This is a genomic window from Microbacterium sp. SGAir0570 (genome assembly GCF_005491085.2).
Lineage (GTDB): Bacteria > Actinomycetota > Actinomycetes > Actinomycetales > Microbacteriaceae > Microbacterium > Microbacterium arborescens.
Window position 1 is genome coordinate 3,169,407 of record NZ_CP027929.1, and the last position, 114,393, is coordinate 3,283,799.

The 114,393-nt window shown below is 70.6% G+C and carries 103 protein-coding genes (2 of these 103 running past the window's edge); 61 read left to right on the forward strand and 42 right to left on the reverse strand.

Translation table 11 applies throughout. The features are described from left to right. The 6 genes in view from C1N74_RS15020 to C1N74_RS15045 are tightly spaced (at most 58 nt apart) and all read left to right on the forward strand, a layout consistent with a single transcriptional unit that may run on beyond the window. Window positions 1–110, forward strand: partial view of a FliH/SctL family protein gene (locus C1N74_RS15020; protein ID WP_137750827.1) — the 3' end only. Its footprint begins 508 nt before the window's first position; 110 of the gene's 618 nt are visible here — the last part of the coding sequence; its start codon lies beyond the left edge, outside the window; the stop codon is at window positions 108–110. Further along, the gene (locus tag C1N74_RS15025; protein WP_137750828.1) at window positions 107–1,426 is read left to right on the forward strand and encodes a FliI/YscN family ATPase; all 1,320 of its coding nucleotides are present in this window, start codon (window positions 107–109) and stop codon (window positions 1,424–1,426) included. Before C1N74_RS15020 ends, C1N74_RS15025 begins: the two co-directional genes overlap by 4 nt. Further along, complete coding sequence (locus tag C1N74_RS15030; protein WP_137750829.1) at window positions 1,423–1,881, forward strand: hypothetical protein; 459 nt, start codon at window positions 1,423–1,425, stop codon at window positions 1,879–1,881. The genes C1N74_RS15025 and C1N74_RS15030 overlap by 4 nt, the downstream gene beginning before the upstream one ends. Beyond that, window positions 1,878–3,428 (forward strand): flagellar hook-length control protein FliK, encoded by a 1,551-nt coding sequence (locus C1N74_RS15035; RefSeq protein WP_137750830.1) that lies wholly within the window; start codon window positions 1,878–1,880, stop codon window positions 3,426–3,428. Before C1N74_RS15030 ends, C1N74_RS15035 begins: the two co-directional genes overlap by 4 nt. Window positions 3,429–3,442: 14 nt before the next feature. Then, window positions 3,443–3,886 (forward strand): flagellar hook assembly protein FlgD, encoded by a 444-nt coding sequence (locus C1N74_RS15040; RefSeq protein ID WP_071918937.1) that lies wholly within the window; start codon window positions 3,443–3,445, stop codon window positions 3,884–3,886. Window positions 3,887–3,944: 58 nt separating this feature from the next. Continuing rightward, complete coding sequence (locus C1N74_RS15045; protein WP_137750831.1) at window positions 3,945–5,105, forward strand: flagellar hook protein FlgE; 1,161 nt, start codon at window positions 3,945–3,947, stop codon at window positions 5,103–5,105. Between the two features lie 103 nt (window positions 5,106–5,208). Here C1N74_RS15045 and C1N74_RS15050 read toward each other — a convergent pair whose 3' ends face one another. After that, window positions 5,209–5,838, reverse strand: a complete 630-nt coding sequence (locus C1N74_RS15050) for a hypothetical protein (RefSeq protein WP_137750832.1) — start codon at window positions 5,836–5,838, stop codon at window positions 5,209–5,211. A gap of 104 nt (window positions 5,839–5,942) precedes the next feature. Between C1N74_RS15050 and C1N74_RS15055 the strand changes: the two genes are divergently transcribed. The 12 genes from C1N74_RS15055 to csrA all read left to right on the forward strand — a co-directional run bounded on the left by C1N74_RS15055 (window position 5,943) and on the right by csrA (window position 16,817). Next, entirely contained in the window at window positions 5,943–6,206 is a 264-nt protein-coding gene (locus C1N74_RS15055) for a flagellar FlbD family protein (protein WP_137750833.1), read from the forward strand. Then, complete coding sequence (locus C1N74_RS15060) at window positions 6,206–7,009, forward strand: motility protein A (RefSeq protein WP_023953665.1); 804 nt, start codon at window positions 6,206–6,208, stop codon at window positions 7,007–7,009. The genes C1N74_RS15055 and C1N74_RS15060 overlap by 1 nt, the downstream gene beginning before the upstream one ends. Next, window positions 7,006–7,815: a flagellar motor protein MotB gene (locus tag C1N74_RS15065; RefSeq protein ID WP_084670382.1), complete on the forward strand. Its 810-nt coding sequence runs from the start codon at window positions 7,006–7,008 to the stop codon at window positions 7,813–7,815. Before C1N74_RS15060 ends, C1N74_RS15065 begins: the two co-directional genes overlap by 4 nt. Window positions 7,816–9,473: 1,658 nt before the next feature. Further along, complete coding sequence (locus C1N74_RS15070) at window positions 9,474–10,403, forward strand: flagellar motor switch protein FliM (protein ID WP_083990559.1); 930 nt, start codon at window positions 9,474–9,476, stop codon at window positions 10,401–10,403. Beyond that, window positions 10,400–11,050, forward strand: coding sequence for a flagellar motor switch protein FliN (fliN, locus tag C1N74_RS15075; RefSeq protein ID WP_023953662.1), 651 nt, complete (start codon window positions 10,400–10,402; stop codon window positions 11,048–11,050). Before C1N74_RS15070 ends, fliN begins: the two co-directional genes overlap by 4 nt. Window positions 11,051–11,099: 49 nt before the next feature. Continuing rightward, window positions 11,100–11,573 carry a flagellar biosynthetic protein FliO gene (locus C1N74_RS15080; RefSeq protein ID WP_181405553.1) on the forward strand — a complete coding sequence of 158 codons (474 nt, stop codon included), beginning with the start codon at window positions 11,100–11,102 and terminating at the stop codon, window positions 11,571–11,573. Continuing rightward, window positions 11,570–12,304, forward strand: a complete 735-nt coding sequence (gene fliP, locus C1N74_RS15085) for a flagellar type III secretion system pore protein FliP (protein ID WP_023953660.1) — start codon at window positions 11,570–11,572, stop codon at window positions 12,302–12,304. The genes C1N74_RS15080 and fliP overlap by 4 nt, the downstream gene beginning before the upstream one ends. A gap of 12 nt (window positions 12,305–12,316) precedes the next feature. Further along, window positions 12,317–12,592, forward strand: coding sequence for a flagellar biosynthesis protein FliQ (gene fliQ / locus C1N74_RS15090; RefSeq protein ID WP_023953659.1), 276 nt, complete (start codon window positions 12,317–12,319; stop codon window positions 12,590–12,592). Between the two features lies 1 nt (window position 12,593). After that, entirely contained in the window at window positions 12,594–13,355 is a 762-nt protein-coding gene (locus C1N74_RS15095) for a flagellar biosynthetic protein FliR (protein ID WP_023953658.1), read from the forward strand. Window positions 13,356–13,368: 13 nt separating this feature from the next. Further along, complete coding sequence (locus C1N74_RS15100) at window positions 13,369–14,460, forward strand: flagellar biosynthesis protein FlhB (RefSeq protein ID WP_023953657.1); 1,092 nt, start codon at window positions 13,369–13,371, stop codon at window positions 14,458–14,460. Then, window positions 14,457–16,508: a flagellar biosynthesis protein FlhA gene (locus C1N74_RS15105; protein ID WP_023953656.1), complete on the forward strand. Its 2,052-nt coding sequence runs from the start codon at window positions 14,457–14,459 to the stop codon at window positions 16,506–16,508. Before C1N74_RS15100 ends, C1N74_RS15105 begins: the two co-directional genes overlap by 4 nt. A gap of 54 nt (window positions 16,509–16,562) precedes the next feature. Continuing rightward, window positions 16,563–16,817 (forward strand): carbon storage regulator CsrA, encoded by a 255-nt coding sequence (gene csrA / locus C1N74_RS15110; protein ID WP_023953655.1) that lies wholly within the window; start codon window positions 16,563–16,565, stop codon window positions 16,815–16,817. Window positions 16,818–16,836: 19 nt separating this feature from the next. On the opposite strand, the gene C1N74_RS15115 is transcribed toward csrA, so the two are convergent. Both C1N74_RS15115 and C1N74_RS15120 read right to left on the reverse strand, forming a co-directional pair. Further along, window positions 16,837–17,844, reverse strand: coding sequence for a metal ABC transporter solute-binding protein, Zn/Mn family (locus C1N74_RS15115; protein WP_137750835.1), 1,008 nt, complete (start codon window positions 17,842–17,844; stop codon window positions 16,837–16,839). A 53-nt stretch (window positions 17,845–17,897) separates the two neighbouring features. Continuing rightward, on the reverse strand, window positions 17,898–18,638 hold the full coding sequence (locus C1N74_RS15120; RefSeq protein ID WP_023953653.1) for a GntR family transcriptional regulator: 741 nt from the start codon (window positions 18,636–18,638) through the stop codon (window positions 17,898–17,900). Between the two features lie 181 nt (window positions 18,639–18,819). On the opposite strand from C1N74_RS15120, the gene C1N74_RS15125 reads away from it, so the two are divergent. From C1N74_RS15125 to C1N74_RS15165, 9 genes are all read left to right on the forward strand, one after another. Next, window positions 18,820–19,902, forward strand: coding sequence for a substrate-binding domain-containing protein (locus C1N74_RS15125; RefSeq protein WP_023953652.1), 1,083 nt, complete (start codon window positions 18,820–18,822; stop codon window positions 19,900–19,902). A gap of 44 nt (window positions 19,903–19,946) precedes the next feature. Next, a complete protein-coding gene (locus C1N74_RS15130) occupies window positions 19,947–21,440 on the forward strand; it encodes a sugar ABC transporter ATP-binding protein (protein ID WP_137750836.1) in 1,494 nt (497 codons plus the stop codon). Further along, on the forward strand, window positions 21,437–22,408 hold the full coding sequence (locus C1N74_RS15135) for an ABC transporter permease (RefSeq protein WP_023953650.1): 972 nt from the start codon (window positions 21,437–21,439) through the stop codon (window positions 22,406–22,408). The genes C1N74_RS15130 and C1N74_RS15135 overlap by 4 nt, the downstream gene beginning before the upstream one ends. Next, window positions 22,405–23,475 (forward strand): ABC transporter permease, encoded by a 1,071-nt coding sequence (locus tag C1N74_RS15140; protein WP_023953649.1) that lies wholly within the window; start codon window positions 22,405–22,407, stop codon window positions 23,473–23,475. Before C1N74_RS15135 ends, C1N74_RS15140 begins: the two co-directional genes overlap by 4 nt. Then, complete coding sequence (gene lsrF, locus C1N74_RS15145; RefSeq protein ID WP_023953648.1) at window positions 23,468–24,340, forward strand: 3-hydroxy-5-phosphonooxypentane-2,4-dione thiolase; 873 nt, start codon at window positions 23,468–23,470, stop codon at window positions 24,338–24,340. Before C1N74_RS15140 ends, lsrF begins: the two co-directional genes overlap by 8 nt. A 47-nt stretch (window positions 24,341–24,387) precedes the next feature. After that, on the forward strand, window positions 24,388–26,040 hold the full coding sequence (locus C1N74_RS15150) for a glycerol-3-phosphate dehydrogenase/oxidase (RefSeq protein WP_137750837.1): 1,653 nt from the start codon (window positions 24,388–24,390) through the stop codon (window positions 26,038–26,040). 17 nt (window positions 26,041–26,057) lie between these two features. After that, entirely contained in the window at window positions 26,058–27,548 is a 1,491-nt protein-coding gene (locus C1N74_RS15155) for an FGGY-family carbohydrate kinase (RefSeq protein WP_137750838.1), read from the forward strand. Next, window positions 27,545–29,509 (forward strand): SDR family NAD(P)-dependent oxidoreductase, encoded by a 1,965-nt coding sequence (locus tag C1N74_RS15160; protein WP_137750839.1) that lies wholly within the window; start codon window positions 27,545–27,547, stop codon window positions 29,507–29,509. Before C1N74_RS15155 ends, C1N74_RS15160 begins: the two co-directional genes overlap by 4 nt. Window positions 29,510–29,693: 184 nt before the next feature. Continuing rightward, window positions 29,694–30,260, forward strand: a complete 567-nt coding sequence (locus C1N74_RS15165; protein ID WP_023953644.1) for a manganese efflux pump MntP family protein — start codon at window positions 29,694–29,696, stop codon at window positions 30,258–30,260. A 120-nt stretch (window positions 30,261–30,380) separates the two neighbouring features. On the opposite strand, the gene C1N74_RS15170 is transcribed toward C1N74_RS15165, so the two are convergent. The 4 genes from C1N74_RS15170 to C1N74_RS15185 form a co-directional block, all read right to left on the reverse strand. Next, the gene (locus tag C1N74_RS15170) at window positions 30,381–30,590 is read right to left on the reverse strand and encodes a DUF4287 domain-containing protein (RefSeq protein ID WP_023953643.1); all 210 of its coding nucleotides are present in this window, start codon (window positions 30,588–30,590) and stop codon (window positions 30,381–30,383) included. Between the two features lie 108 nt (window positions 30,591–30,698). Continuing rightward, window positions 30,699–32,045: a dihydrolipoamide acetyltransferase family protein gene (locus C1N74_RS15175; RefSeq protein WP_023953642.1), complete on the reverse strand. Its 1,347-nt coding sequence runs from the start codon at window positions 32,043–32,045 to the stop codon at window positions 30,699–30,701. A gap of 31 nt (window positions 32,046–32,076) precedes the next feature. Continuing rightward, window positions 32,077–33,057 carry an alpha-ketoacid dehydrogenase subunit beta gene (locus C1N74_RS15180; protein ID WP_064955857.1) on the reverse strand — a complete coding sequence of 327 codons (981 nt, stop codon included), beginning with the start codon at window positions 33,055–33,057 and terminating at the stop codon, window positions 32,077–32,079. Beyond that, complete coding sequence (locus C1N74_RS15185; RefSeq protein ID WP_137750840.1) at window positions 33,054–34,187, reverse strand: thiamine pyrophosphate-dependent dehydrogenase E1 component subunit alpha; 1,134 nt, start codon at window positions 34,185–34,187, stop codon at window positions 33,054–33,056. The genes C1N74_RS15180 and C1N74_RS15185 overlap by 4 nt, the downstream gene beginning before the upstream one ends. A 251-nt stretch (window positions 34,188–34,438) precedes the next feature. Between C1N74_RS15185 and C1N74_RS15190 the strand changes: the two genes are divergently transcribed. Beyond that, window positions 34,439–34,885, forward strand: a complete 447-nt coding sequence (locus tag C1N74_RS15190) for an SRPBCC family protein (protein ID WP_137750841.1) — start codon at window positions 34,439–34,441, stop codon at window positions 34,883–34,885. A gap of 148 nt (window positions 34,886–35,033) precedes the next feature. Here C1N74_RS15190 and C1N74_RS15195 read toward each other — a convergent pair whose 3' ends face one another. Continuing rightward, on the reverse strand, window positions 35,034–36,629 hold the full coding sequence (locus tag C1N74_RS15195; protein WP_137750842.1) for an alpha-amylase family glycosyl hydrolase: 1,596 nt from the start codon (window positions 36,627–36,629) through the stop codon (window positions 35,034–35,036). A 156-nt stretch (window positions 36,630–36,785) separates the two neighbouring features. Between C1N74_RS15195 and C1N74_RS15200 the strand changes: the two genes are divergently transcribed. The 7 genes from C1N74_RS15200 (at window position 36,786) to C1N74_RS15230 (ending at window position 45,499) form a co-directional block, all read left to right on the forward strand. Next, the gene (locus tag C1N74_RS15200; RefSeq protein WP_137750843.1) at window positions 36,786–37,796 is read left to right on the forward strand and encodes a LacI family DNA-binding transcriptional regulator; all 1,011 of its coding nucleotides are present in this window, start codon (window positions 36,786–36,788) and stop codon (window positions 37,794–37,796) included. 53 nt (window positions 37,797–37,849) lie between these two features. Beyond that, a complete protein-coding gene (locus tag C1N74_RS15205) occupies window positions 37,850–39,556 on the forward strand; it encodes an ABC transporter substrate-binding protein (protein WP_137750844.1) in 1,707 nt (568 codons plus the stop codon). A gap of 3 nt (window positions 39,557–39,559) precedes the next feature. Then, window positions 39,560–40,546: an ABC transporter permease gene (locus C1N74_RS15210; RefSeq protein WP_023953635.1), complete on the forward strand. Its 987-nt coding sequence runs from the start codon at window positions 39,560–39,562 to the stop codon at window positions 40,544–40,546. Window positions 40,547–40,563: 17 nt separating this feature from the next. Beyond that, window positions 40,564–41,562 carry an ABC transporter permease gene (locus C1N74_RS15215; protein WP_237049138.1) on the forward strand — a complete coding sequence of 333 codons (999 nt, stop codon included), beginning with the start codon at window positions 40,564–40,566 and terminating at the stop codon, window positions 41,560–41,562. Beyond that, on the forward strand, window positions 41,559–43,265 hold the full coding sequence (locus tag C1N74_RS15220) for an ABC transporter ATP-binding protein (protein ID WP_088379835.1): 1,707 nt from the start codon (window positions 41,559–41,561) through the stop codon (window positions 43,263–43,265). Before C1N74_RS15215 ends, C1N74_RS15220 begins: the two co-directional genes overlap by 4 nt. Next, window positions 43,262–44,599: a glucoamylase family protein gene (locus C1N74_RS15225; RefSeq protein ID WP_137750845.1), complete on the forward strand. Its 1,338-nt coding sequence runs from the start codon at window positions 43,262–43,264 to the stop codon at window positions 44,597–44,599. The genes C1N74_RS15220 and C1N74_RS15225 overlap by 4 nt, the downstream gene beginning before the upstream one ends. A gap of 405 nt (window positions 44,600–45,004) precedes the next feature. Further along, the gene (locus tag C1N74_RS15230) at window positions 45,005–45,499 is read left to right on the forward strand and encodes a DUF1990 family protein (protein ID WP_137750846.1); all 495 of its coding nucleotides are present in this window, start codon (window positions 45,005–45,007) and stop codon (window positions 45,497–45,499) included. Between the two features lie 135 nt (window positions 45,500–45,634). Here the strand turns inward: C1N74_RS15230 and C1N74_RS15235 are convergent, their stop codons facing one another. After that, entirely contained in the window at window positions 45,635–46,699 is a 1,065-nt protein-coding gene (locus C1N74_RS15235; protein WP_071918918.1) for a histidinol-phosphate transaminase, read from the reverse strand. 72 nt (window positions 46,700–46,771) lie between these two features. On the opposite strand from C1N74_RS15235, the gene C1N74_RS15240 reads away from it, so the two are divergent. Further along, on the forward strand, window positions 46,772–47,179 hold the full coding sequence (locus C1N74_RS15240) for a phage holin family protein (RefSeq protein ID WP_023953629.1): 408 nt from the start codon (window positions 46,772–46,774) through the stop codon (window positions 47,177–47,179). 29 nt (window positions 47,180–47,208) lie between these two features. Here the strand turns inward: C1N74_RS15240 and C1N74_RS15245 are convergent, their stop codons facing one another. Both C1N74_RS15245 and C1N74_RS15250 read right to left on the reverse strand, forming a co-directional pair. Continuing rightward, window positions 47,209–48,510, reverse strand: coding sequence for a hypothetical protein (locus C1N74_RS15245; RefSeq protein ID WP_137750847.1), 1,302 nt, complete (start codon window positions 48,508–48,510; stop codon window positions 47,209–47,211). Continuing rightward, on the reverse strand, window positions 48,507–48,809 hold the full coding sequence (locus C1N74_RS15250) for a hypothetical protein (protein ID WP_137750848.1): 303 nt from the start codon (window positions 48,807–48,809) through the stop codon (window positions 48,507–48,509). The genes C1N74_RS15245 and C1N74_RS15250 overlap by 4 nt, the downstream gene beginning before the upstream one ends. A 145-nt stretch (window positions 48,810–48,954) precedes the next feature. On the opposite strand from C1N74_RS15250, the gene C1N74_RS15255 reads away from it, so the two are divergent. Together C1N74_RS15255 and purB are read left to right on the forward strand one after the other, a co-directional pair. Then, the gene (locus C1N74_RS15255; protein WP_036305536.1) at window positions 48,955–49,431 is read left to right on the forward strand and encodes a low molecular weight protein-tyrosine-phosphatase; all 477 of its coding nucleotides are present in this window, start codon (window positions 48,955–48,957) and stop codon (window positions 49,429–49,431) included. Window positions 49,432–49,458: 27 nt separating this feature from the next. Further along, window positions 49,459–50,841 carry an adenylosuccinate lyase gene (gene purB / locus C1N74_RS15260; protein ID WP_064955847.1) on the forward strand — a complete coding sequence of 461 codons (1,383 nt, stop codon included), beginning with the start codon at window positions 49,459–49,461 and terminating at the stop codon, window positions 50,839–50,841. 79 nt (window positions 50,842–50,920) lie between these two features. On the opposite strand, the gene C1N74_RS15265 is transcribed toward purB, so the two are convergent. Together C1N74_RS15265 and C1N74_RS15270 are read right to left on the reverse strand one after the other, a co-directional pair. After that, window positions 50,921–51,250 (reverse strand): hypothetical protein, encoded by a 330-nt coding sequence (locus C1N74_RS15265; protein ID WP_023953624.1) that lies wholly within the window; start codon window positions 51,248–51,250, stop codon window positions 50,921–50,923. Continuing rightward, a complete protein-coding gene (locus C1N74_RS15270) occupies window positions 51,247–51,897 on the reverse strand; it encodes a hypothetical protein (RefSeq protein WP_023953623.1) in 651 nt (216 codons plus the stop codon). Before C1N74_RS15270 ends, C1N74_RS15265 begins: the two co-directional genes overlap by 4 nt. A gap of 121 nt (window positions 51,898–52,018) precedes the next feature. Here C1N74_RS15270 and C1N74_RS15275 point away from each other — a divergent pair, with 121 nt between their 5' ends. Next, window positions 52,019–52,942 (forward strand): NADP-dependent oxidoreductase, encoded by a 924-nt coding sequence (locus C1N74_RS15275; RefSeq protein WP_023953622.1) that lies wholly within the window; start codon window positions 52,019–52,021, stop codon window positions 52,940–52,942. Window positions 52,943–53,044: 102 nt separating this feature from the next. Continuing rightward, window positions 53,045–53,428, forward strand: coding sequence for a GIY-YIG nuclease family protein (locus tag C1N74_RS15280; protein WP_242435568.1), 384 nt, complete (start codon window positions 53,045–53,047; stop codon window positions 53,426–53,428). Between the two features lie 31 nt (window positions 53,429–53,459). Here the strand turns inward: C1N74_RS15280 and C1N74_RS15285 are convergent, their stop codons facing one another. Further along, the gene (locus C1N74_RS15285) at window positions 53,460–54,266 is read right to left on the reverse strand and encodes an alpha/beta fold hydrolase (protein ID WP_023953620.1); all 807 of its coding nucleotides are present in this window, start codon (window positions 54,264–54,266) and stop codon (window positions 53,460–53,462) included. 44 nt (window positions 54,267–54,310) lie between these two features. Next, on the reverse strand, window positions 54,311–54,643 hold the full coding sequence (locus C1N74_RS15290; RefSeq protein WP_023953619.1) for a DUF3140 domain-containing protein: 333 nt from the start codon (window positions 54,641–54,643) through the stop codon (window positions 54,311–54,313). Window positions 54,644–54,839: 196 nt separating this feature from the next. Between C1N74_RS15290 and C1N74_RS15295 the strand changes: the two genes are divergently transcribed. From C1N74_RS15295 to C1N74_RS15305, 3 genes are all read left to right on the forward strand, one after another. Continuing rightward, window positions 54,840–56,273, forward strand: a complete 1,434-nt coding sequence (locus C1N74_RS15295) for an HNH endonuclease signature motif containing protein (RefSeq protein WP_137750849.1) — start codon at window positions 54,840–54,842, stop codon at window positions 56,271–56,273. A 107-nt stretch (window positions 56,274–56,380) separates the two neighbouring features. After that, on the forward strand, window positions 56,381–57,355 hold the full coding sequence (locus tag C1N74_RS15300; protein WP_137750850.1) for an intradiol ring-cleavage dioxygenase: 975 nt from the start codon (window positions 56,381–56,383) through the stop codon (window positions 57,353–57,355). 117 nt (window positions 57,356–57,472) lie between these two features. Next, window positions 57,473–58,495, forward strand: coding sequence for a zinc-dependent alcohol dehydrogenase family protein (locus C1N74_RS15305; RefSeq protein ID WP_023953616.1), 1,023 nt, complete (start codon window positions 57,473–57,475; stop codon window positions 58,493–58,495). A gap of 105 nt (window positions 58,496–58,600) precedes the next feature. Here the strand turns inward: C1N74_RS15305 and C1N74_RS15310 are convergent, their stop codons facing one another. The 5 genes from C1N74_RS15310 to C1N74_RS15330 all read right to left on the reverse strand — a co-directional run bounded on the left by C1N74_RS15310 (window position 58,601) and on the right by C1N74_RS15330 (window position 66,165). Beyond that, the gene (locus C1N74_RS15310) at window positions 58,601–60,640 is read right to left on the reverse strand and encodes an alginate lyase family protein (protein ID WP_137750851.1); all 2,040 of its coding nucleotides are present in this window, start codon (window positions 60,638–60,640) and stop codon (window positions 58,601–58,603) included. A gap of 29 nt (window positions 60,641–60,669) precedes the next feature. Then, complete coding sequence (locus C1N74_RS15315; protein ID WP_137750852.1) at window positions 60,670–62,925, reverse strand: FAD-dependent oxidoreductase; 2,256 nt, start codon at window positions 62,923–62,925, stop codon at window positions 60,670–60,672. Window positions 62,926–63,015: 90 nt separating this feature from the next. Beyond that, entirely contained in the window at window positions 63,016–64,302 is a 1,287-nt protein-coding gene (locus tag C1N74_RS15320; protein ID WP_103842582.1) for an extracellular solute-binding protein, read from the reverse strand. A gap of 28 nt (window positions 64,303–64,330) precedes the next feature. After that, window positions 64,331–65,233, reverse strand: coding sequence for a carbohydrate ABC transporter permease (locus C1N74_RS15325; RefSeq protein WP_114598332.1), 903 nt, complete (start codon window positions 65,231–65,233; stop codon window positions 64,331–64,333). Beyond that, a complete protein-coding gene (locus C1N74_RS15330) occupies window positions 65,230–66,165 on the reverse strand; it encodes a carbohydrate ABC transporter permease (RefSeq protein WP_114598331.1) in 936 nt (311 codons plus the stop codon). Before C1N74_RS15330 ends, C1N74_RS15325 begins: the two co-directional genes overlap by 4 nt. A gap of 161 nt (window positions 66,166–66,326) precedes the next feature. Here C1N74_RS15330 and C1N74_RS15335 point away from each other — a divergent pair, with 161 nt between their 5' ends. After that, window positions 66,327–67,097, forward strand: a complete 771-nt coding sequence (locus C1N74_RS15335; protein WP_023953610.1) for an IclR family transcriptional regulator — start codon at window positions 66,327–66,329, stop codon at window positions 67,095–67,097. Here C1N74_RS15335 and C1N74_RS15340 read toward each other — a convergent pair. Beyond that, window positions 67,082–68,428, reverse strand: a complete 1,347-nt coding sequence (locus C1N74_RS15340; RefSeq protein WP_064955841.1) for an APC family permease — start codon at window positions 68,426–68,428, stop codon at window positions 67,082–67,084. The two genes, C1N74_RS15335 and C1N74_RS15340, sit on opposite strands and share 16 nt — an antisense overlap. A 111-nt stretch (window positions 68,429–68,539) precedes the next feature. On the opposite strand from C1N74_RS15340, the gene C1N74_RS15345 reads away from it, so the two are divergent. Then, on the forward strand, window positions 68,540–69,286 hold the full coding sequence (locus C1N74_RS15345; RefSeq protein WP_237049136.1) for an EI24 domain-containing protein: 747 nt from the start codon (window positions 68,540–68,542) through the stop codon (window positions 69,284–69,286). Between the two features lie 17 nt (window positions 69,287–69,303). On the opposite strand, the gene C1N74_RS15350 is transcribed toward C1N74_RS15345, so the two are convergent. The 3 genes from C1N74_RS15350 to C1N74_RS15360 are packed head-to-tail and all read right to left on the reverse strand — an operon-like array spanning window position 69,304 to window position 71,948. Further along, window positions 69,304–70,248 carry a cation diffusion facilitator family transporter gene (locus C1N74_RS15350; protein ID WP_023953607.1) on the reverse strand — a complete coding sequence of 315 codons (945 nt, stop codon included), beginning with the start codon at window positions 70,246–70,248 and terminating at the stop codon, window positions 69,304–69,306. Next, a complete protein-coding gene (locus C1N74_RS15355) occupies window positions 70,248–70,640 on the reverse strand; it encodes a helix-turn-helix transcriptional regulator (protein WP_233494944.1) in 393 nt (130 codons plus the stop codon). The genes C1N74_RS15350 and C1N74_RS15355 overlap by 1 nt, the downstream gene beginning before the upstream one ends. A 60-nt stretch (window positions 70,641–70,700) precedes the next feature. Continuing rightward, window positions 70,701–71,948, reverse strand: a complete 1,248-nt coding sequence (locus C1N74_RS15360) for a dicarboxylate/amino acid:cation symporter (protein WP_064955839.1) — start codon at window positions 71,946–71,948, stop codon at window positions 70,701–70,703. 183 nt (window positions 71,949–72,131) lie between these two features. On the opposite strand from C1N74_RS15360, the gene C1N74_RS15365 reads away from it, so the two are divergent. The 3 genes from C1N74_RS15365 (at window position 72,132) to C1N74_RS15370 (ending at window position 74,792) form a co-directional block, all read left to right on the forward strand. Then, on the forward strand, window positions 72,132–72,866 hold the full coding sequence (locus tag C1N74_RS15365) for a FadR/GntR family transcriptional regulator (RefSeq protein ID WP_071918907.1): 735 nt from the start codon (window positions 72,132–72,134) through the stop codon (window positions 72,864–72,866). Between the two features lie 130 nt (window positions 72,867–72,996). Beyond that, on the forward strand, window positions 72,997–73,689 hold the full coding sequence (locus C1N74_RS16535; protein WP_036305528.1) for a YoaK family protein: 693 nt from the start codon (window positions 72,997–72,999) through the stop codon (window positions 73,687–73,689). Continuing rightward, window positions 73,686–74,792, forward strand: a complete 1,107-nt coding sequence (locus tag C1N74_RS15370) for an acetamidase/formamidase family protein (protein WP_219994745.1) — start codon at window positions 73,686–73,688, stop codon at window positions 74,790–74,792. The genes C1N74_RS16535 and C1N74_RS15370 overlap by 4 nt, the downstream gene beginning before the upstream one ends. Here the strand turns inward: C1N74_RS15370 and C1N74_RS15375 are convergent. From C1N74_RS15375 to C1N74_RS15415, 9 genes are all read right to left on the reverse strand, one after another. After that, entirely contained in the window at window positions 74,789–75,070 is a 282-nt protein-coding gene (locus tag C1N74_RS15375; RefSeq protein ID WP_023953601.1) for a hypothetical protein, read from the reverse strand. The genes C1N74_RS15370 and C1N74_RS15375 overlap by 4 nt on opposite strands. Window positions 75,071–75,102: 32 nt before the next feature. Continuing rightward, a complete protein-coding gene (locus C1N74_RS15380; protein WP_023953600.1) occupies window positions 75,103–75,495 on the reverse strand; it encodes a DUF2256 and DUF3253 domain-containing protein in 393 nt (130 codons plus the stop codon). A 2,001-nt stretch (window positions 75,496–77,496) separates the two neighbouring features. Continuing rightward, window positions 77,497–78,216, reverse strand: a complete 720-nt coding sequence (locus C1N74_RS15385; RefSeq protein WP_137750854.1) for a peptidase E — start codon at window positions 78,214–78,216, stop codon at window positions 77,497–77,499. Beyond that, a complete protein-coding gene (locus C1N74_RS15390; RefSeq protein ID WP_137750855.1) occupies window positions 78,213–80,990 on the reverse strand; it encodes a sugar-binding domain-containing protein in 2,778 nt (925 codons plus the stop codon). Before C1N74_RS15390 ends, C1N74_RS15385 begins: the two co-directional genes overlap by 4 nt. A 3-nt stretch (window positions 80,991–80,993) precedes the next feature. Continuing rightward, complete coding sequence (locus C1N74_RS15395) at window positions 80,994–81,830, reverse strand: carbohydrate ABC transporter permease (protein WP_023953596.1); 837 nt, start codon at window positions 81,828–81,830, stop codon at window positions 80,994–80,996. After that, a complete protein-coding gene (locus C1N74_RS15400; RefSeq protein ID WP_023953595.1) occupies window positions 81,827–82,819 on the reverse strand; it encodes a carbohydrate ABC transporter permease in 993 nt (330 codons plus the stop codon). Before C1N74_RS15400 ends, C1N74_RS15395 begins: the two co-directional genes overlap by 4 nt. After that, window positions 82,816–84,915 carry a DUF6259 domain-containing protein gene (locus tag C1N74_RS15405; RefSeq protein ID WP_137750856.1) on the reverse strand — a complete coding sequence of 700 codons (2,100 nt, stop codon included), beginning with the start codon at window positions 84,913–84,915 and terminating at the stop codon, window positions 82,816–82,818. Before C1N74_RS15405 ends, C1N74_RS15400 begins: the two co-directional genes overlap by 4 nt. A gap of 119 nt (window positions 84,916–85,034) precedes the next feature. Next, window positions 85,035–86,297: an ABC transporter substrate-binding protein gene (locus C1N74_RS15410; RefSeq protein ID WP_137750857.1), complete on the reverse strand. Its 1,263-nt coding sequence runs from the start codon at window positions 86,295–86,297 to the stop codon at window positions 85,035–85,037. Next, window positions 86,294–87,556, reverse strand: a complete 1,263-nt coding sequence (locus C1N74_RS15415) for an ABC transporter substrate-binding protein (RefSeq protein WP_137750858.1) — start codon at window positions 87,554–87,556, stop codon at window positions 86,294–86,296. The genes C1N74_RS15410 and C1N74_RS15415 overlap by 4 nt, the downstream gene beginning before the upstream one ends. A 181-nt stretch (window positions 87,557–87,737) precedes the next feature. Here C1N74_RS15415 and C1N74_RS15420 point away from each other — a divergent pair, with 181 nt between their 5' ends. Continuing rightward, window positions 87,738–89,054, forward strand: a complete 1,317-nt coding sequence (locus C1N74_RS15420; protein ID WP_137750859.1) for a DUF3863 domain-containing protein — start codon at window positions 87,738–87,740, stop codon at window positions 89,052–89,054. Continuing rightward, complete coding sequence (locus C1N74_RS15425) at window positions 89,051–91,585, forward strand: alpha-L-rhamnosidase (protein ID WP_137750860.1); 2,535 nt, start codon at window positions 89,051–89,053, stop codon at window positions 91,583–91,585. Before C1N74_RS15420 ends, C1N74_RS15425 begins: the two co-directional genes overlap by 4 nt. Window positions 91,586–91,599: 14 nt before the next feature. Here C1N74_RS15425 and C1N74_RS15430 read toward each other — a convergent pair whose 3' ends face one another. Continuing rightward, window positions 91,600–92,352 carry an SDR family NAD(P)-dependent oxidoreductase gene (locus C1N74_RS15430; RefSeq protein ID WP_137750861.1) on the reverse strand — a complete coding sequence of 251 codons (753 nt, stop codon included), beginning with the start codon at window positions 92,350–92,352 and terminating at the stop codon, window positions 91,600–91,602. A 62-nt stretch (window positions 92,353–92,414) separates the two neighbouring features. Here C1N74_RS15430 and C1N74_RS15435 point away from each other — a divergent pair, with 62 nt between their 5' ends. From C1N74_RS15435 to C1N74_RS15445, 3 genes are read left to right on the forward strand one after another with little or no spacing between them, the layout of a single operon-like run. After that, window positions 92,415–93,359 (forward strand): SIS domain-containing protein, encoded by a 945-nt coding sequence (locus C1N74_RS15435; RefSeq protein ID WP_233494918.1) that lies wholly within the window; start codon window positions 92,415–92,417, stop codon window positions 93,357–93,359. Further along, window positions 93,356–94,324, forward strand: coding sequence for an NAD(P)-dependent oxidoreductase (locus C1N74_RS15440; RefSeq protein WP_137750862.1), 969 nt, complete (start codon window positions 93,356–93,358; stop codon window positions 94,322–94,324). Before C1N74_RS15435 ends, C1N74_RS15440 begins: the two co-directional genes overlap by 4 nt. Continuing rightward, window positions 94,321–95,298: a phosphotriesterase gene (locus C1N74_RS15445; protein ID WP_258317946.1), complete on the forward strand. Its 978-nt coding sequence runs from the start codon at window positions 94,321–94,323 to the stop codon at window positions 95,296–95,298. The genes C1N74_RS15440 and C1N74_RS15445 overlap by 4 nt, the downstream gene beginning before the upstream one ends. A 30-nt stretch (window positions 95,299–95,328) precedes the next feature. On the opposite strand, the gene C1N74_RS15450 is transcribed toward C1N74_RS15445, so the two are convergent. Then, entirely contained in the window at window positions 95,329–97,791 is a 2,463-nt protein-coding gene (locus C1N74_RS15450; RefSeq protein WP_137750863.1) for a glycoside hydrolase family 2 protein, read from the reverse strand. Between the two features lie 133 nt (window positions 97,792–97,924). On the opposite strand from C1N74_RS15450, the gene C1N74_RS15455 reads away from it, so the two are divergent. From C1N74_RS15455 to eda, 6 genes are read left to right on the forward strand one after another with little or no spacing between them, the layout of a single operon-like run. Next, entirely contained in the window at window positions 97,925–98,530 is a 606-nt protein-coding gene (locus C1N74_RS15455) for a glucose-6-phosphate isomerase family protein (RefSeq protein ID WP_064955825.1), read from the forward strand. Beyond that, window positions 98,523–99,242: a deoxyribose-phosphate aldolase gene (deoC, locus tag C1N74_RS15460; protein ID WP_181405554.1), complete on the forward strand. Its 720-nt coding sequence runs from the start codon at window positions 98,523–98,525 to the stop codon at window positions 99,240–99,242. Before C1N74_RS15455 ends, deoC begins: the two co-directional genes overlap by 8 nt. After that, window positions 99,239–100,210: a shikimate dehydrogenase gene (locus tag C1N74_RS15465; protein ID WP_205800276.1), complete on the forward strand. Its 972-nt coding sequence runs from the start codon at window positions 99,239–99,241 to the stop codon at window positions 100,208–100,210. Before deoC ends, C1N74_RS15465 begins: the two co-directional genes overlap by 4 nt. 2 nt (window positions 100,211–100,212) lie before the next feature. Then, the gene (locus tag C1N74_RS15470; protein ID WP_071918893.1) at window positions 100,213–101,724 is read left to right on the forward strand and encodes an FGGY-family carbohydrate kinase; all 1,512 of its coding nucleotides are present in this window, start codon (window positions 100,213–100,215) and stop codon (window positions 101,722–101,724) included. Beyond that, window positions 101,721–102,446 (forward strand): SDR family oxidoreductase, encoded by a 726-nt coding sequence (locus C1N74_RS15475; protein ID WP_023953580.1) that lies wholly within the window; start codon window positions 101,721–101,723, stop codon window positions 102,444–102,446. Before C1N74_RS15470 ends, C1N74_RS15475 begins: the two co-directional genes overlap by 4 nt. Continuing rightward, a complete protein-coding gene (gene eda, locus C1N74_RS15480; protein WP_071918892.1) occupies window positions 102,446–103,072 on the forward strand; it encodes a bifunctional 4-hydroxy-2-oxoglutarate aldolase/2-dehydro-3-deoxy-phosphogluconate aldolase in 627 nt (208 codons plus the stop codon). Before C1N74_RS15475 ends, eda begins: the two co-directional genes overlap by 1 nt. Here the strand turns inward: eda and C1N74_RS15485 are convergent. The 7 genes from C1N74_RS15485 to C1N74_RS15515 are packed head-to-tail and all read right to left on the reverse strand — an operon-like array spanning window position 103,063 to window position 110,770. After that, window positions 103,063–104,250, reverse strand: a complete 1,188-nt coding sequence (locus C1N74_RS15485; protein ID WP_023953578.1) for an ROK family transcriptional regulator — start codon at window positions 104,248–104,250, stop codon at window positions 103,063–103,065. The two genes, eda and C1N74_RS15485, sit on opposite strands and share 10 nt — an antisense overlap. After that, window positions 104,234–105,526 carry a hypothetical protein gene (locus tag C1N74_RS15490; RefSeq protein WP_137750866.1) on the reverse strand — a complete coding sequence of 431 codons (1,293 nt, stop codon included), beginning with the start codon at window positions 105,524–105,526 and terminating at the stop codon, window positions 104,234–104,236. The genes C1N74_RS15485 and C1N74_RS15490 overlap by 17 nt, the downstream gene beginning before the upstream one ends. Further along, on the reverse strand, window positions 105,523–106,311 hold the full coding sequence (locus tag C1N74_RS15495; protein WP_088379803.1) for an ABC transporter ATP-binding protein: 789 nt from the start codon (window positions 106,309–106,311) through the stop codon (window positions 105,523–105,525). Before C1N74_RS15495 ends, C1N74_RS15490 begins: the two co-directional genes overlap by 4 nt. Beyond that, window positions 106,308–107,159 carry an ABC transporter ATP-binding protein gene (locus tag C1N74_RS15500; protein WP_023953575.1) on the reverse strand — a complete coding sequence of 284 codons (852 nt, stop codon included), beginning with the start codon at window positions 107,157–107,159 and terminating at the stop codon, window positions 106,308–106,310. The genes C1N74_RS15495 and C1N74_RS15500 overlap by 4 nt, the downstream gene beginning before the upstream one ends. Beyond that, window positions 107,156–108,064, reverse strand: a complete 909-nt coding sequence (locus tag C1N74_RS15505) for an ABC transporter permease (RefSeq protein ID WP_023953574.1) — start codon at window positions 108,062–108,064, stop codon at window positions 107,156–107,158. Before C1N74_RS15505 ends, C1N74_RS15500 begins: the two co-directional genes overlap by 4 nt. 3 nt (window positions 108,065–108,067) lie before the next feature. Continuing rightward, on the reverse strand, window positions 108,068–109,057 hold the full coding sequence (locus C1N74_RS15510; RefSeq protein WP_137750867.1) for an ABC transporter permease: 990 nt from the start codon (window positions 109,055–109,057) through the stop codon (window positions 108,068–108,070). Window positions 109,058–109,099: 42 nt separating this feature from the next. Beyond that, a complete protein-coding gene (locus tag C1N74_RS15515; protein WP_137750868.1) occupies window positions 109,100–110,770 on the reverse strand; it encodes an ABC transporter substrate-binding protein in 1,671 nt (556 codons plus the stop codon). A 254-nt stretch (window positions 110,771–111,024) separates the two neighbouring features. Between C1N74_RS15515 and C1N74_RS15520 the strand changes: the two genes are divergently transcribed. Then, a complete protein-coding gene (locus tag C1N74_RS15520; protein WP_137750869.1) occupies window positions 111,025–114,243 on the forward strand; it encodes a chitobiase/beta-hexosaminidase C-terminal domain-containing protein in 3,219 nt (1,072 codons plus the stop codon). A gap of 67 nt (window positions 114,244–114,310) precedes the next feature. Continuing rightward, window positions 114,311–114,393, forward strand: the 5' end (the start) of a protein-coding gene (locus tag C1N74_RS15525) for a RimK family alpha-L-glutamate ligase (RefSeq protein WP_137750870.1). It continues 874 nt past the right edge of the window; the window shows 83 of its 957 coding nt (coding positions 1–83); it begins with the start codon at window positions 114,311–114,313; its stop codon lies beyond the right edge, outside the window.

The window sequence follows — 114,393 nt, forward strand, 5'->3', positions numbered from 1 at the left end:
CGGGGCTCGCGCCGGGCGACGCGACGATCCGTCTGGCCGACGGCGCGATCGACCTGCGGATCGCCGGGGCGTTCGCGCGGGCCCGCCGGGCGCTCGAGGAGAGCGCATGAACGGGGGCTGGCCGGCGGTCGTCGAGGCCGCGCGCCCGCTGCGGACCGGGACCGTTTCGCGGATCGTCGGCCTCGGCGTCGACATCCGCGGCGTGCACGGAGCGGTCGGCGACCTGATCGAGCTCGGCGGGACGACCGATCGCGGCACGGCCGGCGTGCCCGCGGAGGTCGTCGCTGCGGACCGCGGCATCCTGCGCTGCATGCCGCTCGGGGTCACCGACGGACTGCGCGTCGGCGACGCGGCGCGCGCCCTGTCCGGTCGAGCCCGCGTGCCGGTCGGCCCCGCCGTGCTCGGGCGCGTGCTCGACGGGCTCGGCCGCCCCATCGACGGCCGCGGCCCCCTCGTCGGGCCACGGGTCGACCTCGACCACGCCCCGCCGTCGGCGATGGGACGCGAACGCATCACCGAGCCGCTCGTCACGGGTGTGCGCGCGATCGACACGCTCACCCCGCTCGGCCGCGGTCAGCGGGTGGGACTGTTCGCCGGGTCCGGCGTCGGCAAGTCGTCGCTGCTGTCGATGATCGCGCGGGGGTCGTCGGCCTCGGCCAACGTCATCGCCCTCGTCGGCGAGCGCGGCCGCGAGGTGCGGGAGTTCCTCGAGGACGACCTCGGCCCCGCGGGTCTCGCCCGCTCGGTCGTCGTCGTCTCGACCTCCGATCAGCCCGCGATGGCGCGCCTGCGCGCGGCGTCGACCGCAACGCGCATCGCCGAATCGTTCCGCGACGAGGGCCAGCACGTCGTCCTGATGATGGACTCGCTCACCCGCGTCGCGATGGCCCAGCGCGAGATCGGGCTGGCGGCCGGCGAACCGCCCGCGACGCGCGGCTACCCGCCCTCGACGTTCCCGGTGCTCGCCCGCCTGCTCGAGCGCGCCGGCACCGATCGGCACGGGTCGATCACGGGGATCTACACCGTGCTCGTCGAGGGAGACGACCACAACGAGCCCGTCGCCGACACCGTGCGCTCGATCCTCGACGGACACCTCGTGCTCGACCGGACGCTCGCCGTCACCGGGCACCACCCCGCGATCGACGTGCTCGGATCGGTCTCCCGGCTCGCCGGCAAGGTCGCGACCGGGGATCAGCGCCGGCTCGCGACGACGCTGCGGGCCGTGCTCGCCGCCCGCCAGGAGGCCCACGACCTCATCGGCGTCGGCGCGTACCAGCCTGGAGCCGACCCGCGGGTCGACGCCGCCGTCGCCTCTGCGCGGGCGATCGACGCCTTCCTCCGGCAGGACCTCGACGATCGGTCCCCGGCCGCCGAGTCGTGGCGCCGTCTCGGCGAGCTCGTCGCCTCGTTCGGAGACGTCTCGTGAAGCGGGGGTTCCCCCTGGCGGGGCTGCTGCGCATCCGCGGCATCCAGCAGCGTGCCGCGGCGGCGCACCTCTCGCGCGCCGCGATGGAGGAGCAGCGCACCGAGGCCCGCGATCGGCAGCTGCGCGCGGCCCTGACCACGTCTGCCGAGACGCCCGGCGACATCCGCACGCTCGCCGCCCTCGCGGCCAGTCGTGTGGCCGCCCGCAGCCTGCTGGCCGACCTCGACACGCTCCGAAGGGCGCAGCGCGCGGACGTCGACTCAGCTCGTCTGCGCCTCGACGACGCCCGCCGGGCCGAACGAGGCATCGAGCGGCTGGCCGACGCGTTCCACGAGCGCGAGCGGGAGCGACGGGATGCTGCCGAGCAGGCCGTCCTCGACGAGATCGCGCTGCGCTCGGCGAACGGGATGCCGGGCATGTCGGACACCTCTCCCCGGCCCGAGGAGGCGTCATGAGCATGTGGGGCCTCGCACTCGGAACGACGACCGCGCTCGCGCGTCCTCGCGGCGGCGGCGGGCCGAACGGCGGCGACGACGGCGGCGAAGGTGCGACGGCGTCGGACGCCTTCGCCCTCGTCCTCGCCGGGCAGGCCGCGGCCGCGGAGCCGGTGGACGGTGTGCCGGTGGACGGTGTGCCGGTGGCCGGTCGGGATGCCTCCGCGGGCCGCGGGGCGTCCGGCACGGACTCGGGCGCAGGGCAAGCCGTGGCTCAGGGCCCGGGTATGCCCGACGGGGAGGCGGCGGGAGATCCGGCTGACGGGAGTATTGCCGTCACGGATGACGCGACAGCACTGCTCGCCACTGTGAGCGCCGGCGCGGGGAGCCTCGCCGGGCTCGGGGTGTCGGGCGGCGGGGTCTCGGGCGGCGGGGTCTCGGGCGGCGGGGTCTCGGTTCATGGGGTCGACTCGGGCGACGGGGTCGACCCGGGCGGGGCCGCGGCGGGCGCTGCCGGGCTCTCGGTCACCGGTCCCGTGACGGCGACCGCGACGGAAGCGACCGTGCCCGAAGCGACCGCGGCGGAAGCGACCGCGCCCGAAGCGACCGTGACGCCAGCGACCGTGCCCGAAGCGACCGTGACGCCAGCGACCGAAGCTTCGGCGACCGAAGCTTCGGCGGCGACGGTGACCGGGCCGGCGGCGACGGTGATGGCGCGGCCGATACCGGCCGGGGAGGCGACAACGGCTACAGCCGTGCGTCCGGACGCCACGGGCACAGGGGGGCCCGGGAGCACCGCGGGGTTCGGGAGCACCGCGGGGTTCACGGCCGCGCGGGAGGCTGCCGACACGTTCGAGAAGCCGCACGGCCCGCGAGCCGAAGCGCTGGTCACGCCGTCGTCGACGGCTGCGACGAGCCAGGGCGGCGCAGCATCCGCACCTGCATCCGCAACAGCATCCGCAACAACATCCGCACTGCTGCCGCACCCCGCGTCCGCACCGGCTGCTCCCCTGCCGCCCCCGGCAACGATCGCATCGGCGTCGCCCGCGCCGAGCAGCGCGCCGGCCACGCCGCCCCTCGCGCCCCAGCTGCGCAGCCCCGTCCTCTCCCTCGTGGCGGCCGAGCCGGGCCGGCACACGATGGTGCTGCGGGTATCGCCCGAAAGCCTCGGGCCGATCACCGTCACGGCGCACATCTCCGGGTCGTCCGTCACCGTCGAGCTGACCTCCGGCACGGCGGCGGCACACGACGCGATCCGGGCGGTCCTCGGAGACCTGCGCCGCGAGCTCGCCGTGCTCGCGCCGTTCTCGTCCGTGAGCCTGACCCCGGGTGACGATCCGTCACGGGCGTCGACGCTTCCGCCTCCGGCCCAGCACGCCGGAGGAGCAGGCGGGACGGCCGGCCAGACCTCGGACGGCGGCGCGTCCGACCGAACGCCGCAGCAGACCCCCGACGACCCGGGTCGCGGCGGGCGTCCCGGTCATGCGCCCGCTGTTCCCGCCGAACTCCCGCACGACCCAGCCCGCCCCGCGCCCCTCGAGGCCGGTCGCATCGACCTCTACGCCTGAATCGGAGAATCACCATGACCAGCGTTCCGCCCGTCGGCGTCGTGGGTGCCACGCCCGCGGCATCCACCCCTCCCGCGCCGAAGCAGACCCTCGATTCCGAGGTCTTCCTGCAGCTGCTCGTCGCGCAGATGAAGAACCAGGACCCGAGCTCTCCGCTCGACACCAACGAGATGATGGCGCAGACGACGCAGCTCGCCATGATGGAACAGCTCGTCGCGCTCACCACGACCTCGTCGGAGCACTTCGCCCTCACGATGCGCCAGACCGCCGCCGCGCTCGTCGGCCAGCAGGCCTCGTACGTCGACGCCGACGGCACGACTCGCAGCGGTCGCGTGACGCAGGTGTCGTTCGAGAAGGGCGTGCCGCTCGTGACGATCGGCGGCACGGCGGTTCCGCTCGACGTCGTCTCGGGCATCGCGGTGTCGGATGCCGCGCCGCCCGCGGCATCCGCATCCTGAACCACGGCCACTCCGGCAACCCCCACCACCACGCCAGCCCCACACCGAAGGACACTCCATGCTCCGCTCGCTCTACGCCGGCATCTCCGGCCTCCGCTCGCACCAGACCATGCTCGATGTCACGGGCAACAACATCGCCAACGTCAACACCGTCGGGTTCAAGGCGGGCTCGGTGCAGTTCCAGGACACGCTGTCGCAGATCGTCCAGAACTCCCGTGCCGCGCAGACCGGAGCCGGCGGCACGAACGCCGCTCAGGTCGGCCTCGGCACCCAGGTCGCGGCGGTCCGCACGAACTTCACGCAGGGATCGCAGCAGGCCACCGGCGTGCCCACCGACCTCATGATCGCGGGCGACGGCTTCTTCGTCGTCCGCAACGGCGCCGAGACGCTGTACACGCGCAACGGCTCGTTCGGCTTCGACTCCGCGGGTCGACTGACCACGAAGGACGGCGCGCTCGTGCAGGGCTGGAGCGCCGTCGACGGTGTCGTGCCGACGGGCGGACCGGTCGGCAACATCGCGCTTCCGGTGGGCGCCACCTCGCCCGGGCGCGCGACGACGACCGCCGCGGTGACGGGCAACCTGCCCTCGGGTTCCGCGGTCGGTGAGAAGCTCGTCCGCGACGTCACCGTCTACGACGCTCAGGGCGAGTCCCGCCAGCTCGCACTCACCTTCACCCGAACCGCGGGCGGCTGGGACGTCACCGACGGCACCGCGACGACGCAGCTCGCCTTCACCGACGGACGCCTGACGACGACGCCCGCGACGATCACCTCGGGTGGGGTCGCGGTCGACCTCTCGGCCATCACCGGCTACGCCGACCTCAGCACCGTCAAGCTCGGCGGTCAGGACGGGCGCGCGCCCGGAAGCCTCGTGTCGTACACGCTGTCGGCCGACGGCAGCCTCGTCGGCGCCTTCAGCAACGGAGCGACATCGGTGCTCGCTCAGATCGCCCTCGCATCCTTCGACAATCCCGAGGGGCTCGAGAAGGCCGGGTCGTCGCAGTACCGCGCCGGCGCCAACTCGGGCGCGGCCGACGTCGGCACGGCGGGCACCGACGACCGCGGCGGACTCGTCAGCGGGGCGCTGGAGATGTCGAACGTCGACCTCTCGCAGGAGTTCACGAACCTCATCGTCGCGCAGCGCGGATTCCAGGCGAACGCCCGCATCATCACCACGAGCGACGAGGTGCTGCAGGAGCTGACCAACCTCAAGCGCTGAGCGCGGGCGCGGCCCGCAACTCCTCAGATTTCCTGCGGGTTCGGCCTCGCGGCCCGCGCGGCACCGAGCGCGCCGGTTTCTGAGGAGCTGCGCGCGCGGCCGGTCAGGGCCACAGCGGGTGCGCTCGCGCAGCTGCGTTGCGAAGCGCAGCGGCGTCGAGCGCCGTCACCGTCTCGGGGATGCCGCGGGCCGGCCACTCGACGCCGACCTCGAACGTCGGCACCGGGGGTGTCGGCCAGACCCAGAACTCGCGCGCCCAGCTGTCGGCGTGACCCTGCGGCCGACCGAGCCCCTCGAGCACCGGCCCCTCGACCTGCGCGTCGGTCACGTCGCCGCGCGCCCACGGCGAATCGTCCTGCGTCGTGATCGTCCGCCCGTCGGCGAAGCGGACGCCCCAGCGCAGGCCCGTCGGATCGAACCGGTCATCGAGCTGCCCCCGGCCGTGCGCACGATCGAGGTACCCCCAGATCCGCTGCCGCGCGAGCCGGCCGGTCTCGGCCACGCGCACCCCCAGCCGCAGCACGACACCCTCGCGGTACACCCGCACGAGTTCCAGCGACACGACCGTGTCGGGCGAGCGGCCCACCTCTCGGTCGAGCGCCACGATCACGGGGGCGACGTGCCAGGGCGGCCCCATCCATGCCGGCATGTCGAGGGGCGGGTGGTCGTCGTCGGGGATCTCCCGCGGCTCGACGGGGCGGAAGAACGGGGGCTGCGGCGACGACGCTGACACGGGCGCAACGCTAACCGACCGCCGTGTCCTGCCGACAGTCCCCTCGGAGCCGTCGTACCCGCGACAGCTCGTTCCCCCGCGCGCCGACCGACGAGAAGGGCGACATGATCGTTCTGACACGACTGAACCGTCACCGGTTCGCCGTGAACCCCGACCTCGTCGAACGCATCCAGGCGAGCCCCGACACGACCCTCACGCTGGTCGATGGGGCGACGTTCGTGGTTGCCGAGACGATGGATGCCGTCATCCAGAGCATCGTCGAGTTCCGCGCCCGCGTGCTCGCGACGGCCCTCGGCCATGCCGCGGCATCCGCCACCGCGCCCGCATCGGCCACCTCACCGGCCATCGCACCGGAGGGCGAGCGCTGATGGACCCGTCACTCCTCATCGGCATCCTGCTGGCGTTCGGCGGCCTGTGGGCGATGATCCAGCTCGAGGGGGCCAGCCTCAACGCCCTGCTGCTGCCTGCGCCCATGGTGCTGGTCTTCGGCGCGACGATCGCGATCGGCATCGCCGGCGGCACGCTGCGGGATGCCGCGGGGGCGGTGCGCGCCCTGCCGCGGGCCTTCGTCGGCATCAAGGGATCGACCGAGGCGCTCATCGACACCGTCGTGGGCTACGCCGAGAAGGCACGCGCCGAGGGTCTGCTCGCCCTCGAGAGCGCCGTGGCCGACGAGAAGGATCCGCTGCTGCGCCACGCCCTGCAGAGCATCGCCGACGGAACGGATGCCGAAGACCTGCGGGTCGTGCTCGAGGACCGCGTCGCCACCGTCGCCGCGGAGCGCCGCACGGCCTCGCGCTTCTACTCCGCCCTCGGCGGGTACGCCCCGACGGTCGGCATCGTCGGCACGGTCGTCTCGCTCACCCACGTGCTCGAGTACCTCGACAAGCCCGACCAGCTCGGGCCCCTCATCGCCGCCGCGTTCGTCGCGACCCTGTGGGGCCTGCTGTCGGCGAACTTCATCTGGCTGCCGATCGGCACGCGGCTGCAGCGCCTCGCCGAGATCGAGGTCGACCGCATGACGCTCGTGACCGAGGGGATGCTCGCCGTCCAGGCGGGCAACCCGCCGATGCTCGTCGCCGAGCGACTGCGGGCTCTCGCACCCGAGACCAAGCCCGGGCGCGGTCGGGCGAAGGCGGCGGCCGACGAGCCAGCGGACGCCGGGGTATGAGCGCGCCGCGTCGCCGCCGCGTCATGGAGTCCTCGCACGAGGGCCCCGACGAGCGCTGGATGGCGTCGTACCTCGACATGATCACGGTGATGATGTGCATGTTCATCGTCATGTTCGCGATGTCCAACGTCGACCAGGAGAAGTTCGAGCAGCTGCGCGCCTCGCTCGCGACCGGGTTCGGTTCGGAGATCTCCGACACCCGCGACGTCTCGGAGGGCGTCGTCGTACCACCCGAGCTGGTCGAGGAGGAGGGCGAGGGGTTCGTCGAGACGCCGACCGCTCCGACTCCGGCCGAGCAGGAGTACAGCTCGCTCGACGACCTGCGCTCACGCCTCGAGGGCGCTCTCGCCGAGCAGGGCCTGGGCGACGCCGCGACCTTCACGATCGACGACCGGGGCCTCACGATCGGTCTCGTCAGCGCCGAGACGTTCTTCGACACCAACAGCACCGACCTGAGCGACCGCGCCCGGGCCGTGCTCGACGCCGCGGGAGCCGTGCTCGCCGCCGACGCGCACCTCATCTCGGTCGAGGGCCACGCCGACGCCCGCCCCGCCATCGCGCCCTTCGCCGACAACTGGGAGCTCTCCACCGCGCGGGCCAACGGCGTGCTCGGCTACCTCGTCGATGCACGCGGGGTCGCGCGCGAGCGCATCAGCTCCGTGGGGTTCGGCTCGTCGCGACCGCTCGCCGAGGGATCGAGCGCCGAGGCCCTCGCGCAGAACCGCCGCGTCGACATCGTCGTGCTCTCGGACGCCGACGCCCAGGTGCGAGGCGAGCTCCCCGCGCTCGCCGCCGCCGACGGCTGACTCCTCGGCACGACCTTCACCTGGCAGAACGCGCCCCCTCGCTCGGGCTGAGTGGGCGCAGACTGCCAACCCGACCCAACCCGCGGTGCCTCAGGGTCTCACTTGGCAGACCTCGCCCCATCCCGAACTCTGACTGGGCGCAGACTGCCAACCCAACCCAGAGCCCGCGCCCACCCCAGCCCTCACCTGGCAGACCTCGCCCCATCCCCAGCCCCGACTGGGCACAAGCTGCCAACCCGCGCCAACCCGAGCCAACCCGCGGTGCCTCGGGGTCTCACTTGGCAGACCCCGCCCCATCCCCAGCCCCGACTGGGCACAAGCTGCCAACCCGCGCCAACCCGCGGTGCCTCGGGGGCTCACTTGGCAGACCTCGCCCCATCCCCAGCCCCGACTGGGCGCAGACTGCCAACCCAACTCAGAGCCCGCGCCCACCCCAGCCCTCACCTGGCAGACCTCGCCCCATCCCCAGCCCCGACTGGGCGCAGACTGCCAACCCGAGCCAACCCGCGGTGCCTCGGGGTCTCACTTGGCAGACCCCGCCCCATCCCCAGCCCCGACTGGGCACAAGCTGCCAACCCGCGCCAACCCGCGGTGCCTCGGGGGCTCACTTGGCAGACCTCGCCCCATCCCCAGCCCCGACTGGGCGCAGACTGCCAACCCAACTCAGAGCCCGCGCCCACCCCAGCCCTCACCTGGCAGACCTCGCCCCATCCCCAGCCCCGACTGGGCGCAGACTGCCAACCCGAGCCAACCCGCGGTGCCTCGGGGTCTCACTTGGCAGACCCCGCCCCATCCCCAGCCCCGACTGGGTACAAGCTGCCAACCCAACCCAGAGCCCGCGCCCACCCCAGCCCTCACCTGGCAGACCTCGCCCCATCCCCAGCCCCGACTGGGCACAAGCTGCCAACCCAACTCAGAGCCCGCGCCCACCCCAGCCCTCACCTGGCAGACCTCGCCCCATCCCCAGCCCCGACTGGGCGCAGACTGCCAACCCGAGCCAACCCGCGGTGCCTCGGGGTCTCACTTGGCAGACCCCGCCCCATCCCCAGCCCCGACTGGGCACAAGCTGCCAACCCGCGCCAACCCGCGGTGCCTCGGGGGCTCACTTGGCAGACCCCGCCCCATCCCCAGCCCCGACTGGGCGCAGACTGCCAACCCAACCCAGAGCCCGCGCCCACCCCAGCCCTCACCTGGCAGACCTCGCCCCATCCCCAGCCCCGACTGGGCGCAGACTGCCAACCCAACTCAGAGCCCGCGCCCACCCCAGCCCTCACCTGGCAGACCTCGCCCCATCCCCAGCCCCGACTGGGCGCAGACTGCCAACCCGAGCCAACCCGCGGTGCCTCGGGGTCTCACTTGGCAGACCCCGCCCCATCCCCAGCCCCGACTGGGCACAAGCTGCCAACCCGCGCCAACCCGCGGTGCCTCGGGGGCTCACTTGGCAGACCTCGCCCCATCCCCAGCCCCGACTGGGCGCAGACTGCCAACCCAACTCAGAGCCCGCGCCCACCCCAGCCCTCACCTGGCAGACCTCGCCCCATCCCCAGCCCCGACTGGGCACAAGCTGCCAACCCAACTCAGAGCCCGCGCCCACCCCCGCCCCCACCCAGCGAAGCGCGGGGCTAACCAGACGCGCGACGCGACCGATAGTCCCCGCCGTGCAGACCGTGCCGACCGCCCCGAGCGTGCGAACCGAGGATGCCGCAACCGCGGCCCCGGAACGCTACGACTTCGGGCGACCCGCGGCGCTGTCCCGCGAGCACACGCGCGCCCTGGCGGGGGCCTTCGACGCCTTCGCGCGCCAGTGGGCGATGCTCCTCGCCGCGAAGGCGCGGGTGCGAGCGCACATCGCCCTCGAACGCGTGAGCCTCGAGACCTACGACGAGTACGTCGCCACGGTCCCGCCGACGACGACGCTCGTGCTGTGCTCCGACGCGAGCTCGGACGATCGCGCGGTCATCGAGTTCCCGCTGCCGTCGGCGCTGTCGTGGATCGTGAAGATGCTCGGCGGGGACGGCTCGCAGCGGCCCGAGGCCCGCGCCCTCACGGCGATCGAGCAGGCGCTCATCCGGTCGCTCATGGACGAGACCCTCGGCCACCTCCGCACCGCCCTCGGATCCCTCCTGCCTCGCGAGCTGAGCGTCGGCGCGGTGCAGTACAACGCGGCCTTCGCCCAGGTCGTCGGCGGCCAGGACCTCGTCGTCGTGGCCCGGTTCTCGATGCGCCTGGCCGACCGCACCGAGACGGCGACGATCGCCCTCCCCGCCGCGACGCTGCTCGAGCGCCTGTCCGACAGCGCCTCGGCGCCGCGCGCCACGAACGACCCGGGTCTCGTCCGCCGGCACATCGAGCAGACGCCCGTCGAGGTGACGCTGCGACTCGCACCGCGCGCCGTCCGCCCCGCCGAAGTGCTCGACCTCGCCGTCGGCGACGTCATCTCGCTCGCGCACGCCGCCGACCGTCCCCTCGATCTCGCCGTCGACGAGCACGTCGTCGCATCCGCCGCCGTGGGGTCGCACGGCGCACGCCTCGCGTGCGTCGTGACGGCATCCGATCTCTCCCCCGCGCTGTCCGAGGAGTCGCCATGACCAGCACCACCACCCACGAGGCCGCAGCCGCGGCGGCGTTCGCCGACCGCCTGCCGACCGCGTCGCGCATCACCGCCCGCCCCGGGACGAGCGCGGGCGAGACCGGCGACGCGGTCATCGTCTCGTCCGTCGGCGACACGAGCGCGGCCCTCGCGGTCGTGGTGCTCGACGAGTCGGCTCTCGTCGGCGCGGACGCCGGCCTGCCGCTGTCCGAACGACTCCGAGACGCGCTCGACGCCGCGGCGACGGCGTTCGGGCCGAGCGTGCTCGGCGAGGCGAGCATCGGCGACGCCTCGTCGCTGTTCGCCCACCCCGCCGCGCAGGTGTTCGACCTCGTCGACGAGGATGCCCGGGTCATCGGGCGTCTCGCGGTCCGCGTGTCGCATCCCGCCGCCGCCTCGCCGCGCCGCCTGCAGCGCATCGCGGGCGTCGAGATGGAGCTGACCGTCGAGGTCGGCCGCACGCGCATGACCGTCCGCGACGTGCTCGACCTCGAGCCGGGCCGCATCATCGAGCTCGACCGCTCAGCCGGCGCCCCCGCCGACGTGAAGCTCAACGGACGGCTCATCGCCCACGGCGAGATCGTCGTCGTCGACCAGGACTACGCGGTTCGCATCACGCGCATCATCGAGAACGCGGAGGCCTGACATCGACGATCTGCTGCTCGCGCTGCGCGTCGTCGTCTCCCTCGGCGTCGTGCTGGCGATCGTGTGGGTGCTGCAGCGTCGCTTCTCGCGCGGCAGCGCCGCGGGGTCGCGCACGAGCCGTGCGCGCGGCCCCAGACCGGCGCGCTCGGATGCCGTCGCCGACATCACCGTCGTCGCCAAGCGCGGCATCGGGCCGAAGGCCCAGGTCGCCGTGGTCGAGATCGACGGGGCCCGTTACGTGCTCGGCATCACCGAGGGCGGGGTGTCGATGCTCGACCGGATCGACCCGACGCCCGACACCACGACGGGGCACCCCGCGACGGCGGATGCTGCACACGGCGACGGCACGGGCCGCCCGGCTCTCCGGGATGTCGCGGGCGACGAGCCTCTCGCACCGCCCGTGCCCCTGCTCCGCGCGCAGGCCCGCGCCGAACGCACTGCACGCACCGCCCGCACCACCCGCCCGGCGACCATGACCGCGCGCGATGCCGCACAGGTGCTGCGCCGGGCCCTGGGCGCGTGATCTCCGGCGGCGCGCTCGGCGCGCTCGTGCTCGTCGCCGCCTCGACACCCCCGCCGAACGGCGGCATCTCGGTCGACATCAACGGCATCGACGGCACGCCCTCGTCGTCGGTACTGACGCTCATCGGCATCACTCTGCTGTCGGTCGCCCCGGCGCTGCTGCTGATGATGTCGTCGTTCACGAAGATCTTCGTCGTGCTGGCGATGACCCGGAACGCGCTCTCCCTGCCCACGATCCCGCCCAACCAGGTGCTCGCGGGCCTCGCCCTGTTCCTGACCCTGTTCGTGATGTGGCCGGTGCTGACCGAGATCAACACGGTCGCCGTTCAGCCCTACGTCGACGGCTCCCTGACGTTCACCGACGCGGTCGGCGTCGGTGCCGACCCGTTGCGCACCTGGATGCTGTCGTTCACGCGCGAAGAGGACCTCGCGCTCATGACCCGGTTCGCGGGGGCCGAGAATCCCCAGGATCCGGCGAGCGTCCCCATGATCACCCTCATTCCCGCGTTCATGATCTCCGAACTGCGCGCGGCCTTCATCATCGGCTTCGTCATCTTCGTGCCGTTCCTCGTGATCGACCTCGTCGTCGCGGCGGCGCTGATGTCGATGGGCATGATGATGCTCCCGCCGGTGATGATCTCGCTGCCCTTCAAGATCCTGCTGTTCGTGCTCGTCGACGGGTGGGGGCTCATCCTCCGCACCCTCATGGAGAGCTACGGAGCGGGCGGATGACCGGGGGCACGCGTGAACCCTGAAGCGGTCCTCGACATCGGCATGGAGGGCGTCGTGCTCGCCGCGAAGCTGGCCGCCCCGCTGCTGATCACGGCACTCGTGGTCGGCTTCGCCATCTCGCTCCTGCAATCGATCACGCAGATCCAGGAGGTCACGCTCTCGTTCGTGCCGAAGGCCGTCGCCGTCGCGATCGCCCTCGTCGTGTGCGGGCACTGGATGATCGCGGAGGCGATCGCCTTCACCCACACCATGTTCGACCGCATCCCGCACCTGCTCTCGGGCGGCTGAGATGCAGCTGCTGCTCGACTTCGCCTGGATCGAGGCCACGGGACTGGCCGCGGTCCGCACGACCGCCTTCGTCTTCACGGCCCCGCCGTTCTCGTACGGCGCCTTCCCCGCCCGCATCAAGGCGATGGTCGCGATCGGCGTCGCCCTCGCCCTCAGCGGCACGGTGGCGCCGGGCTACCAGAGCCTCGACACCGGCGCGTTCTTCCTCGCCCTGACCGCTCAGGTCGTCACGGGGGCGCTGCTCGGGTTCCTCGTGATGACGTGCTTCGCGGTCGTGCAGTCGGCCGGCGGCCTGATCGACGTCTTCGGCGGCTTCCAGCTCGCGCAGGCCTTCGATCCGCAGATGAACGTCAACGGCGCCCAGTTCACGCGCCTGTTCCAGATGATCGCCCTCGCCCTGCTCTTCGCGAGCAACGGCTACCAGCTCATCCTCGCGGGGCTCGCCCGGAGCTTCACGGCGATCCCCGTCGATGGGGTGCTCGACCTCGCCCGCCCGGTCGAGCTGCTGGTCGACACCGCGTCGCAGCTGCTCGTCGCCGCGCTGCAGATCGCCGGTCCCCTGCTGCTCGTCCTCTTCCTCGCCGACATCGCGCTCGGGCTCGTCAGCCGCGTCGCCCCCGCCCTCAACGCGTTCGCGCTCGGCTTCCCGCTGAAGATCATCCTGACGTTCCTCCTCGCCGGCAGCGTCATCCTCGCCCTGCCCGCCGTCGTCGGGGCCCTCACCGACCAGGCGACGGGCCTGCTGATCGGCGGAACCCGATGAACGGCGGCGCGTCATGAGCAGCGACAGCGGGGAACGCACCGAGCAGGCCAGCCGCCGGCAGCTGCGCGAGGCCCACCGCAAGGGCAAGCTCTCGCGCAGCCAGGACCTGTCCGCCTGGCTCGCGATCGGCACCGTCGCACTGGTCCTCCCCGCCATGATCGGGGCGGGTGCGGATGCCGGGGCGGCGCAGTTCGTCGAGATCGCCGCCGTCATCCGCAACCCCGACCCCGAGCACGCCGTCGCCGTCCTGTCGTCGGCGCTCGGCGGCATCCCGGCCATCCTGGGCACGGCACTGCTCGCCGTCGCGATCGTCGCGATCGTCGGGTCGGTCGCCCAGGGCGGCGTCCATCTGCGCGGCGTTCCGGCGCGGTTCGAGCAGTTCAACGTGCTGAACGGCGTCAAGCGGCTGTTCGGCCTGCAGGCGCTCTGGGAAGGCGCGAAGGCGCTGCTCAAGACCGCCGCGATCGGCCTCGCCCTGTGGTTCGTCGTCGCCGGGCTCATGCCCGTTCTCACGATGAGCGGCGCCCACCCGATCACCCGGCTGCTCGAGATCGCCTCGAACGTCGTGACCGCGCTGCTCATCACCGCCGTCGCCGTCGGCGTCCTGCTGGCCGCGGTCGACGTCCTCGTCGTCATGCGCCGCAACCGCAAGCACACCCGCGTCACGAAGAAGGAAGCGCGCGACGAGCACAAGAACTCCGAGGGCGACCCGCTCATCCGCAGCCAGCGACGCGCACGGCAGATGGCGATGAGCCGAAACCGCATGATCGCCGCCGTCGGAGATGCGGATGTCGTGCTCGTGAACCCCACGCACATCGCCGTCGCGCTCCGCTACGAGCCCGGCAAGTCGGCGCCGCGGGTCGTCGCGAAGGGGCAGGGCCTCATTGCCGAACGCATCCGCGACCGGGCGCACGAGGCCGGCGTCCCGCTCGTGCGCGACATCCCGCTCGCCCGTGCCCTGCACGGCGCCTGCCAGCTCGGCCAGGAGATCCCCGGCGATCTCTACACCGCCGTCGCCCGCGTGCTCGTCTTCGTCGACGGGCTCAAGCGCCGCGGCGCGGCACGCGGCGTCCACACCGTTCCCGAGAGGAAGGCACCCCGATGAACATCCTGAGAAGGTCGCTGGTGCCGATGGGGGTCGTCGGCATCATCATGCTGCTGATCGTGCCGGTGCCGCCGCCGATCCTCGACGTCCTCATCATCACCAACATCCTGTTCGCTCTGCTCATCCTGCTGACGGCGATGTTCGTGAAGCGGCCGCTCGATTTCGCGGTCTTCCCCTCGCTGCTGCTGGTGGCGACGCTGTTCCGGCTCGGCCTGAACGTCGCCTCGACGAAGCTCGTGCTGGGCGAGGCGCACGCGGGACAGGTCATCGACGCGTTCGCCGCGATCGCCGTGGGCGGATCGCTCGTCATCGGCATCGTGGTCTTCCTGATCCTCATCGTCATCCAGTTCGTCGTCGTGACGAAGGGCGCCGAGCGCGTCGCCGAGGTCGGCGCCCGCTTCACCCTCGATGCCATGCCCGGCAAGCAGATGGCGATCGACGCCGACCTCAACGCCGGCCTCATCAGCGATGCCGAAGCGCGCCGCAGGCGCGCCGAGATCGCCGCCGAGGCGGACTTCTACGGCGCGATGGACGGCGCCTCGAAGTTCGTCAAGGGCGACGCGATCGCCGGCCTCGTGATCATCATCATCAACCTCGTCGGCGGCGTCGCGATCGGCATGCTCTCGAAGGGCATGGAGGCGGGCGAGGCCCTCAACACCTACGCCCTCCTCACGATCGGCGACGGCCTCGTCACGCAGATCCCCGCGCTGCTCATGGCGGTCGCGACGGGCATGATCGTCACGCGCTCGGGAGCGGAATCCGACATGGGATCGGCCGCCGCGGCGCAGCTGACGCAGTCGCGCAACGCCCTGTCGATCGCGGGTGGCGCGGCGATCGTGATGTCGTTCATCCCCGGCATGCCGATGCTGCCGTTCCTCGTCATCGGCGCCACCCTGCTCCTCATCGCGCAGCGGGTCGGCCGACGCGAGCAGACGCAGGCTGCCGAGGACGCCCCGGCCGTCGATCCGCGCGGCGCCGTCGACACCCCCGAGGAACTGGCCGAGCGGATGCGGGTGCATGCGCTCGAGATCCTGCTCGCTCCCGACATCGTCGACCTCGTCACCGGCGGCCCCGACGACCTGCTCGGACGCGTGCGGGCGCTGCGACGCAAGACCGCTCTCGAGCTCGGACTCATCGTTCCGCCCGTCCGCACGCGCGACAGCATCGAGCTGCCGCCCTCGACCTACGTCATCCGGGTCGCCGGCATCGAGGCGGGCCGGGGCGTCGCACCCCGGGCCTCGCTCCTCGCCCTGGGCTCGGGGCTGGAGACCCTGCCCGGGCGGGCGTCGCCCGACCCCGTGTTCGGCATCGACGGCAAGTGGGTTCCGCTCGAGATGCGGCACAGCGCGGAACTTGCGGGAGCGACGGTCGTCGACCGCGCGAGCGTCATCATCACGCACCTCTCCTCGGTCATCCAGGCTCACGCCGCGCGGCTTCTCAGCCGCGAGGACGTCCGCCAGCTCACCGAGACGCTGCGGCAGTCGAGCCCCGCAGCGGTCGAGGAGCTCACACCGGCGCTGCTATCGCTGGCCGAGGTGCAGCGCGTACTGCAGGGCCTGCTCGCCGAACGCATCCCGATCAACGACCTGACCCGGATCTACGAGGCGCTCGCGCTGCGCGCCAAGACGACGACCGAACCCGACGCCCTGATCGAGGCCGCACGTCTCGCGCTCGGGCCCGCCGTGGCGACGCGCTTCGCCGAGCAGGGGCGGCTGCGCATCGTGATGATCGACCCGCTGCTCGAGCAGTCGATGCTCGAAGCGATGCGGCCGAGCGAGGACGGCCCGCACATCGCGCTCGACCCGCACCGGCTCGAGGCGGTCGTCGCGTCGACGCGCGCGGCGCTGGAGGCGGCGGGCCCCGGACCCGAGCCGGTGCTCGTGTGCGCCCCGTCGCTGCGCTCGGCCGTGCGGCGCCTCATCTCGTCGCAGACCGACGGGCTGCCGGTGCTGTCGTACACGGAGGCGACGGCCGGGGGCCTCGCGATCGACACGGTAGGCGTGGTCCGGGACAGCATCGGCGACGCGCACGCCATCGCGACCGCATGAGACTCGCGTCGAGCGCGAGGCGCGCGGACGGCGTCCGGAAAGTAGGGTGATCGAGTGCTGGTGTTGACGAGACGGGTCGGTGAGAAGGTGCTCATCGGCGACGACATCGAGCTCACGGTGCTCGAGGTCAAGGGCGACAGCATCCGGCTCGGCATCGACGCACCGCGGTCGACCCGCATCCAGCGCGCCGAGATCGTCGCCGCCGTCGAGAACGAGAACGTCTCGGCGGCCCGCACATCCGCAGACGAGCAGCAGGCCCTCCTGAACGCACTCGTCCGCCGCCAGGGCGAGGCCCCGACGGCGGACTGAGCGGAATCTCGAAGGCGGGTCAGCCCGCGAGCGCGCCCGAGATCTCGTCGATGTTCTGCTGCATCCAGCCGACGTAGTCGACACCGTCGGGCATCAGCTCGGTGAACTCCAGCACGGGGATGTTCAGCTCGTCGGCGAGCTTCGTGATCTCCGTCGTCTCGGCGCCGCCCGTCTGGGCGTTGACGATCACGATCCGGACGTCGCCCGAGCGCAGGATCTGCTGCGCCTCGAGGAGCGTCGCGGGAGGCACGTCCTGCCCCTCCTCGACGGCCTCGCTGAACGCTGCCGGAGTCGCGTTCTCGAGGCCGGCGGCCGCTGCGAGGTACAGCGGAACCGGCTCGGTCACGAAGATCTTCTCGCCCTGGTGCGCCGCGGAGATCGTCTCGAGCGACGTCTCGAGGCCGGTGATCCGCTCGATGAGCGCCTGGGCGTTCGCCTCGAAGGTCTCGGCCTGGGCCGCATCCAGCTCGCCGAGCTCATGCGCGACGTCTTCGACGAGGTGCGCGATCGTGTGCGGGTCGTACCAGACGTGCTCGTTGAAGCCCTCGATGTGGTCATGACCCTCGTGATCGTGGTCGTGACCGTCGCTGTCATCCGAGGCGTGATCGTCGCCGTCATCCGAGGCGTGGTCGTCGTGGCCCTCGGCGCCCGGGAAGTCGTGCGAGAACTCGACCGCCGTGAGCACGGGGGCCGTGCTGCCGCTCGCCTCGACCAGTGCGTCGAGGAACGAGTCGTAGCCGCCGCCGTTCTCGATGACGAGGTCGGCCTGCGACACCGTCAGCTGATCGCGCGCCGAGGCCTCGTACGAGTGCGGATCCTGCGCGAGCGAGGTCACGATCGAGGTCACCTCGACCGCGTCGCCGCCGACCTCGGCGGCCAGCGAGCCGTATACGTTCGTCGAGGCGACGACGCTGATCTTGCCGTCGTCCGAACCGCTCGCGGCCGGCGACGAGGTGCCGGCACAGCCGGCGAGGGCGAGGGATGCCGCTGCCACGAGCGCGGCGGCAGGGAGGAGTCGACGGGTCATGCCGTCGATTGTACGTTACTGATAATCGTTCTCTTGACCGCCGGAGCGGGAGATCAGCGGATTCCCACGTAGAAGCGCGATTCATCACTGCGGTGAAGGGCCAGGTACCGCTCGAACGGCTGCCCCTCGGCGTCCCACGCGATCGACTCGATCGACAGCACCGGCTGCCCCGGGGCGAGCTCGAGGAGCGCGGCGTCCGCCGGGTCGGGGACGACCGCGCTGAGCCAGCGATCGGCGCCGCTCGGCTGCACCCCGAAGTTGCGCCGGAGATGCTCGTAGAGCGACCGGTTCTCGAGGTTGGCGCGCGCGAGCGTGGGAAACCGGTCGTGGGGCAGCACCGTGTCGACGAGCAGCCAGGGCGTCTCGTCGACCCGCCGCAGGCGACGCAGCCGAACCACGGGTGCCCCGACAGGGATGCGCAGAGCCTCGGCGTCCGCCGCCTCCGCCGTGCCGACGGCGAAGTCGAGCACGCGGGTCGTCACCACTCGACCCGTTCCGGCGAGATCGTCCGACGACCCCGCCATCGACCCGACGAATCGCAGGTCGGGCCGCGCCGGCGCGACGAACGATCCGCGTGCGCGGACCTTGTAGATCAGCCCGGCGCGCACCATGTCGGCGAGGGCTTCCCGGACGACCGTGCGGGAGACCCCGAAGCGGTCGATGAGCTCCGACTCGGACGGCAGCGCCTGATCGGGCCGCCACCGTCCCGACTCGATCTCACCCCGCAGTGCGAGCGACAGCTGCTGCCACAACGGGAGATCGGACGAGCGGTCGAGCGTCGTCGCTGCGGTCATGGGAGCCTCCTCGATCGGGCCGTCACGGCGAGCGTATCGGCGCCGTGTTGACACTCGGCGGCCCGCTCCCTATCTTAGTCATCACCAACTTGTCATGACAGGTTGGTTGTTACGAGTTTGCAGCCCGCACGCCCTCGTGACATCGGCACCTCGCAACGATGCGACACCAGGAGGCACAACGATGACGTTCCCGACCACCCGCCGTCTGCTCGCCGCAGCGGCCGCGACAGCGATCTCCGCTCTCGTCCTCGCCGGCTGCGCCGGCAGCCCGACCGACACCACCGCTGCCGGCGGAGAACCCCAGGGCCTGAAGGTGGCCCTCTCGAACGGGTTCGTCAACGGCTGGCGCCTGACCCTCATCGACAAGTTCGAGACGGAGGCCGCGAAGCTCAAGGAGAGCGGCGTCGTCTCCGACTACAGCGTCGTCAACGCCCCGGGCGAGAACAGCGCGACCGAGCAGGCATCGCAGATCCGCAGCCTCATGCTGCAGAACCCCGACGTGCTCATGGTCATCCCGGCTTCGTCGACCGCGCTCGTCCCCGTCGTCGAGGAGGCATGCGCCGCCGGCATCACGGTCGTGATCGTCGACGCCGACATGGACACCAGCTGCGGCATCGTCGTGCGCAACGACTACGGGCAGTGGGGCGCCGACTCGCTCCAGCCCGCGCTCGACGCGATCGGGGGCACAGGCGACATCATCCTCAACCGCGGCGTGATCGGCTCGCAGCCCGACGAGGCGTTCTACGCCCGCCAGCAGGAGATCCTCGCCGACTACCCCGACGTGAAGGTCGCGGCCGAGGTGAACGGCTTCTGCGACGCCGCGACGGCGCAGAAGGAGATCGTCGCGATCCTCGGCTCGATGCCCCCGATCGCCGCCGTTCCCGGATGCATCGGCGGCATGGGCGTCGTGCAGGCGTTCCAGTCGGCCGGTCGAGACATCCCGGTCGTCGTGTTCGACACCGACGGCAAGTCGCTGTCGTTCTGGAAGGAGAGCGGCATCGACAACGGCTCGTTCGCCGCGCTGACCGATCCCGGACAGATCGTCGCCGCCCTCTACGCCGCCATCGCGAAGCTGCGCGGCGACGAGGTGCCCGACGAGGTCGTCCTGCCGCTCGTGCAGGTCACGCAGGAAAACCTCGACTACTGGGTCGAGACCCTCGGCACCGACGAGTACGCCGCGAACGCCTGGGACGAGGAGACCACCGACGCCGCGATCGCGGCTCTGCTGGCCGGCGACGACGTTGCCGTGCCCGCGCTGCCCTGACGCCCGGTGACACCGTGGCCGACCAGCTCGAACCAGGAGACCCGATGACAACCCTGTCGCACACCCCCGCGACCACCCCCTCGGACGTGGCGCTCGTCACGGCCGAGGCGGTCGCCAAACGATACGGAAACACGACGGCACTGGCCGGGATAGACATCTCGGTCGCCGCCGGCGAGATCCTGGGCCTGGTCGGCCACAACGGCGCCGGCAAGAGCACCCTCATGCGGGTGCTCGCCGGACGCGAGCAGCCCGACGCCGGCAGTATCCGCTGGCGGACGGGCGGCGCGACCGCGAAGCCCGGCACCGAGCAGCCCGGCGTCCGGATGATCTACCAGGAGCTCGCCCTCTGCCCCGACCTCACCGTCGCCGAGAACATCGCGCTCTCGGACGCCGGCACCCGCGGGGCAGGCTGGAACCGTCGCGCCGAGCGGCGCGTGTCACGGAAGCTCGACGAGATCTTCCCCGGACACGGTGTCTCGGTACTGCGGCGGGCCGGCGACCTCACGATGGCGCAGCGGCAGATGGTCGAGATCGTGCGCGCTCTGTGCACGCCGTCGCTGTCGCTGCTGATCCTCGACGAGCCGACCGAATCGCTCAGTATCAACGCGACCCGCCAGCTCTACGCGGCGCTCCGCCGCCTCGCCGACGAGGGCGTCGGAATGGTCCTCATCTCGCACCGGATGCAGGAGGTGCTGGCCCACGCCGACCGCATCGCCGTCATGAAGGACGGCCGCGTCGTCGAGGTCGTCGCGGCGAGGGATACCGACGAGGACGCGCTGCTGGCGGCCATGGGCGGCGAGGTCCACGCCGACACGGCGACGGTGCGCCGGGTGAGCGCCGCGAGCGCTCCGCCGGAGATCGACGCGCGGGGCACCGTCGCCCGCATCGACGGCGGCGACGTGCCGTTCTCGGTCTCACCCGGCGAGATCGTCGGCCTCGCCGGGCTCGCCGGCCACGGCCAGGACGAGCTGCTGCACCGCCTCTGGAGCAACGCGCGCGGCGTCCGCGTCGTGCGCGGCCGCGCCTACGTGCCCGGTGACCGGCAGACCAGCGGCATCTTCTCGCTCTGGAACGTCGCCGACAACCTCACCGTCTCCGCCACCCGTCATCTCGCGACGGCGGGAATCGTTCCGCCCGCGCGGCGACGACGGCTCGCCGAGGAATGGGTGCAGCGCCTGAACGTCAAGGGCGGTGCCCGGGCCCCGATCACGTCGCTGTCGGGCGGGAACCAGCAGAAGGTCATCGTCGCGCGGGCGTTCGCGACCGACGCCCCTCTCGTCCTGCTGGACGACCCCTTCCGGGGCGTCGATGTCACGACGAAGAACGAGCTGTACGCCCTCATGCGCGTCGAGGCGGCACGCGGCCGCTCGATCGTCTGGTACTCCACCGAGAACGGCGAGATGGCCCACTGCGACCGCGTCTACGTCTTCCGCTCCGGACGCGTCGTCAGCGAGCTCTCCGGCGACGACATCACCGACGAGCGCATCATCGCCGACTCCTTCGGAGTCGACGCCGAGACAGTCCAGGAGGACCGATGACCACCGACGTGCTCGCCCCGCCCACCGCCCCGCAGCGCCTGCGCGCCTCGGCCGTCAACGGGTCGCCCGCGCTCCTCGCCCTCGTCGCGCTCATCGCGATCTTCGCACTGACCGCGGCTCTGCAGCCCGGAATCCTCAGCGTGCCCGGTCTCACCCTGATGCTCATGTCGTCCGTCCCGCTCGTGCTCGCCGCCCAAGCCCAGATGATCATGATGGCCGTCGGTGACATCGACCTGAGCGTCGGATACCTCGTCGGGCTCATCACGGTGATCGCCGCGACGCTCCTGCGGGAGACCCCCGCGCTCGCGATCGCCATGATCGCCGGCATCCTCGCCGTCTACGCCCTCCTCGCGTGGGTGGTGCAGCGCCGCGGGGTGCCCTCGATCATCCTGACGCTGGGCATGTCGTTCGTGTGGCTGGGGATCGGCCTGCAGATCCGGCCGACGCCCGGCGGCCAGACCCCCGACTGGCTCTCGGCCCTGTCGACCTGGCGGCCGACGTGGTTCCCGGCGCCGCTCATCTTCATCGCCGCAGCGACGGCGCTGGGCTGGTGGATCACCCGACGCTCGCTCGCGGGGGCACGCATGCGCGCGCTCGGCTCGCAGGCCGCGACGCTCGAGAAGACGGGCGCCTCGCTCGTCGCGACCCGGGCGACCGCGTACGTCGCGGCAGCCGCGCTGCTCGTCGTCTCGGGCCTGCTGCTCGCCTCGCAGACCTGGTCGGGCGACATCAACGCCGCCGGCGAGTACACCCTCATGACGATCGCCGCGGTGATCCTCGGCGGCGGCACGTTCTCGGGCGGCCGAGCGCTGCCGATCGGGACGACGCTCGGCGCGATCACCCTCGGCCTCATCACCGTGCTGCTCAGCCTCATCAACCTTCCGTCCGCCCTGCAATCGGCCGCACAAGGCGTCATCGTCATCGCCGTGCTCGCGGGCCGCATGATCACCGAGAGGATCGCGCGATGACCTCCGCTTCCATCCCGCTCCCGGCGCTCCGCCGCGGGCCCGCCTGGCCCGCCTGGGGCTGGTCGCTTCTCGGCGTGCTCGCCGTGTGGGCGGTCATCATCGCCGTGCGGCCCGGATCTCCCCTCGACCCGATGGCCCAGGCCCTCTCGCTCGCGCCGTTCCTCGTGCTCGTCGCCCTCGGGCAGATGCTCGTCATCACCCTCGGTCCGGGCAACATCGACGTCTCGGTCGGCACCGTCATCTCGATGGCCTCGTACGTCTCGGTCGGCGTGGGCGCGACAGCGGGGCCCGTGATCGGGCTCGCCGCCGGCGCCGGCTCCGGGCTCGCCGCCGGCGCGGTCAGCGTCGCCGCGATCCTCCTCCTGCGGGTGCCCCCGATCATCGCGACCCTGGCGACGAGCCTCATCGTCACCTCCGCGACGCTTCTGCTGGCGGATGCCGCTCGCGGCGGCGCCGACGCGGGCCTGCGAGCCTTCGTCACGGCCAAGGCGTTCGGCATCCCCGTCATCGCGCTCGTCGTCGCGGCCATGACCGTGATCGTCTGGCTCGCCCTGACGCGGACCCGTGTCGGTGTGGCCGTCATCGCGGTGGGCCAGAGCGTTCGTGCGGCCGAGCGGGCGGGCCTGCCGGTGGCGGGCGTGACCGTCACCGCCTACCTCGTGTCGGCGGGCCTCGCGGGACTCGTCGGGGGCCTGCTCGCCGCCTTCATCTCCCCGAGCACCGTGCTCGGCAGCTCGTACATGCTCGACTCGATCGCCGTCGTCGTGATCGGCGGCACCCTCATCTCGGGAGGCCGCCCCGTGCCGGCCGGCGCCTGGACCGGCGCCCTGTTCTTCGTGCTGCTGTCGGGACTGCTCAACCTCGTGGGGTGGTCGGTCGGCGCCCAGAACGTCCTCAAGGGCGTGCTCGTCGTCCTCGTGGTCGTGATCGCGTCCGCCGCGACCGGAACCGGCCGCAGCTCCCTGCGCCGACTCCGCGCGAACCTGCAGCGTCCCACCCCTGCCCCCTCGGCCCGACGCGCCGACACCGACCCCACCCCGAAGAACAAGGAGAACATCCATGGCTGACCTCGACGACCTGCGTGAGGGAACCGACTACTCCGGCCCCGCCGCGGCCGGCACCGGCTACCCCATCAAGGGCCAAGCAGGCCAGGACTGGGGGATGCGCGCGCGGATGTCGCGCGTGTTCGACCCCCGCGACGGCAAGACCGTGATGCTCGCGTTCGATCACGGCTACTTCCAGGGGCCGACGTCGGGACTCGAGCGGCTCGATCGCTCGATCCTCCCGCTGGTCCCCCAGGCCGATGCCCTGATGTGCACGCGCGGTGCCCTGCGCACGACCATCCCGCCGCACTCCGCGAAGGGCATCGTGCTCCGCGCCTCGGGCGGACCGAGCGTGCTCAAGGAGCTCTCCGACGAGGAGGTCGCCGTCTCGATCGACGACGCCGTGCGACTGGATGCCGCGGCGCTCGCGGTGCAGGTCTTCATCGGCGGCGACAACGAGACGAAGTCGGTGCGCAACATGACGACCCTCGTCGACGCGGGCCAGGCCACCGGCATCCCGGTCCTGGCCGTCACCGCGGTCGGCCGCGACATGGTGCGCGACGCCCGCTACTTCCGGCTCGCGACGCGGATCAGCGCCGAGCTCGGCGCCGCGTTCGTGAAGACGTACTACGTCGAGGAGGGCTTCGAGACGATCACGAGCGCGTGCCCCGTCCCGATCGTCATCGCCGGCGGCAAGAAGGTCGAGGAGCGCGAGGCCCTCCGGGTCGCATCGCGCGCCATGGCCGAGGGCGCGGCGGGCGTCGACATGGGACGCAACGTCTTCCAGTCGGAGCACCCGGCCGCCATGCTCGCGGCCGTCCGCGGCGTCGTGCACGACGGCCTCAGCGCCGACGACGCCTTCGATCTCTTCCAGACCCTCTCCCACTGAACCGTCTCGGGGCGCCCACGGGCGCCCCGAGACCAGAAGGATGCAGCATGCCCTCGCTTCGTACCCATGCCGAGCCGACCTCGGCCGACGTCGTCGTCATCGGCGCCGGGATCAACGGCCTCGCCATCGCCCGTGAGGCCGCCGGTCGCGGCCTCCACGTCGTCGTCATCGATCGTGACGACATCGCCGCCCGCACGTCGGCGATCTCGACCCGTCTCATCCACGGCGGCCTGAAGTACCTCGAGCGCGTGGAGATCCCGCTCGTGCTCGAGTCGATCCGCGAGCGCAACATCCTGCTGCGCACGGCGCCGCATCTCGTGCGCCCGTACCCCATGCTCATCCCCTTCTCGCGGGGCGCCTCGCGGCCCGGATGGCTGCTGTCGTGCGGGCTGCTGCTGCACGACATCCTGTCGCTGGGCAAGAAGCTGCCGCGCAACCGCATCGTCTTCTCGCGGCGACTCGCCCGCGAGTGGCCCTCGGTGGCCGCGGGCGGCGTGAAGTGGGGCGGCCTCTTCCAGGACGCGCACGTGCCGGTGACCGAGCGCTTCGGCATCGAGCTCGCCATCGATGCGGCCAACCACGGCGCGACCGTGCTCACCCACACCCCCGTCACCGACCTGATCCGCGAGAACGGACGCATCGCCGGCGTCCGGTACCTCGACCGCGAGGACGGACGCGAGCGGACGCTGCGCGCCCCCGTGGTCGTCAACTGCGCCGGCCCCTGGGTCGACGCGGTGCTCGATCTGCAGGGCGACCACCCCCGCCGGATCGGGCCGACGAAGGGAAGCCACCTCGTCGTCGACGCCTTCCCCGGCGCGCCCGACACGTGCATCTTCTTCGAGTCGCCCGACGACGGCCGGCCCATGTTCGTGCTGCCGTGGTGGGACGGCAAGTACATGATCGGCACCACCGACCTGCCCTACGACGGGTCGATCGACGAGATCATCGTCGACGACGACGAGGTCGACTACCTGCTCCGGGCCGTCAACGACCTCATCCCGGCAGCAGGGCTGCGCCGCGACGCCGTGCTCTGGTCGTTCTCGGGGGTGCGCCCCCTCCCCTACGTCGCCGATCTCAGCGACCCGGCCTCGGTCAGCCGCGACAGCGAGATCGTCGTGCACACGGGCGAGGCCGCGGGGCTCCTCACCGTCATCGGCGGCAAGTACACGACCCACCGTGCCCTCGGCGAGCAGGCGCTCCGGCGCATCGAGACGGCACTCGGCCTCGGCCGTCGCCGCTCCGCGACCCGGACGGCCCGGTTCCCCGGCGCACCCGCGGGCGATCACGGACGCTTCGTCGCCGACAGCGTCACCCGCAGCGTCCTTCCCGAGCGCAGCGCCCGCCGTCTCGCCGACCTGTACGGAACCCTCAGCCGCCCGATCGAGATGCTCGCGGCATCCGATCCGTCGCTGGCAGAGGTCATCGACGACGACAGCGGCGCGATCGCGGCGGAGGTCGTGTACGCCGTCCGCGAGGAAGGCGCCCACACGCTCGAGGACGTCCTGATCCGACGCACCGCGATCGCGCTGAACAGCGACGTGGGCCTCGGCTGCGCGCCCCGCGCGGCAGACGTGCTCGTCGCGCACGGCGACTGGAGCGCCGAGCGCGCGGAAGCCGAGCTGGCGCGATACCGTGAAGCCGCTCGGCGCTTCGCACCCCGAACCCTGCGCCCGGCACCCGCTCAGCCGACGGCCGCCTGAGCGAGAAACGAGGATCGATGAAGATCTGCGTCATCGGCATCGACGTGGGCCTCACGTCTGCCAAAGCAGCGGCGTTCGACGACGCCGGGCGGGAGATCCGCACGGTCTCGGCGCCGAACCCCCGCGTCGCGGTCTCGCGCGAGCGGCAGGAGATCGCGATGGACACGCTGTGGGACGTCGTGGCCGACGTCCTGCGCGACCTGACCGCGTGGCTCGCGGCCGACGGATGGACCGTCTCGGCCGTCGGCGCGACCGGTCACGGCAACGGCCTGTACCTCGTCGACGAGCAGCTGCGGCCGGTGCGGCCCGCCATCGCCTCGACCGACAGCCGGGCCGAGCACGTCGTCGCGGCGCTCGACCCCGCGGCGGTCGAGCGGATGCGGCTGCTCACCGGGTCGCTTCCGTGGGCCGCGCAGCCCGGCGTGCTCCTGCGGTGGCTGCTCGACAACGAGCCGGAATCGCTCGACCGGGCCCGCTGGGCGCTGACCTGCAAGGACTGGATCACCGCGTGCCTCACCGGCGTCGCGAGCGCCGACACATCCGACTCGTCGGGGTGCGGGCTGGTCAACCTGCGGGCGCGGGAGTACGAGCCCGAGGTCTTCGACATGCTCGGCCTGCCCCGCGAGCTCCAGCGCATCCTGCCGCCCCTGCACGCGAGCGACGAGGTCGTCGGGACGATCAGCGCCGAGGCCGCCGCGCGCTCCGGCCTGATCGCGGGCACCCCCGTCGTCGCCGGGTGCATGGACTGCGTCGCGAGCCCGCTGGGGGCGGGCTCCACCGACCTCGGCGACGTGACGGTGATCGTGGGAACGTGGGCGATCAACGCTGTCGTCGTGCCGACGGACGCCGTCCCCCCGCGCGTCACCATCAACGCGCTGCTCCCCGATCCCCGCCTCATGCTGGCCATGGAGGTCGCACCGACGTCCGCGGCGAGCATCGAATGGGCGTCCGGACTGCTCGGCGCGCGCGCCACTCTTCCGCTGACGCCGCGCGATCTGCTCGAGGCCGCGCACGGCGCACCCCCGCTGGCCGACGGGCTGCTCTTCCTGCCGTTCATCCACGGCGCACCCGAGCACCTCGGTGCCTCCGGAACGTTCGTCGGGATCAAGGGCAGCCACGGCTACCCGCATGTCGCCCGCGCGGTCGCCGAGGGCATCACGCAGTACCACCGCGTGCAGATCGAGAAGGTCGTCGCGACGGGCGCTGTCGTCACCGACGCCCCGTGGACACTCGCCGGCGGCGGGGCGAAGAACCCGCAGTGGGCGCAGATGTTCGCCGACGTCATCGGGCACGCGATGCGCCGGCAGCTCGGCACCGAGCTGGGCGCCCGGGGCGTCGCCTCGCTCGCGGCACGCGGTGTCGGCGTCGACATGACCCCGTGGGGCGTCGAGCCCGACCCCGCGCTCGTCGTGCAACCGGGCATCTGCCGCACCGCGTATCAGCAGCAGGCCGCCCGCTTCGACCGGGTCGTCTCGTCGATGACGAGCGTCTGGGAGGCCTACGCATGACCCCGTCACCGGAGGTGTCGGCCGCGCTGGACGAGATCGTGCGCGTCAGCCGCGCACTCGGCGGCGATCCCTCTTTCGTCCTCCACGGGGGCGGGAACACCTCGATCACCGCGCGGGGCGAGGACGTCACGGGCGAACCCGTGGACCTCGTCCTCGTCAAGGGCAGCGGGTGGGATCTCGCCACGATCGAGCCCGCGGGGTTCGCGCCGCTGCGCCACGAACGGCTCGAAGCCCTGCTGCGCCTGCCGCACCTCGACGACCCGACGATGGTGAACGAGCTGCGCCAGGCCTCCCTCGACGCGTCGGCGCCGACGGCCTCGATCGAGGCGCTGCTGCACGCGCACCTCCCCGGACGTGTCGCACTCCACTCCCACGCCGATGCGATCGTCGCCGTGACCGATCGCGACGTGTCCGACGTTGAGATCGCGTCGGCGCTCGGCCCGCGGGTCGCCGTTCTGCCCTACGTGATGCCCGGATTCCCGCTCGCCCGCCTCGTGGCCGACACCGACCTGAGCGGCGTGGACGCGCTCGTGCTGCGCAACCACGGCCTGTTCACCTTCGGCGACGACCCCGACGCGGTGCTCGCGCGCCATCGCGAGATCGTCGCCCGCGCGGCCGAGGTCTCGGGGATCGTCGCCCCCGAGACGAATGCCGGTGAAACGGGTGCCGGTGAAACGGGTGCCGGTGAGGGCGGCATCCCGTCTCGGGGCACCATCGAGGCCATCGCGAATCTGCGCGCCGACATCGCGCGGGCCGCGGGCCGGCCCATGCTGCTGCGGCAGAGCCGATCGCACCGTGCCGCCGCGTTCGCTGCGCGCCCCGACGTCAGCGCGGCCACGACCCGCGGAACCGCGACTCCCGAGCACGTCATCTACACGAAGCGTCATCCGCTCGTCGGGCGCGATGTCGCCGCCTACGCGAGCGCCTACCGGGCCTACGTCGAGCGCCATCGGCAGCGCCAGACGGGGCCGGTGACTCCCCTCGACCCCGCTCCCCGCGTCGTGCTCGACCCGGAGCTCGGGATGCTGACGGCGGGCGACACCGTAAGAGATGTCGGCGTCGCGGCCGATATCGCGGAGCACACGATCGCCGTCATCCAAGCCGCCGACGCGATCGGCGGCTACCGATCGCTCGACGAGGCGCAGAGCTTCGACATCGAGTACTGGTCTCTCGAGCAGGCCAAGCTCGCGGGCCGCCGCCGTGCGCCGCTCGCGGGCGAGGTCGCCATCGTGACGGGCGCCGCCTCGGGCATCGGCCGGGCCGTCGCCGAGCGACTCCTCGCCGATGGTGCCGCCGTCGTCGGGGTCGACCTCGACCCGGCCGTGCGGCACGCCTTCGCCGGTGACGTCTGGCGCGGTGTCGTCGGCGACGTCGCCGACCCGGCGATCATCGAGCGCACCCTCGACGAGGCGGTCCGCACCTACGGCGGCGTCGACATGCTCGTCGTCGCCGCGGGGATCTTCCCCCGCAGCCAGTGCATCGCCGACCTCGACGACGCGACGTGGGAGCGCGCCCTGCGCGTCAACGCCACCGCCCCGCTCCGCCTGATGCGCGCGGCTCATCCTCACCTCGCGCTCTCGCCGCGGGGCGGGCGGGTCGTGCTCGTCTCGACGAAGAACGTCGCCGCCCCGGGACCGGGCGTCGCCGCCTATTCGGCGAGCAAGACGGCGGCGGCACAGCTCGCACGGGTCGCCGCCCTCGAGTGGGCCGCCGACGGCATCCGCGTGAACCAGGTCGAGCCGGATGCGGTCTTCGACACCGCGATCTGGACGCCCGAGCTGCTCGCGCAACGAGCTGCCAGCTACGGGCTGTCCATCGAGGAGTACCGCACGCGGAACCTCCTGCGCATCGAGGTCACGAGCGCCATGGTGGCCGAGGCCGTCGCCGTGTTCTGCGGGCAGCTGCCGGCGACGACCGGCGCGCACCTCAGCGTCGACGGAGGGAACGACCGGGTGATCTGACGGCCGCAGGAAGCGCGCGCGATTTCGGGCGACCGAACGATTCGCTCGCCCGAAATGCTGTCAATCAGGGCTTTTCGTCATTCTCGAGGGCCGGCGACTGGCAAGCTCGAGAGCGGCCGATCTCCGTTCGACGGCGCCCGGGACGATCGCCCGCCATCCCGTCATCCCGCTTCGAGGAGGAGCCATGTCGCCCTGGGCGCTGTTCATCCTGGCCGTCGGCGTCTCCGCCGATGCGTTCGCCGTGGCCCTCGGAAAAGGTCTGCAGCTGCGCGCCCACGTCGTGCGCGGCGCCCTCCTCATCGCCGGCGCCTTCGGTCTCGCGCAGGCCGTCATGCCACTGATCGGCTGGCTGCTCGGCAGCACCTTCGCGGAGGCGATCGCGCCGTTCGACCACTGGATCGCCTTCGGCCTGCTCGCCGCCATCGGCGCGAAGATGCTGTGGGAGGCGTTCCGCCCCGACGATGACGACGCGGATGCGGCATCCGGCCTGTCCGCCCGCGAGATCGTGCTGCTCGCCCTCGCGACGAGCATCGACGCCCTCGCGGTCGGGCTGTCGTTCGCCTTCCTCGACGTGCCGCTGTGGATCGCGGTCGTCTCGATCGGCCTCGTCACGTTCGCCCTGTCGTTCGTCGCCGTGCTGATCGGCCACCGCATCGGCACGCGCTGGCGCAAGCCCGCCGAGATCATCGGCGGCATCGTGCTCATCGGCATCGGCACGCAGATCCTCATCGAGCACCTGGTCGCCGGCTGATCCCGCCGTGCTGTCCGCGCTCGCGAACCTCGGAGGATCGCGCCGATCTCGGACGCATGGGCGCGAACAGTCCGAGCTTCGCGACATGCTCCGAAGGACGGATGCCGCGGATGCCGCGGCTCAGCCGGCGCGCTTCGACTTCGCATAGGCGACGACCGCGTTCGCGTGGCCGTGCCCCAACCCGTGCTCGGTCTTGAGCGACTCGACGACCTGCATGTGCGTGGATCCCGACGCGAGCTGGTCGGCCGCGATGTCGAGCCAGTGCTGGACCGGCAGTCCGTAGGTCTTCTCGATGCTCGGGAAGTACGACGCGGGCCCCTTCTCACTCATGCACCGAGGCTACTCCCCCGCCCGCCGCCGAGACCATACCGTCGCGGTGAGAACGCACCGCGCACGGTACGACCTCACGACGACGGTGCGTTCTCGAGAGTGATCAGCTCAGTCGAGCAGCAGCGCGGGCTCCTCCAAGACGGATGCCACGTCGGCGATGAACCGGCTCATGCCGTCGCCGTCCACGACGCGATGGTCGAACGAGCCCGACACCGTCGTGACGAAGCGAGGACGCACCTCGCCGTCGACGACCCACGGCTTCTGCCGGATCGTGCCCATCGCGACGATGCCCGACTCGCCGGGGTTGATGATCGGGGTGCCGGCATCCATGCCGAACACGCCGATGTTGGTGATCGTGATCGTGCCGCCCTGCTGCTCGGCCGGGGCGGTCTTGCCCTCGCGCGCGGTGAGGGTCAGCTTCTCGAGTGCGCGGGCGAGACCGCGCATGTTCAGGTCCTGCGCATCCTTGATGTTCGGGACGAGCAGGCCGCGCGGCGTCGCCGCCGCGATGCCGAGGTTGACGTAGTGGCGCACCCGGATCTCCGCGCCGTTGTCGGTCTCGACCCAGGCGGCGTTCACCATCGGGGTGCGGCGGACCGCCCACACGACCGCGCGCGCCATGATCAGCAGCGGCGAGACCTTGATGTCGGCGAAGTCGGGCGAGGCCTTCATCCGCTTGACGAGCTCCATCGTGCGCGTCGCGTCGACGTCGGTCCACACCGACACGTGCGGCGCGGTGTGGGCGGAGTCGACCATGTGCTTGGCCGTGACCTTCCGCACGCCCTTGACGGGGATCGTCTCCTCGCGGTCGTCGGCGGGTCCGGCCGACACGACGGCCGGCGGCACGGGGATCGTCTGCTCGCGCACCTCGGGTCGGGCGGGCGTCTGAAGGTTCCGGAAGACGGATGCCTGCGACGCGTGGTTCACGACATCCTCGCGCGTCACCTCACCCGCGGCGCCCGTCGGCGTGACCGAGGCGAGGTCGACGCCGAGGTCGCGCGCCAGCTTGCGGATCGGCGGCTTCGCCACGACGCCCACGGCCGCGCGAACGGGCGGCTCGGCGGGCTTGCGGCGGCGCGACTGCACCTGTCCGGCCCCGCCGTATCCGACGAGCACCGAGCCGCTCTCCTCCGACGCGTCGCCGGCGGCGGCCGGCTTCTCGGCGGGCTTCTGACCGTGCTCGGAGTTGCCGCTCGCGGCATCCGCTTCCGCCGCGGCACCGGCGATGGTGATGATCGCGGCCCCCACCTCGACCGTCGTCCCCTCGTCGACGAGCAGCTCGCCGACCGTGCCCGAGAACGGCGACGGCAGCTCGACGAGCGACTTCGCGGTTTCGATCTCGACGAGGACGTCGTTGACGGCGACCTCGTCGCCCGCGGCGACGCGCCACTGCACGATCTCGGCCTCGGTGAGGCCTTCGCCGACGTCCGGCAGGTGGAAGGTCTGGGTGCTCATGAGGGAATCCTCTCGCAGGCGCGTCGGATGGTCAGTAGGCGAGGGCGCGATCGACGGCCTCGAGGATGCGGTCGGCGTCGGGCAGGTACGCGCCCTCGAGCTTCGCCGCGGGGAACGGGACGTCGAAGCCCGACACCCGCAGCACGGGAGCCTCGAGCGAGAAGAACGCCTGCTCTGTCACCGTCGCCGCGATCTCGGAGCCCAGCGACGTGAAGCCGGGGGCCTCCTGGCCGTAGACCATGCGCCCGGTGCGGCGCACCGACTCGACGATCGGGCCGTAGTCGACCGGCGACAGCGACCGCAGGTCGACGACCTCGCACGAGACGCCCTCGCTCTCGGCGAGCGCGGCGGCCTGCAGCAGCACCGTCACCATCGCGCCGTGTCCGACGAGCGTGACGTCGGTGCCGCGGCGGACGATACGCGAGGCGTGAAGCGGCAGGGCACGTGCGGCGAGGTCGACCTCGCCCTTGGTCCAATAGCGCGACTTCGGCTCGAGGAACACGATGGGGTCGTTCGAGGCGATCGCGTCCTGGATCATCCAGTAGGCGTCGTTCGGCGTCGACGGCGAGACGACCCGCAGGCCGGCGGTGTGCGTGAAGTACGCCTCGGGGCTCTCCTGGTGGTGCTCGACCGCGCCGATGTGCCCGCCGTAAGGGATCCGGATGACGACGGGGAACGACATCCGTCCCTCGTGCCGGTTCGTCAGCTTCGCGAGCTGCGTGGTGATCTGATCGAAGGCGGGGAAGACGAATCCGTCGAACTGGATCTCGCACACCGGGCGGAAGCCGGCCATCGCGAGTCCGATCGCGGTGCCGACGATGCCCGACTCGGCGAGGGGCGTGTCGAGCACGCGCCGGTCGCCGAACTCGGCCTGCAGCCCCTCGGTGACGCGGAACACGCCGCCGAGACGGCCGATGTCCTCACCCATCATGAGGACATGGTCGTCCTGCTGCATCGCCGCGCGCATGCCCGCGTTGAGAGCCTTGCTGAACGGCAGCGTCTCGATGCTCATGCGCGTCCCTCCTCGAAGGATGCCTCGTAGTCGGCGAGCCACTTCCGCTGCCGGTCGACGAGCGGATGCTGCTCGCTGTAGACGTGCGCGAACATGCTGTCGGCCTCGGGGGCGGTGAGCTGGTTCGTGCGGACCCGGACGTCGTCGGCGTAGGCCGCGGCCGCGGCATCCACGTCGTCGAAGAAGGATGCCGACGCACCGCGGCCTTCGAGATAGGCGCGCATCCGTGCGATCGGGTCGCGCTGCGCCCAGAAGGCCTCTTCGTCGCTCGTGCGGTACTTCGTGGGGTCGTCGCTCGTCGTGTGCGCGCCCATGCGGTACGTCAGCGCCTCGATGGCACGGGGCCCAGCGCCGGAGCGCGCCTCGTCGAGCGCGAGCTTGGTGACGGCATAGCTGGCGAGCACGTCGTTGCCGTCGACGCGGACCGACGGCATCCCGTAGCCGGCGCCGCGGCGCACGAGCGGGACCTTGGACTGCGTCGAGACGGGCACCGAGATCGCCCAGTGGTTGTTCTGCAGGAAGAAGACCTGCGGGGTGTTGTAGCTCGTGGCGAAGACCATCGCCTCGTGCACGTCGCCCTGGCTCGACGCGCCGTCGCCGTAGTAGACGATGACCGCTTCGTCGCGCTCGGGGTCGCCGGTGCCGGTGCGGCCGTCGAAGACCATGCCCATGCCGTAGCCCGAGGCGTGCAGCGTCTGCGAGCCGAGCACGAGCGTGTAGATGTGGGTGTTGCCGTTGCGCGGGTCGGTCGGGTCCCACCCGCCGTGCGTGAGACCGCGCATGAGTCGGATGATGTCGATCGGGTCGACGCCGCGGATCGTGCACACGACGTGCTCGCGGTATGACGGGAAGAGGTGGTCCTGGGGCCGGGCCGCCCGAGCGGATCCGACCTGCGCGGCCTCCTGCCCGAAGGACGGCGGCCACAGCGCGAGCTGCCCCTGACGCTGCAGGTTCGTCGCCTGGCGGTCGAAGGCCCGCACCGTCACCATGTCGCGGTAGAACGTCTCGAGCTCGGCGTCGGAGAGCGCCTCGATCACCGGAAGATAGCGTTCGGCTTCGGGCGACGGGTCGAGTGAGCCGTCGGCCGCGAGGACGCGGACGAGAGCGGGATCGAGTTCTGCGTCGGTCACCCTCCCACGCTAACGCCCCCGGTATGGCCCCATCTGCATGCGGTCGACAACGGATGCCGCGATTCGCGGTGGGTGCGGCACAAGCCGGGTGGGGTGGCCGTGGGGGTGTTGGTGCGTGCGGGGCCCGGATGCAAGGGATCGTGGCCGCCACCCCGGCCGGGCGGCATCCGCACCGGGGTGTCATGACAGATGTCTTGCATCCGGGATGCTGCGCTGCGACCGGGACGATCGCGGGATGGGAGGATCGGCGGATGACGTCGTCGTTCGAGATCGTGACCCGCGCTGCGGTGCCGGCCGACGCGCTGTTCGACGCCTCGCGTGACATCGGGGCGCACGTCGCTTCGATGCGCGGCACCGGCGAGCGCGCGATCGGTGGTGTGACGAGCGGGCTGATCGGATTGGACGAGACGGTGACGTGGCGCGCGTGGCACTTCGGCATCCCGCTCCGGATGACATCGCGGATCACCGCGCTCGAACGACCCCGCCGCTTCGTCGACGAGCAGACCACCGGGCCGTTCCGCCTCTTCCGGCACGAGCACCTCTACGTCGAACGCGACGGGACGACGATCATGACGGACCGGGTGACCCTCGCCTCGCCCGTCTTCGGCCGGGTCGCCGAACGCCTCGTGCTCGTGCCCTATCTGCGCCGTCTCCTCATCCGCCGGGCCGCGCGCCTGGTGGCCTCCGTCTCCCGCTGATCCGGCTCGTTTCGCCGCGATCGCCGCGTCGTCAAGCGGGCCCCGTTGCACGGGTTTCTGGCCGACACCCCGCCGCGACGGCATCCATCACGGGATGTCGGCGCCGATCCCTTGCATCCACGCACGCGGCAGATCCGCCCTGCACCGCTCAGCGGGCGAGGTCGACCACGGCGGCACCGAAGGCGTCGAGCCGCAGGGTTTCGCCGTCGAGGCGCGCTCCGAACGACAGGAGAAGGATGCCGCGACAGCCGACCGCCACCTCGCACGGCCGCCCCGCGGGGTTGAGCGCGACGAGAAGCGAGCCGCCCCGCCGATAGACGAATGGGTAGCCCGTAACCTCCACCGCCGTGTGCGACCGCGCCGAGAGCCGCGGGTCGCTGCGGCGCAGCGCGATGGCCTCGCGCACGAAATGCAGGAGGGATGCCGGGTCTTCCAGCTGCTGCGCGACCGTCGGAGCGTCCGGGGCGGCGTCCACCGGCAGGTATCGCGACTCGTGCGCCCGCTGACCGAGGACCTCGTCGGCTCCCCAGGCCATCGGGGTACGCGATCCCGCCCGCTCGTAGGTCGGGCCGAGCGATGATCCCTCGAGGGGGCCGACGCCCGGCAGGTAGCGCATGCCGATCTCGTCGCCGTAGTAGATCGAGGGCATCGCCGGCCAGGTCAGCACCAGGAGGAGCGCAGCGCGGGCCTGCACGGCGTCGCGACCACCACTGACCAGACGCGTGAAGTCGTGGTTCGCCGTCGGCAGCCCGACGATCCCGCGACTGCCGGCGGCCTCGATGGCGTCACGCGCCTCGGACCAGGCGTCGACGAAGTCTGCGGGGTCGCCCCGGCCGGCGGCATCGGCCCACGCGTCGCGCGCGGGCCACGCCTCGTGCACGGTGCCCGAGCCGTTCTCGAACAGCGACTTCAACGGCATCCCGTCGAACTCGCCGCCGAACTGCAGAAAGAAGTCGACGTCGAATCCGGCGGGCACCGCTCGCGCCGGGTCGCCCCACTCCGAGATCAGGATGCGGCCGGGGTGCGTCCGGTCGAGGCGCCGGTGCACGTCGCGCCACAGGTTCGCGGTCTCGACGTGTCGGGGGTCGTCCTTCACGAGCGAGGCGGCCATGTCGACCCGGAAGCCCGCCACCCCGCGGTCGTACCATCGGCGGATGATGTCGACGAGGGCGTCCCGGTTGCGCAACGGCCCGGGCGCGTCGACGGCCTGACGCCACGGCTCGTCCGGGTGGGGCCGCGCGTAACCGAAGTTCAGCGCGGGCTGGAAGTCGAAGAAGTTCGGCTTGTAGAACCCGCGGCCACCCCACGGCACCGGAACGAACCCGTCGGCGGAGACGGGGCTGAAGACGTACCGGTCGCCGGCCGGGTCGCCCGCGGCGCCCGCCGACAGGGCCTCGTCGAACCAGGCATGCTCGTCCGAGGTGTGGCCGGCCACGAGGTCGAGCACGATGCCGATGCCGCGCCGCTCCGCTTCCGCGAGCAGCCGGTCCATCGCCGCGTCACCGCCGTAACGGTCGGCCACGCGGTCGAAGTCGGCGACGTCGTATCCCGCGTCGCGGAACGGCGAGACGAACACGGGGTTGAGCCACACCGCGTCGACGCCGAGCCAGGCGAGGTAGTCCAGTCGGGCCGTGACGCCGTCGAGGTCGCCCATGCCGTCGCCGTCGGCGTCGGCGAAGCTCTGCGGATAGGCCTGATACAGCACGATGCGGTCGAGGCGGTCTGCCAGGGAGACGAGGGTCATGGTGCAGCTCCTTCGCGGCGTCCCTGACGACGTCCTCGACGTCAGGCTTGATGTAACCGGTTACACCGGGCTAGAGTCCCAATGTATCCGGTTACATCGCCGGATCACAGCGCGAACCCGCGCCCGACGCCCGACACGACGAAGTGAGGTGGCCCCGTGGCATCCGACTCCCCCGCCACCCGCCCGACCATCCGCGACATCGCTCGTGAGGCCGGGGTCTCGGTCGCGACCGTCTCCCGTGTCACGCACGACGACCCGCGTGTCGTGGCCGACACCAAGCGACGCGTCCAGGATGCGATCGACAGGCTGGGCTATCGACCCTCGGCCCTCGGCCGCGCCCTGTCGTATCAGCGCACGAACACCCTCGGCATCGTGCTGCCCGGACTCGGCGGGCCGTACTTCGCCCAGCTCATCGAGGGCGCGGAGTCGGTGGCGGTCGAGCGCGGCGTCGTCATCAACGTCGTCGGAACCCACCTGCGGCCCGACGCGGTGGGCGCCGTCCGCCAGCTCGCCGAGCGTACCGACGGCCTCATCATCGCCGGCGGCACCCTGCCGTCCGACGAGGTCGCCGCGCTCGCACGCTCCGGCCGCGTGATCGTCGTCGCCGGAGAGGCTGATGAGGCCGCGACGGTCGTGACTGACGGGCGCGCCGCCGCCGCCGAGCTCACCGGTCATCTCGCCGACGTGCACGGCTACCGCCGCATGCGCTTCGTCGGCGAGCCCTCGGGGTCGCCCGACACCGCGTGGCGCTACCAGGGCTTCCGCGACGCCCTCGATCAGCGCGGACTCGCCGAAGCGGGCGAGCCCGTGCGCCTCGGCCTCGACGTGCGCAGCGGCGCCGTCGCCGCTCGGATGCTGCACGACGCCGCTGACCTGCCCGACGCGCTCGTCTGCGCGAACGACGAGCTCGCGATCGGCATGCTCGCGACGCTGCCGGGGCTCGGGCACCGCATCCCCGCGGATGTCGCGGTCACGGGCTTCGACGACCAGGCCCTCGCCGGCATCGCTTCCCCGCGCCTGACGACGGTGCATCAGCCGATCGCCGAGCTCGGCGCTCGCGCCGCCGCGGGAGCCCTCGGCGACGACATCCGCTCGCACACCGTCCTGGAGACCCGCCTGGTCATCCGGGAGTCGTGCGGCTGCCCGCCGGAGGGGACGCCGGACTGAGGACACGACCGGTCGACGAGCGACCGGTCTCGCAGAGGAACGAGGAGGTTCCGATGAGAAGACGCAGAACACTGGCGGCGGGAGCGCTCGCCCTGACCGCTCTGCTCACGACGTCCGCGTGCGCGAACGTGGGCCTCGAGCCCGCTCCCGAGGCGCCGCCCGGGTTCATCGACGAACTGCGGATGCCGTCGGAGGCCGGCGGCTCGGTCCAGGGGCTGCTCAACTACAACTGGCTCTCGCCCAACGCGACCGTTCAGACGTGGCTCTTCGAACCGCTCATGATCCGCGACCGGTTCACGTGCGAGGCCGTGCCGTGGCTCGCCACCGACTACGAATGGGAACGACCGGACCGCCTCGTGCTCACCCTGCGCGAGAACGTGCAGTGGAGCGACGGCGAGCCCTTCACCGCCACCGACGTCGTGTACACCTTCATGGCCGGCAAGGAGTTCCCCGCCGCCGACAAGTCGGGCTTGTGGGGCGACTTCTTCGGTGCGCCCGCCGAGAGCGTCACGGCGACCGACGACCACACCGTCGTGTTCGAGTTCGCCGGCCCCGCGGTGCCGAAGACCGACGCGATCCTGCAGAACACCAAGATCCTCCCGCAGCACATCTACGCCGAGCACGGCGACCCGACGCTCTTCGTCGACGAGCAGGGGGTGGGCACCGGGCCCTTCACACCCGAGTCCTACAACGGGCGCCGCCTCGTTCTCGAGCGCAACGAGACCTACTGGAACGCCGACCAGGTGCGCGTCCAGCGCCTGTCGCTCGAGGGCCAGTATGACGCGAACTCCGGCGCACTGAAGCTGCGCAGCGGCGCGCTCGACCTCTACCGCGGCGATATCCCGAACCCCAACCGCTCGGTCGTCGCCCCCGACCCCGAGAACGCCCACTTCTTCTATCCGCCCGACGCCATCACGGCCCTCGTGCTCAACAACGAGCGCCCGGTGCTGAACGACCCGAGCTTCCGCGAGGCGTTCGCCTATGCCCTCGACCGCGAGGCGCTGAGCCAGCGCGCGAGCTTCGGGATCATGGAGCCGGCCAGCCAGACGATGCTGCTGCTGCCCTTCCAGGAGCAGGCCGTTCCCGAGCAGTGGCGCGGCAAGGAGTTCATCCCCTACGACCCCGAGCGCGCGAACGAGATGCTGGATGCCGCCGGCTACGAACGCGGTCCCGACGGGCGCCGCGTCGACCAGAACGGCGAGCCGCTGTCGTTCGTCTTCAGCGTGCAGGCCGGCTGGATGGACGTCATCGCCATGGCGGACGTCGTCGCCCGCAACGCCGCCGAGGTCGGCGTCTCCGTGCGCATGGTCACGACTGATCCCAACGCGATCGAGGGGATGCAGAAGGCCGGCGACTTCGACATGACGATCGACTTCATCAGCGGCGGATGCCAGCGGGCGCGCGATCTCGGGGCGAAGCTGCAGGCCTCGCAGATCTCGACCGAGCAGGAGCTGCTCCTCAACCGGGCACGCTACGTCAATCCCGAGATCGACGCCCTCATCGCCGAATGGACCACCACCACCGACGAGAGCCGCACCGCCGAGATCGAGGGTCGGATCATCGACATCTTCATGACCGAGTTCCCCTACATCGCGCTGCAGTACGCCCCGAACCGGCTGATCTACCGCACGAACAACGCCGTCGGGTGGCCGAGCGACGACAACCCCTATCCGGTCGACCAGCTCATCCGCGTGCTGCCGAACCTGCGCCCGCCGGGCGAGGCGGATGCCGGCGAGTCGGATGCCGGCGGGGAGGGCTGAGCCGTGGCCTACTACGCCCGCAAGACCGGCTACTTCCTTCTGACCCTCTGGGCGGCGGTCACGCTGAACTTCATCATCCCGCGCCTGCAGCCCGGCGACCCGGCCGAGATCATGGTCCGTCAGCTCAACGGCCAGGGGGAGATCGATCCGGCCCAGGTCGCCGCCGTGAAGGCGATGCTCGGGTACTCGAATGACAACGTGTTCGTCGCCTACGTCGACTACCTGCGTCAGCTGGCATCCTTCGACCTCGGCACATCCTTTACGTACTTCCCCTACCCGGTCGCCGACGTCATCGGGCAAGCGCTGCCGTGGACGCTCGTCCTCGTGGGAATCACCCAGATCCTCTCGTTCGTCCTCGGCACGCTGTTCGGCGCGATCGCCGCGTGGCGACGCAACAGCCGTTTCGACGCGACGATCTCGGTCGGCTCGACGTTCGTCGGCAACCTGCAGTCGGTGTGGATCGGCCTCATCATCCTGTTCGTCTTCGCCTACACGCTCGGCTGGTTCCCGGCATCCGGCGGCTACGGATACACGACCCCGGGACTCACCCCGATCCATGTCGCCGACGTGATCTCGCACGGGTTCCTCCCCGCGCTGACGCTCATGGTGACGGCGCCGATCGGCTTCATCCTGTCGATGCGGAACACGATGGTGCAGGTGCTCGGCGAGGACTACATCCGCCTGGCCGCGGCCGCAGGGCTCAGAGAGCGCACGGTCGCCCTCGGCTACGCCGCACGAAACGCGCTGCTCCCCGTCATCACCGGGTTCGCCCTGTCGCTCGGCGTGCTCATGGGCGGCTCGATCCTCATCGAAACCGTCTTCGACTACCCCGGCATGGGCCGGCTCATGGGCGAGGCGACCTCGAACCGCGACTTCCCCCTCATGCAGGCGATCCTGCTGGCGACGATCGTCATCGTGCTGACGGCGAACTTCATCGTCGACCTGCTCTACCCCCTCATCGATCCGCGGGCCCGCCGGGCCAGAGCGTGAAAGGCAGGTGACAGACGATGTCCGATGAGACCCCCCTCCCCCAGCCGGCCTCGATGCCGCAACCGGCGCGCACCGAACCGACGCGCACCGAGCCCGTCCGGACCTTCCGGCGGCGCGTGACCGACGAGGACGCGTCGACGAAGGAGGTCGTGGCGGTCGTCCGCCCCGCCCGGTGGTACGCCGTCATCTGGTCGAGCCGGAAGGCGCGCGTGGGCATCGTGATGCTCGCGGTGTTCCTGCTCGTCGCGGTGTTCGCCGATCTGCTGTCGCCCTATCGGCCCAACGATGCGACCTTCACGCCGTCGCAGGACCCGAGCTGGGCCCACTGGATGGGCACGAACACGCTCGGCTACGACATCTGGACGCAGCTCGTGCACGGCACCCGCCTCTCGTTCGCGATCGGGGTGCTCGGCGGACTCGCCACGATCGTCATCGCGATCGTCGTGGGGCTTCTCGCCGGATACCGCGAGGGCGGCCTGCTCGACGACATCCTGTCGTTCCTGACCAACCTGGCGCTGGTGATTCCGGTGCTGCCGCTGATGATGGTGATCGTCGCGTACAGCGAGACGCGCGGTCTCGGTCTGCTCGTCTTCGTGATCGCCATCACCAGCTGGGCCGGCGCATCGCGCGAGATGCGGTCGCTGATCATCTCGATGCGCAACCGCGACTACGTCACCGCAGCGCGGTTCGGCGGCGACGGGATGCTGCGCATCGTGTTCCGGGAGATCATGCCCAACATGTCGTCGCTGATCGTCTCGGGGTTCATCGGCGCCGCGACCGCTGCGATCGCCGCCGAGGCCGGCTTGTCGTTCATGGGCTTCGGCGACCCGAACACCGTCAGCTGGGGCCAGATGCTCGCCCAGGCCAACGCGAACGGCGCGCTCGTGCAGGGACTGTGGGTCTGGCTGGTCGCGCCCGGCATCATGCTGGCGCTGCTCATGACGTCGCTGACGTTCGTGAACTTCGGCGTCGACATGCTCAGCAACCCCCACCTTCGCGAAGAGGAGAAGTCATGAGCCCGGCATCCGATCCGAGCACGGCGCCCGTGCTCGAGGTGTCCGACCTGTCTGTGCAGTACCGACCCAAGCTCGGCGCGACGCTCGACGCGGTCAAGCGCGTGTCGCTGCGCGTCGCACCCGGAGAGTTCGTCGGGCTCGCGGGCGAGTCGGGCTCGGGCAAGACGACGTTCGCCCAGGCGGTGCTGCGGCTGCTGCGGAGCCCCGGGCACATCACCGGCGGCTCGATCCGGTGGGGCGACCGCGACGTCACGGCACTCGGTGACGACGACCTGCGCCCCCTGCGCTGGTCGTACGTGTCGACGGTGTTCCAGTCGAGCATGAACTCGCTCAACCCGGTCGTCCGCGTTCGCAAGATGTTCGAGGACATCCTCGCCGAGCACACCGGTGCGAGCACGGCGGCCGCACGCGAACGCGCAGAAGAGCTCTTCGACCTCGTGAGCGTCGACGCGCGGTTCCTCGACATGTACCCGCACGAGCTGTCGGGCGGCATGAAGCAGCGCGTGAACCTGGCGCTCGCCCTCGCACTGAAGCCGAAGCTCGTGCTCTTCGACGAGCCCACCACGGGGCTCGACGTCGTCGTGCAGAAGTCCATCCTCGACAAGATCCGCGAGCTGCAGGAGCGCGAGCGATTCGGCGCGATCCTCATCACCCACGACATGGGCACGCTCCTCGACTTCGCCGACCGCGTCGCGGTCATGTACGAGGGCGAAGTCGTCGAGGACATGAGCGCGCAGGATGCCGTGACCACGGGGCCGCGGCATCCATACTCCGTCCATCTCGTCGGGTCGTACGCCGAGCTGCTCGGCGAGGACGTCGCCGGCTATACCGGGGCCGAGCTCGAGGCGCCCGTCGAGGTGTCGCAGGAAGCACCGGTCGAGCACGCCCCCGTCATCGAGGTCGAGAACCTGCACCGCCGGTTCTCGAAGCGGCAGGGCTTGCGGACCGAGCACGTGGATGCCGTGAAAGACGTCTCGTTCACGCTCCGCGAGGGCGAGGTGACGGCGCTCGTCGGCCAGTCGGGATCGGGCAAGTCGACGATCGCCCGCATCCTGACCCGCATCGACGATCCGACCTCGGGCGCCGTGCGCTACTACGGCCAGCGCGACGGCGAGCCGCACGACATCACCGCCTTGCACGGCCGGCTCGCCCGCGAGTACCGCCGCAACGTGCAGTACGTGTTTCAGGATCCGTATGCCGCCCTCAACCCCACGCTGACCGTCGGGTACTCGCTGTCGCGGCCCCTCGCGAACTTCCTGCACGTCGGGCGCCGCGAAGCCGTCGAGCGCTCGGCCAGCCTGCTCGAGCAGGTCGGGCTGACTCCGGCGGGCCGGTATCTCGGGCGGCTGCCGCACGAGCTCTCGGGCGGCCAGCGCCAGCGCGTCGTCATCGCCCGCGCCCTCGCTGCCGAGCCCCGGCTCGTCGTCGCGGATGAGCCGATCGCGAGTCTCGACGTGTCGATCCGCGCCGAGATCCTCGAGGTGCTGCAGTCGCTCGTCGCCGATCACGGCGTCGGGATGCTCTACATCACACACGACCTGCTGTCGGCGAAGAGCCTCGCCAATCACGCGCTCGTGCTGCGGAACGGCGAGCTCATCGAGTCGGGCCCGGCCGATCGCGTCATCGACGACCCGCAGGCCGAGTACACCCGACAACTGCTCGATGCCATCCCCAACCCGTTCGAGAGAAGGACCGCCGCGTGACCGACACCGAGCTTCCCGAGACCTACCTGCCGGATAGTGCGCTGCCTGATGGCGTGCTGCCGGATGGCGTGCTGCCGGATGACATCCGGGAGCTGACCGAGCGGGAGGTCGACGCGTCGATCCGGTGGCTGTGGGAGCACGCGACCGGCGACCTCGACAGCCCGGGCTGCGGGCTCGTGCTCGACCGCGACGACCTGCCGGGCGTGGCGACGGTCGCGGCGACCGGCTTCGCCCTCGCGGCATGGTGCGTCGGCGTCGAGCGGGGCATCCTCGGCCGCCGTGACGTGCGTGACCGGGTCGCCGCGACCCTGCGCACGCTCGAGGAGTCGGTGCCGCATCGCGGTGGCTTCCTCGCGCACTTCGTGGATGCGGCCACCGCTGAACGGCAGGGGCGATCGGAGTACTCCACGATCGACACGACGCTCGCCCTGTGCGGTGCCGCGGTCGCGGCATCCTTCTTCGCGGCCGACGGCGACGCCGGACGGGAGATCGGCGAGCGCACCGAGCGCCTGCTGCGCCGCATCGACTGGCCGTGGATCATCGACGACGCCGGCAACCGGGCGGTCGTCCGGATGGCGTGGGTCGCCGACCGCGAGGACGACTACGCCGACGGCGCCGATGAGGCCGGCTTCGTGAGCGCCTGGTCGATGACCGCCGAGCAGCTGCCGATGTACCTCCTCGCGGCGGGGCACGAGCGAGTGTCGACCGAGCTCGCGCGTGACCTGTGGCGGGGGTTCGACAAGCCGGTGGGGTCGTACGGCGGGCACGAGTGCGTGCATGAGCCGGCGGGAACCCTTTTCACCTACCACTTCCCGCTCGCGTTCTATCCGTTCCAGCGGGTGCGCGATCTCGACGGGCGCGACTGGTGGGCGAACGCGCGCGAGGCGTCGCTGGCCTCGCGGGCGTGGTGCGCCGACCAGGCCGGACGGTGGAAGACGTTCGCGAGCGGACTCTGGGGACCGGCAGCCGGCCTCGGCCCGGGCGGGTACGTCGTCAACGGCGCACGCCCGGCGCTGCGCGAGCCCCATGCCGACGGCACCGTGCCGCCCGTGTCTCTCTTCGGGGCGCTGCCGCTCGCTCCCGCGGAGGTGGCTCCGGCGCTTCGCGTGCTGCGAGATGAGCATCCTGGCGCATGGAACGAGTGGGGCGCGACCGACGGGGTCAACCTCGAGGGCGACGAGCCCTGGTACGCCGAGCCGCGCTACGGACTCAACAAGGGAGCGACGGCGCTGCTGGGTGCCGCAGCCCTCGGCTCGACCCTCGTGTGGGACACGTTCTCTCGGCATCCCTGGATCGCCCGCGGCGCCGACAAGCTGGGCTTCACCCCGGCTTGACGGACGCTCCGGCCCTCGGCCAGGGGGCGTGTCTCGCCCGGCCAGCGGTCGAGGGCTGCACGCCCAGCGCTGACCTGGCACCTCACGCCCCCACAACCCCGGGATATGGGCGCGTACTGCCAACCCGCAGGCGAGAGCTGCGGGCCCAGCGCTGACCTGGCACCTCACGCCCCCACAACCCCGGGATATGGGCGCGTACTGCCAACCCGCAGGTCAAGGACCCGTGGCGGCGAGCGCGGGCGGTTCCGTCGGACGCCGTCCCCGGCGCAGCGCCGTGCCGCGATGCAAGGAGTTGTGACCGACGCCCCGCGACAGCGGCATCCATCACGGGGTGTCGCAGCCGATCCCTTGCATCCACGCACCCGCGCACGCGCCTGCTGGCGGGGCGGGTGGGATGCTGGTCGCATGAGCCTGCCGCACCGCGATGAGTGGAATGCCGACCCGCGAGGCTTCCGCCGATTCGAGAGGACCGTGCGCGTGGGGTCGGGGGATGCCGCGTGGCGGCGGGCCCGGACCGACCTCTTGGCGTGGCGGGTGAAGACACGCAGCGGATTCCGGGTGGTCCCCGATGTGCCGGCCGTCGTCGGTGGGCGGCACTGGCTCGAGATCGGCCGCGGCCCCCGGACGCTGCGCGAGCCGGTCGAGGTCGTCGCTTTCGTCGACGAGTCCGACCGGGTGGGCTACGTCTACCTCGCGCTGCCGGGCCATCCGCTCGAGGGAGAGGAGACGTTCCTCGTCACCCGGCGCGGCGACGACGTGCTCTTCACGCTGCGATCGCTCTCGCGGCCGGCGCCCCTGTGGTTCTGGCGGCTCGCTTATCCGGCGGTCCGCATCGTGCAGGTCATCGTGCGAACGCGCTATCTGAGTGCTCTTCGGCGCGGAGACCGCACCGCGCGCTAACGACCCGCGAGCCGCGATGCGAGGGATCGTGGCCGACACCCCGGGCGGACGGCATCCTCACCGGCGTGTCGAGCCCGACGCATTGCATCGCGGCACGCGCACCGTCGGCTCCGAGGGACCCCGCTCGCGCGCCGGTCAGCCGACGACGGATGCCGCGGCCGCGACGATCCGCTCGATCGATTCCTCTTCGCCGACCGAGATGCGCACACCGTCGCCGGCGAACGCCCGCACGATCAGGCCGGCCGCGTCGAAGGCCTCGGCGATCTCGAGGGCCCGCTCACCCGCGGGCAGCCACACGAAGTTGCCCTGCGCGTTCGGGATGTCCCACCCGGCATCGCGCAACCGGTCGGCGAGCGCGTCACGTCGCACGGCGATGTGACGCACTCGTTCGAGCAGTTCGTCCTCGGCGTCGAGGCTCGCAAGCGCGGCTTCCTCCGCCTGGGCTGTGACCGAGAGGGGGATGCCGGTGCTGCGGGCCGCATCGAGAATGCGGTGGTCGCCGATGGCGTACCCGACGCGCAGTCCGGCGAGTCCGTAGGCCTTCGAGAACGTCCGCAGGATCACGACGTTGGCGTGCCCCGCGGCGAGCACGGCGGCGCCCGTCACGGCATCCGGGTCGGTCACGAACTCGGCGTAGGCCTCGTCGAGGACGATGAGGACGTCGGAGCGGACCCGCGCCACGAACGCGTCGAACGCCGCCTGGCTCACGACGGGACCGGTGGGGTTGTTCGGGCTGCAGACGATGATCATCCGCGTGCGGTCGGTGACGGCATCCGCCATCGCGTCGAGGTCGTGGCCGGCGTCGGCCGTCAGCGGCACCGCGACCGCGGTCGCGCCCGCGACAGCCGCGAGCCCGGGATAAGCCTCGAACGATCGCCAGGCGAACATGATCTCGTCACCCGGACCGCTGGTCGCCGATGCGAGCTGGTACAGGATCGACACCGAACCCGCCGCGACATGCACGCCATCGGGGGCGACCGCGTATCGATCCGCGAGCCGCGCGCGCAACCGGCCGGCCGAGGCGTCGGGGTAGCGGTTGAAGGTCGTCGCCGCGCGCACGGCCTCGACGACGCCGGGCAGCGGGTCGAACGGGTTCTCGTTGCTCGACAGCTTGAAGGCGTCGGCGGAGGCCTGACGCCCCTGGCGGTATGCGGGCAGCGCCGCGATCTCGGGTCGGATGCGCACGGGCAGGTCGGTCACGATGCGAGTCTACGGATGCCGCCGCCTCCACCGGATGACGGATCGGAGGCCCCGTGGGAGACTGACGGCACTATGAGCCTCATCATCCGACTGATCGTCAACGCCTTCGCGGTGTGGATCGTGACGCTGATCCCGGCGCTGGAGGTGTCGGTCGTGGCGTTCCCGCCGGGCGGCGACCTGCAGCTCGTCCTCACGCTGCTGCTGATCGCCCTCATCTTCGGACTCGTCAACGCGATCGTCGGCACCGTGCTGAAGGTGCTCGCGTTCCCGCTGTACATCCTGACCCTCGGCCTGATCTCATTCGTCATCAACGGCTTCCTGCTGTGGCTCACCGGGTGGGTCACCTCAGGTTGGGACTGGGGCCTGCGCATCGGCGGCTTCTGGCTCGCGGTGCTCGCGGCCATCGTGATCGCACTGATCAACTGGGTCGCCGGCATCCTGTTCCGCCCCCGTCGCGACCGAGACCGCGACCGCCGCTGACACACGAGCAGACATACGCGCGCGCACCATCAGTCGAGCCTCCGCACGCGGTAGGTCGTGACCTCGGCCGGCTCGTCGCCCCCGAAGGCCGCGATGCCCTCGTGGACGTCATCGACGCGGGGGTCGTCCGAGGCGTCGGCGAGCGCGGCGGTGTCGCCGTAGGCGTCGATCGAGTGGGCGCCGAGCGCGACGTCCGCGATGCCGGGCGGTGGGTCGGCGACCCGTTCGACGACGATGCTGCCCGCGGCGCCCGCACGATCGGGGTGGCCGCCGGACTGCAGCGCCGGGACGAGATCGTCGGTGTGGCGCACCGTGACCTGGAGCGTGGCCTCGCCGGGATCCGCCTGCACGGGAGAGCCGAAGGTCACGTTGCCCACGACGCGGAAGGGCCCGTCGACCGCGAGGCGTGACGTGATCGCGCCGCCCTGCGAGTACCCGACGGCGAGCACGGCGTCTCCCGGCCGCGCGCCGGCGGCGCGGAGGGCGCTCACCACCGATTCGTACGACGCCGAGCTGCGGCCCGCGTAGAGCTGCACGTTCGACGACATGTCGAAGGGCTCGCGGCCGCCGAATCCGAGCGGCGATCGGGTTCCCGCGACGTAGACGGCGAAACGGCGCTCGCCTCCCGCGAGGGTGTAGCGCTCGACGCGAACCTGATCGCCCTCGCGCGGGATGCGTTCCGCGAGCGCGGCGAGTGTGCCCGGCGCCGCCGCCTCGCGAACCGCTGACCGCGTGACCTCGACGACCTGCGGCGGCGCGGACCCGCCGCGATCGGGGGTCGCACGCCCCAGCCCCAGGGCGCCGAGAGCGGTCAGCGCGAGACCGCCCGCCGCGACGGCGGCTCCCCCGAGCAGGCCCAGTGGAACGGCGGCTCCGCCGATCTGGCGCTGGAGCTCGCCGTGCCGCAGCAGCGGCCAGGTCGTCAGCAGCAGGTCGGCACGCGAAGCGGCCGTCGGTGAACGGTCGCGGGCCGCGAAGATCCGGCGGTCGAGCAGATCCGTCACGCGACGGTCGCCACCCTCGGCAGCCCGCCGTGCGGCTTCGAGCTCGACGATGTCGTAGACGTCCGCGGCATCCCGCAGTCTTCCGGCGAGAGCCGAGGCCTCGGCGGTGAGCGCGTCGAGGAGCTGGGTGAGGTCAGCGGCGAAGGCCGCTGCGGGCCACGCGGTCGCATCGTGCGCAGCGAGCTCGCGAGCGGCCGTCTCGAACATCGACCTCAGCACGTCGCATTCCGTCGACAGGCCGAGGAGCACGGATGCCGCGAGACGGAGCTGTTCCGTATCGACCGCGATGACCCCGCCGTCGCGGATGTCGAGGGAGTCGTCGCTCACGGGCCTCCCGCCACGAGCCGGGTCTGCACCCGGTGCAGTTCGTCGTCGAGGCGGTCGATGCGCATCGCCGCGTCATCCGATCGCTGGCGCCACGCGGCGAGCCGCTCGCGGTACTCGCGCGCGACGCGGGCGCGCCAGGCCGTGTCGTGCTCGAGCTCGGCCGCGCGGCGTCGGATCGCGTCCACCTCGTCGCGCAGGGCGGTCAGGCGCGGGCGCAGCGCCGCGATCATCTCGAGCGTCAGCACCGCGGCGGCATCGAGTGGCGTGGCGTTCGAAACGAGCGGCTCAGGCGGAGGCATGCCCCTCACGATGCCGGTGCGGGGAGCCGCACGGACCGCCCTCGTCCCCGCTGGGGGACGACCAACGTCGGCGATACATCTGTGCAGGAAAGGCCGCATCCTCCACAATGGGACGGTGACCCGACGCGCCGAGCCCTTCCGCGTCATGTTCGTCTGCACCGGGAACATCTGCCGCTCCCCCATGGCCGACGTGGTCTTCCGCTGGTTCATCGACCAGTCCGGGCTCGGCGACCGTGTCGTGTCGGCGAGCTCGGGAACGGGTGACTGGCACGTCGGCGAGCCCGCGGACGGACGCACGCTCGAGGCGCTCGAACGCCGCGGATACGACGGGCGGGGGCACCGGGCCCGTCGCTTCACGCTGACGGATTTCGACCGATCCGACCTCATCGTCGCGCTCGACCGTTCGCACGAGCGCGTGCTGTCGAACTGGGCGCGTACGACGGCCGACACCGACAAGCTCGGCCTTCTCATGTCGTTCGACGCGCACGCCGGCGGCGACCTCGATGTGCCCGACCCGTACTACGGCGACGCCGGAATGTTCGACGAGGTGCTCGCTATGATCGAGAGCGCGAGCCGGGCGCTCTTCCGGCAGCTCGAACCCGCGATCCGCACCACGTCCTGAGCGCCCGTTCACACTGAATGGAGCCTCGTGACCTCTCTGCCCCCGCAGCCCCTGAGCCCGCTCGACGGCCGATACGCCGCCGCCGTCGGATCCCTCGCCGACTACCTCTCCGAAGCCGGTCTGAACCGCGCACGCGTCGAGGTGGAGGTCGAATGGATCATCGCCCTGACCGACCGGAGCCTGTTCGGCAGCTCGCCCCTCGCGGATGAGCAGAAGACGCGGCTGCGCGGCCTGTACCGCGACTTCGGTCAGGCGGAGATCGACTGGCTCGCCGCCAAGGAGGCCGTCACCCGCCATGACGTGAAGGCCGTCGAGTACCTCGTCCGCGACCGGCTGTCGGCCCTCGGCCTCGACGCGATCGCCGAGCTGACGCACTTCGCGTGCACGAGCGAGGACATCAACTCGGCCTCGTACGCGCTCACCGTCAAGCGCGCCGTCGAGAACGTCTGGCTGCCGAAGCTGCACGCCGTCATCGGCGCCCTCGGCGACCTCGCCCGAGAGCACCGCGATGCCCCGATGCTCTCGCGCACCCACGGCCAGCCCGCCACCCCGTCGACGATGGGCAAGGAGATCGCCGTGTTCGCCTGGCGCCTCGCCCGCGTCGCGAAGCAGATCGAGGGCGGCGAGTACCTCGCGAAGTTCTCGGGGGCGACCGGCACCTGGTCCGCGCATCTCGCGGCAGAGCCCGACGTCGACTGGCCCGAGCTCTCGCGCTCGTTCATCGAGGGCCTCGGCATCGACTTCAACGTCCTGACCACCCAGATCGAGTCGCACGACTGGCAGGTCGAGCTCTACGACCGGGTGCGGCACGCCGGCGGCATCCTGCACAACCTCGCGACCGATGTCTGGACCTATATCTCGCTCGGCTTCTTCGCGCAGATCCCCGTCGCCGGCGCAACCGGGTCGTCGACGATGCCGCACAAGATCAACCCCATCCGGTTCGAGAACGCCGAGGCGAACCTCGAGATCTCCGGAGGCCTGTTCGCCACGCTCGCGCAGACGCTCGTCACGAGCCGCATGCAGCGCGACCTGACCGACTCGACGACGCAGCGCAACATCGGCGTCGCCTTCGGGCACTCGCTGCTGGCGCTCGACAACCTGCAGCGCGGGCTGACCGAGATCTCCCTCTCGCGCGACGTGCTGCTGGCCGACCTCGACGCCAACTGGGAGGTGCTGGCCGAGGCGATCCAGACCGTCGTCCGCGCCGAGATCGCCGCCGGCCGCTCGCAGATCACCGACCCCTATGCGCTGCTCAAGGACCTGACCCGCGGTCGCCGTGTCGGCGGACCGGAGCTCGCCGAGTTCGTGCGCGGCCTCGACATCGGCGATGCCGCCAAGAAGCGCCTGCTCGCCCTGACCCCCGCGACCTACGCAGGCCTCGCCGACGACTTGGTCTCACGCCTCGGCTGACGCCGAAAACGCACCGCCCCGCCGAGAACGCTCGGGGGGCGGTGCGTTTTGGTGTGGACGGTACGCGCTCGGCGGTCGCTCAGCTCCGAGGCGACGTGCCGGGGGCCGGGTCGTCGGGAGTCTCGGACTCGTCGGGGTACAGAACCGGGCGGTCGACACGCTTGCTCACCTGCGCGGGATCGACGGCGAGCATCAGCAGTGCGATGATCACGAGCGTCGCGATGAAGGCGATGCCGGCGACGACGAGGGCCACGACGACGGCACGCTCGACCGACTCGCGCGGGATCGACTGGAACGCCCCCATCGACACGAGGGTGATGACACCCGAGAAGATCGCCGCGACGAACGCGAGGCCCAGCAGCTGGACCGGGCGCATGATCTCGCGGCGGGTGGGGTGTTCGCCGCTCACGATGCGACCTCCGGATCGGACGAGGGGGATGACGGAACGGATGCCGCGGGCACGATCTCTTCGCGCCGCGGCGAGAAGCCGGCGATTCCGAGGAACACGGCGACGATCGCGGCGTAGCCGCCGAACAGTCCCACCCCGATGGTGATGCCGGTGAGCGTGAAGGCGCCGGCCTCCTCGATGACGTAGTCGAGACGGTAGGCCGGGTTCACCAGCAGCAGGCCCGCCACGAGCAGCAGGGTGATCGCGCCGATGAGCACCTCGTCGCGGGCGGCCGGGGCACCGGAGCGTCGCCCGCGGATGCCGCCGACCAGCTCGATGAGGCCCGTGACGGCGGCCCAGGAGATGACGACGGCGAAGAACCCGATCGGCGTCCGCAGCGGCGGGATGCCGGCGAGGATCGCGGCGATGAGGGTGAGTGCCCCGAGCGCGATCGGCAGCCCGCGGCGGCCCGCGGGACTCGTCAGCCAGGCTCCGACGAAGAAGATGATCGCGGTCGCTGTCGCGAAGCCGCTGAATACCGACATCCCGACGGAGGCGGAGTGATCGGGCGAGAAGGTGATCATCACGGCGGCGACGGCCGCGAAAAGGGCGCGCGCGAGCTGAACATGCCGCACCTCGAAGGTGCGGGCGGCGGATGCTGCAGACACGGCGGACTCTCGCGATTCAGAACGGGATCCCCCCGATTCTACGCTTCCGGCCCGGGACGCCGCCCGCCGGGCGGCATCCCGCCGGGGAATCCTCCGGACGGCATAGACGTTGCCCCCGCACATGAAGGCATTGACGTACAACGAGTTCGGCGGCAACGACCGCTTCGAGATCACCGAGCGGGAGATGCCCCACATCGGGCCGGACACCCTCGTGGTGCGCGTGGTCGCCGCCGGTCTGAACCCCGTCGACTACAAAGTGCGCGAGGGGTACCTGCAGGGCCTGCTCGACGTCCAGCTGCCCGCCGTCCCGGGGTGGGACGTCGCCGGAGTCGTGGAGAAGGTCGGTCTCGACACCCCGGAGTTCCAGGTCGGCGACCCGGTGCTGGCCTACGCGCGCGCCGATGTCGTGAGCGGCGGCTCGGTCGCCGAGTACATGGCGGTCCCCGTGCGCACGGCCACGCGCAAGCCGGACGGTCTCGACTTCACCGCGGCCGCTGCGATTCCGCTCACCGGCCTGACCGCGCTGCAGGCGATCGAGCGGTCGGCCGTCGGAGAGGGATCGACCGTCCTCATCCACGGCGCGGCCGGCGGAGTGGGATCGTTCGGTGTTCAGCTCGCCCGCCTGCGTGGCGCGCGCGTCATCGGCACCGCGTCGGAGCGCAACCACGACTACCTCCGCGGGCTCGGCGCCGAGCCCGTCGTCTACGGCGACGGCCTGGCCGGCCGGGTGCGCGAGATCGCTCCCGACGGCGTCGACGTCGTGCTCGACTTCGCGGGTGGCAGCTCGCTCGACTCCACGCGCGACCTGCTGCGCGAGGGCGGTGTCGTCACCTCGATCGCCGACCCGCGGGCGGCATCCGAGTTCGGCGGCAACTACATCTGGGTTCGCCCGGATGCCGCGCAGCTCGCCGAGCTCGCGCGTCTCGCCGCCGACGGTTCGCTGCGGGTCGAAGTCGCCGAGACCTTCCCGCTCGACGACGCCGCCGCCGCCTACGCCCGTCTGGAAGAGGGGCACACCCGCGGCAAGATCGTCGTCACGGTCTGACGGGTGGATGTCGGAGGCGGGCGCGATCCTGGAGTCGTGCCCGCCTCCTCGATATCCGAGATGCCGTCCGCCTGCCGCTTGTGCGGCGGACGCTCCGGCGGCATGAGCCCCGATACGGGGCACTGGGTGTGCCGGCGCTGCGGATGGCGTCTGGGTGACGCCTTCGACGCCGACCTGCCCCGCCCGGTCGTAGCCGTCGTCTACTACCTGCGATTCGGCGCCCGCGTGAAGATCGGCACGAGCGAGCGGCCACGGCAGCGACTCGCCGCCATCCGGCACGACGAGCTCCTCGCATTCGAACGCGGCGGGCGGTCGCTCGAGCAGCAGCGGCACCGCGAGTTCGCCGCGCTGCGCGAGGGCGGCGAGTGGTTCACCCTCGTGAGCCCGCTGACCGAGCACATCGAGACGGTACGGGCGGCGGCATCCGATCCGTGGCTCGCCTACGACCGATGGCTCGGCGACGCGTATCGGCGCGCGTCGTCCTGACGCCGCAGCCGGCGCCCGGGCGGATACGGCGTCATCCCTCCGTGAGGAACTCGATCGCGGTCTGGCGGAACACCCGCGACCCCGGTGCGTTGAAGTGGTGCCGGTCGGGGATCTCGACGAAGCGCCCCTGCGGCGTCGCGGCGGCGAGCGCTTTCGATCCCTCGATGATGGCGTCACGAGATCCCGTGGCGAACAGCACGGGCTGCTCCGGCGCGTTCGCGGGGTCGGGATCGACGGTGCCGGAGGCGCGCATGCCGCCGGCGATCGCCAGCAGCGCCCGCAGGTCGTTGCCGGGGACGCGCTCGGTGAGCCGCACGTAGTTCTGCGTGACGGGGTCGGTCACCTCGGTGCCGTTCTCGACGAGCGCGCGCACCTGATCGATGTCGAGGCGCGCGAGCGGGATGCCGTCGGGCACGCCGCCCAGCACGCCGCGCGTGATGCGCGCGGAGAAGTCCTGGAGCACCTCCCAGCCCACACGCGCGCCCAGCGAGTAGCCGACGTACATCGCCGTGTCGACGAGATAGGTGTCGAGCACAGCTTCGACGTCGGATGCGAGCTGGTGCAGGTCGTAGTCGGCGGCACGATGCGGCTTGTCGCTCGCACCGTGTCCTCGCTGATCGAGACCGAGCACGCGGAAGCCCGCGCGCTGAAGGTCGCGCACCCACCCGGTCGAGACCCAGTTGTCCTTCGTGTTCGACGCGAACCCGTGCACGACGACGACCGTCGGAAGGTCGTCCTCTCCCCACGAGTAGGTGGCGATGCGGTGGCCGTCCTCGCCCACGAGGACGAATCGCGGTTCGGGCAGCTCGGTCAGACCTGAGGACGCGGGGATGCTCACGGCTCCATTCTCCCGCGCGGCGGAGGCCTGCTCGGCGGAGGCAGTCACTTCTTCGCGGGGTCGTGGCCCCAGTTCATGAGCGAATAGCGCCAGGCCGTCTCGGTAATGTCGCCCGAGGGGCGCTGCGCGAGGTGCCGGTTGACGTAGCCGACGACTTTCCGCATGTGCTTCAGGTCCGATTCGGTGAGCTCGTCCTTCTTGGTGCGGAGGAGGTCGACGATGCGTCGGCCCGACTGGTGGCCCGTCGACTCACCGCCGCCGTCCTTCTGACCGACCTTCTTCGACTCGTCGGTATCGAGCCATTTCTCGAGCTCGGCGGGGCTCATGTTCACGGCGTCGCGGAACTCGTGCCGCGTCTGGTCGTCGTCGTCACTCATGGTGCGATGGTGCCCGCGGCTGCGCCCCAGCCGCATCCTCTTGACAGCAGGATGAGTCAGCGCGTCATGCCGCCTTTTCGCGGTTTCTGCTGTCGGCGGGTATGGCGATTCCTGCACAATTCGCGTACGTCGCGACTTATCCACCGTCGAACGTATATCCACCTCCAATGTCGGAGGTCACTGACATTATGGGAACATGACATCGAACGACGGTGGAGGGCTCGGGCGCGACGGTGCCGCAGATGCGTCGCCGCACGCCGACGCGTTCTCCGTGTTCGCGGAGGCGCTCGACCAGTTCCATGCGGCTGATGTCTCGCGGGTTCGTGCGTTGGCGGAGCTGGGTCGGTCGGCGTTGCGTGAGGCGCAGCGTGACGGGGTGCGGGGGATGGCGTCGGACATGGAGCTGCGGTCGGTCGCGGCCGAGGCGGCGGGGATGGCGCGGCTCACCGACCGGCGGTTGCAGGGTGAGATCGACCATGCGATGACCGTCATCGACGACTATCCCGCGGTGTTCGAGGCGTGGGTTTCACGGCGGATCGAACGCGGCCACGTCGACGTGGTGGTGAAAGTCGGCGCGGGGGTGCCCGCGGAGGTGCGCGATGCGTTCGCCGAGGCAGCGATCGCGGTGTGCGAACGCGACGTGCCCTCCCGGGTTCGAGGGACGCTCGAAGCTCTCGCGGCCCGGCTGCACCCGCAGACGTTCACCGAGCGGCACAAGGCCGCGGCGGCGGAACGATGCGTTCGCGTGTTCCACGGCACGGACGGGATGTCGAACCTCATCGCGAACCTGCCCACGGCGATCGCCACGGGGATGCTCGACCGGCTCACGCAGATGGGACAGTCGGTGAAGGACGCCCGGGTGGAGAGTGCCGGGGCTGGCGCGGATGCCACCGGCGAGGATGCCGGCGGGATGGCTGGCGCGGATGTTGCTGGCGCCGGCGGCGCGGATGGCCCTAACCCGGGCGATCCAGATGCCGCCGGGTCGGGCGAGCCCGCCGATACGCGCACGATGGATCAACTGCGGGCCGACATCCTCGGCGACCTGGTGCTCGGCGGGGCACCCGTGATCGACCCGACCTACGGGACCGACCGGCCCGGTGGACTCGGCGCGATCCGAGCCCGGGTGCAAGTCGCCGTCACCGCCGAGACCCTGACGGGGCGCGACGAGCACCCGGCCGAGGCGGTCGGGGCTGGGCTGATCGACGCCGACACGGCACGACAGCTCGCGGGACAGGTATCGGAGTGGGACCGGCTCTTCATCGACCCGGTCACCCGGACCCCGGTCGAGATCGACACCCACCGGCCCACCGCATCGATGAAGAAACTGCTCACCGCCCGGGATCAGCACTGCCGGTTCCCGGGATGCCGCCGAGCGGCGATCCGCTGCGAGATCGACCACACCGTCGATCACGCTTTGGGTGGGCACACCCACATCTTCAACCTCGCCCACCTCTGCCAGCGGCACCATTCGATGAAGCAATTCACGAAATGGGAAGTCCGGCAGCTCGGCGGCGGGGTCCTCGAATGGACCTCACCCCTCGGGCGGGTCTACCGCGAAGACGTCCCCATACCCGCGGTGTGCTTCACCATCGACACCGCCGACCCGCCACCGGACAGACCACCCTTCTGACCGCGCGGCGTCTCGGGCGGGTCTCATATCCGGCGCATAGGTCCACCCAACGATACGGATGGGCTGACCGGCGATGCTCGGTGGTCGAACCGACTGAGGAGTCCGACGTGAACCGCATCCCCGAACCCGACCACACGCCCGCAGGGCCGGCCTACGAGGGCCGTCTGCTCGACCGCGCCGACGACGAGGTCGTCGACCAGGGCGCCCCGTTCGACATCCGCACGCTGATGAGCCGCCGCTCCGTGCTGAGCCTCGCCGGCCTCGGACTGGGCGCCGCAGCTCTCGCGGCCTGCACTCCCACGGCGACCGCCTCGCCGTCGGCCTCGGCCACCGCGACACCGGCATCACCGGCGGCGTCGACGCCACCCGCGACGCCGGACGCCGGCGCGAGCCTGCCGGCGGGCGAGATCCCCGACGAAACCGCCGGCCCCTACCCCGGCGACGGGTCGAACGGACCCGACATCCTCGAGCGGTCCGGAATCGTCCGCAGCGACATCCGATCGTCGCTCGAAGGCGGGACGACGGCCGATGGCGTGCCCATGACCCTCCGGCTCACGATCCTCGACACGGCCCGGGGCGACGTCCCGTTCGCGGGTGCCGCGGTCTACGTCTGGCACTGCGACGCCGCCGGCGGGTACTCGATGTACTCGAACGGGGTCGAGAACGAGACCTACCTGCGCGGCGTGCAGGTTGCCGACACATCCGGCGTCGTCACCTTCACCTCGGTCATCCCCGCCTGCTACACGGGCCGGTGGCCGCACATCCACTTCGAGGTGTACCCCGACACGTCGGCGATGACCGACGCCGCGAACGCCGTCGCGACATCCCAGGTCGCCCTCCCCGAGGACATCTGCACCGCCGTCTACGCGCTCCCTGCCTACAGCGGTTCCGCGCGCAACCTCGAGCAGGTGTCGCTCGCCTCCGACAACGTCTTCGGCGACGACGGCGGCGCGCTCCAGCTCGCGACGGTCTCAGGAGACACGTCATCCGGGTACGGCGTCTCACTCACGGCGCGAGTCGACACGACCACGACCCCGACGGCGGGCGCCGCTCCGGGCGGCAGATCGCCCGGCCGACCCTGAACCGTCCTCGCAGCGTGAGCCCGCATGATGCCACGCAACCCTCATGGCTGGCCAGGAGGGACCCGCCGGCCCTCGCATGAGGTGGAATGGGATCACCGCTACGAAGGGACAACCACCATGCGCGGAGTCATCATGCACGCCCCCGGCGACGTCCGCGTCGAGGAACGCCCCGACCCGGTCATCGAGAAGCCCACGGATGCCGTCATCCGCGTGGCGGCGGCCTGCATCTGCGGCTCCGACCTGTGGCCCTATCGCGGCGAAGACGCCATCAAGCGCCCCATCCCGATGGGGCACGAGTACGTCGGCGTCGTCGAGCAGATCGGCGACGATGTCAGCGGACTCTCCGTCGGCGACTTCGTCGTCGGCTCGTTCATCGCCTCCGACAACACCTGCGAGATCTGCCGCGACGGCTACCAGTCGCACTGCGTCGACCGCGTGCCGATGGGCCGTCTCGGCTCGCAGGCCGAACGCCTGCGCGTCCCCCTGGCCGACGGCACGCTCGTCGTCGTCCCGGGCCAGCCCACCGACGACCAGATCCGCGGCCTGCTGGCGGCATCCGACGTGCTCGGCACCGGGTGGTTCGCCGCCGTCGCCGCTCAGGCCGGCCCCGGCAAGACCGTCGCGGTCGTCGGCGATGGCGCCGTCGGACTTCTCGGCATCCTGTCGGCCAAGCAGCTCGGGGCCGAGCGCATCATCGCGATGTCGCGCCACGCCGACCGCCAGGCGCTCGCCCGCCGGTTCGGCGCGACCGACATCGTCGAGGAGCGCGGCGGCGACGGCGTCGCGCGAATCAAGCAGCTCACCGACGGATTGGGCGCGCACTCGGTCATCGAAGCGGTCGGCACGCAGGAGTCGATGATGCAGGCGATCCGCTCCACCCGCGCCGGCGGTCACGTCGGATACGTCGGGGTCTCACACGACGTCGAGCTTCCCGGCGCCGAACTCTTCGGATCGGGCGTGCACCTGCACGGCGGGCCGGCTCCCGTGCGGCAGTACCTCCCCGAGCTGATCGAACTCATCATGTCGGGGGCGATCGACCCGGGCGCCGTCTTCGACCTGACGCTGCCGCTCGACGATGCCGCCGAGGGCTACCGGGCCATGGACGAGCGCCGCGCCACGAAGGTGCTGCTCACCCTCTGACCGGCACCGGGATTCACGGCATCCGATCCGACACCCCGTCCAGGATGCCGCCGGCACGGCGTGTCTGCCGCGATCCCTTGCATCCGGGATCGCGGCAGACCGGGCTCAGCCCCGCGTCGTGACCGCTCGCCGGCGCACCCGCGCGACGATGAGGAGCAGGCCGACGAGGCTCAGCCCTGCGGCGAGCGCCAGCGGCGCGGGCGAGACCTGGCCTCCGGATGCCGCGAGCGAGCCGATCGCCCGGGCGTCCGAGCCACCGGCCGGCGCCCCGGCCGGACCGATGCCCGACGACCCTCCCGACGACCCTCCCGGCGAACCCGTGCCGCCGGGGGTTCCCCCTCCCGGCTCGCCCGTGCCCGGCTCACCCTCACCGGGTGCCGCCGTGACGTCGGCGAGTCCACCGTGGGTGAGGCTCAGGTACGGCGCCGAGTGGATCGTCGTCATCGGCCCTTCCTCGGCGAGCAGCGCCGCGCGCTGGTCCGTCGGGAAGTGGTTCTGCGCCAGCTCGAAGTAGCTCATGCTGTGCGCCAGGACCCCCGCGTCGCGCAGGTAGTCGATGGTTCGCACATTCGCGAGCTTCGCCGGGTCGCCCGTGTAATAGGGGAAGGATGCCGGGTCGGCGACCCATCCCGTCGCGGCGTCCGCGGCGTCGGCGAGCCCGCGCCCGTTCGCGTTGACGTGAGCGTGCACGTCGTACCCGTGCACCGACAGCGTCTCGGCGACGAGGAAGAGCGGCAGCAGCGAGAAATGGGTGTACCAGATGCCGTAGTCTCCGACGCCGTTGTTCCGATCGACCTCCTCCGGGAGGTGCCCGTTCTCGTCGATCTGGTGCTCGAGCAGCTCGACGGCGCGCGCGTTCGCCGCGTCGAGCCCCGCCTCGTCGTCGAGGTACGCCGCCACGGCGGTCGTCGTCTCGAGGGCCCAGCTGCCCCAGTTGTTCGTGCGGTGCAGGATCGACGCCGCGACCGGCGACGCCGTCTCGCGCAGGAAGCCGGCGAACACGGCCTCCGAGGCCGCACTCCACACCGACGTGCCGCGCAGCAGCTCGGCAGCATGGACGAAAGCCGGGAAGTGGTAGCTGAAGGCGAGCGCGGAATCTTCGCGGGTGCGCACGCATTCGACCGTCGTGGTCCAGGCGTCGATGAACTGCGCGGCATGCGCACCGTAGCGGGCCTCGCCCGACAGGCGATACGCCAATGCGAGCTCGTAGGCGGTGTTCGCGTCGTTCTGCAGCCCGTCCCGTGCCGCACGGTGCGCGGTCGGATCGTTGTAGAAGAACGGCACGAAGAACGTCGTCGGCGGGGCGGGCGCTCGCTCGAGACCCGCGTCGGCAGCGGTGAGCAAACGTGCGTACGCGAACGCCTGCGGCTGCTCGCCCGCCGCGATGCGCGCCGATACCGCCTCGACGCGGGCGTCGCTCACGAGCACCTCGCCGCGGCCGGCATCCGTCGCCGGCGTCCCCGACCAGCCGACGCAGTCGGTCGGCACCGGCTCGGCCCGATCGATGACGCCCGACAGCTGCACGGAGGCGGCCGACATCCGGACGTCTCGGTGCGCCGCGAGGGCGAACCCGCTGCCCGAGAAGGCGGCGTCCGTGACGTCGATCAGCGTCGTCGCCTCCCCGACGCCGCCGAGGCCGACCCGCATCCGCTCGCCGTCGAGCGAAGCCGTGACCGTGACCGGGCCGGACCCGGGGCGAGCGTCGGTCTGCGCGGTGCCGAGTACGGCGACCTGACCGTCACCGGCGGCGCGGATGACCGCCAGCTCACCGCTGTTGCGGACGAGAACGGTGTAACCGGACTGCGTGTAGTCGTCGGCCGTTCCGGTGCGACGCACCGTGAAGCCCGCCCACGCGCTGGCTCCCCCGCCCGCAGCGGAGAAGGTCACCATCGCGGTCGCCGCCTGGTCGAGGCCGCGGCCGGTCAGCGCGAGGATCGACCCTCGTGACGACCCCGGCTGCACGACTCTCGCGACGCCGTCCGCTGCCTCCCACGTCCCCGCTGCGGGCAGCCATTCGGACGTCAGCTCGTCGAACGCCTCGTCGATCGTCGCGGGCGGTGTCGGCGCGGCGGTCGCCGGGAGGGCTGCCATCGTCAGCGCGACGACGCCGATCAGACCGAGCGAGAATCTCCATCGATTCTTCATGTCTTACCTTTCGTCGGGGTTTTCGGTGTTCACATCACGCGCAGCGAGACGATCCGCGCCTGCGCGGCACCGTTCGTGGCCGTCACCCGCACTCGCAGGCCCGTCACCCCGTCGACCTCGACCTCGTGCACGCGCTGGCGTCGGCGATTCGCCGTCACGCTGACCCGTTCGACCCAGACGCCGTCGGCGCCGCAGGTCTCCACGACGTAGTCGCGGACGAGCTCGGGGAACACGCGATCAGGTGTGCGGTGATGGTGCAGAGTGTTCAACTCGACGTCGGTGTCGTCGTCGAAGACCAGGCGCACGGTGCTGATCGACTGCGCGTCATCCCACGCGAGGGCGAGGTGCGGTGCTGCGTCGTCGGGACGCGACATCCACAGGTTCGGACCGCCGAAGAACCGCTGGTAGCCGCCGACCGCCTGCGGGGCCGCGAACGCCGCGGTGTCGGGGTGCAGGCGCACGCGCGGGGTCCGTCCCCGCATCGGGATCGCCGGCCACGCGATGACGCTCTCCGACTCGTCGACGGCGACGTTCTGATCGCCATCGGCCTGAGGCCGGTGCGGCAGGGTCAGCACTCCCGGCACCTGAGCCTCGGCCAGCACGACGCTCACGTCGGGGTCGGCACCCAGCACCACGACGACGTTCTCGGGCTCGTCCGGTGTCCATGCCAGGGGCAACCGCACCCACTGCGGATCGGCGGCTGCCGCCACATCGACCGAGACCCGCGAGCGTTCGTCGATGGGAACCGCGTTCTGCCGACGCCCGGTGGTCCACAGGGCGGCGGTGAGGGTCGTGTCGCGGGCCACCGTCAGCAGGACATCCAGGCCGTCGAGCCGCGGGTCCACGGGAACGAGCACGCCCAGGTCGGAATCGAGAGGGTGCTCAGCGACAGCGGCATCGGGAACCAGCTCGACGGGATCGACCGTGGTTGCTGCTGACGACGCCGACACGCGGGCGTGCCGCGCCAGGTCGGCCGGATCGGTGTTGCGCACGCCGAACACCGAGGCGTCCTGGCGCAGGAGCACCTGGCGCAGCTCGTCGGCGTGATCGACCGCCAGCGCCCGCGGACGCACCCCGAGGTCGAGCGCGAGGGCGGCGCCGGTTCCCGCCGCCTCGCCGCCCGCGCCGCACGTGGCCATGACGCGGGTCGAGCCGAATGCCACGTGGCTCGCCGAGATGTCGCGGCCCGCCACGAGCAGGTTCGCGACGTTGCGCGAGTAGTAACTGCGGAACGGAATGCCGTAGATGCCGTTCGAGTACCGCTGGTGCGCCCCGGCCTCGGTGGCGTACATGCCGTCGACCGGATGCAGGTCGATCGACCAGCCGCCGAACGCGACGTCGTCGTGGTGGTCGACCTGATCGAGGATGTCGTTCTGCGTCAACACGTGGTCACCGAGGAATCGGCGGTACTCGCGCTTGCCCGGGATCGTGCCGACCCATTCGAGGTCGAGGGTCTCGGCGTCGAAGCGACCCGAGTTCTTGATGTAGTCCCAGATGCCGAAGATCACCGAGCGCAGCTCGTCGCGGATCGCCTCGTTGTCGTGAACGGTGTCGAGGTGGCCGCCCCACTCGATCCACCAGTAGTGCGCGCCCGAGTCGCCGGACCGCAGGATCCGCGACGTCGGGATCGGGGTTGTCGTGATGTCCTTCGCCGAGTCCGGCGCGACGAAGTCGACCGGTCTGCCCACATCCTTGGTGTAGAAGAGGATCGTCGAACCGAGGAGCTCGTCATCGGCCGTCTCGGGCGCCCACGCCTCGCCGAACTCGCCGCGGGCCTCGCGGCCGATCCGGAAGTCGGCGCCGGCCAGGTACCCGATGAGGCCGTCGCCGGTGCAGTCGAGGACGTACGGGCCGCGGAACGTCGTGGCGATCTCCGACCCCATCGTCCACCCGTGCACCGCCGTCACGACCCGCTCGCCGTCGACGTCGTCGGTGTCGATCTCGCGCACATCCGTGTTGAGGAACAACCGGATGTTGGGCTCGGCCCGCACCGCGTCGAGCACCACCTCGTCCCAGATGATCGGGTTCCCCTCCGGGTTGCGGTACTGGTTCTCGACATAGAGCTCGCCGATCACGCCGCTCTCGCGGGCGAACCGCTGGATGCCGTGCGACGTCGCGCCGACGACCCAGACCCGCACCTCCGACGACGAGTTGCCGCCCAGCACCGGCCGGTTGCCGATGAGCGCCACCCGCTTCCCCAGTCGCGCGGCGCTGATCGCCGCGCAGACGCCGGCGAGGCCGCCGCCGACGACGGTGATGTCGGATTCGATGTTCTGAGTGCGCATGGTTCCTTCAGGGCAGGGGGGACACCGGCGGGAGCGAGACGGCTCCCGCCGGTCGGATGGCGGTCTGGTCGAGCGGTGAGGCGAGCGGGCTCAGAGCAGGCGGGAGATCGCCTCCCCCGCGCTCTTCATCGCCGCGGCGGGCTGGGCCTGGCCGATGAGCACCGCCTGGACCTGTTCGGCGATCGCGGTCTCCATCTGCCCGTACGCGGGGTACTTCCACAGCGGGCTGGGCTTCGCTGTCGCGGTGATCGACGACGTGAACGCCTCGACGAAGGTGTTCGAGGTGACCGCGTTCGACGAGAGGGCGGCATCCGTCGTCGGCGGTAGGCCGAGCGCGGTGAAGTACGTCTCGCTCTGCGCGGTGTCGCTCGTGAGCCACGATGCGAAGTCGGCCGCCGTCTGCGCCCCCTCGCCGTCGACGACGACGACGAGGTGTCCCCAGAGGACGTGCTGCGGGGTCTGACCCGCCTTCAGCACCGGCCGGGCGATGGGGGTCATCTTGTCGCCGAGCGAAGCGTCGGGCGACTGCGACAGCACCGCCGACTTGCCCACGGGCGCGTCGTCGTAGAGCGCGGTCGACCCCTGTGCGAAGAGGGTGCGGGCGGCGGCACGGTCGACGTCGGGCGCGATGAGCCCCTCGTCGTAAAGCTTCTTGTACCACTCGACGGCCTTGATCGACGCTTCGTCACCGATCGCCGAGGCGTCGCCGTCGACGATCGGCGAGCCGAAGGTCTGCATCCACACGACGATGTCCTTGAGCTGCGCGGCCTTCGTGCTCGCCGCGTACGGGATCACCCCGATGCCCTTGAGCGCACGCAGGCCCTCTTCGAACTCCTCGATCGTGGCGGGGGTGAGCGACGCCCCGGCACGGTCGAACAGCTCGGCGTTGCCGATGAGACCCACGGCGCCGATCGTCCAGGGCAGTCCGAGCTGCTTGCCGTCCGACTTCCCCGCGCCCAGCGCGGCATCGGTGTATCCCTTGCCCTGCGCGAACGCCGAGAGATCGGTGAGCTTCCCCAGCGCGGCGAGCGCCGACAGCCAGGCGACGTCGAGCTGGGCGGCGCCGGCGAACTGACCGCCCCGTACCTGCAGCGTCAGCTGGTTGAGGTAGTCGTTGTACGGGTAGGCCACCGTGTCGATCTCGATGCCCTGCGCCTGCCGGAAGCCCGACAGGGCCGACTCGATCGCCGGCTTCGCCGCTTCTTCCGAGAGGCTCCACGACGAGAACGTGAAGTCGGTGGCGGTGCCGCCGCCCGGCGTCGCGGCCGGCGCACCGGAGCCTCCCGGGGCGCAGCCGGCGAGCCCGAGCACGGCCGCGCCGCCGATGCCGAACACCGAGTAACGCAGCAGCGTGCGCCGCGAGATGTCCTGGACCATGAATTCTCCTTCGAATCGGGTGGGTGGGTCAGCCCTTGACCGCGCCGGCGGTGATGCCGCCGACGAGGAAGCGCTGGAGCAGGATGAACGCGACGCATACCGGCACCGACACCACGAGGGATGCCGCCATGAGCGCGGGCCACGAGGTGCTGGCCTCGGAGATGAAGGTGTTCACGAGGCCGGGCGGCAGCGTCTGCCGATCGGGCCCGGCGAGAGTGAGCGCGAAGATGAAGTCGTTCCACCCGCGGACGAAGGCGAACAGCCCCGCCGCGACCAGACCGGGCGCGGCCAGCGGGAACACGACCGAGTGGAAGATGCGCCACGGACCGGCGCCGTCGATGCGCGCCGCCTCGATGAGGTCGTCGGGGAGCGCGTCGAAGAAGCCTTTCAGCATCCACACGCACAGCGGCAGCGTGAACGTCGTGAACGACAGGATCAGCGCGAGGTAGGTGTTCAGGAGACCGAACTGGGCGAAGACGAGGTAGAGCGTGACGAGCAGCAGCGCCTGCGGGAACATCTGGCTCGAGAGCACGAAGTACATCAGCGACTTGCGACCGGCGAAGCGGTACTTCGAGAAGGCGTACCCCATGTACATCGACACCACGACCGACAGCACGGCGGTCACGACCGACACGATGACGCTGTTGCGGAGGTAGCCGAAGATCTGCTCGTTGCCGAAGACCGTCGCATAGTGCTCGAACGTCACCTGGGTGGGGAAGATGGCCGGCGGGAAGGCGAACACGCGGTCGCTCGGCGTGAGCGACGTCACGAGGAGCCAGTACACCGGGGCGAACCCGAACAGGACGATGACGGCGAGCGCGGTCCACATTCCCCAGCGGATGCGGGTGCGTCGGCGTCGTGTCGGACGCGGGGACCCGGGGGTCGTCGCGGCCGCTGCCACGGGCGCGGGAACGGGGGTGATGGTGCTCATCGGGAGCCTTCCTTCTCGCCGCGCTCGGAGAGCCAGACGTACACCACGACGAGTACGGTCAGCAGCGCCATCCAGACGATGCCGAGCGCGCCGGCGTGGCCCAGGTCGTACCCGCGGAAGGCGGTGTCGTACACCTCTGTCGCGAAGGTGCTGGTGGTGCCGGCGGGGCCGCCGCCGGTCAGCACGAAGATCGTGTCGAAGTGCTGGAAGTTCCAGATGAACTCGAGCAGGACCACGAGGGCCGCGACGCCGCGGATGTGCGGCCACGTGACGGCGAAGAAGCGGCGGGCGACGCCGGCTCCGTCCATCGAGGCCGCCTCGTGCAGTTCGCCGGGGACCGTCTGGAGCGCGGCCAGGAGCATGACCATCACCCAGGGGAACGTGTTCCACGTCTTCGCGATGATGAGGGCGCCGCGAGCGGTGTCGGTCTGGAAGAGCCAGGCGACCGGGCTGTCGATGGCGCCGAGGCTCATGAGGATGCCGTTGAGCACGCCGTAGTTGGCATCGAAGATCCACATCCAGAGGAAGGAGACCACGACGCCGGGAATCAGCCACGGGATGAGGAAGGCGCCCCGCAGGATGCGCTGGCCCGGGAAGCGCTGGTTCAGCACGAGCGCGAGCGCGAGCCCGATCAGGAAGGGCGCGATGGTCGCGCCCACGGTGAAGATGAGGGTCTGCCAGACGAGACGACCGAAGTCGTCCGCGAGGACGGCGGACAGGTTCTCGAGCCCCACAAACTCCATGCCCGGATAGAGCAGGTTCTCGTCGAAGAACGCCGAGACGAGCGACCGCAGCAGCGGATAGAGCACGATCGCGCAGAGCAGCACGAACCCGGGCAGCAGCAGGAAGACCAGGAAGGTGCGCTCGCTCAGCCGCGAGCCGAGTCGGCCCCGTCCGGGGCTCTCGTGAGCGGTCACGCTCGAAGAGGTCATCGTCGTCCTTCGTTTCGTCGTCCGGGCCGTCGTCTGCGACTCCCGGGGCGGCGACCATCCGCGTCGCCGAACTCAGAGTGCACGACGTGCGCACAGTGCGCAACTGCCATGCACTATGTGCATAATAGGGTGACGAACATCGGCGGCGAAAGCGAGGAAGCATGGCTGCGGAGAAGGGCGCCAATCAGAGCGTCGAGAAGGCGATCACGGTTCTCGAGACCTTCTCGGGGGGCGAGCCCATGCGCGTGAGCGATGTCGCGCGCGAAGCGGGGATCGGCCAGTCGACCGCATCCCGTCTGCTCGCGACCCTCGAGGCCGGCGGGCTGGTCGAGCGCGACCCGCAGACGTCGCTCTACTTCCTCGGCGCCGAGCTCATGACCCTCGCGGGCATCGCGATCAATCAGAACCGGGTGCACCGAGTCGGTCGTCAGATCGCGCAGAGCCTCGCCGGTGAGATCGGCCTCGGTGTCAATATCGCCCTCCTCCGCGGTGCGGAGCTGGTCTACCTCTGCAACTTCGAGGGGCCGCTCTCACCGAAGTCGCACACGCTGATGGGTCAGCGCGTCCCGTTGCATGCGACCAGCATCGGCAAGGCCACGCTCATCGGCACGAATCGCGAGAAGCGCCAGCGGTTGCTGCCGGAGCTGCCCGGATTCACCGAGGCGACCATCACGACGCACGATGACCTCGACCGCGAGGTCGCGCTGACCGCGCGACGCGGGTACGCGATCGAGGTCGAGGAGTTCGTGCTCGGACGGGCCTCGACCGCCGCGCCGATCCTCGACCGCAGCGGAAAGATCATCGCGGCCGTATCCATCTCCGGGCCGCTCACGGCGATCGATCTCGAGACGCGTGGCGCGGAGCTGGGCCGGACGGTCGTCGAGACCGCCGACCGCATCAGCTCAGGCCTGGGCTATCAGGGCCCGGCCTGAGCCTTGCGGTCCGAGCGGCGGCGCCCCGCCCGCGCGATGAAGAACAGGACCGTCCCGACCACGATGTAGCCGGCGGTACCGAGCCACACCGGGCCGGTCTGCTGGGTGAGCAGCACGATGCTGGCGATGATCGCCAGCACGGGCACGACCCGGGGCACCGAGAAGTGCTTGTGCTCGACCTTGTCCTTCTTCAGCACCAGAACGCTGACGTTGGCCGAGAGGAAGACGAGCAGAAGCAGCAGCACCGTCGTCTCGGCGAGCGTTCCGATGTCGCCGAGCACGGTGAGAAGCATCGTGGCGCCGGCGACGACGAGGATCGAGACCCACGGCGTGCGGCGCTTCGACAACACCCGGCCGAAGGCGTGCGGCAGCAGACCCGACTCGGCGAGGCCGTAACCCACGCGACTGGCCATGACCATGAAGAGGAGGGCGCCGTTGGCGATCGCGACGAGGGCGATGAGGCTGAACAGCCACGGCGGGATGGCGACGCCGCTGGCGGTCACGACATCCAGCAGCGGACCGGTCGATTCGGCCAGCTCGGCCGGCGGCACCACGATCACGGCACCGATCGCGATGAGCAGGTAGACGACAGCCGCGGTGATGATGGCGCCGAAGAGCGCCCGCGGGTACGACTTCGAGGGGTTCTTCACCTCTTCGGCCATGTTGGCCGCCGCTTCGAAGCCGAGGAACGAGAAGAAGGCGACGATGGATGCCGCGAACGCCCCCTGCAGCGGGGGCACATCCGGGGCGAACTCGAAGACGCGCGCCGGCTCGCCACCGCCGCCGGCGAACACCATCGCCGCGACGAAGATGACGATCACCAGACCCGAGACCTCGATGATCGATGCCACGAAGTTCGTTGCGAGCGACTCGCGCACACCCCGCAGGTTGATGACGGTGAGCACGGCGATGAAGGCGATCGCCACCGGGATCGGCGGGATGTCGAACAGCGCGGCGAAGTAGTCCCCCGCGAACGCGTTGGCCAGCGCCGCCGCCGTCGTGATGCCCGACGCCATCATGAGGAACCCCACGAGGAACGACAGGAACGGGATGCCGAACGCCTTGTCGACGTAGCGGGCGGCACCGCCCGCGTGCGGGTACTTCGTGATGAGCTCCGCATAGGTGCCGGCGGTGAGCAGCGCGACGACGAGCGCGATCAGCAGCGGCAGCCAGATCACGCCGCCGACGTCGTTCGCCATCGTTCCGACGAGGGTGTAGATGCCGGCGCCGAGGGTGTCGCCGACGATGAATGCGAACAGGAGGGGGGTTCCGATGGCCCGTTTCAGCCCGGGCCGATCGTCGGCGATCGGCGCACTGGTGTCGTTGGTCATCGCAACACTCCAGCGCCACATCCCGAATTCGGACAACCCCTGGCGCCGGCGCGCGATCTGTGGTTGTGAACCTGCCGCTGGCCGGTGCCCGATGCAGGCAGGATGAGAGACATGTCCGATGCTCCCGCCCGCTCGTTCCTCCGCGGCGCCGCCGACCTCGCGCGCGGCTTCGGCTTCTGGTCGCGCCGGCCGGGGGTCATGGCGCTCGGACTCATCCCCGCCGCGATCGTCGGGCTCGTCCTCCTCGGCGGACTCATCGCCCTCGGTGCCTTCCTGCCTCAGATCGTCGACGCCCTCACGCCCTTCGCGGACGCGTGGCCCGAGGTGTGGACGACGATCGTGCGCATCGCCGCGGGCACCGCCCTGCTCGGCGGGGCGATCGTGCTCGTCGCGGTGTCGTTCACCGCGCTCACCCTCATGGTGGGCGAGCCGTTCTACGACCGCATCTGGCGTGCGGCCGAAGCCGACCTCGGCGGCGCCGTTCCCGACAGCGAGGGAGGGTTCTGGCGATCGGTCGGCGATGCGATCGGGCTGATCGCCCGCGGTCTGCTGGCCGCCGTTCTGGCCGCCCTCGTCGGCCTCATCCCGGTCGTGGGCGGCGTGCTGGGGTCGGTCACCGCGGTGTCGCTCACGGGTTGGCTCCTCGCCGACGAGCTCACCTCGCGCGCCCTGTCGGCGCGCGGCATACTGGCGGCCGACCGTCGCCGCCTGCGGCGCTCCCACCGCGCCCGGTTCCTGGGCTTCGGGATCGCGACGCAGCTGTGCTTCCTCATCCCGCTCGGGGCTGTGGTCACGATGCCTGCCGCCGTGGCCGGCTCGACCCGGTTGGCCCGCGCGGTGCTCGACGCGCGCGACTGAGGTTCAGGCGGCCGGTCTCACGCGTGCCGCATCGAGTCGGGTTCCTCATCGCGGATGTGCTCGTTCTCGATCTGGAAGGTGGAGTGCAGCACCGACACCTCGAAGTGCTCCGCGACGCACGAGCGCACCTCCTGGAGCACCTCGGCCGCGTGGCCGTCGCTGAAGCATCGGTCCTCGACGACGACGTGAGCCGTGATCGTGGGCAGCCCCGTTGCGACCGTCGACGCGTGCAGATCGTGCACGTCGGTCACATGGTCCAGACGCAGGATGTGCGCGCGCACATCGTCGAGGTCGAGCCCGCGGGGCGTGAACTCCATCAGCACCGAGGCCGTCTCGCGCATCAGCTTCACCGCGCGGGGCACGATGAGGGCGGCGATGAACAGGCCGGCGACGGCATCCGCTTGGGCGAATCCGGTCGTCGCGATCACGATCGCGGCGACGATGACGCCGACCGAGCCGAGGGCGTCGTTGAGCACTTCGAGGAACGCCGCGCGCATGTTGAAGTTCGCGCCGCGACTCGACGAGAGGACGGCGATCGCCACGATATTGGCGACGAGCCCGACGACGCCGAAGACGAGCAGCTCGATCGCGGGCACCTCCGGCGGCTCGAACAGGCGCCGGATGCCTTCGATCGCGGCGTACACGCCGACGACGAGCAGCAGCGCCGCCTGCGCGAACGCGGCGATCACCTCGATCCTGCGGAAACCCCACGTCCGGCGGGCATTCGCGGGACGCATCATGAGGTTCGCCGCGACGAGGGCGACGAGCAGACCGGAGGCATCGGTGAGGGCGTGCGCCGTGTCGGTGAGCAGCGCGAGGCTGCCCGTCACGATCGAGCCCACCGCCTGGGTCACCACGATCGCGGCGGTGATGCCGAACGCGATCCACAGCTTCACCCGGAAGTCGGCCGGCTGCCCCGCCGGGATCGCACCCGCCGGCGCGTGGCTGTGCCCCGCACCCATCAGCCGGCCACCGCGACGTCGGTCACCGGCCGCGGCCGGCGGAGGTGGGCGCACAGCGTGGCACGGGTACCGGTCGCGCGCAGCAGAGCCTCGGCGGCGTCGACGAGCCCCGCCGTCGCGTCGGGCTCGGCCAGCGCGTACCAGGATGAGCGCCCCTCGGGACGGAGGGTCACGAGCCCGCACTCGAGCAGGAAGGCGACGTGCTTGCTGACGGTCGACTGAGCGAGGCCGACGTGCTCGACGAGGTCGCGAACGCGGTGCTCGCCGTACGACAGGTGCTGCAGCACCGCGAGGCGGGTCGGATCGGCGAGCGCCTGGAACAGGTGCGCGTAGATCTCGGTGGCCCGCTCGTCGAGCTGCGTCGCCATCCGCGGGGAGGCCTCGGGATTCATCGTCACACGGCGATGATATCGCTGGTCAGGCGCATCCGCCAGGGCTCGGGCGGCCCGGGCTCAGACGGCCAGGGCGCGCACCCTCCCCTCGTAGACGTCGCGATCGAGCTCCTTCCGGTCGTCTGCGACCAGCATGGCGACGAACGTGTCGCCGTTGACGTTGAGGAAGGTTCGCAGCACGCCCGCGAACCAGTCGACCGCGATGAGGAGTCCGACTCCCTCGAACGGCAGCCCGAGCGAGGTGGCGAGGAAGGTAGCGACGACGGGGAACCCGCCCGGTACCGTGATCGTGCCCATGTTGAGAAGAATCGCCAGCCCCATCCCGAGCAGGAGGGTGCCCGCGTCGAGGTGGACGCCGCCGGACTGGGCGAGGAACATCACGACGATCACGTAGTTGAGCACGGCGCCGTACGACCCCATCGTCAGCCCCACCGAGAGGGTGAAGTTGGCCACGGTGCGGTCGACGCCGATCTTCTCGATCGCCGTCTTGAGCACGGTCGGGTACGTCACCGCCGAGCTCGTCGTGGTCACGGCGATCAGCGTCTGCTGAGCGAGTTTGGCCGGCAGTAAGGCGATGTTGACGCGCGTCCGCGCCCACACCACGGCGACGAAGAGGATGAGCAGGACGAGCACGCCGAGGAGGGTCGAGCCCAGATAGCCGAGCCCGCCGATCACGACCCCGAATCCGACCGTACCGGCGAGGTCGGCGAGGAGGCAGAAGACGCCGATCGGCGCGATCAGCATCACGAAACGGATCATCGTCAGGACCACCTGCTGGATCTGATCGAAGAAGTCGAGCACGAGCCGGTTGCCGCTGGCCGTCACGTAGACGTTCAGCGCGGCGCCGAACAGCAGCGAGAAGACGATGATCGGGACCATCGCGGCGCCGGACATGGCGTCGAAGATGTTCGTCGAGACGAAACCGACGATCGTGTCCTGCCAGCCCAGCGCCTCGCCGGCGGCATCCTCGAGGGACGGATCGACCGCTCCGGAGAAATCGACTCCCGACCCCGGCTGCAGGACCGAGCCGATGATCCAGGCCACCACGGCGGCCACCGCCGCGAAGACGAGCATCCACGCGAAGGTCCGCGTCGCGAGGCGGCCCATGCCCGATCCGCGGAGAGAGCCGATCGCGAAGATGATCGACGACATCACCAGCGGCACGATCGACATCTGGATGAGGCGGATGAAGATGTCACCGACGAACGCGATCGCCGCCGCCGCGTCGCCCAGCACGAGCCCGAACGCGATACCCAGCAGTGCCGCGAGTCCGATCTGCAACGCAGGGCTCTTCAGTGCTTTCTTCACGGTCGTCCGTCCCTCTCGAAGCCTTCCCGCCGGACGGCGGTGACATCGACGCTAGGTCGGCGCCGATCGTCGACGCGGAGAATTGGTAGGACCGTAACGACCCGTTTACATGATCGGAACGTCGGATGACGAGGCGGCGAGCGTGACAGACTGAGCCGGCCCGCCAGATGAGGAGGATCCGCTGTGACCGACCCCGCCGGAGCGAGCCTCGGCCCCCTCCCCCGCACGCACGCGCTGATCGCCGACGACATCTCGCGACACCTCGAGCGCCTCATCGTGACCGGCGAGCTCAGCCCGGGTGCGCCGCTGCCGCCCGAGCGTGTGCTCGCGCAGACCCTCGGCGTCTCGCGCAACGCTCTCCGCGAGGCCCTGACCCGCCTCGCCGGACTCGGGCTGATCGAGCGTCGGCAGGGCAGCGCGAACCGAATCGCCCGGAGGGTTCCGCTCTCGGCGACGCTGGCCGCACGCATGAACGAGGTCTCGGCCGAGTTCCGCAACGCGGCCGAGTTCCGGGCCGTCATCGAGCCCCAGCTCGTCCGCCTCGCCGCTGCCCGCGTCGACCGGAGCCAGCTCGAGGCTCTCCGCGAGCTGCTCGAGTCCGGCGGCGAGAACGACGCCGAAGGATCGGCGGCCCTCGACATCGCGTTCCACACCGCCGTCGCACAGGCCACCGGCAACCCGCTGCTGGCGGCCCTCGGCGAGCTCACGGCGTCATGGACGGTCGCAGCCCGCCTGTACTCCCACCTCGATGCCGACGGGCGACGCCTGTCGCACGACGGCCACGCGCGCATCCTCGCGGCCCTCGCCGCGGGTGATCCCGACGCCGCCGAGTACGCCATGCGCATCCACCTGGCCGAGATCCGGCAGCTGATCGAATCGGCCGGATCGTCCGGAGCGGATGCCGCCGACGACGCGTGAGCTCTGCCCTCCGGTAGGACCAATCTGCTCGGCATCCGCTACTGTCATCTCGAACCGGCCCGCCCCGGGCCGCTACGGAAGGCCGAACGTGCGACGCAATCCCTCGACCTCACGCCTCGCGCGTCGCGACGTGGCGCCGGCACAACGCCGGACCGCCCTCATCGCGCTCATGCTTCTGACCTTCGTGACGGGCGTGGTCGACGCGGTCGGCTATCTCGCCCTCGACCGCGTCTTCGTGGGCAACATGACCGGAAACATCGTCATCCTCGGCATGGCGGTCGCCGGCGGCGACGACCTCCCGGTTCTCGGTCCGGCGATCGCTCTGGCGGCGTTCACCGCCGCCGCCTTCGCGGCGGGGCTGTTCCTGCGGAGACGACGCAAGGAATGGGGTGGCGCGGTGACGGGCCTGCTGGCCGCGGGGGCGATCGTTCTCGCGGGTCTGGGCGTGACGTTCCTGATCCCCGGAGCCGTCGGCTCCGAGCCGGTCGTCCTCACGGCATCCACGCTCACCGCCGCCGCGATGGGCGCGCAGGCGGCCGTCGCCCGCAGCCTCGCCGTCACCGACATGACGACAGTGGTGGTCACCTCGACCCTCACGTCCCTCGCGAGCGAATCGTTCGTCGACGACGGCCTGCGCGGGATCTGGAACCGCCGCGTCGCCGCCATCCTCGTCCTCTTCCTGGGCGCACTGGTCGGAACCGTCCTGCTGCCCCTCACCCCGGGGGTCCCGCTCCTCCTGGCTGCACTGCTCACGCTCGCCGTCGTCGTGCTCGGGCATCTTCGGCTGTTCACGCCGGCGCGACGAGAAGCGGTCGTCGCGTGAGCGTGCTGCAGCCCGGTGAGGGCGATCTCCCCGGCGACCACTACCTCCCCGCCGGTCCCGACACCGTGCTGTGGGGGCGGCTGCCGTGCGCCGCCGACGCGCCGGTGCTCACGATCGCCTCGGGCATGACCGTCACGATCGACACCGTCAGCCACGAGGGAATCCTCGAGGACCAGGGCAAGGATCCCCGCGCCTACTTCGGGCGTCACGGCGTCGCCCCGGAGGCTGTCCTCGACGACGCGGTCGCGATCGCCGCGTCGCTCTCGCGCGACCCTGCTCACGACGGACCGCACGTCGTCACGGGACCGATCCACGTCGAGGGCGCCCAGCCCGGCGACCTGCTGAAAATCACCGTCGAGCGCCTCGTCCCGCGCGTGCCCTATGGCGTCATCTCCAACCGGCACGGCAAAGGTGCGCTGGTCGGCGTGCTCCCGCGCGGCCCGCATCCCGTCAGCGTCTTCACCCCGGTCGAAGAACGCCCGGGCGGCCTCGTCGGCACGATGCCGCTGACCGACGACGGCCGCCGGATCGTCGAGTTCCCGCTCGCGCCGTTCCTCGGAACGATGGGCGTGGCCGTCGCCGGAGACGAGCGTCCCCATTCGGTGCCACCCGGCGACCACGGCGGCAACCTCGATGTGAAGCTGCTGACCGAGGGGGCGGCGCTCTACCTTCCGGTGCAAGTTCCCGGCGCCCTCGCCTACGTCGGCGACCCGCACTTCGCGCAGGGCGACGGCGAAGTCGCGCTCACCGCTCTGGAGGCCTCGCTGCGGGCGACGCTGCGATTCGAGGTCGTCGTGCGCACCGAGGCCCTCGCGGAGTTCGGTGAGCTCACCGGCCCACTCGCCCGCACCGACGAGTTCCTCGTGCCCATGGGGCTCGACCCCGACCTGGACGAGGCGATGCGCAAGTGCGTACGCGCGGCGCTCGACGTCATCACCGCCCGGTGGGGCATGGACGAGCACCTCGCGTACGCCTACTTGAGCGCGGCGACCGACTTCGACATCTCACAGGTCGTGGACATCGTCTGCGGCATCCACGCCCGCATCCGCGAGTCGGACTTCGGGCGGGTGCCTCAGCGCGCCGGGGACTCGCGCCGCGCCTAGGCGCGCGGGTCGATCTCGATGACGATCCGGCGCCCGGCGTCGATCACGCCCGGGCCCTTGTCGGGAGATGGCGCGGGAACCGGCAGCTCCTGCTCGACCTCCCAGGTGAGCCGGGCGTTGTGTGCCGCGGGGTGGAACAACTCGTCGAACCCGAGCAACCCTCCCGACGACGGCTGAGATGCATCGTCACGGCGTCGGGTCGCGAACGCGGAGCCGATGAAGACCACCGGCACCGAGAGCACGAGCACGATGGTGCCCCAGCCGAAGACGTCCGCCATGCCGACAGGCTAGAGCGAGTCGCTCCTCGCGGCTACCGGCGAGCGCGACGAATGCGGATCGGCCCTTTCGCGGTCGACGGGTCGACGACGGTACCGCGCTGCGTGATCTCGACCTCGCCGTCGGCGACGAGACGTCGCGCGGCACGGCGCGCGGGCTCCATCAGGTCGCGCCACTCCTCCCCGCCGACGGCGCGTGCCGCCTCGGAGGGACAGATCGTCGCCCCCGCGGCACGAGCGCTCAGCAGTTCGAGGATCTTCTCGCTCAGTTGCGTGTCGACAGGACGGATGCCGCGACGGCGGCAGGCGTCCGAGCAGTAGCGCACCTCGTCCCAGTTCCGGGCCCACTTCGCGCGCCACTGCATCTCGCGCCCGCACGACGCGCACGTCTTCGGCGGCGGGGTCGCGGCGGAGGCGGCTCGGGGCATACGTCCAGTCTGCGCGCGCTGCGGCCGTTGGGGGCGGGCTGTTGACAGGAGCCCGGGAGGTGGTCAGGCGAGAAGGCGCGTCTCGCAGCGAGTCTCGGCGACACCGGTTCTGCGAGCATGACAAACGACCTACGTTCCACGCGGCATTCGTCGCGAAGCCCGACAGGACTCGACGAGAGCAAGCAGATGCCAGCGACCTAAAAACATATGCCGCACGTGCGATAAGCGATCATCCTCGTTCGCCCCTTGACTTCCACCGAGGGGATTGCATAGAGTCTCACGAAATCAACACACATCGGCGGAGTGTCATTTGAATCGCTCAAGGACAGTCAGAATCGTTGCCTCCATAATCATCGTCGCCATCGGCTTCTATCTCGCCCTGACAACGGACGGATTCACGCGTGCTTTGGCGGTTGGGCAAATACTCGTCGGCGTAGTGATGCTAATCGGCTCCTGGAGAGCCAAGTCAAATGGACGCGATCGTCGGGCAGAGCGAAAATAGGCAACTGATACGCCATCGTGGCGCTAGGAGGAACTATGCCGAATAGGCAAGAAACATACCTGGGTTTCGATGACTCATGTAGTTATTGCCGTAACATAGCAGGTGCACTTGCTCGCGCTCTAGGTGACGCAGTAGTCACTGTTCCGCTCACAGACGAGCGAATGCAAAGATGGCGCAAGGAAGTGTGGGGAGACAACGCCCCCTGGGCGCCGACCCTCATACGCGTCGGCGACGGATCGCCAGTTCAAGGGTGGACCGGCTGGAGAATCGCACCCGCGCTCACCAGAGCGGTTGGACCACAAAGAGCGATGGCCGCCCTGTCCGCACTCGGCGCCGAGGAACTCGGCCGTTCGTCGAACCGGCCAGGTAGGCAAGCGCAACCACGCAAGATAACCCGGAGGACATCTCTTCAGGCGGGCCTGGCTCTGACTGCGGGCGTCCTACTCTTCAATGGCGGTGGGTTGTTCGGCCGTGGGAGTTCAGCCGCCGCCGCCCCTTCACGGCGCGCACTGTCAGAATCACGTTTAACTGGTGAAAGCGCAGACGAAGCGGTCCGAAAGATGTGGGAGTCAATCGATGTACGGAATGTTGTAAACGAGGCGGAAGCGTCAGGGTTGGTTGCGGCCGGCGACTTCGCGGGCTTGCTTGGATCGCCCCGCTTTGGGGTAGCTACGGCGCTTGCTCCCACGGTCGAGACGACCGTACTGCGGACTGACCTCGAGGGTGGGATAGAACGCCTTCTCGTGGTCGAGTACGACGAGACCAACGAGCGACTCCTCTGTTATGCGGTCTATAGCGAGCCTATCGATGGTGTGTTGTCCTCAGCTTTCGCAGTTCAGTTCAGCGGCTGGGACGCTGAGAACGCGCGACCCGAGAGGTTCCGTGTGTTGGCCAGTAGTTTCAATGGGGAAGTTCCGACACCAGTACCTGAAGCAAAGATGGCGGCCGCGCTCCGAGACGGCAAGGACCCCTGCGGGGGCTGTAACGGGGTTTGCCAAGTCGGGGGGCAGCAGCTGCGAGGTGAATGCCGAACTGGAAACGTCGTTTCGTGCGTTCTGGGCGCTGCCGGGTGCGCGCTCTGCGCGACGTGCAGCGGAACGGGGGTCTGCATCGCTTGTTTCATCGTCAGTTGCGGCGGTGCGCTCCTCTCATGCTGTGAGGGCATCCACAACGAAGCCTGCCGTCGGTGCGTCAGGGTGTGCTGAGACGCGCGTGTAGCGCAGCGTGCTCCGGATCCCGGCGCTCCTCGCCGCACTGGGCGGAGACGTGCACTGTTCCGCGGTCCTGCGGACATCCTCCGACGAAATCGCGGCCCAACGGCTCGCCCGTCGTGAGATCGGGACCGCACTCGACGAGCACATCCGCCGCAGCGAAGCCGCTGCCCGGCGGCTCGATCAAGCCGGAGACGGGATTCGCCGCATCGCCACGGACGGCCGATCCGCCGCCGAGATCGCGCTCGAGGTGCTCACCGGCGCCGGCTGGCTGCCGACTGAATCGGATCAGGCGAGAAGGCGCGTCTCGCAGCGAGTCTCGGCGACACCGTCGCCATCGCGCTCGACGGCCCACACCGCACCGTCGGCCGACTCGGTGAGCATCTCGACCGGCTCGCCGTCGATGTAGAGCACCGCTGCGCCCTCGTCGAGGCCGAACCCGTTCGGCAACGTTCCGTCGGCGATCGCGCGTTGCAGCGCGGGGCGCCGGCCGGGCTGCGAGTCGTAGTGAACCCCGACGGATCGGTCGACGAAACCGAGCGCGTCGTCGATCACGGCGACCGGGCCGAACGTCGTGGTGGGGCCGCCGACGTGCCAGCAGATCGCGCCCGCTGACGTCCCCGCCAGAACAGTCCCCTGATCCGCCGCCTCGGCGAGCACCTCGGGCAGCCCATGCACCCGCCACACGGCCAGCAGGTTCGCGACGCTGCCACCGGCGACCCAGACGAGATCGCTCGCCAGAACGGCCTCGCGGAGGTCCGGCTGGTTCCGCCCGAACAGCCGGATGTGGACGGCATCCACACCGCGCTGCTGCGCCGCAGCCAGCTCCCGGCCCTCGTCGACGCGCTGGTCACCGGCCGCCGTGTTCACGAACGCGACACGCGGGCGACGTCCGGCGACACCCGTCAGATCCAGGGCATATCGCTGCAACGGGCTGAACTCGACATCACCCCACTGCGCGGGGCTCCACCCGCCGCACGTGGCCAGGATCGTCCGCCTCTTGCTCATGAGAGCATCACCTCCGGTGCGTTCCAGGCTCGCACACGAACGCCGTCGAGCCCGTTGCCGTCCGAGCCGTCGGGCAGGGCGAAGCCGACGCGGCGCTCCTCGCCGGCATCGAGCCCGAACGCGTTGTCGTCGAGCACCGCCCCCAGCCCGTGCGGGAACCCATCGATCAGCACGATCGGCGCCGGGTGTTCGCCGACATTGCGAACGACGATGGCGTCATTCTCGACATGCGCCGACACGGCAGTCGACGGCAGCTCCGACAGGGGCGACGTCAGGTCCGCATACGGCTGCAGCAGCTCGGCAACCGGCGTCGCCGCGGCCTCGTCGAGGGGCCGCGCCTCCAGCTCGCGCAGCGCGGCGTCCTTCCGCTGGTGGTTGAACGGGTACCACTGCGACGAGATCCGCCCGCCCGCGGCATCCTGCAGCGTCACGGCGAGGACGAGTGGCTCGACCGGCCGCCCGCCGAGCGGCGCGACGATCTCGGTGACGTCCACCCGACCATCGGCCGCGACGTCGACCCTCGACTCGTTCTCGACCACGACCCGAAGATCGGCGTCGTACAGGCGCACGAACAACCGGGCGCCGGAAACCGTCGAGGGCGTGTCGTTCGACACGTGGATGCGGGCTCGGAACGTCTCGGCCACCGACCAGTCGAACTTCTCGTACGTCGCATAGGCCGACACCGGGGCGCCGAACTGCTTCGCACGGTAGTACGACAGCTTCGGCACTCCGTAGTAGTCGATGACCGCCCAGGACGCGCCCGGAAACGCTTCGCCGATCTTGTAGAACCAGTAGGCCGACGTCGTGTCGCCGCTGTGGGCGCGCATCCGCTCCGATGCGAACCGCAGCGCGTCGCCCTGCCCCAGCTGCGAATACTCGACGAACGTGCGCCAGTCGCGAATGGGCCCGTACGCGGCATATCGCGCCTGCTTGAACAGATCGAACAGCGAGAACTGCGACTGATGCTGCACGATCGCCCCGTGCTCGGGCGGCGGCCACTGCTCGAGCAGGGCTGGGTCGAGGAAGCGCGCCATGCTCGACAGGTCGCACTGGCTCGACAGGCCGTACTCGCCGAAGACCGCAGGCAGCAGGCCGGTGTACGCCTCGACGGGCATGCCCTCGTGATAGACGCCGTAGAAGTGCTCGCTGCCGCCCCAGGGGTCGGTCCGGTGGAACGGTCGTCCGGGGTCGTACTGCGCGACACGGCGCCCGATGACCGTCAGCAGATCGTCCGAGGTGATGGTCGCGGGATTCTCGTTGCCCCCGCCCCACATGACGAGCGAAGGGTGGTTTCGCAGCCGGCGCACGATGCGCGAGACCTGCTCGTCGATCGTCGCGAGATCGGCGCCCGTGGCATCGAGACCGAAGGTCAGCGGGAACTCCTGCAGGACCAGGATGCCGCGACGGTCGCACTCGTCGTAGAACTCGTCGCTCTCGATCGTCCCGCCGCCCCACGCCCGGAGCATCTGCAGATTGCCGCGCTCGACCAGGTCGAGGATGTGCCGGTCGACGTCGAACCCGCGGCGTGCCATCGGATCGGTCCAGCACCAGTTCGCGCCCTTGAGGAACAGCTCGCGCCCGTTGACGACGAACCGCCAGTCGTAGACGTCGGGACCGTGATTGCCGACGAGCGGCTCCATGCGCACCGAGCGGATGCCGAAGGTGGTGGCGAGCACCTGCCCGGCGGCCCGTAGCTCGGCGGTGTAGATCGGCTGCTCGCCGTACCCGAACGGCCACCAGAGCCGCGCATCCGGCACGTCGATCTCGACGTGATGTCGTGTGAGGTCGGGACCGACGTCGGCCGACAGCTCGAGCTCGGAGACGGCGGAGCCGTCGGGATCGCGGATCGTCACCGACACCGGAAGCGACTCCGTCAGCGGCTCCGTGCGGCTCGGAGGCGCGACGACGTCCCACTGAACGCGCACCCGTGCCGCGCCCTCCCGGGCGTCGGTGACCACGACGGCGAGATCGGCGAGCTCGACCTCGGGTACGCGCTCGAGACGGACGCCGCGCCAGATGCCCATCGAGATGAGATGACCGTAGTGCCAGCCCCAGCCCGGCGACGGCTTCATCACGCCGTGCCAGTCGTGCGGCGGCGGATCGATCCGCACGACGATCTCGTTCTCGGCCTCGAGGTCGAGCACCGCCGTCACGTCGACATCCGGGCCGCCGTACATGCCGACGTGTCGCGCGACGGGCCGGCCGTTCACGAACACGGATGCCGCGTAGTCGAGACCGTCGAACGAGAGGCGGATGCGGTCGCCCCGCCAGCCCTCGGGCACGCGGAAGCGTCGGGCGTACCACCACTCCTGCTGCTCGATCCGCGTGCGGCGGAAATACCACGGCCATTTCTCGGGCACGCCGTGCTCGACGAGTTCGGCGTAGGTGTTGTCGTCGACGAGCGGGTCGGCGATGACTCCCGCCGCGGCCAGCGCGCCCTGGACGGTGCCCGGGACCGTCGCCCTCACCCAGGTCGAGCGGTCGGTGTCGGGGCGATGCCAGCCGACGGGGCTGCGGCGCGCAGCATCCGATCGGTCGCCGAGCCAGCGCTCGATCGAGAACTCCCGCCCAGGAAGCGACCCCGCGAGCAGCCACTCACCGTCGAGCGACACGACGTCGGCCTGAGAACCGGCGGGCGCCGCGGCGACCGCGTCCTCCCGCGAGACACGCGCCGCCCGAGACGGGACCGACGCGTGGTGCTCGATCCAGCGGTCTCCGAACAGCGGCGAGCTCAGCCACCGCTCCCGTTCGATGCCGTCCAGCGACGCGGTCACCGGCTACTTCACCGCACCCGCGTAGAGACCGCTGACGAAGTATCGCTGAGCGAAGACGAACAGCAGGAGGATAGGCAGGCTCATGATGAGCACGGCGGCCATGATGTTGCCCCAGTCGGCGAGGTACTGCGCTTTGAAGTACAGGACACCGGTTGTCAGCGTGCGTTTGCCCGGGTCGGTGAGCAGCAGCTGCGGCACGAGGTAGTCGTTCCACACGCCCACACCCTGCAGCACCCAGAACGTGGCGACGGCGGGACGCGCGAGGGGGAAGAAGATGCGCCAGAACAACTGGAAGTAGCCGGCACCGTCGATGACCGCGGCCTCCACGATCTCGCGCGGCACCTGCCGCATGAACGCGGCCATCAGGAAGACGCCGAAGGGTAGAGCGCCGGCGATGTAGAGGAGGATGACGCCGGCGTAGCTGTTGATCAGCCCGAGGTCGCGCACGACGCGGAACTGCGGCACGAGGGCGAGCTGCATCGGCAGGAAGATGCCGGCGGCGAGCAACAGGTAGATGCCCGAGCCGATCTTCGTGGCCTGGCGCACGATGGCGTACGAGGCGAGCGCGGCCACGAAGGTCGCGACGGTCATGCTGACGAGTGTCAGCAGGATCGAGTTCGCGAACAGGTTGGTGAAGTTCGCCTCGTTCCACGAGGTGACGAAGTTGTCGAACGTCGGCGAGATCGGCAGTCCCGTCGGGTTCGTCAGCACCTCGAGGTTGGGCTTGAACGCCGTGATCACGATGATCACGAGGGGGTAGATCATCAGGATGCTGAGGACGATCAGCAGGACGTTGACGGGAACGCGTCGCAGCAGACGCGTCGCGGTTCGGCTGTTCATCGGCCCTCCTCCTCCGCGGCGATGCGGTTGTTCAAGCGGTTCTGCACCGCGGCGATGGCGATGAGCACGATGATGACCAGCACGGCCATGGCCGAGGCGTAGCCGAAGTTGTTGTTGACCATGCCCTCCTGGAAGACCTGGGTCATATACAGCTGTGTCGAGTTGCCCGGCCCGCCTCTGGTCATCAGGTAGACGGTGTCGAACGCGCGCAGCGCACCGTTGATCGACAGCACCAGCACCAGGCCGATCGAGGGGATCATCAGCGGCAGCGTGATGAAGCGCAGGGCCTTCCAGCCGCGCGCCCCGTCGACCTTCGCCGCCTCGAGGATCTCGCCCGGGATCGTCGACAGCCCGGCGAGGAAGATGACGATGTTGAAGCCCAGACCGCTCCACAGATCGACCAGGATGACGCTGTACAGGGCGAGGTCGTAGTTGCCGAGCCAGTCCTGCGCGAGGCCGCCGAGCCCGAGGCTGCGGAGGATGGTGTTGAACGTCCCCGTGGTGGGGTCGTACATGAAGCTCCACACGAACACGATCGCGACCGGAGAGATCACCATCGGCGCGAAGAAGATCGCACGGTAGATGTTGCCTAGTCGCAGCTGCCGGTGCAGCAGCACGGCGAACAGGAACGCCAGCACGGTCTGCACGACGATCTTGAAGAAGCCGTAGATCGCGGTGTTGCCCACCGCCTCCATCAGCACGGGGTCGCCCGAGAAGATCCGTACGAAGTTGTCGAGTCCCAGGAACTCCCACGCGCGATTGAACCCGCGGGCGTCGGTGAAGCTCGCCACGACGACCTGCCCCATCGGGTACACGGTGAACACGAGGTACAGGATGAGGGCCGGCGAGATCGCCACCCAGAACTTCCCGGCCGAGCTCCGGCCGGTCCACAGGCGTTCCTTCAGCGTCGTGCGCTTGCGGAGCGCAGTCACGTTCTCCGGGTCGTCCAAGGCGAGGACGCGAGGATCTTCGACGCGCGTGCTGCTCATGTCGTTCCAATCGGGTCGGTCGGGGGAACCACGACGGCGGCGTCGCGGGGATCGATGGTGAGGATCGCGTCTGTCGCGTCGAGGTCCGTCTCAGCCGAGCCGTCGAGACGGACGACATGCGATCCGGCCGGGAGACCGGCGACGCGCACTCGCGCGGGGGCGTCACCGAAGTTGGCGACGACCACGACGCGCGAGGGGTCGCCCTGACCACGGCGCCAGACGGTGTGGCGAACCAGCGCGGCCGAACCGGAGGCACCGGCCTCCGCCACCGTGACGGCGGCGTCGGCCACGAGCTCGCCGTTCCACAGCCAGTCGGCGTACCGGCCGCGCACCTCCTCCGCGCGACGCGCTCGCTCGACGGTGACCGGCATGTCACGGGGGCGTCCCTTGAAGTTGAAGGGCTCGAGGCTCATCGCGTATGCGTCCAGCAGGCTCTGGGCGATCATGCCGCGCTCGTCGAAACCGGTCAGCGCCGTGACGATGCGGGCGCCGGGACGCAGCATCCTGCCGACGGGCCGATGGTGGGGCGATGCGCTGCGAAAGTACGACACGTCGTAGTCCTCGAACTGGGCGTCGTAAGCGCCCTCGGCAGCGATGACGAAGGTGTCGGCCGCGTCGCCGAGGCGAGCGCGCATGTCGTCGATGTACGCCGCGTCCCACGTGAAGGCGCTCGCGCCGACGGGATGGCCGTGATCGTCGGCGAAGCACAGCAGAGCGCGACCGTGGTAGAGCGACTCGTCGGCCAGGATGCCGTCGGCGCCCCAGGATGCGATCTCGGCGACCTCGTCGGCGATGCGGTCGCGCAGCTCGCGCACGCCGAAGCACAGGGGCACGTACCAGGGCGTGCTGATGCCGTAGCGCTTGCGCGAGGAGTGGTAGACCGGACCGGGCTGCGCGTAGGGCTGCCCGTGGGGATCGCGCGATACGAAGCGCTCGAGCTCATTCCAGTTCGGGCCGGGCTTCTCGACCCACACGTACTTGACGTAGAGCACGGTGGCGACGTCGAGCTCGCGGGCGCGATCGAGCGCCCGCTGCAGGCCGGCGGCTCCGCCGAGCTTCGCCGCCGGGCGGTGCCACGGGACGAGGCCGTCCTGTCCGCCCTCGTTCCAACCGACGATCTGGATCGCGCCGATCCCGGTCGACGCGCACTCCTCGATGATGTCGACGAGGTCGTCGAAGTCGTAGCGGGGCTCGCCCTCGGTCGACATGAGCTGCACCTGCAGCCAGAGCCGGGGCTCCGCGAGCCAGGCCGCGCGGGAGCGCCGGGTGGGCGCCTGGTTGCGACGGTACGGCACGAGCGAACCGGTCCAGTCCCCCGCGTACGGCATGAGCGACATCGCGGGCAGCTCGATGCGGTCGCCGGTCGCGGCGGGGAAGTGGATGGCGTCGAGCGTGACGGCGGCATCGGGCCCGGCGGTGCGGGCGAGGCTGTCGGCGAACCCAGGCTCGAGCGATGCACGCCAGCCGATGAAGTCGAGCGTCGGCGCCGCGGGCATGACGGTGATGCCGCCGGCATCGGTCACGAGGGCGACGAACGGTGAGGTGGGGTTGCCGACGAGCTCGGGCCGCAGGTTGCCGCTGGCATAGTCCGGGAACATCGTGCCCCAATAGGGTGCGTTGCTGTCGAACACGGGCAGCAGGCCGACGCGCGTGCCGGTCGAGTAGTCGACCCCCCGAAGCTCGAGCTCGCGCGCCGCCGGACGCACGCCTCGTATCGACGGGAACCGTACCGCTTCGACGCCGCCTTCCTCGAGGGCGAGCGAGAGCGAGAGCCGGAGACCGCCCTGGTCGATCGCCGCAGTGACCGTGATGTCGCCGTGAAGCGTCTCGCCGGCGGACGTGATCGGGTCGGTCCAGCGCAGCGTCACGGCGTTTCCGTCGGCGGTGAACTCGTGACCGGAGAGCGACTGCTGCGCGGTCTGGACGACGACGGTGCGGTCGCCGCCGCGCGGAATCTCGACGACGAACAGCGAACCGGCGCTCGCCTCTTCCAGCCACGGACCGACCCTGCCATCATCGAATCGCACGAGCCCACCGGTGCGGGCATCGAAGGCGATCGACAGATGCGGGTCCTCGAGGGTGAGGAGCTGGGTCACGGAACACTTCCTTGAGTTGCGTTGTGTAGCCAGACTACACGAATGACGGGTGAAGACCCCCGAAATTGCTCGATTCGAGCGAATTTCGAGGGTCTTGGGTAGCCGCGCTACCCGCTAGCTCACCGCGACGCGCGTATCTCGTCGAGCGTCGCGTCGAGCTCCGCGACAACCGACGCCGAGTCGGTCCGACCGGCGATGAGGTTCTGCATACCCACCAGCAGCGTCTCCTGCAGCTGCGGGTGGGCGGGCAGCACCATGGGGCGGAACGTCTTGCCCTGCCAGGCGGCCTCCATATCGGCGAACAGCGGATCCACCGACGAGACGTCGATGCCCTCGGTCACGGGGAAGGCCTTCACCCCCGTCAAGAACTCGGCGTAGACGTCGTCCTGGAAGAAGAAGTCGATGAAGCGCTCAGCCGCATCGGTCTTGTCGTTGCCCGGGTTGATGCCCCACGCGACGAGGTAGCTCCCCCACATGTCGGCGACGTCGGCGTCGAGGGTAGGGAAGTTCATGTAGCCCGGCTCCACGCCCGCCGCACGAGCGTCGGAGAGGATCCACGTCGCGGGGAACATCGCGGCGTTGCCGGAGAGGAACGCCGTCTTGGCAGCCGACTGGTTCGTGCCGACCGGGTCGGGCATGTAGTAGGGCACCAGCTCCTCGACGACATCCAGAGCACTCTCGTAGCCGGGCGTCTCAGCGAACGTCGTCTCGCCGTCCAGCAGCTCCTCGATGATGTCGGGCTTGTCCGGGAACACGTGTTCCGCCATCGCGTAGTACGCGATGAACTGCGGCCACCAACTGTCCTGGGCCGACATCGCGAACGGCACGATGCCCGCGTCCGACAGCTTCTGTGCGGCATCCTTCAGCTCGGTGTAGGTCTGCGGGACCTCGTCGATGCCGGCCTGCTCGAAGAGCGCGGCGTTGTAGATGATCCCGTTGCCCGATTGAGAGATCGGCACGGAGTAGGCGCCTTCACCGCCGGAGTCGCGCGTCGCCTCGAGTGCCGCGGCCTCGTTCAGCCTTCCGAGGAAGTCGGTCGACGACAGATCGGCGGCGAAGCCGTCCTGGATGAAGTCGGTCAGGTTCTTCGGGTCGAAGCCGTAGACGTCCGGTCCCGCTCCACCCGACAGACGCGTCTTCAGAACGTTGTCGTAGTCGTTGGTGTTGACGAACTCCGCGTTGACGGTGACGTCGGGGTTGGCCTCCTCGAAGGCCGCGATCACCTTCTCGTACGCCTTCTGGTTGTCGCCGCCGTCGCCCCACATCAAGAAGCTGAGCTGCGTGCCGCCACCGCCCGCGCTGCCGCATCCGGTGAGTGCCGCCGCCGCGAGCGCGACCAGACCGGCCGCGCTCGCGAGACGGACACGGGGACCGTGCGTCATCCGTTGTTCGCCACGTACTGGGCGAGAGCGGTGTCGAGATCGGCGAGCACCTGCTGGGTGTCACGCTGGCCGCTGATGATGTTCTGCAGGCCGACGAGCAGCGCGTCCTGGATGCTGGGGTCGGTCGGCGAGAACGCCGCGACGAACTGCTTGCCCTCCCACGATGCCTGCATGTCGGGGAACAGCGGGTCGACGTCGGCGCCGATCTCGATGCCGGTGGTGGTCGGGAAGAGCTTCACCTTGCCGAGGAACTCGGTGTAGACGTCGTCCTGCATGAAGTAGTCGAGGAACTTCTGCCCGGCATCGAGCTTGGCGTCGCCGTTGTTCGGGTTGAGGCCGAAGCGCACCTGGTAGGTGCCCCAGATGGTGTCGGCCCCGTCATCCGTCGTCGGGAAGTTCATGTATTCGACATCGAGGTCGGCGTCGCGGGCGTCGGAGAGGATCCACGTAGCGGGGAACATCGCCGCCTGGCCGCTGAGGAACGCCGACTGCGCGGCGGTCTGGCTCGTGCCGACCGGGTTGGGCATGTAGTAGGGCGTGAGCTCGCGGACGATGTCGAGCGAGTCCGCCCACGCCTTGCTTTCCGAGAACGTCGTCTCGCCGGAGGCCATCTCAGCCCCCAGCTCCTCGTTGGCACCGTGCTCGGCCAACGGGTAGTAGACGATGAACTGCGGCCACCAGTTGTCCTGGGCGCTCATCGCGAAGGGCGTGATGCCGGCGGCCTTCAGCTTTTCCGAGGCGGCCAGCAGCTCGGTGTAGGTCGTCGGCTCCTCGGTGATGCCGACCTGATCGAACAGCGCCTTGTTGTAGATGAGACCGTTGCCCGAGAGCGAGATCGGCAGGTTGTAGGTGCCGCCCGCGCGCTGCGAATCCTCCGCGGCCTCGGGGGTCAGCTTCGACAGGTAGCTCTCGCCGCCGTCGGAGAGGTCGGCCGCGAAGCCGTCGGCGACGAACGTGTCGATGTTGCCGAGGTCGAAGCCGTAGACGTCCGGACCGGCTCCGCCCGAGAGGCGGGTCTTGAGGATGTTGTCGTAGTCGTTGGTGTTGAAGAACTCCGCGTTGACGGTGATGTCGGGGTTAGCGTCCTCGAAGGAGGCGATGACGTCTTCGTACGCCTTCTGCGTGTCGCCGCCGTCGCCCCACATCAGGAAGCTGATCTCGGTCTTCCCGCCGCCGGCGTCACCTGCGCACCCGGCCAGAGTGCCGACGGTCGCGAGCGCGACTCCGACGAATGCTGTCCCCTTGAGCCACTTCTTCATGGCTTCTCCCTGTCTTCATCGATGGTCGACGCCCGCTGGAGGCGCGACGTCCGGGTATTGGTAGCGATACTACACACGAGCCGCCGTTTCGTCTCGTGTTTACCGAAACGAGACGTCCAACACGACAATTTCGCTAGTACCACTACTTTCTGAGCCCTGATCGTGGCTAGGGTGATGCCTCATGGAATCCTCCCAGCAGCCGGACGCCGTCGGCAGACGCATCACCGTCAACACCGTGGTCCGGCGCCACCAGATCGAGGCCACCCGCACCCGCTCACTGTGGGAGGACGAATCCGAGCTCCACTCCGCGGCGCTCGTCGAGCGGTTCTCCGACACCGTACGCGCGGCCATTCCGGATGCTCGCGTCACCTGGGCGCTGTCATGGGGAGCGCTCACCGACGCGTCGCCCCGCTACCGCGACGTGCGCGCCGCGGTCCGCCGCGCGGCCGAGGCGCACGGCGACGACGTCGCCTTCGTGCCCGGGGGATTCTTCGCCAACCTGTACGGCTCACGCGAGGACGTCTCGCGCGATATCACCGACGCCGCCGACCTCATCGCGCAGGAGTTCGGTCGCGCCCCCCGGTCGCTCGTCGCCGGCTTCCTCTCGGCGCACAACATCGCCGACGCACGCGCCCGCGGGATGCGGACGGTGCAGGGCAACATCTGGAGCCAGTTCGACATCGACCTCCAGGACGGCGACGGCTCGATCGCCTACCCCTACTACCCGTCGTCATCCCACTTCCTCGTGCCGGGGACAGGCGACCAGCGCATCGACGCCGTCCAGCTCGACGGCTGGACGGTCGATCTCGTCGCCGCCCGCACCGCCGGGATGTCGTCGGACTACAACTCGCGTCTCGGGCTCGGCCCCATCGAGACGCTGCACCGCCTGCCGCGCGCGGACGCGCTCCGCGAGCTGAACGCGACGAGCGAGGCGCACTTGAACGACCGCAACGTCGAGCGCAACGGCCTCGGCTGGCTGACCGTGAACTACGAGATCAGCGAGGTCGCCCGCGGACTCGAGACCGACCCGTCGACGCTCGAGGCCTGGGGCGGCTGGCTCGGCGGCCTGCGGGAGCGCTGGCCCGACCTGAGGATGCCGACGATCGCCGAGTTCGGCGAGGAGTGGCGCACGCGGCATCCCGACAACGAAGGATTGGCGTACCTCCTCGAACAGAGCGGCAGCGGCGTGCAGGCCTCGCGCCTGGGCGAGACGGTGACCTGGTTCATGACGGCCGGCTTCCGCCTGGGGGTCGTGACGGACGCGGACGGCATCCGGGTGTTCGACTACACCGCTTACGACGGCGACGCCGTCGAACCCTCGGGTCTCGGCGACCGCCGGTGGAGCCTGCTGGGCGAGATCAACCAGAAGCGCACGCGCCCGCAGGACGAGCCGGTGCCGCTGCTCCGGTTCCTCGCCGCGCATCCGACGGTCGACGCCGCCCTGAACGAGTACTACGGCGGCAGCGACGAGCTGTCGCGCCTGAAGGATGATGCATGACCGCCTTGCGCGAGCTCACCGTCGACCACTCCGCGAACCCCGTCGGAACCGGCGCGCGACCGGTCTTCGGCTGGCAGATCACGAGCGATCAGCCCGACACCCGGCAGCGGTCTCGGCGCATCGAGGTGCGGGATCTCGCCGGAAGCGTCGTGTGGGACTCAGGCGTCGTCACCGACGATCACTCGGTCGACATCGGCTACGGGGGTGCGCCGCTGCGACCGCTCGCCCGCTATCGGTGGTCCATCGAGGTGGAGACGACCGCCGGGCGCGCCGAGAGCGCGGGCACGTTCGTCACCGGAGTGGTGGATGCCGATTGGCGCGGCGCCTCCTGGATCGGCGCGTCCCAGCCCACCCCCGCGGCTCCGATCGTGCGCGGCGCATTCGAGGTCGACGCTGCGCCCGACGAGGCCTACCTCGTCATCGCCGCGGGAGGCCTCGCGCACGTCGAGCTCGACGGACGACCCGTCGACGACTCCGTGCTCGGACCGGGGTTCACCGATTACGACGTCGTCACCCAGTACACCGTTGCCGATGTCACCGCGCAGCTGGCAGCGGGCACCCATGTGCTGACGGCGGAGCTCGGCCGCGGCTTCTACGGGATGCTCGGCCGCAACACCTGGAACTGGGAGACCGCGCCCTGGCACGACGATCCCTGCGTCCGGCTGCTGCTCGTCATCCGGGGAGCCGACGGTGAACAGGTCGTCGTGACGGACGACACCTGGCGCGCCGTCGACGGAGCGACCACGAGCGACGACCTGTACGCCGGCGAGGACTTCGACGCACGGCGTCGTGTCGTCGGAGCGGGCTCCGCCGGCACCGACGTCTCCGACTGGCCGCGCGTTCGGGTGGCGACCGGCCCGGCCGGCGCACCGGAGCCGCAGCGACAGCCGCCCATCGTCGTCGCGGGGCACCTCGAGCCGGAGTCCGTGGTCGAGCTCGGCGAGGGCCGCTGGGTCGTAGGCTTCGAACGGGTCGTCGCGGGCTGGGTCGAGATCGAGGCCGATGGTGCCGCCGGTGACGTGATCGAGCTCCGCTTCGGAGAGACCCTCGAGCCCGACGGGACGCCGAACCACGAAGACGAGAAGGGCTACTTCGACGGCCGCTTCCAGACCGACCGCATCATCCTCGACGACACGCGCGAGACCGGCCCGCTGCGCTGGCATCCCCGATTCACCTGGCACGGATTCCGCTACGTCGAGGTCCGCGCGCCCCGCCTTCCCCGATTGCGGGCGGCGATCGTGCATACCCGGGCCCCGCGAATCGGCCGCTTCTCGTGCTCCGATCCGCTGCTGAACACGATCCACGAGCTCACGGTGCGCACGATCCTGAGCAACCTGCACGGCATCCCGACCGACACCCCGAAGTACGAGAAGAACGGGTGGACGGGCGACGGGATGGTCGGCGCGCGGATGATGCTCCAGAACCTCGACACGCACGAGCTGCTGGCCAAATGGTCGGCCGACATCGCCCACTCCCGCCACGGTGCGGGCGCCCCGCAGGTGATCGCACCGCACGGCGGATGGCGCATGGACTGGTCTCCCGCGCCGACGTGGCACTCCGCGCTGCTGCTCGTGCCGTGGGAGGTGCACCTGCAGCGAGGCGACCGAGACGTGCTCGCGGCGGTGTGGCCCGATGCCCGCGACTACCTCCGCTTCGAGATCGACCGATCGCCCGGCGGCATCGCCGAGACGACTCTCGGCGACTGGGTCGCCCCCGACACGGATGCCGGCGGCGGCAACCCGCCCGAGGACGCCCGTGTCGCCGCGACCGCCTTCCTCATCGCGATGTGCGACACCGCCGCCAGGATCGCCGCCGAGCTCGGCGAACCCGCGGACGAATGGCTCGCGGCGGCGCAGCGCAGTCGCGAGGCGTTCGTCGCGACCTTCTGGGACGCCGACCGCGCCGAGGTGCGGGGCGCCGGCGACGACGGGTACCGGCAGGCGCACGCCGTGCTCGCCCTCGCGTTCGACGTCCTGCCCGAGGACGCCCGGCAGCCCGCCGCCGATCGTCTCGCCGCCGACGTGCGCGACCGTGACGATCACCTGTGGACCGGCGCGCTCGCGACGAAGCACATCCTGCCGGTGCTGACACGGTTCGGGCACGCGGATGCCGCTGTCGCGGTCGCGACGCAGACGACCTTCCCGAGCTGGGGCCACTGGGTCGAGCTCGGGGCCACGTCGCTCTGGGAACACTGGAAGCCGGAGTCGCGCTCGCGCGGACACTACTTCCTCGGCACCATCGACGACTGGCTCTACGGCGACGTCGCCGGTCTGCGCCCGCTCGCACCCGGGTGGCGACGTGCCCGCATCGAGCCGGGCGTCACGGCGACCGCTCTGTCCGAGGCCGAGGGTGCCGTGCGCACGCCGTACGGCGACCTCTCGGTGCGCTGGCGACGCGGAGGCGCAGGTCTCGCTCCCGACGAGCTCGAGCTCACCTGCGAGGTTCCCGTCGGGGTCACCGCCGAGGTCGTGCTGCCCGGCGTCCGGCGGGAGGTCGGCTCAGGCGTGCACGCGCTCCGCGCGCACGCCTGAGCCGGCGGTCCGCCTCACCAGGCCGAGTAGCCTCCGTCGGCGAGCACGATCGACCCGGTCAGGTACGAGGCGGCATCCGACGCGAGGAAGGCGACGAGCGACGCGACCTCCTCGGGCGCGCCGAGTCGCTGCATCGGAGTGCGCCGGATCCAGTCGTCCCACCACTCGCCCGGCACCCCGTCCTTCGTCAGGTCGGTGCCGATGTAGCCCGGCGCGACGGCATTGACCCGGATGCCGGCATCGACGTACTCGACGGCGAGCGACTTCACCGCGAGGTGGACCGCGCCCTTCGACGCGTTGTAGGCGGCCTGCCTCTGCGGCGCGTTCGCGAGCTCGCCCGACATCGAGCCGATGGCGACGATCGACGCACCACGGGTCATGTGCCGGGCGGCCTCGCGGGCGCACCAGAAGGTTCCGGTCGCGTTGACCGCGAGCACCGCATCCCATGCCTCGCGCGTGATCTCGGAGGAGGGCTGATGGTTGGCGATGCCCGCCGAGGTCACCAGGATGTCGAGCCGGCCGTGGCGAGCGGCGACGTCGGCGAACACGTCGGCGACCCCCGCCGCGTCGGTCACGTCGAGGTGCACGTACTCGACCCCGCCGTCGAATGATTCTGCGGCCGCGCGGCCGACGTCGTCGAGGAGGTCGGCGATGACGACGGTCGCTCCGAACTCGCGCAGCGCCGTGACGCAGGCGAGTCCGATGCCCCGGGATCCGCCGGTGACGACGGCCACTCTGCCGTCCAGTTCGAGCCGTTCGCGGTACATCTCTGTGCCCTTCGGGGGTGGTGGGGTAAGGTTTGTAGCGATACTACATGGAGGGGGGATCCGTGACCACGGACACCGCACCCGGCGCATCCGGCACCACGGCAGCACGCACGGAGGACTCGAGCGACACGCTGCTGGAGCGCATCACCCGGCAGCTTCCGAGCCTGCGGCGATCAGAACAGCGCGTCGCAGCCATCGTGCTCGACAACCCCGTCGGGGCGGTGCAGTTCACGATGGCCGGGCTGGCCGAAGCCGCCGAGGTGAGCGAGCCGACGGTGATGCGCTTCTGCGCCTCGGTCGGGTGCGAAGGGTTCCAGGACTTCCGCATCCAGCTCGCTCAGACGCTCGCGCTCGGCCTGCCCGTGACGCACTCGTCGATCACACCCGACGACTCGAGCGCCGACCTGTCGGAGAAGATCTTCGACCACACGATCTCGAGCCTCGATCGGGCTCGCCGCACGCTCGACGCCGCGGCGGTCGAAGACGCCATCGCGCTGATCCTCGACGCATCCGACATCCTGTTCGTCGGCTTCGGCGCGAGCGGCATCATCGCGCAGGACGCGCAGCAGAAGTTCCCCCTCTTCGGCGTGCCGTGCCAGGCACCCGAAGACTTCCACCAGCAGTTCATCGCCGCAACGATGAGCGGCCCGCGCTCGGTCACCGTCGCGATCTCGAACACCGGCCACACCGAGCAGACGATGATCGTCGCCGAGGCAGCGCGCAAGGCCGGCGCGTCCGTCATCTCCATCACCGGACGCCAGAGCCCGCTGTCGGAGATCGCCACAGTGCCGCTGATCGCACGCACCTTCGAGGACACCGACGTCTACACGCCGTCGACCAGCCGCCTCGCCGGTCTCGTCGTCATCGACATCCTCGCCACGGGCGTCGCGCTGCGCCGCAGCCCCGAGCACACCGCAGCCATCCGGCGGATGAAAAGCGAGCTCGCGTCGATGCGCCACCGCGACGCCGACGACGAGCAGGCCGCGGGCGGCGAGCAGGCGTCGTGACGTCGGCCGCGCGCCTCCGTGTGCTGGTCACCTCGCGGTCGTTCGGCGGCGGCGGCACCGACTTCGCCGCCGAGCTGGACGCCGCCGGCTACGAAGTCGTGCGATCGAGCCCCGCTCACGACCTCGCGGAGCTCGAGGCGCTCCTGCCCGGCGTCGACGGATGGATCGCCGGCACCGGCCCGGTCACGGCGGCGCACCTCGAGCTCGCACCCGCACTGCGGGTCGTCGCACGCTACGGCGTCGGGATCGACAAAGTGGACGTCGCGGCGGCCGCGGCGCGCGGCGTCGTCGTCACCAACACCCCCGGAGCGAACTCGAGCGCGGTCGCCGAGCACACCGTCGCCCTCCTCCTAGCCGCCCTCCGGGGCGTGCCCGCCGCCGACCGCCGCGTGCGGGCGGGCGACTGGTCGGGCTGGCAGGCACGCGAGCTGTCGGCCCTCACCGTCGGAGTGCTCGGCCTCGGGCGCATCGGACGCCTCGTCATCGAGCGCCTCGGCGGATTCCGTCCGCGCGTGCTCGGTGCCGACCCCTGGGTGCCGACCGACGACCCGATCTTCGACGAGATCGAGCGAGCGTCCGCCGACGACCTCGCCCGATCGTGCGACGTCGTCACCCTGCACGCCCCCGGGGGCCAGACCGTCGTCGACGACGCCTGGCTCGGGGCATCCGATCGTCCGGTGCTGCTGGTGAACACCGCGCGCGCCGACCTCATCGACGAGGATGCCGTCGCCGCCGCGCTGCGCTCCGGCCGCGTCTGGGCCTACGCAGCCGACACCCTGGCGACCGAGAACCACGGCGAGGGCGCCTCACCCCTCCTCGCCCCCGACCTCGCCGATCGGGTCATCGTCACACCCCACCTCGCCGCCCAGACCCGCGAGGGCGTCGACGGCATGGGTCGCATGGCGACCGCCGATCTGCGTGCCGTGCTCGAGGGCCGTCAGCCGCGGCACCCGGTCGCGCCATGAGCGATGCCATGACCGGGATGCGCGGGCAGGTCCGCACGGTGACGGGCGACGTCGAGCCCGACGCCCTCGGCACCGTGAACTACCACGAGCACCTGTTTCAGCGCTCCCCGCTGCTGCCGGGCGACGACCTCGACGACGAAGACGCCTCGGGGCGCGAGGCAGCCGAGCTGCGAGAGTCGGGCTTCGCCGCGCTCGTCGACGCGACCCCGCTCGGCCTGGGACGACGACCTGACGCGATCCGCCGCATCTCGCGCGCGACGGGCCTCACCGTCGTCATGACCACCGGCGTCCACCGCCGCGAGCACTACGCCGCGGACCACCCGCTGCTCCGGGCATCCGAGGACGAGCTCGCGGCCGCATTCCACCGCGACCTGACGGGCGGTGCCGCCGAGGGGCTCTCGCCGGCTTCCCTCGACTCGGAGCCCGACCAGGATGCCGCGCCGCGCGCCGGGGTGCTCAAGGCCGGCCTCGGCTACTGGCGCATCGATGACGCCGCCCACCGGGCGATCGCCGCGGTCGGAGCCGCTCATCGCGACACCGGCGCCCCGGTCATGGTGCACCTCGAGCACGGCACCGCCGCTCACGAGGCCCTCGACGCCCTCGCGTCCGTCGGCGTCGCAGCCGATCGCGTCGCGCTCGCCCACATCGACCGCAATCCCGACCCGGGCCTGCACGCCGAGCTCGCCGCGCGCGGCGCGTTCCTCGGTTACGACGGCGCTGCGCGGGCGCGCGACTGGCCCGACTCGGTGCTGATCGACTGCCTCACCGAGACCGCGCGGCGCGGCGGCGCCGACCGCGTGCTGCTCGGGGGCGACGTAGCCCGCGCGACGCGGTACCGCGCCTACGGCGGCATCCCGGGCCTGCGCTATCTCGGCGACCGCTTCGTGCCACGCCTGCGCGACGCCGCCGGCGACGACGTCGTCGATCGCGTCCTGCGACGGAACCCCGCCGCCTGGCTAGCCTGGCGCGTCTGACGCGAGCGAGCCGGCGGCGGGGACTTTCCGTCAGACGCGGACGGGGTTCAGATCGCCGGCCGAGCGGACGATGCCGGGCGCCGTGAAGACGTGCGGATCGATCCCGGCAGGGGCCGTGATGGTGAACGTCTCGCTCTCTCCGGGAAGCAGCGTCACGAGGCCGCGATCCACTCGCGCCGTCGCGTCGATGCGGTCGACCTGCAGCACGAGGTCCTTCACGAGCGATCGAGCCGTCATGCGCACCTCGTAGCCTGCATCGGTCGCGACCGCGGAGGCCTCGAACCCATCGGGCTCGAGCGCGAGCATGGGGTCCTCGGCGAAGTACCAGAGCGCGCGCTCCTCGGTCGACAGCTCGGCGGCGATCAGCTCGCGGGCCGGATCCGACGCCGTGGCGACTGTGTCGGGCACCGGCACCGTCACCGCCTGGCGGGGTGCGATGCTCACCGTGACCGGCTCGTCGGCCGAGACCGCACCCTCGAACCCTATACGCCGCAGCGACAGCGCGGCATCCCACACCGCATCCGTGTCGTTGTGCAGGACGACGGCCAGGCCCCGCTCGCGTGGCTGGATGGTGACGAAGCGGTCGGCGTACACGGCGCGCAGCGCGTGCCACAGCGGCTTGCGATGACCGTGCCCATCGACGGCGGCCCACGAGATGACCGGCCAGCAGTCGTTGAGCTGCCAGACGATCGCACCCTGGTTGAGGGGATGCAGAGACCGGAAGTGCTCGATGCCGAAGCGCACAGCACGCGCCTGATTGAGCTGAGTCGCCCAGTGCCAGTCCTCGATCGAGCGCGGCGCGGCGATATGGGCGCCGAGGCCCCGCTCGAGCTTGCCGTTGCCGTCCTGCGCCTTCTGGTGCACGAGCATGAGCGGGCCGTACGGGTCGGCCGGCTCATCGTGGACGACGGAGAACAGCGTCGACCATGCGGGCGGACCTTGGAAGCCGAACTCGGACACGAACCGCGGGCGGTACGTGCGGTAGACGTCGTAGTCGACCTGATTCCAGACGTCCCAGATGTGCGTCGTGCCGTGCGCGGGGTCGTTGGGGTGCACGTACGAGCTGAAGCCGTACGGGCTTCCGGGCGAGTAGGGCGTCGTGGGCGCGAGCTCGGCCACGATCTCGGGGAAGAGCCGCTGGTAGTAGCCGTCGCCCCACGTCGCACCGCGCAGCCGGGGCCGCCACTTCCAGTCGACCCAACCCCAGATGTTCTCGTTCCCGCCGTTCCAGATCACGAGACTCGCGCGACCGGTCAGGCGGGCGACGTTGTCGCGCGCCTCTGCGGCGAACTCGTCCCACAGCTCGGCGTCCTCGCTGTAGGCGGCGCACGCGAGCAGGAAGTCCTGCCAGACCAGGATGCCGCGCTCGTCGGCGAGGTCGTAGAAGTCCTCCGACTCGTAGATCCCGCCGCCCCAGACGCGCAGCAGGTTCATGTTCGCGTCGACGGCGTCGTCGAATCGCTCGGCGAGACGCTCGCGCGTCACGCGCGGAAAGAAGGTGTCCTCGGGAATCCAGTTCGCGCCCTTGATGTACACGGGACGACCGTTGACGGCGAGCGCGAAGGGGCTGCCGTCCTCGTCCGCCTCGACGTCGAGCCTCACCGAGCGGAAGCCGATGCGACGACCGGCCTCGACCTCGCCGACCGCGACCCGCAGGTCGTAGAGCGGCTGGTCGCCGTACCCGCGGGGCCACCAGAGCTCCGCGTCCGCGGCGCGCAGCGACAGGGTCGCGCGAGCGTCACCGTGCGCGATCGATGCGGCGGCACGCGCGCCCGCGACCTCGGCCACGATCTCTCGGGCCCCCGTGCCGGCGGCATCCGCGTCGAGCGCCTGCCACTCGAGCTCGACGTGCACGTCGACCCGCCGCGGGTCGTCATCGACGCCGATGACGGGACGAAGGGCGGCGATGCGGACGTCGCTCCAGCCCTCGATGCCGATGTCACGCCAGATGCCGGCCGTCACCACGGCGGGACCCCAGTCCCACCCGAAGTTGCACGCCGACTTGCGGATCGTGTTGAAGGGATGGACGTATGAGTGCGGACGCTCACCCAGGACCGCCTCCCGCTCACGGGCGTAGGCGATGGGCGACGAGAACTCGACGCGCAGGACGTTGTCGCCCTCGCGGAGCAGCGCGCCGAGCCGCCACCGGTAGGTGCGGTGCTGATTGACGGTTCGGCCCAGCTCTCGACCGTTCAGACTCACGCGAGCGACGGTGTCGAGCCCGTGCGCGACGAGGTCGTGGATCGCCTCGCCGTCGTCCGACCAGGCGAAGGTCGTCTCGTACGCCCAGTCGGAGTGACCGATCCAGGCGAGCGCCGACTCGTTGTCGTCGATGTAGGGGTCGGGGATCAGGCCGGCGGCCAGCAGATCGGTGTGCACGACTCCGGGCACCGTCGCAGGGATGCTCGAACGAGTGGTCTCGGCGAAGGTCTCCGGCACGTCTCCAGCGACGTGCGTGAGGTGCCAGCCGGAATGCAGGGCATGGAAAGTCACCCTCTAGAAGTAGCACAACTACCGGAATACCGCGCCTCCTGCCGCGCTTACGCGCGTTCGTTGCACCTCGCACGCCTATTCACGTAGTATCACTACCGATCCGAGACCCGGGTCGTGATGAATGGATGTGAGCATGTGCGCCGCTGCACGACCGGCTGAACCCGCCGCCCTCACCGTCGAGGCCCTCGCCGGAGCTCTCGCGGGTCCCACCGAACGGTACGAGAAGCACCTCGCCGACCTGCGCGGCCTCTACCGCGATGCCGAAGCCTTCGAGATCGCCGTCGCGGCCGATGACGGGACTCCCGTGTACTGGGTCGACAGCAGCACACCCGACACCGGCCGCGGAGCCCTCACGATCGGGCTCAGCGTGCTGCGCCCCGGCCGAGTCGGCGACGAATGGGCGATGACGCGCGGCCACCTGCACGCACAGGCCGAATTCGCGGAGCTGTACTTCGGCATCTCGGGGTCGGGCGTCATGCTCCTCGACAGCGTCGACGGAGAGTCTCGGGCCCTGCCGATCGCACCCGGCGTCGCCGTCCACGTGCCGGGCGGATGGGTGCACCGTAGCGTCAACGTCGGCGACGAGCTGCTCGTGACACTGTTCGCGTACGCGACCGAGGCGGGACAGGACTACGGCATCATCGAACGCGCGGGCGGGATGAGCCAGCTCGTGGTCGCCGACGACACCGGCGGCTGGACCACCCGCCCCAATCCGGACCACGGAGGCTACCGTGCCTGACACCACCATCGCACCCGGCACCGAGAGCGTCCTGGCCGACCTCGCCGCGCATATCGACATCAGCTGCGTCCAGGCGCAGCACGCGCGCGCCGACGTCGAGGAGCTCGCGCGGCGCGCCGTCGCGGGAGGCTTCGTCAGCGCGCATGTCCTTCCGGGGTGGCTCCCCGTCATCCGCGAGCTGCTCACCGGGTCTCGCGTCCTCGCCGGATCGCCCGTCGGCTTCCCCAGCGGCGGTGCGACCACCGCGACGAAGGTCGCCGAGGCGCGCGAGCTGCTCGATCTCGGCGCGCAGGAGCTCGACGTCGTCGTGGCGATCGGCCGCCTGCGCTCGGGCGAGACCGACTACGTGACCGACGAGCTCGCCGCGGTCGCGGACGTGGTCGGCGGACGGGTGCCGCTGCGCGCGATCCTCGAGGTCGGGCACCTCGACGAGGCTGCGATCCGCCGTGGCGTGGATGCCGCCGTCGCGGCCGGAATCCCGTGGATCAAGACGGGCACCGGGTGGTCGGGCCGCCCCACGACGATCGATCACATCCGGATCATCGCCGACCAGGTCGACGGCCGCGCCGCCATGAAGGCCGCCGGCGGCATCCGCGACATCGAGACGATCCGGACCATGGCGGCCCTGGGGGTCACCCGGTTCGGCATGAACGCCGACTCGGCCGTCGCGGCGGTCGCGGCGGCGGCAGGCGAACGGGGAGACGACGCATGAGCATCATCCAGACCATGAACGCGGCCGAGCTGCGGCCGGCGCAGACCCCGACGCTCTACTTCATCGGCGTGACGACCGGCCGATCGTCGATCCAGCAGGTGTTCCCACGCTGGGCCGACGAGCTCGGGCTCGACGGCGCCGTGCTGCAGGGCATCGACCTGCCCCTCCATGCACCGCGTGAGGACTACCGCCGGGTCGTCGAGTTCATCGCGAACGACCCGTTGAGCCTCGGCGCCCTCGTCACGACCCACAAGATCGACCTCTACGCCGCCTGCGCCGACATGTTCGACGAGATCGACCCGTTCGCGCGCCTCATGGGCGAGACGAGCTGCATCTCCAAGCGCGGCGGGCGGCTCATCTGCCACGCGAAGGACCCCATCTCGAGCGGCCTCGCCCTCGACGCGTTCCTGCCCCGCGGGTACTGGGACGGCTCGGGTGCCGACGCCCTCTGCATGGGTGCCGGTGGCTCGACGATCGCTATCAGCTGGTACCTCTCGCGTCGTGAGTCGGGCGCCGACCGCCCCCAGCGCATCATCGTCACCAACCGGTCGGCGCAGCGCCTCGACCACATCCGCGCGATCCATGCCGAGCTCGATACCGACACCGTCTTCGAGTACGTCCTGACTCCGACGCCCGAAGACAACGATCGCGTGCTCGCCGGTCTCGCGCCGCGCTCGCTCGTGGTCAACGCGACCGGTCTCGGCAAGGACGCGCCCGGCTCGCCGATCACCGCCGCCGGTGTCTTCCCCGAGCACGGCGTCGCGTGGGACCTCAACTACCGCGGCGACCTCGTGTTCCTCGACCAGGCACGTGCGCAGGAGCAGTCCCGCGCACTACAGGTCGAAGACGGATGGATCTACTTCGTGCACGGCTGGACGCAGGTGATCGCCGAGGTGTTCGACGTCGACATCCCCACCTCGGGAGCGTCGTTCGACCGGCTCGGCGAGCTCGCCGGCTCGACGCGCTGACGATGACCGACCTCGGCGCGGCGCCAGACCTCGTCCTGGCCTACGACCTCGGCACCGGGGGCTGCAAGGCCTCGTTGTGGACGCCCGCGGCGACGATGCTCGCCGAGACCGTCGTGCCCTACCCGACGAGCCATCCCGCGCCCGGACGCAACGAGCAGAGACCGGCCGACTGGTGGGATGCCGTCGCCGCGTCGACCCGGCAGCTGCTGGAACGCTCCCCCGGAGCACGCGAGCGCATCGCCGGCATCGCCCTGTCGGGTCAGAGTCTCGGCGCCGTCCAGATCGACGACGACGGCGAGCTCGTCGCTCCCACGACCCCGATCTGGTCCGACACCCGCGGGCGCCCGGATGCCGTCTTCGGCGGCCTGTCCGAGGCCGAGTGGTACCGGCGCACCGGCAACGGGTTCGGGGCCGCGCTGTACCCGCTGACGAAGGCCGCCGCGTTCCGCGCGGAAGACCCCGGCTCCTGGGCGCGCACGCGGCACCTCGTCGGATCGAAGGACTGGATCAACCTGCGCCTGACCGGCCAGCTCGCGACCGACCCCTCGATGGCGTCGGGCAGCGGAGCCTACGACCTCGCGACGGGCGACTACGACGACGAACTGCTCGCCGCCGCCGACCTCCATCGCGACGTTCTTCCGCGCATCGCGCCGTCGTCGGATCGGGTGGGCTCGCTCACCCGGGCGGCCGCCACAGCGCTCGACCTGCCGACCGGCATCCCCGTGTTCGCCGGCGCCGTCGACAACGCGGCCATGGCACTCGGCTCGCGCGGCACCGCCGAAGGGCGCATCTACGCCGCGCTGGGGTCGTCGAGCTGGATCACCGTCACCTCGGCGCGACCGGTCATCGATGAGCACGCGCGTCCCTACGTCTTCGCGCACGCGATCCCCGGCATGTTCGTCAGCGCCCTGTCGACCTTCAGCAGCGGCACGAGCCTCGAGTGGCTGCACGCGACCCTCGCGCCGGGCACCGACACCGCGGCGTTCATCGATCTCGCGGCCGGCAGCGTCCCCGGGGCCCGCGGCGTGAGCTTCGTCCCCACCCTCGCCGGCGGCACTCCGCTCGAGGGCGGCAGCGGTGTCCGGGGCGGCTTCACGGGTCTCCACCTGGGCGCCGGTCCCGCCGACCTCGTACGCGCCTGCCTCGAAGGCATCGCGTTCTCGCTCGACCGCAGCCTGACGCTCATGCGCGAGCTCAGCGGCTCGCACGAGGCGCTGCTCATCACCGGCGGCGGCAGTCGTTCTCCTCTGTGGAACGGCATCTATGCCGACATCCTGCGATCTCCCCTGCAGCGCTCGGCCGTGGACCAGCAGGCCGCGACGCTCGGCGCGGCCGCCATCGCACTCGTCGGACTCGGCATCTGGGACGACTACGGGCGAACGGATGCCGCGCACACGGGCCTCGACGAGATCGTGCCGACCTCACCCGAGTCGTACGCCGGCGCCCGAGATCGATTCGACGCGGCCGTCTCGGCGCTCGCCTCCCTCACCCCGACACAGGAGAACCTCTCATGACCGACCTTCCCCTCGTCGTCATCACCGGCGCGAGCTCCGGCATCGGCGCCGCCACCGCGCGGGCCTTCGCCGCCGCAGGCCACCCCCTGCTGCTCATCGCCCGTCGCCTCGAGCCCATGGTCGAGCTCGGCCTCGAGAACGCCGAGCTCGCCGCCGTCGACGTCACCGACACCGCGGCCGTGGCCGACGCGCTCGCCCGCGCCGAGGAGCGCTTCGGCCCCGCCGACCTGCTCGTCAACAACGCGGGGCTCATGGCCCTGTCGGCGGTGGCCGAGCAGGATCCCGCGCTCGTCCAGGAGCAGTTCGACGTCAACTGCGTCGCGCTCATGAAGAACAGCCAGCTCGTGCTGCCCGGGATGCAGGCGCGCCGCCGCGGCACGATCGTCAACATCGGCTCGATCGCGGGCAAGCAGCTGTACACCGACCACACCGTCTACAACGGCACGAAGTACGCCGTCCACGCCATGACCGAGGGGCTTCGCCGCGAGAACGCCGCTCACGGCGTGCGGGTGCTGCTCGTCGCCCCGGGGATGGTCGACACCGGTCTGCTCGGCAACACCGGCGAGGGCGCCGTCCTCGACGGCTACCTCGACTACAAGAGCAGCATCGGCGGCGGCCTGCGTCCCGGCGACATCGCGCAGGCGATCCTGACCGCCTACCAGCTGCCCCAGCACATCAGCTTCCGCGAGATCGTGGTCGCCCCGACGTCGCAGGACGCCTGATGAAGCGTGGGGGCATCCCCGACGCCGGACCGCTGCGCGGCGAACCGATCGTGCCGGTCGTGGTGCTGCACGATGCGGCTGACGCACACCCTCTCGCCGACGCGCTCGTGGCCGGCGGCATCCGGTGCGCTGAGATCACGCTGCGGACCGCAGCGGGCATCGACGCCATCCGCGCGCTGCGCGATCGTGGCGACATCCTCGTGGGCGCCGGCACCGTCGTCGACCCCGACCAGGTCGACGCGGTCGTCGAGGCGGGAGCCGCATTCGCCGTCTCGCCGGGCTTCGACGCGGACGTCGTCGACCGCTGCGCCGAGCGCGGCCTGCCGATCGTGCCCGGCGTCGCCACGGCCAGCGACATCCAGGCGGCGCTGCGCCGCGGCCTCCGCTATCTGAAGCTCTTCCCCGCGGGACTCGTCGGCGGCCTCGCCGCGGTCCGGGCGTTCGCCGGCCCGTTCCCCGACGTGCGGTTCCTGCCGTCGGGCGGGGTCTCGGCCGCCAACGCCGCGGAGTACCTCGCCGACCCCGCCGTGTTCGCCGTCAGCGGCTCGTGGATGGTGCCGGCCGACGCGCTCCGCGCCGGCGATTGGGATGCCGTCGCGCGCCTCTCGCGCGCCGCTCAGACCTGAGCCCGCGGACCCGCCAGCGCCTCGCGCAGCACGATCGCGGCACCGCCGAGGGCGGCTGAGCGGCTCGGGTCGGCCGAGGCCACGACCCGCACGGGGTGAGAACGGCGCGCGAAGAAGGTGTCGTCCAGGACCGAGCCGATCCGTTCGGCGAACACGGGCCCGGCGCCCGCGAACCCGGCCCCTGTGAGCACGACGAGGTCGAGGTCCAGGAGGTTCACGAGGCTCGTCACCGCGACGGCAAGCGCATCCGCCGACTGCGCAACCGTGTCGACGGCGTGGGGGTCGTCGCCCCCGCCCGCGCGCGCCGCGATGTCGATCCAATCGCGACGCTCGCCCGACACGGCGAAGTAGCGTTCCTCCGCCGCGGGCGGTGCGGCGAACAGCTCGAGACAGCCGCGGTTGCCGCAGTGGCAGCGCGGTCCGTCGAGGTCGATCGACACGTGACCGATCTCCCCCGCGTTACCGCTGATGCCGCGAAGCAGCTCGCCCGCGATCATGATGCCGGCCCCGATACCGATGCCCATGTGGATCGTGGCGAACGTCCCTTGGCCGTTCGTCGCGCGCGACCAGTACTCCCCCGCGGCAGCGGCGGTCGCGTCGTTCTCCATGACGACCGGCAGGGCGAGAGCCTCGGCGAGCGCGTCGCGAATGCTGAAGTCCGACCAGGGCAGCGATGACGGCAGCTGCACGGCGGCTCCACTCAGGATGTCGATCGGCCCCGGCACGACCATGCCCACACCCGCGACGATCTCGCGCTCGATGCCCGCCTCGGCGATGATCGAGTCGACCTCGTCCGCGATGCGCCGGACGACCTCGGCCGGCTCGAGACGGTCGGCCCCCGGCCCGGAGCGCTCGGCGACGAGCTCGCCCCACACGTTGACCACGACGTACGAGGTCGCGGCGAACCCCAGCACGATGCCGATCGCGTAGCGCGAGTCGGGCCGCGCCTCGAGGAGCGTCCGCCGTTTGCCGCCGGTCGGCTCCCCGACGCCGGTCTCGACGACGAGACCGTCGGCGATGAGGTCGCGGACGACGGTGGTCATGGTCGCGGGTGTCAGCGCGGTCGCCTCCGCGAGCTCGGTGCGGCTGATCGGGCCCGCCACCCGGATGAGCTCGAGCACGACCGCGCGGGTGGGGCGCCGCGCGGGCGCGGCATCCGGCTCAGGGCCGGGACGCATCGGCGTGCCTGTCGGCGGCCCGTCGCGGCAGCAGGGCGAGGGTCGTACCGAGCGGGTCGGGCATCACGAAGTGCCCGAACGTGTCGTTGGCGAAGAACATGACGCCGTCCAGCATCCCACTCAGCTCGCCGTAGACGGCCCGCTGGCGATGCCAGAAGTGCGGCGAGTCGAGGTAGACCCGATACCAGTACCAGGGGTCGACGAAGTCGAGCGAGTAGATGATCTCGAGCTCGCCCCCGAGGCGATCGCGCAGCGCGATCTTGCTGCGAGCCGATTCGGCGATGTTGTCTTCGCGCGCGAGGACGGCGAAGTTCGACACGACGATGCCGCTCAGCGCCGCATACGCCTCGTCGGTCATGCCCCAGACGTCCTGCTCCACCTCGACGGGCCAGAACGAGTCCTGCCAGTAGATCCGCGCGCCGGCACCTGCACCCGCACCGGTGCCCGCACCCGCACCAGCGTCGAGCAGCTCGCGCAGCCGCGTGAAGAACCGCGTGACCGACGCGCGCCGTTCGGGAGTCGACTGCACAGCGTGCTCGGGATGCCAGATTCCGATGAGGCCGAACTGATTCCCGAGCGTGATGCCGTCGAGCCCGAAGTCGGCGACGAACGCCGCGATCTGGCGCGCGGCGAACCGCTCGACCGGCTCGCCCGCCGGGATGCCGCTCGGATACGCCGCGTACGCCTCGGTGTCGGCGTCGAGCACCGCGGCGACATCGAGGAGACCCGGGGCGATGTTGCCGCCGGCATCCACCCATCCGGACGCCGCCTCGGGGTGCCGCTCGGTCTTCCACACGCACGCGCAGAACTCCGAGCCCGGCTCGAGGTACTCGAGCAGCACGAGCGGGATGCCGCGCCGCCGCGCCTCGTCGCGGAATGATCGGTAGATCGCGGCGAGCGTCGCGTAGCCCATGGGCTGCTCGCTCAGCACGAACGCCGGACCAGCGTGGTACGGATTCCCCGCGATGACCCGGTCCTCCCGCGCGACGCGCAGCCAGTGGCCGTTGTGGTCTCGCGTCGAGACGGCGGTGCCGACGTAGGAGTTGTAGCGGCCCCAGTCGAATCTCGTCGCCCCGTGCCCGGTGCCCGGGTATGCGAGCACATGATCGCCGTTACCGGCGCAGAAGGTGACGACGACCTCGTCGACGCGGTCGAACCAATCGGCGTAGTGATCGAAGAACGCCGCGACCCCGGGCTGCGGATCGGCGAGGTCGGCGAAGATCTTCGGAGTCACCCACGTGTGCGCCCGCTGCGGGCGACGCGCCTCGCCGGTCATGAGGTCTCCGCGAAGCGGCGGTGCGGGTCGGGCGCCGCATCCGCGAGCCGCTGCGTATACGGGTGCTGCGGATGCAGGATGACGTCATCGGCCGGCCCGCGCTCGACGATCTCGCCGTGATACATCACGAGGATCTCGTCGGAGAAGTGCCGCGCGGTCGCGAGGTCGTGCGTGATGTACAGCACCGCGAGATCGTCCTGGCGCTGGATGTCGGCGAGCAGGCGGAGCACGCCGAGCCGGATGGAGACGTCGAGCATCGACACCGGCTCATCGGCGATCAGCACCCGCGGGGACGGCGCGAGAGCGCGCGCGATGGCGACCCGCTGTCGCTGCCCGCCCGACAGCTCGTGCGGGCGCCGATGCAGGTACTCGTCGGGATCGAGCTGCACGCGTTCGAGCAGCTCGGCGGCGGCCCGCTGCACCTGGGCCCGTCCCCGCGCACGCCCCGACATCACGAGGGGACGGGCGATGTGGTGATAGATCGAATGGAACGGGTTGAGCGAGGCGAACGGATCCTGGAACACCATCTGCACCGCGGTGCGGTACTCGCGTGCTGCGCGGCCGCGCGTCGGGGGCTTCTCGCCGTCGAGCAGGATCTCGCCGCCGCTGGGCTGCTCGAGCAGCAGGAGCATCTTGGCGATCGTCGACTTGCCGCTGCCGCTCTCACCCACCAGCGCGACGGTCTGCCCGTAGTCGATCGAGAGGTCGACGCCTTTCACCGCCTCGACGGCGCCGCGCCCCGTGCCGTAGGTCTTGCGCAGGCCGATGGCCTCGATCGCGCTCATGCGCCCTCCTCCGTCGTCGAGGTCGCCGCGCCGGCATACCCCAGTCGTTCGCCCGTGAGGCTCGGGAACGCGGCGAGCAGCTCACGCGTGTACGGGTCTCGCGGCCGGTGATAGATGTCTCGCGTCGAAGCGAGCTCGACGATCTCGCCGCGCCGCATGACCGCGATCCGGTCGCTGATCTCGAGCAGCAGCGGCAGGTCGTGCGTGATGAAGATGACGGCGAAGCCCAGTTCGTCGCGCAGCCGGGTGATCTCGGCGATGATTTCGCGCTGCACGACGACGTCGAGGGCGGTCGTCGGCTCATCCATGATCATCACCGGCGGGTCGAGCAGCAGCGCCATCGCGATCATGACGCGCTGGCGCATCCCGCCCGACAGCTCGTGCGCGTACGCGTCGAGCCGCTCGGCCGGCACTCCCACGACGCGCATGAGGTGCTCGCAGCGGTCGCGGCGCTCCTGCTTCGTCATCGTCGGGCGGTGCGTCGTCAGCACGTCCTCGAGCTGCGCGCGCACGCGCAGCACCGGGTTGAGCGCATTCATCGCACCCTGGAACACCATCGAGATGCGATCCCAGCGGAACGCCCGCAGTGCCGCGCCCTCGAGCTCGTCGACGCGCACCGGCTGGTCACCGCCCAGGAAGCGGACCGCCCCGCCGACGACCTCGGCCGGCGGCTTCAACAGCTGCGTGATGCCGTAGGCGAGGGTGGTCTTGCCGCATCCCGACTCGCCCGCGATGCCGAGGATCTCGCCGCGCCGCAACTCGAAGCTCACTCCCGCGACGGCGTGGACGACGGGGTCCGAGGCGTAGTCGATGCGCAGGTCCTCGATGCTCAGCACGATGTCGTTCACGAGAGGGCCTTCCGACGGGGACGCGCCGCGACGGGCAGACGCAGCTTGGGGTTCACGATCTCGTCGAGGGCGAAGTTGACGAGCGACAGCGCGGCACCGAGCGTCGCGATGAGCAGGCCCGGCGGCACGAACCACCACCATGCCCCGGCCCGCAGTGCCGAGTTCATCTGCGCGTCGTAGAGCATGCGCCCCCACGTGTAGTCGCCCGTCACACCGAGGCCGAGGTACGACAGCCCCGCCTCGGCGAGGATCGCCGACACGACGCCGAAGATGAAGGACGACGCGAGGATGGGCAGCAGGTTCGGCAGGATCTCGACCGTGATGATGCGGAACGTGCGTTCGCCGGCGACGCGTGCAGCGGCGACGTAGTCGCGGTTGCGCAGGCTCAAGGTGACCGCGCGCAGCACGCGCGCGCCGCCGGCCCAGCTCGTGAGCGCCAGGATCAGGGCGACGACCCCGAGACCGCGGCTCTCGACGTAGCTCGACACGACGATGATGAGCGGCAGCCCCGGGATGACCAGGGCGATGTTCGTGATGAGCGAGAAGCCCTCGTCGAACCAGCGTCCCAGGTAGGCGCCGACGATGCCGAAGAACGCCGAGAGCACGAGGCTGAGCACGCCGACGACCACACCGATGAGCAGCGAGTTCGTCGTCGACACGGCGAGCTGCGCGAAGATGTCCTGCCCCTTCTGCGTCGTGCCGAGCCAGAACTCGGCGCTCGGCGGGGTGATCCCGATCGGGCGGATGCGGAACGGGTCGCCGACGAAGAGCGGGGCGACGAGGCCGAACAGCACGATGGCGCCCGTGATCGACAGTCCGACCACCAGCTTCGTGCTGACGGGGCGACGACGACGGCGGCGCGGCGACAGCTGCGCGAGGGTGGCGGTGACCGATTGCGACGACATCCGTTACCTCCGGATCCGGGTACGGGGGTCGATGACTCCGTAGAAGAGATCGACGATGAGGTTGGCGGCGAGCACGGCCAGCGTGATCACGAGGAACAGACCCTGCATGAGCGCGTAGTCGTTGTTGTTCACCGACTGCAGCAGGGCGTATCCGATGCCCGGATACGAGAAGACCTGCTCGGTGACGAGCGAGCCCGAGACGACGAAACCGAGCGACAGGGCGAAGCCGGCGACGGAGGGGAGGATCGCGTTCCGCGCGGCGTACCGCTGCCGCACCCGCACCGGCGAGAGGCCCTTCGCCTCAGCCGTGGTGATGTAGTCCTCCGACAGCGTCGCGACCATCATGTTGCGCATGCCCAGCATCCAGCCGCCGACCGAGCTGATGACGATCGTGAGGGCCGGCAGGAAGGCGTAGTACGCGGCGCTGCCGACGAAGTCGGCCGACCAGCCCGGCATCGTGCTGTAGATGTCGTACCCGCCGAAGGCGGGGAAGATCGGCCAGATCACCGCCAGCAGGTACACCAGGATGATGGCCATCCAGAAGTACGGCACCGCCTGCAGCATCGTCGTGATGGGGATGAGGTTGTCGAGCCAGCCGCCGCGGCGCCACCCGGCGATCGTGCCGAGGGTGATGCCGAGCACGAACGAGAGCACGGTCGACACCCCCACGAGCACGATCGTCCACGGCAGCGCTTGCGAGATGACGTCGACGACCGGCGTCGGGTAGTAGGTGATCGAGGGCCCGAAGTCGAACGTCAGCACGTTGCGGAGGTACCCGAGGTAGGCCTCCCAGACCGGCACGTCGGTGCCGGTTCCCAGCAGCAGCTCGAGGCTCTGCCGCGCCGCCGGGCTGACCGGCCCCTTCTGCGCGAGCTTGGCGAGCATGATGTCGACCGGGTTGCCCGGCAGCAGGCGCGGGATGAAGAAGTTCAGGGTCACGGCGGCCCACAGCGCGATGCCGTAGAACGCGAGCTTCTTTCCGTAGTACTTCATCTCCGCGCCTCCCGCGCGACCCGGCGCCTCATCCCCACCGGCTCACTCCCCGACCGGCTGAAGGTTCGCCGCCACGACGCCCAGGTTCCAGATCGACCAGGCGGCGGGGAACGCGTACAAGTCGTCCTCGGTCGGCCAGCCGGTCGCGTCGTCGGTGTTGTAGTAGGTCACCGTCGGCACGACGAGCACGGGGATGTAGGGCATCGACGCCGCGATGATCCGCTGGATCTCGAAGTACAGTTCCCGGCGTCGCTCCGGGTCGACCTCGACGCGCGCCTGGTCCACGAGGGCGTCGACCTCGGGGTCTGTGTAGCGCGAGTAGCTCGTGGGAGCCTGCTCGCCCACCGGCGCCGTGGCAGCGGTCGTGTAGTAGTTCGCGTAGATGTAGTACGGATCGGCTGACGGCCCCTGGTAGACGCCGTCCATCGTGAACGAGAACTTGCCCGAGAAGCGGTTCTCGTTCCACTGTGCGCCCGGGAGTGCCTCGGGCTTCAGATCGATGCCGATGTCGGCGAGCTGCTGCGAGGCGACCTCGACGGCCGTGACGTAGGAGGTCCACTCCTGCGGAACCTGCACGGTGACGCTCAGTCGCTCGCCGTTCTTCTCGTAGATGCCGTCGGCGCCCGGAGCCCATCCGGCCTCCTGGAGCACGGCCGCGGCGGCTGCGGGGTCGGCGGACGGGGAGGTCGTGTCGCCGAGGTCCGGCGCGATGTACTCGGCGTCGCGCTCGGGCAGCAGCATGGCCGGCGAGACCGCGCCGCCGAGGCCCTCGAAGGCGATGTCGATGATCTCCTGGCGGTCGAGACCGAGGCTGATGGCGAGTCGGACGGCGGGATCCGTCTGAGGCCCGGAACATCCCAGCGAGGCATCGGCGCACGCGATCCACGCGGTCTGGTTGATGGGCGTGTTGATCTGGTTGAGCGTCGGGTGCGACTCGACCTCGTCGGCGAAGTCGGGCACCAGGCCGGTGTTCCAGTCGAGCTGGCCGTTGACCATCGCGGTGGTGGCCGCGTCGCCGCTCGCGAAGGAGACGTAGCGCAGGGTCTCGAGCGCGGGCTTGCCCTCCTGCCAGTACGAGGTGTTCTTCTGCAGGACGTAGCTCTGGGGCGTGAAGGTCGAGAGCGTGAAGGGACCGGTGCCGACGGGTTCCTCGTTGACGAAGTTGGCGACGTCGTCGAACGTCGACCAGAGGTGTTCGGGCACGATCGCCGTGCGGCCGATGAGCTCCGGGCCGATCGGCAGCGACGGCTCGTCGAATGTGACGACGACGGTGTCATCGTCGACCGCCTCGGCCGAGCCGGTGTATCCGATGGTGTTGATCTCGGGGGTGTCGGCGATGAGGTCGAAGGTGAACGCGACGTCCTCCGCGGTCAGGGCCTCCCCATCCGACCAGGTCACCCCGTCGCGCACCTGGATCGTCAGCTCGGTCGCCTCGTCGTTCCACGAATACTCGGTGCCGAGCATCGGCTTCGGCTCACCCACGGCGAGGTTGTTGTAGAAGAACAGCGGCTCGTAGATGGCCCCGAGCGTCGGCTGGAGCACGTTCGGCGAGAACGGGTTGAAGTTCTTCGTGATGTCGCCGATCGCGCCGGTCGAGATCGAGATGCCGCGGTCGTCGCCGCTCTGCGGAGCGCAGCCGCTGACGAGCAGCAGCGCGACGGCTCCCGCGGCGAGGGGCGTCGCGGCACGGGACCAGGGGGTACGGAGGATCATCGTCGTTCCTTTCCGACACGTCGATGTGCGGGCTCGGGGCCGGGTGGTCCGGCGAAAAGTAAAGTACCTGAAATTAGCTCAGATCGGTAGCCCGACTACAAAGAATGTCGGACAATCGGGCTCTTGTGGCTCCGAACGGCACTGATATACGGTGCTCGACATCAGATGTTCGTAGTCGCACTACCTGGTGTCGCCATCGACGGTCCCGAACCGCAAGCGACTGCGCTCCATCGACGCAGATAGGAGATCCCCCCGTGAAACGACGAATCGGCGCTGCGGTCGCAGCGACCGCCACCGTGATCGCCGGGTCCGTGGCCGCTGCCGCGCTCGGACCCGTCTCAGCCGCCACCGCCGACGACACCGCGCCCGCAGCGCAGCGGACGGTCACCGTCGCGCTCGATCAGACCGTGCAGGAGGACTACCTCGGCATCGGCGTGAACGTCATTCCGTGGAGCCTGCTCGAGGGCACCACGCGCCTCGGTTACGACGACGCTGACTGGGAGGTCGACGTCGAACGCATCCTGACGCTGCAGCCGAAGGTCGCTCGTGTCTGGTTCCAGATCGATTGGATGGAGCTGGAGAAGGGCAAGTACGACTTCGACAGCCCCGAGATGCGGGCTTTCTACCGGTACCTCGACGCGTTCGAGCAGGCAGGAACCGAGGTCCTCCTGAACTTCGGCTGGAAGGTCGGCGAGCGCGTCCACGACTGGTTCCTCTACCCCGGTGTGACCAAGCCCTACGAGAGCGCCCCCGGCGACCTCGACGCCTACGGCCGCTCGGCATCGGCGCTGCTCGACGAGCTGATCAACGCACGCGGCTACGACAACATCGACTTCCTGACCTTCTACAACGAACCCAACGGCAGCTGGGATTTCGAGGGCCCCGCCGACCAGAAGGCGTACTACGCCGAGATGGCACGCAAGGTCCACGACCAGCTGACCGCGGACGGCCTTCGCGACGAGGTGCAGATCTGGGGCCCCGAGGAGGTCAACGCGCCCGACTGGACCCAGTACATGGCCGAGAACGCGGGCGACGTCTTCGACCAGTACTCGTTCCACCTCTACGGCGAGTCGTACGAGTTCCTCGGCGACGCGATCGACCAGCGACGGTCGACGATCGGCGACGCGCCGTTGAACCTCTCCGAGATGGGGTGGACCAACCCCGGCACGAGCGTCTGGGAGACCGGCTACGCCAACTACATCATCGGCAGCGCCAACAACGGCGTCCACTCGAACCTCGTGTGGCAGCTCAACGGCGTCATGACCCACGACCCGGCCGGTGACACGAACGGCTCCTACAACCTGTGGGACTCGCTCGTCCTCGGTCTCGAGCCGACAGCCGCGTTCTACGAGGCCGGCCTGCTCATGCGGTACATCCCCGAGCACAGCACCGTGCTGGGCACCGAAACCTCGCACGACGACGTCCGCGCCACCGCGTTCCGGGATCGCGACGGCGAGCTCACCGTTCTCGTCGAGACCCAATCGGGTTCGCCGAAGGACGTACGCGTGGAATTCACCGGAGGAGACGTCACCGAGTCGTTCACGCGCCTGGCGTACTCCGACTCGATCGTCGAGCGGGAGAAGAACGCCCTGCTGCCCGCTTCGTCGGGAACGCTGACGCCCACGAGCAACGCGTTCACCGACGACGCGATCGGCGACGAGAACACCTTCGCCATCTACACGACTTCGCCTGCGGCGACCCAGGTGGCCGTCGACCCGGTCGAATCGACCGTCGCCGGTGGCGAGCCGCTCGACCTCGACGCGCGCGTCATCGACGGCTCGGGCGACCTGACCTGGTCCGTCGTCGGCGAGGGCAACGGCTCGGTCGACGCGAACGGTGTTTTCACGGCGCCGGATGTCGACACCGAGCGCACCGTCGCGATCCGTGCGACCCTGGCCGACGGCGTGTACGGCGTCGCTCAGGTGCTCGTGACACCGGCGTCCGAACCGGGGGTCGCTGACGCCCCGGTGTTCAGCCTCGAGCCCGGGCTGTACGAGTCGGTCGAGGCAGTGAGCATCACGACCGGGACGCCCGACGCCGAGATCCGGTACACGACGGACGGCAGCGTTCCGACGGCGGATTCGACGCTCTACACGGGGCAGATCGTGCTCGCGCCGCTCAAGACCACGTACCTTCGCGCGATCGCCGTCGGCGATGGGCTCGAGGACTCGGGGGTGACCTCGCGTCTCTACAAGGTGCGCGACGTGCAGAACGCACCCGACGGGTACGCCTTCTGCCAGTACCAGGACCGCGGCGTATGCGCCTTCGAGGGCGAGGCGAGTGTCGCATTCGGCTCGGATGGCCTGTTCCGCTACGGCACCTTCACCGGCGGCGTCGACTGCACCGCGGCGAGCTTCGGAGGCGACCCGAACCCGAACGGCGACAACCGGTGCTTCGTGAACCCCGACGTTCCCGATGAGCAGCCGATCGTCACCATCTACAACGCCGGCTTCGAGCGGCCCGCCACCGGCGGGACGTCGAACGGACCGATGGTCAACGGATGGACGTTCAGCGCACGTGCCGGCATCCAGCACAACAACAGCGTGTTCCAGCCCGCTTTCCCTGCCCCGCAAGGAGAGCGCACGGCGTACCTGAAGAGCGACTCGGGGCTCGCGAGCCGCATCGACCAGACCGTGCGCTTCCCGGCCGGCACGTTCGCGATCACCTTCGCGGCGGCCAACCGCGTGGGCTTCGGCGGCCAGCAGGAGTTCGATGTTCTCGTGGACGATCAGAAGCTCGGACACTTCGTGCCGACGCGCGATGGGAAGTACACCGCGTACGAGACCGAACCGTTCACCGTCGCGGAAGGCGAGCACACGATCTCGTTCGTCGCGACGACGACCGAGGGCGACAACACCGGTTTCATCGATGACGTCCAGGTGATCGCGGCGGGGACGCCGGACCCCGAGCCCGACACGGTCAAGCCGGTGGTGACACTCACCGCTCCGACGACGGCCGGTCCGCATCGGTCGCTCGAGCTGAAGGTCGACGCGACCGACGACCGCGGGCTCGCGCGCATCGTGGCCAATGTCTACCGTGACGGCACGCTCGTCAAGAGCACGCAGACCGCCGTGGACGGCGCCGCAGCCGCGACGCACGCGGCTTCGGTGACGCTGCCCGACGGCACCTACACGGTCCGTTACAACGCGCACGATCTGGCCGGCAATGTCGCGCAGACGAAGACGTTCAACGTGACGATCGACGCCACCGCGCCGACCGTCACGGTGAAGGACGGGGCGTCGTTCACGGCCCGCGACGGCGACGACTACTCGCTGGTGAGCTTCAAGCTGCACGACGCGGGCAAGATCGACAAGGCCGTGCTGAACGGCGTGACGAAGGATCTGACGAACAACGCGTGGTCGGACGTCAACTTCGTGAAGCCCGGGGTCTTCGGTGCCGTGTCGGGGGCGAACACGCTCGTCGTGCACGACGTCGCCGGCAACACCACGACGGTCGAGTTCACCCTGCGGTGAGCTGAGCGACCGCAGAGAGGCGGGTTCGGGCGCGCCCGGGCCCGCCTCTCGGGCTTAGCCTGACGGGATGTCGACTTCTCCGCAGGTGTACGTGATCCACGAGAACCCCGAGTGGTGGGCGCCCTTCGCCGCCGCGTTCGCCGCCGAGAA

What these genes read in the sequence shown, in the direction of transcription:
- C1N74_RS15250 (WP_137750848.1), bottom strand. Translation starts at nt 48,809, where the DNA reads ATGCCTCCGCCTGAGCCGCTCGTTTCGAACGCCACGCCACTCGATGCC.
- C1N74_RS15475 (WP_023953580.1), top strand. Translation starts at nt 101,721, where the DNA reads ATGACCGACCTTCCCCTCGTCGTCATCACCGGCGCGAGCTCCGGCATC.
- C1N74_RS15275 (WP_023953622.1), top strand. Translation starts at nt 52,019, where the DNA reads ATGAAGGCATTGACGTACAACGAGTTCGGCGGCAACGACCGCTTCGAG.
- C1N74_RS15320 (WP_103842582.1), bottom strand. Translation starts at nt 64,302, where the DNA reads ATGGTCCAGGACATCTCGCGGCGCACGCTGCTGCGTTACTCGGTGTTC.
- C1N74_RS15040 (WP_071918937.1), top strand. Translation starts at nt 3,443, where the DNA reads ATGACCAGCGTTCCGCCCGTCGGCGTCGTGGGTGCCACGCCCGCGGCA.
- C1N74_RS15240 (WP_023953629.1), top strand. Translation starts at nt 46,772, where the DNA reads ATGAGCCTCATCATCCGACTGATCGTCAACGCCTTCGCGGTGTGGATC.
- C1N74_RS15330 (WP_114598331.1), bottom strand. Translation starts at nt 66,165, where the DNA reads ATGACCTCTTCGAGCGTGACCGCTCACGAGAGCCCCGGACGGGGCCGA.
- C1N74_RS15220 (WP_088379835.1), top strand. Translation starts at nt 41,559, where the DNA reads ATGAGCCCGGCATCCGATCCGAGCACGGCGCCCGTGCTCGAGGTGTCC.
- C1N74_RS15295 (WP_137750849.1), top strand. Translation starts at nt 54,840, where the DNA reads ATGACATCGAACGACGGTGGAGGGCTCGGGCGCGACGGTGCCGCAGAT.
- C1N74_RS15305 (WP_023953616.1), top strand. Translation starts at nt 57,473, where the DNA reads ATGCGCGGAGTCATCATGCACGCCCCCGGCGACGTCCGCGTCGAGGAA.
- C1N74_RS15105 (WP_023953656.1), top strand. Translation starts at nt 14,457, where the DNA reads ATGAACATCCTGAGAAGGTCGCTGGTGCCGATGGGGGTCGTCGGCATC.
- C1N74_RS15170 (WP_023953643.1), bottom strand. Translation starts at nt 30,590, where the DNA reads ATGAGTGAGAAGGGGCCCGCGTCGTACTTCCCGAGCATCGAGAAGACC.
- C1N74_RS15290 (WP_023953619.1), bottom strand. Translation starts at nt 54,643, where the DNA reads ATGAGTGACGACGACGACCAGACGCGGCACGAGTTCCGCGACGCCGTG.
- C1N74_RS15380 (WP_023953600.1), bottom strand. Translation starts at nt 75,495, where the DNA reads ATGCCCCGAGCCGCCTCCGCCGCGACCCCGCCGCCGAAGACGTGCGCG.
- C1N74_RS15445 (WP_258317946.1), top strand. Translation starts at nt 94,321, where the DNA reads ATGAGCGATGCCATGACCGGGATGCGCGGGCAGGTCCGCACGGTGACG.
- C1N74_RS15310 (WP_137750851.1), bottom strand. Translation starts at nt 60,640, where the DNA reads ATGAAGAATCGATGGAGATTCTCGCTCGGTCTGATCGGCGTCGTCGCG.
- C1N74_RS15465 (WP_205800276.1), top strand. Translation starts at nt 99,239, where the DNA reads ATGAGCATCATCCAGACCATGAACGCGGCCGAGCTGCGGCCGGCGCAG.
- C1N74_RS15205 (WP_137750844.1), top strand. Translation starts at nt 37,850, where the DNA reads ATGAGAAGACGCAGAACACTGGCGGCGGGAGCGCTCGCCCTGACCGCT.
- C1N74_RS15115 (WP_137750835.1), bottom strand. Translation starts at nt 17,844, where the DNA reads ATGACCCGTCGACTCCTCCCTGCCGCCGCGCTCGTGGCAGCGGCATCC.
- C1N74_RS15410 (WP_137750857.1), bottom strand. Translation starts at nt 86,297, where the DNA reads ATGACGCACGGTCCCCGTGTCCGTCTCGCGAGCGCGGCCGGTCTGGTC.
- C1N74_RS15470 (WP_071918893.1), top strand. Translation starts at nt 100,213, where the DNA reads ATGACCGACCTCGGCGCGGCGCCAGACCTCGTCCTGGCCTACGACCTC.
- C1N74_RS15490 (WP_137750866.1), bottom strand. Translation starts at nt 105,526, where the DNA reads ATGACCGGCGAGGCGCGTCGCCCGCAGCGGGCGCACACGTGGGTGACT.
- C1N74_RS15165 (WP_023953644.1), top strand. Translation starts at nt 29,694, where the DNA reads ATGTCGCCCTGGGCGCTGTTCATCCTGGCCGTCGGCGTCTCCGCCGAT.
- C1N74_RS15325 (WP_114598332.1), bottom strand. Translation starts at nt 65,233, where the DNA reads ATGAGCACCATCACCCCCGTTCCCGCGCCCGTGGCAGCGGCCGCGACG.
- C1N74_RS15065 (WP_084670382.1), top strand. Translation starts at nt 7,006, where the DNA reads ATGAGCGCGCCGCGTCGCCGCCGCGTCATGGAGTCCTCGCACGAGGGC.
- C1N74_RS15215 (WP_237049138.1), top strand. Translation starts at nt 40,564, where the DNA reads ATGTCCGATGAGACCCCCCTCCCCCAGCCGGCCTCGATGCCGCAACCG.
- C1N74_RS15350 (WP_023953607.1), bottom strand. Translation starts at nt 70,248, where the DNA reads ATGGGTGCGGGGCACAGCCACGCGCCGGCGGGTGCGATCCCGGCGGGG.
- C1N74_RS15430 (WP_137750861.1), bottom strand. Translation starts at nt 92,352, where the DNA reads ATGTACCGCGAACGGCTCGAACTGGACGGCAGAGTGGCCGTCGTCACC.
- C1N74_RS15130 (WP_137750836.1), top strand. Translation starts at nt 19,947, where the DNA reads ATGACAACCCTGTCGCACACCCCCGCGACCACCCCCTCGGACGTGGCG.
- C1N74_RS15280 (WP_242435568.1), top strand. Translation starts at nt 53,045, where the DNA reads ATGAGCCCCGATACGGGGCACTGGGTGTGCCGGCGCTGCGGATGGCGT.
- C1N74_RS15315 (WP_137750852.1), bottom strand. Translation starts at nt 62,925, where the DNA reads ATGCGCACTCAGAACATCGAATCCGACATCACCGTCGTCGGCGGCGGC.
- C1N74_RS15095 (WP_023953658.1), top strand. Translation starts at nt 12,594, where the DNA reads ATGCAGCTGCTGCTCGACTTCGCCTGGATCGAGGCCACGGGACTGGCC.
- C1N74_RS15155 (WP_137750838.1), top strand. Translation starts at nt 26,058, where the DNA reads ATGAAGATCTGCGTCATCGGCATCGACGTGGGCCTCACGTCTGCCAAA.
- C1N74_RS15120 (WP_023953653.1), bottom strand. Translation starts at nt 18,638, where the DNA reads ATGACCGCAGCGACGACGCTCGACCGCTCGTCCGATCTCCCGTTGTGG.
- C1N74_RS15345 (WP_237049136.1), top strand. Translation starts at nt 68,540, where the DNA reads ATGTCCGATGCTCCCGCCCGCTCGTTCCTCCGCGGCGCCGCCGACCTC.
- C1N74_RS15035 (WP_137750830.1), top strand. Translation starts at nt 1,878, where the DNA reads ATGAGCATGTGGGGCCTCGCACTCGGAACGACGACCGCGCTCGCGCGT.
- C1N74_RS15195 (WP_137750842.1), bottom strand. Translation starts at nt 36,629, where the DNA reads ATGACCCTCGTCTCCCTGGCAGACCGCCTCGACCGCATCGTGCTGTAT.
- C1N74_RS15335 (WP_023953610.1), top strand. Translation starts at nt 66,327, where the DNA reads ATGGCTGCGGAGAAGGGCGCCAATCAGAGCGTCGAGAAGGCGATCACG.
- C1N74_RS15055 (WP_137750833.1), top strand. Translation starts at nt 5,943, where the DNA reads ATGATCGTTCTGACACGACTGAACCGTCACCGGTTCGCCGTGAACCCC.
- C1N74_RS15230 (WP_137750846.1), top strand. Translation starts at nt 45,005, where the DNA reads ATGAGCCTGCCGCACCGCGATGAGTGGAATGCCGACCCGCGAGGCTTC.
- C1N74_RS15180 (WP_064955857.1), bottom strand. Translation starts at nt 33,057, where the DNA reads ATGAGCATCGAGACGCTGCCGTTCAGCAAGGCTCTCAACGCGGGCATG.
- C1N74_RS15385 (WP_137750854.1), bottom strand. Translation starts at nt 78,216, where the DNA reads ATGAGCAAGAGGCGGACGATCCTGGCCACGTGCGGCGGGTGGAGCCCC.
- C1N74_RS15150 (WP_137750837.1), top strand. Translation starts at nt 24,388, where the DNA reads ATGCCCTCGCTTCGTACCCATGCCGAGCCGACCTCGGCCGACGTCGTC.
- C1N74_RS15060 (WP_023953665.1), top strand. Translation starts at nt 6,206, where the DNA reads ATGGACCCGTCACTCCTCATCGGCATCCTGCTGGCGTTCGGCGGCCTG.
- C1N74_RS15045 (WP_137750831.1), top strand. Translation starts at nt 3,945, where the DNA reads ATGCTCCGCTCGCTCTACGCCGGCATCTCCGGCCTCCGCTCGCACCAG.
- C1N74_RS15485 (WP_023953578.1), bottom strand. Translation starts at nt 104,250, where the DNA reads ATGCGTCCCGGCCCTGAGCCGGATGCCGCGCCCGCGCGGCGCCCCACC.
- C1N74_RS15505 (WP_023953574.1), bottom strand. Translation starts at nt 108,064, where the DNA reads ATGTCGTCGCAATCGGTCACCGCCACCCTCGCGCAGCTGTCGCCGCGC.
- fliN (WP_023953662.1), top strand. Translation starts at nt 10,400, where the DNA reads ATGACCAGCACCACCACCCACGAGGCCGCAGCCGCGGCGGCGTTCGCC.
- C1N74_RS15175 (WP_023953642.1), bottom strand. Translation starts at nt 32,045, where the DNA reads ATGAGCACCCAGACCTTCCACCTGCCGGACGTCGGCGAAGGCCTCACC.
- C1N74_RS15420 (WP_137750859.1), top strand. Translation starts at nt 87,738, where the DNA reads ATGGAATCCTCCCAGCAGCCGGACGCCGTCGGCAGACGCATCACCGTC.
- C1N74_RS15415 (WP_137750858.1), bottom strand. Translation starts at nt 87,556, where the DNA reads ATGAAGAAGTGGCTCAAGGGGACAGCATTCGTCGGAGTCGCGCTCGCG.
- C1N74_RS15495 (WP_088379803.1), bottom strand. Translation starts at nt 106,311, where the DNA reads ATGAGCGCGATCGAGGCCATCGGCCTGCGCAAGACCTACGGCACGGGG.
- C1N74_RS15100 (WP_023953657.1), top strand. Translation starts at nt 13,369, where the DNA reads ATGAGCAGCGACAGCGGGGAACGCACCGAGCAGGCCAGCCGCCGGCAG.
- C1N74_RS15395 (WP_023953596.1), bottom strand. Translation starts at nt 81,830, where the DNA reads ATGAACAGCCGAACCGCGACGCGTCTGCTGCGACGCGTTCCCGTCAAC.
- C1N74_RS15400 (WP_023953595.1), bottom strand. Translation starts at nt 82,819, where the DNA reads ATGAGCAGCACGCGCGTCGAAGATCCTCGCGTCCTCGCCTTGGACGAC.
- C1N74_RS15375 (WP_023953601.1), bottom strand. Translation starts at nt 75,070, where the DNA reads ATGGCGGACGTCTTCGGCTGGGGCACCATCGTGCTCGTGCTCTCGGTG.
- C1N74_RS15190 (WP_137750841.1), top strand. Translation starts at nt 34,439, where the DNA reads ATGACGTCGTCGTTCGAGATCGTGACCCGCGCTGCGGTGCCGGCCGAC.
- C1N74_RS15455 (WP_064955825.1), top strand. Translation starts at nt 97,925, where the DNA reads ATGTGCGCCGCTGCACGACCGGCTGAACCCGCCGCCCTCACCGTCGAG.
- C1N74_RS15125 (WP_023953652.1), top strand. Translation starts at nt 18,820, where the DNA reads ATGACGTTCCCGACCACCCGCCGTCTGCTCGCCGCAGCGGCCGCGACA.
- lsrF (WP_023953648.1), top strand. Translation starts at nt 23,468, where the DNA reads ATGGCTGACCTCGACGACCTGCGTGAGGGAACCGACTACTCCGGCCCC.
- C1N74_RS15135 (WP_023953650.1), top strand. Translation starts at nt 21,437, where the DNA reads ATGACCACCGACGTGCTCGCCCCGCCCACCGCCCCGCAGCGCCTGCGC.
- eda (WP_071918892.1), top strand. Translation starts at nt 102,446, where the DNA reads ATGAAGCGTGGGGGCATCCCCGACGCCGGACCGCTGCGCGGCGAACCG.
- C1N74_RS15425 (WP_137750860.1), top strand. Translation starts at nt 89,051, where the DNA reads ATGACCGCCTTGCGCGAGCTCACCGTCGACCACTCCGCGAACCCCGTC.
- C1N74_RS15255 (WP_036305536.1), top strand. Translation starts at nt 48,955, where the DNA reads ATGTTCGTCTGCACCGGGAACATCTGCCGCTCCCCCATGGCCGACGTG.
- C1N74_RS15160 (WP_137750839.1), top strand. Translation starts at nt 27,545, where the DNA reads ATGACCCCGTCACCGGAGGTGTCGGCCGCGCTGGACGAGATCGTGCGC.
- C1N74_RS15025 (WP_137750828.1), top strand. Translation starts at nt 107, where the DNA reads ATGAACGGGGGCTGGCCGGCGGTCGTCGAGGCCGCGCGCCCGCTGCGG.
- C1N74_RS15340 (WP_064955841.1), bottom strand. Translation starts at nt 68,428, where the DNA reads ATGACCAACGACACCAGTGCGCCGATCGCCGACGATCGGCCCGGGCTG.
- C1N74_RS15355 (WP_233494944.1), bottom strand. Translation starts at nt 70,640, where the DNA reads ATGAATCCCGAGGCCTCCCCGCGGATGGCGACGCAGCTCGACGAGCGG.
- C1N74_RS15515 (WP_137750868.1), bottom strand. Translation starts at nt 110,770, where the DNA reads ATGATCCTCCGTACCCCCTGGTCCCGTGCCGCGACGCCCCTCGCCGCG.
- C1N74_RS15140 (WP_023953649.1), top strand. Translation starts at nt 22,405, where the DNA reads ATGACCTCCGCTTCCATCCCGCTCCCGGCGCTCCGCCGCGGGCCCGCC.
- C1N74_RS15510 (WP_137750867.1), bottom strand. Translation starts at nt 109,057, where the DNA reads ATGAAGTACTACGGAAAGAAGCTCGCGTTCTACGGCATCGCGCTGTGG.